Source organism: Wolbachia endosymbiont of Brugia pahangi, from assembly GCF_012030695.1.
In the GTDB taxonomy this organism is placed as follows: Bacteria; Pseudomonadota; Alphaproteobacteria; order Rickettsiales; family Anaplasmataceae; genus Wolbachia.
Window position 1 is genome coordinate 749,729 of record NZ_CP050521.1, and the last position, 115,343, is coordinate 865,071.

At 34.3% G+C, this 115,343-nt stretch carries 111 protein-coding genes, 8 tRNA genes, 2 rRNA genes, 1 other RNA gene and 11 pseudogenes (2 of these 133 running past the window's edge); 43 read left to right on the top strand and 90 right to left on the bottom strand.

The window, feature by feature from the left end:
* The 3 genes from WBP_RS03665 to WBP_RS03675 form a co-directional block, all read left to right on the top strand.
* Positions 1 to 305 carry the 3' portion of a DNA polymerase III subunit delta' gene (locus tag WBP_RS03665; RefSeq protein WP_167896106.1) on the top strand. The gene continues 532 nt to the left of window position 1, outside the view, so 305 of the gene's 837 nt are visible here — the last part of the coding sequence; the start codon falls outside the window, past its left edge; the stop codon is at positions 303 to 305.
* 599 nt (positions 306 to 904) lie between these two features.
* On the top strand, positions 905 to 1,159 hold the full coding sequence (locus tag WBP_RS05790) for a hypothetical protein (protein ID WP_011256838.1): 255 nt from the start codon (positions 905 to 907) through the stop codon (positions 1,157 to 1,159).
* A gap of 47 nt (positions 1,160 to 1,206) precedes the next feature.
* On the top strand, positions 1,207 to 1,875 hold the full coding sequence (locus tag WBP_RS03675; RefSeq protein ID WP_167896107.1) for a conjugal transfer protein TraJ: 669 nt from the start codon (positions 1,207 to 1,209) through the stop codon (positions 1,873 to 1,875).
* Between the two features lie 5 nt (positions 1,876 to 1,880).
* Here WBP_RS03675 and WBP_RS03680 read toward each other — a convergent pair whose 3' ends face one another.
* The 18 genes from WBP_RS03680 to carA form a co-directional block, all read right to left on the bottom strand.
* The gene (locus WBP_RS03680; RefSeq protein ID WP_011256840.1) at positions 1,881 to 2,492 is read right to left on the bottom strand and encodes a ribonuclease HII; all 612 of its coding nucleotides are present in this window, start codon (positions 2,490 to 2,492) and stop codon (positions 1,881 to 1,883) included.
* 6 nt (positions 2,493 to 2,498) lie between these two features.
* A complete protein-coding gene (mraY, locus tag WBP_RS03685) occupies positions 2,499 to 3,479 on the bottom strand; it encodes a phospho-N-acetylmuramoyl-pentapeptide-transferase (protein ID WP_167896108.1) in 981 nt (326 codons plus the stop codon).
* 75 nt (positions 3,480 to 3,554) lie between these two features.
* On the bottom strand, positions 3,555 to 5,678 hold the full coding sequence (locus WBP_RS03690) for a DNA translocase FtsK (RefSeq protein ID WP_167896109.1): 2,124 nt from the start codon (positions 5,676 to 5,678) through the stop codon (positions 3,555 to 3,557).
* Positions 5,679 to 5,957, bottom strand: coding sequence for a YggT family protein (locus WBP_RS03695; protein ID WP_167896110.1), 279 nt, complete (start codon positions 5,955 to 5,957; stop codon positions 5,679 to 5,681).
* Positions 5,958 to 6,172: 215 nt separating this feature from the next.
* Positions 6,173 to 6,610 carry a ClpXP protease specificity-enhancing factor SspB gene (locus tag WBP_RS03700; protein ID WP_167896111.1) on the bottom strand — a complete coding sequence of 146 codons (438 nt, stop codon included), beginning with the start codon at positions 6,608 to 6,610 and terminating at the stop codon, positions 6,173 to 6,175.
* 23 nt (positions 6,611 to 6,633) lie between these two features.
* Positions 6,634 to 6,969, bottom strand: a transfer-messenger RNA (tmRNA) gene (ssrA, locus tag WBP_RS03705).
* Between the two features lie 284 nt (positions 6,970 to 7,253).
* Positions 7,254 to 15,773, bottom strand: a complete 8,520-nt coding sequence (locus tag WBP_RS03710; RefSeq protein WP_167896112.1) for a DNA-directed RNA polymerase subunit beta/beta' — start codon at positions 15,771 to 15,773, stop codon at positions 7,254 to 7,256.
* Positions 15,774 to 15,839: 66 nt separating this feature from the next.
* Positions 15,840 to 16,241: a 50S ribosomal protein L7/L12 gene (gene rplL / locus WBP_RS03715; RefSeq protein WP_167896113.1), complete on the bottom strand. Its 402-nt coding sequence runs from the start codon at positions 16,239 to 16,241 to the stop codon at positions 15,840 to 15,842.
* A gap of 25 nt (positions 16,242 to 16,266) precedes the next feature.
* Entirely contained in the window at positions 16,267 to 16,785 is a 519-nt protein-coding gene (gene rplJ, locus WBP_RS03720) for a 50S ribosomal protein L10 (RefSeq protein WP_167896114.1), read from the bottom strand.
* 11 nt (positions 16,786 to 16,796) lie between these two features.
* Entirely contained in the window at positions 16,797 to 17,450 is a 654-nt protein-coding gene (gene rplA / locus WBP_RS03725; protein ID WP_011256848.1) for a 50S ribosomal protein L1, read from the bottom strand.
* Between the two features lie 4 nt (positions 17,451 to 17,454).
* On the bottom strand, positions 17,455 to 17,895 hold the full coding sequence (locus tag WBP_RS03730) for a 50S ribosomal protein L11 (protein WP_011256849.1): 441 nt from the start codon (positions 17,893 to 17,895) through the stop codon (positions 17,455 to 17,457).
* A 2-nt stretch (positions 17,896 to 17,897) separates the two neighbouring features.
* Entirely contained in the window at positions 17,898 to 18,734 is an 837-nt protein-coding gene (nusG, locus tag WBP_RS03735; protein ID WP_167896115.1) for a transcription termination/antitermination protein NusG, read from the bottom strand.
* Positions 18,724 to 18,924 (bottom strand): preprotein translocase subunit SecE, encoded by a 201-nt coding sequence (gene secE, locus WBP_RS03740; protein ID WP_225416108.1) that lies wholly within the window; start codon positions 18,922 to 18,924, stop codon positions 18,724 to 18,726. Before secE ends, nusG begins: the two co-directional genes overlap by 11 nt.
* A gap of 19 nt (positions 18,925 to 18,943) precedes the next feature.
* A tRNA-Trp gene (locus tag WBP_RS03745) sits at positions 18,944 to 19,016 on the bottom strand.
* Between the two features lie 15 nt (positions 19,017 to 19,031).
* Complete coding sequence (gene tuf, locus WBP_RS03750) at positions 19,032 to 20,204, bottom strand: elongation factor Tu (protein WP_167896116.1); 1,173 nt, start codon at positions 20,202 to 20,204, stop codon at positions 19,032 to 19,034.
* Positions 20,205 to 20,282: 78 nt separating this feature from the next.
* Positions 20,283 to 20,354, bottom strand: a tRNA-Gly gene (locus WBP_RS03755).
* 4 nt (positions 20,355 to 20,358) lie between these two features.
* Positions 20,359 to 20,440: transfer RNA gene (locus WBP_RS03760), tRNA-Tyr, on the bottom strand.
* A gap of 114 nt (positions 20,441 to 20,554) precedes the next feature.
* Entirely contained in the window at positions 20,555 to 21,706 is a 1,152-nt protein-coding gene (carA, locus tag WBP_RS03765) for a glutamine-hydrolyzing carbamoyl-phosphate synthase small subunit (RefSeq protein WP_167896117.1), read from the bottom strand.
* A gap of 203 nt (positions 21,707 to 21,909) precedes the next feature.
* Here carA and WBP_RS03770 point away from each other — a divergent pair, with 203 nt between their 5' ends.
* Positions 21,910 to 22,416 carry a hypothetical protein gene (locus WBP_RS03770; protein WP_167896118.1) on the top strand — a complete coding sequence of 169 codons (507 nt, stop codon included), beginning with the start codon at positions 21,910 to 21,912 and terminating at the stop codon, positions 22,414 to 22,416.
* Positions 22,417 to 22,500: 84 nt separating this feature from the next.
* On the opposite strand, the gene fmt is transcribed toward WBP_RS03770, so the two are convergent.
* The 12 genes from fmt to rpsD form a co-directional block, all read right to left on the bottom strand.
* Positions 22,501 to 23,409: a methionyl-tRNA formyltransferase gene (gene fmt, locus WBP_RS03775; protein WP_041571490.1), complete on the bottom strand. Its 909-nt coding sequence runs from the start codon at positions 23,407 to 23,409 to the stop codon at positions 22,501 to 22,503.
* A 27-nt stretch (positions 23,410 to 23,436) separates the two neighbouring features.
* Positions 23,437 to 23,802, bottom strand: a complete 366-nt coding sequence (gene rplT, locus WBP_RS03780; protein ID WP_011256855.1) for a 50S ribosomal protein L20 — start codon at positions 23,800 to 23,802, stop codon at positions 23,437 to 23,439.
* A 20-nt stretch (positions 23,803 to 23,822) separates the two neighbouring features.
* Positions 23,823 to 24,029, bottom strand: a complete 207-nt coding sequence (gene rpmI, locus WBP_RS03785; RefSeq protein WP_167896119.1) for a 50S ribosomal protein L35 — start codon at positions 24,027 to 24,029, stop codon at positions 23,823 to 23,825.
* A gap of 113 nt (positions 24,030 to 24,142) precedes the next feature.
* Complete coding sequence (locus tag WBP_RS03790; protein WP_041571588.1) at positions 24,143 to 24,586, bottom strand: PAS domain-containing protein; 444 nt, start codon at positions 24,584 to 24,586, stop codon at positions 24,143 to 24,145.
* 207 nt (positions 24,587 to 24,793) lie between these two features.
* Entirely contained in the window at positions 24,794 to 25,129 is a 336-nt protein-coding gene (locus tag WBP_RS03795; RefSeq protein ID WP_011256858.1) for a MerR family transcriptional regulator, read from the bottom strand.
* The gene (locus WBP_RS03800; protein WP_167896120.1) at positions 25,126 to 25,434 is read right to left on the bottom strand and encodes an integration host factor subunit alpha; all 309 of its coding nucleotides are present in this window, start codon (positions 25,432 to 25,434) and stop codon (positions 25,126 to 25,128) included. The genes WBP_RS03795 and WBP_RS03800 overlap by 4 nt, the downstream gene beginning before the upstream one ends.
* Positions 25,435 to 25,922: 488 nt before the next feature.
* Positions 25,923 to 26,231 (bottom strand): hypothetical protein, encoded by a 309-nt coding sequence (locus tag WBP_RS05795; protein ID WP_246165896.1) that lies wholly within the window; start codon positions 26,229 to 26,231, stop codon positions 25,923 to 25,925.
* 577 nt (positions 26,232 to 26,808) lie between these two features.
* A complete protein-coding gene (locus WBP_RS06380) occupies positions 26,809 to 26,976 on the bottom strand; it encodes a hypothetical protein (RefSeq protein ID WP_246165898.1) in 168 nt (55 codons plus the stop codon).
* Between the two features lie 255 nt (positions 26,977 to 27,231).
* Complete coding sequence (locus WBP_RS06385) at positions 27,232 to 27,414, bottom strand: hypothetical protein (RefSeq protein ID WP_041571399.1); 183 nt, start codon at positions 27,412 to 27,414, stop codon at positions 27,232 to 27,234.
* Between the two features lie 1,274 nt (positions 27,415 to 28,688).
* Complete coding sequence (gene iscX, locus WBP_RS03815; protein ID WP_167896121.1) at positions 28,689 to 28,883, bottom strand: Fe-S cluster assembly protein IscX; 195 nt, start codon at positions 28,881 to 28,883, stop codon at positions 28,689 to 28,691.
* Between the two features lie 27 nt (positions 28,884 to 28,910).
* Positions 28,911 to 28,997: transfer RNA gene (locus WBP_RS03820), tRNA-Leu, on the bottom strand.
* Between the two features lie 9 nt (positions 28,998 to 29,006).
* Entirely contained in the window at positions 29,007 to 29,621 is a 615-nt protein-coding gene (gene rpsD / locus WBP_RS03825; RefSeq protein WP_011256861.1) for a 30S ribosomal protein S4, read from the bottom strand.
* Between the two features lie 113 nt (positions 29,622 to 29,734).
* On the opposite strand from rpsD, the gene tkt reads away from it, so the two are divergent.
* From tkt to WBP_RS06415, 5 genes and pseudogenes are all read left to right on the top strand, one after another.
* A complete protein-coding gene (gene tkt, locus WBP_RS03830) occupies positions 29,735 to 31,717 on the top strand; it encodes a transketolase (protein WP_167896122.1) in 1,983 nt (660 codons plus the stop codon).
* Between the two features lie 602 nt (positions 31,718 to 32,319).
* The gene (locus tag WBP_RS06270) at positions 32,320 to 32,418 is read left to right on the top strand and encodes an ankyrin repeat domain-containing protein (RefSeq protein WP_225416141.1); all 99 of its coding nucleotides are present in this window, start codon (positions 32,320 to 32,322) and stop codon (positions 32,416 to 32,418) included.
* Positions 32,419 to 32,456: 38 nt separating this feature from the next.
* Positions 32,457 to 32,789 carry a hypothetical protein gene (locus WBP_RS03840; RefSeq protein WP_167896123.1) on the top strand — a complete coding sequence of 111 codons (333 nt, stop codon included), beginning with the start codon at positions 32,457 to 32,459 and terminating at the stop codon, positions 32,787 to 32,789.
* A 448-nt stretch (positions 32,790 to 33,237) separates the two neighbouring features.
* Complete coding sequence (locus WBP_RS06045; RefSeq protein ID WP_255324085.1) at positions 33,238 to 33,366, top strand: hypothetical protein; 129 nt, start codon at positions 33,238 to 33,240, stop codon at positions 33,364 to 33,366.
* A 130-nt stretch (positions 33,367 to 33,496) separates the two neighbouring features.
* Positions 33,497 to 33,654, top strand: a pseudogene (locus WBP_RS06415) (TrbC/VirB2 family protein); the annotation flags it as partial.
* Positions 33,655 to 33,722: 68 nt separating this feature from the next.
* Here the strand turns inward: WBP_RS06415 and WBP_RS03845 are convergent.
* The 4 genes from WBP_RS03845 to WBP_RS03860 all read right to left on the bottom strand — a co-directional run bounded on the left by WBP_RS03845 (position 33,723) and on the right by WBP_RS03860 (position 38,544).
* Positions 33,723 to 34,721: a pyruvate dehydrogenase complex E1 component subunit beta gene (locus WBP_RS03845; protein ID WP_167896124.1), complete on the bottom strand. Its 999-nt coding sequence runs from the start codon at positions 34,719 to 34,721 to the stop codon at positions 33,723 to 33,725.
* Positions 34,722 to 34,849: 128 nt separating this feature from the next.
* Positions 34,850 to 35,110 carry a hypothetical protein gene (locus WBP_RS06275; protein ID WP_369799960.1) on the bottom strand — a complete coding sequence of 87 codons (261 nt, stop codon included), beginning with the start codon at positions 35,108 to 35,110 and terminating at the stop codon, positions 34,850 to 34,852.
* A 153-nt stretch (positions 35,111 to 35,263) separates the two neighbouring features.
* On the bottom strand, positions 35,264 to 37,060 hold the full coding sequence (gene lepA, locus WBP_RS03855; RefSeq protein WP_167896125.1) for a translation elongation factor 4: 1,797 nt from the start codon (positions 37,058 to 37,060) through the stop codon (positions 35,264 to 35,266).
* A gap of 80 nt (positions 37,061 to 37,140) precedes the next feature.
* The gene (locus tag WBP_RS03860; protein ID WP_167896328.1) at positions 37,141 to 38,544 is read right to left on the bottom strand and encodes a malonyl-CoA decarboxylase; all 1,404 of its coding nucleotides are present in this window, start codon (positions 38,542 to 38,544) and stop codon (positions 37,141 to 37,143) included.
* 313 nt (positions 38,545 to 38,857) lie between these two features.
* Here WBP_RS03860 and WBP_RS03865 point away from each other — a divergent pair, with 313 nt between their 5' ends.
* Positions 38,858 to 39,004 (top strand): hypothetical protein, encoded by a 147-nt coding sequence (locus WBP_RS03865; RefSeq protein WP_167896126.1) that lies wholly within the window; start codon positions 38,858 to 38,860, stop codon positions 39,002 to 39,004.
* Between the two features lie 345 nt (positions 39,005 to 39,349).
* A complete protein-coding gene (locus tag WBP_RS03870; protein WP_167896127.1) occupies positions 39,350 to 39,601 on the top strand; it encodes a hypothetical protein in 252 nt (83 codons plus the stop codon).
* 344 nt (positions 39,602 to 39,945) lie between these two features.
* On the opposite strand, the gene WBP_RS03875 is transcribed toward WBP_RS03870, so the two are convergent.
* The 7 genes and pseudogenes from WBP_RS03875 to pgsA all read right to left on the bottom strand — a co-directional run bounded on the left by WBP_RS03875 (position 39,946) and on the right by pgsA (position 46,272).
* A complete protein-coding gene (locus WBP_RS03875) occupies positions 39,946 to 40,554 on the bottom strand; it encodes a thiamine diphosphokinase (protein WP_369799961.1) in 609 nt (202 codons plus the stop codon).
* 65 nt (positions 40,555 to 40,619) lie between these two features.
* Positions 40,620 to 41,345 (bottom strand): annotated as a pseudogene (locus tag WBP_RS06280) (SPFH domain-containing protein).
* A 41-nt stretch (positions 41,346 to 41,386) separates the two neighbouring features.
* Positions 41,387 to 42,211 (bottom strand): annotated as a pseudogene (locus WBP_RS06285) (M23 family metallopeptidase); the annotation flags it as partial.
* A gap of 319 nt (positions 42,212 to 42,530) precedes the next feature.
* The gene (locus WBP_RS03895) at positions 42,531 to 43,280 is read right to left on the bottom strand and encodes a YebC/PmpR family DNA-binding transcriptional regulator (RefSeq protein WP_167896128.1); all 750 of its coding nucleotides are present in this window, start codon (positions 43,278 to 43,280) and stop codon (positions 42,531 to 42,533) included.
* Between the two features lie 65 nt (positions 43,281 to 43,345).
* On the bottom strand, positions 43,346 to 44,059 hold the full coding sequence (locus WBP_RS03900; protein WP_167896129.1) for an outer membrane protein assembly factor BamD: 714 nt from the start codon (positions 44,057 to 44,059) through the stop codon (positions 43,346 to 43,348).
* A 578-nt stretch (positions 44,060 to 44,637) separates the two neighbouring features.
* Complete coding sequence (locus tag WBP_RS03905) at positions 44,638 to 45,621, bottom strand: hypothetical protein (protein WP_167896130.1); 984 nt, start codon at positions 45,619 to 45,621, stop codon at positions 44,638 to 44,640.
* Positions 45,622 to 45,729: 108 nt separating this feature from the next.
* Positions 45,730 to 46,272, bottom strand: coding sequence for a CDP-diacylglycerol--glycerol-3-phosphate 3-phosphatidyltransferase (gene pgsA, locus WBP_RS03910; protein WP_167896131.1), 543 nt, complete (start codon positions 46,270 to 46,272; stop codon positions 45,730 to 45,732).
* A 144-nt stretch (positions 46,273 to 46,416) separates the two neighbouring features.
* Between pgsA and WBP_RS03915 the strand changes: the two genes are divergently transcribed.
* The 3 genes from WBP_RS03915 (at position 46,417) to grxD (ending at position 48,373) form a co-directional block, all read left to right on the top strand.
* Positions 46,417 to 47,739, top strand: a complete 1,323-nt coding sequence (locus WBP_RS03915) for a malic enzyme-like NAD(P)-binding protein (RefSeq protein WP_167896329.1) — start codon at positions 46,417 to 46,419, stop codon at positions 47,737 to 47,739.
* A 78-nt stretch (positions 47,740 to 47,817) separates the two neighbouring features.
* Positions 47,818 to 48,036 (top strand): BolA/IbaG family iron-sulfur metabolism protein, encoded by a 219-nt coding sequence (locus WBP_RS03920; protein WP_167896132.1) that lies wholly within the window; start codon positions 47,818 to 47,820, stop codon positions 48,034 to 48,036.
* A 16-nt stretch (positions 48,037 to 48,052) separates the two neighbouring features.
* Positions 48,053 to 48,373 (top strand): Grx4 family monothiol glutaredoxin, encoded by a 321-nt coding sequence (gene grxD, locus WBP_RS03925; RefSeq protein ID WP_011256874.1) that lies wholly within the window; start codon positions 48,053 to 48,055, stop codon positions 48,371 to 48,373.
* Between the two features lie 109 nt (positions 48,374 to 48,482).
* Here grxD and WBP_RS05825 read toward each other — a convergent pair whose 3' ends face one another.
* The 3 genes from WBP_RS05825 to WBP_RS03935 form a co-directional block, all read right to left on the bottom strand.
* Positions 48,483 to 48,971, bottom strand: a complete 489-nt coding sequence (locus WBP_RS05825; RefSeq protein ID WP_369799989.1) for an efflux RND transporter periplasmic adaptor subunit — start codon at positions 48,969 to 48,971, stop codon at positions 48,483 to 48,485.
* Positions 48,923 to 49,222 carry an RND family efflux transporter gene (locus WBP_RS05830; protein WP_246165908.1) on the bottom strand — a complete coding sequence of 100 codons (300 nt, stop codon included), beginning with the start codon at positions 49,220 to 49,222 and terminating at the stop codon, positions 48,923 to 48,925. The genes WBP_RS05825 and WBP_RS05830 overlap by 49 nt, the downstream gene beginning before the upstream one ends.
* A gap of 347 nt (positions 49,223 to 49,569) precedes the next feature.
* A tRNA-Arg gene (locus WBP_RS03935) sits at positions 49,570 to 49,643 on the bottom strand.
* 152 nt (positions 49,644 to 49,795) lie between these two features.
* Here WBP_RS03935 and WBP_RS03940 point away from each other — a divergent pair.
* From WBP_RS03940 to WBP_RS06295, 5 genes and pseudogenes are all read left to right on the top strand, one after another.
* The gene (locus WBP_RS03940; RefSeq protein ID WP_011256875.1) at positions 49,796 to 50,572 is read left to right on the top strand and encodes an ABC transporter ATP-binding protein; all 777 of its coding nucleotides are present in this window, start codon (positions 49,796 to 49,798) and stop codon (positions 50,570 to 50,572) included.
* Between the two features lie 134 nt (positions 50,573 to 50,706).
* On the top strand, positions 50,707 to 50,874 hold the full coding sequence (gene tatA / locus WBP_RS03945) for a twin-arginine translocase TatA (RefSeq protein WP_006013840.1): 168 nt from the start codon (positions 50,707 to 50,709) through the stop codon (positions 50,872 to 50,874).
* Positions 50,875 to 51,022: 148 nt separating this feature from the next.
* Positions 51,023 to 51,679, top strand: coding sequence for an exopolysaccharide biosynthesis protein (locus WBP_RS03950; protein WP_011256876.1), 657 nt, complete (start codon positions 51,023 to 51,025; stop codon positions 51,677 to 51,679).
* A pseudogene (gene cysS, locus WBP_RS03955) lies at positions 51,672 to 53,044 on the top strand (cysteine--tRNA ligase). The gene WBP_RS03950 and the pseudogene cysS overlap by 8 nt, the downstream one beginning before the upstream one ends.
* Before the next feature lie 6 nt (positions 53,045 to 53,050).
* Positions 53,051 to 53,467, top strand: a complete 417-nt coding sequence (locus WBP_RS06295; protein ID WP_088414695.1) for a YqaA family protein — start codon at positions 53,051 to 53,053, stop codon at positions 53,465 to 53,467.
* 1,033 nt (positions 53,468 to 54,500) lie between these two features.
* Here WBP_RS06295 and WBP_RS05835 read toward each other — a convergent pair.
* The 9 genes and pseudogenes from WBP_RS05835 to pstC form a co-directional block, all read right to left on the bottom strand.
* A complete protein-coding gene (locus WBP_RS05835; RefSeq protein ID WP_246165911.1) occupies positions 54,501 to 54,692 on the bottom strand; it encodes an N-acetylmuramoyl-L-alanine amidase in 192 nt (63 codons plus the stop codon).
* 162 nt (positions 54,693 to 54,854) lie between these two features.
* Positions 54,855 to 54,989 carry a hypothetical protein gene (locus tag WBP_RS06050; protein ID WP_256366182.1) on the bottom strand — a complete coding sequence of 45 codons (135 nt, stop codon included), beginning with the start codon at positions 54,987 to 54,989 and terminating at the stop codon, positions 54,855 to 54,857.
* 107 nt (positions 54,990 to 55,096) lie between these two features.
* Positions 55,097 to 55,922 (bottom strand): annotated as a pseudogene (locus WBP_RS06420) (EndoU domain-containing protein).
* Between the two features lie 62 nt (positions 55,923 to 55,984).
* On the bottom strand, positions 55,985 to 57,181 hold the full coding sequence (locus WBP_RS03975) for a phosphoglycerate kinase (RefSeq protein WP_179958990.1): 1,197 nt from the start codon (positions 57,179 to 57,181) through the stop codon (positions 55,985 to 55,987).
* 41 nt (positions 57,182 to 57,222) lie between these two features.
* Positions 57,223 to 58,242, bottom strand: a complete 1,020-nt coding sequence (locus WBP_RS03980) for an NAD(P)/FAD-dependent oxidoreductase (protein ID WP_167896134.1) — start codon at positions 58,240 to 58,242, stop codon at positions 57,223 to 57,225.
* 908 nt (positions 58,243 to 59,150) lie between these two features.
* Complete coding sequence (fsa, locus tag WBP_RS03985) at positions 59,151 to 59,795, bottom strand: fructose-6-phosphate aldolase (protein WP_167896135.1); 645 nt, start codon at positions 59,793 to 59,795, stop codon at positions 59,151 to 59,153.
* Between the two features lie 754 nt (positions 59,796 to 60,549).
* A complete protein-coding gene (locus WBP_RS03990) occupies positions 60,550 to 60,885 on the bottom strand; it encodes a F0F1 ATP synthase subunit epsilon (protein ID WP_167896136.1) in 336 nt (111 codons plus the stop codon).
* Positions 60,886 to 60,890: 5 nt separating this feature from the next.
* Positions 60,891 to 62,333 carry a F0F1 ATP synthase subunit beta gene (atpD, locus tag WBP_RS03995; protein ID WP_041571591.1) on the bottom strand — a complete coding sequence of 481 codons (1,443 nt, stop codon included), beginning with the start codon at positions 62,331 to 62,333 and terminating at the stop codon, positions 60,891 to 60,893.
* A 107-nt stretch (positions 62,334 to 62,440) separates the two neighbouring features.
* Positions 62,441 to 63,538 carry a phosphate ABC transporter permease subunit PstC gene (gene pstC / locus WBP_RS04000; protein WP_179958974.1) on the bottom strand — a complete coding sequence of 366 codons (1,098 nt, stop codon included), beginning with the start codon at positions 63,536 to 63,538 and terminating at the stop codon, positions 62,441 to 62,443.
* A 126-nt stretch (positions 63,539 to 63,664) separates the two neighbouring features.
* Between pstC and rpmH the strand changes: the two genes are divergently transcribed.
* From rpmH to WBP_RS04015, 3 genes are all read left to right on the top strand, one after another.
* A complete protein-coding gene (gene rpmH, locus WBP_RS04005; protein WP_011256888.1) occupies positions 63,665 to 63,799 on the top strand; it encodes a 50S ribosomal protein L34 in 135 nt (44 codons plus the stop codon).
* On the top strand, positions 63,792 to 64,151 hold the full coding sequence (gene rnpA / locus WBP_RS04010; RefSeq protein ID WP_167896137.1) for a ribonuclease P protein component: 360 nt from the start codon (positions 63,792 to 63,794) through the stop codon (positions 64,149 to 64,151). The genes rpmH and rnpA overlap by 8 nt, the downstream gene beginning before the upstream one ends.
* Before the next feature lie 89 nt (positions 64,152 to 64,240).
* Entirely contained in the window at positions 64,241 to 64,516 is a 276-nt protein-coding gene (locus WBP_RS04015) for a hypothetical protein (protein ID WP_246165914.1), read from the top strand.
* Positions 64,517 to 64,592: 76 nt separating this feature from the next.
* On the opposite strand, the gene rrf is transcribed toward WBP_RS04015, so the two are convergent.
* Both rrf and WBP_RS04025 read right to left on the bottom strand, forming a co-directional pair.
* Positions 64,593 to 64,699: ribosomal RNA gene (gene rrf, locus WBP_RS04020) — 5S ribosomal RNA — on the bottom strand.
* A gap of 65 nt (positions 64,700 to 64,764) precedes the next feature.
* Positions 64,765 to 67,555 (bottom strand): 23S ribosomal RNA (locus WBP_RS04025).
* Between the two features lie 345 nt (positions 67,556 to 67,900).
* Here WBP_RS04025 and WBP_RS04030 point away from each other — a divergent pair.
* The 3 genes from WBP_RS04030 to ruvX are packed head-to-tail and all read left to right on the top strand — an operon-like array spanning position 67,901 to position 71,281.
* A complete protein-coding gene (locus WBP_RS04030) occupies positions 67,901 to 68,974 on the top strand; it encodes a methyltransferase (RefSeq protein ID WP_041571499.1) in 1,074 nt (357 codons plus the stop codon).
* Between the two features lie 54 nt (positions 68,975 to 69,028).
* On the top strand, positions 69,029 to 70,813 hold the full coding sequence (locus WBP_RS04035) for a ribonucleoside-diphosphate reductase subunit alpha (protein ID WP_011256892.1): 1,785 nt from the start codon (positions 69,029 to 69,031) through the stop codon (positions 70,811 to 70,813).
* A complete protein-coding gene (gene ruvX / locus WBP_RS04040; RefSeq protein WP_011256893.1) occupies positions 70,814 to 71,281 on the top strand; it encodes a Holliday junction resolvase RuvX in 468 nt (155 codons plus the stop codon).
* Positions 71,282 to 71,327: 46 nt separating this feature from the next.
* Here ruvX and ruvC read toward each other — a convergent pair whose 3' ends face one another.
* The 18 genes from ruvC to gatB form a co-directional block, all read right to left on the bottom strand.
* A complete protein-coding gene (gene ruvC / locus WBP_RS04045; RefSeq protein WP_167896139.1) occupies positions 71,328 to 71,816 on the bottom strand; it encodes a crossover junction endodeoxyribonuclease RuvC in 489 nt (162 codons plus the stop codon).
* A complete protein-coding gene (locus tag WBP_RS04050; protein WP_167896140.1) occupies positions 71,813 to 72,634 on the bottom strand; it encodes a cytochrome c oxidase subunit 3 in 822 nt (273 codons plus the stop codon). Before WBP_RS04050 ends, ruvC begins: the two co-directional genes overlap by 4 nt.
* Before the next feature lie 834 nt (positions 72,635 to 73,468).
* The gene (locus WBP_RS05840; protein WP_246165916.1) at positions 73,469 to 73,708 is read right to left on the bottom strand and encodes a hypothetical protein; all 240 of its coding nucleotides are present in this window, start codon (positions 73,706 to 73,708) and stop codon (positions 73,469 to 73,471) included.
* Between the two features lie 466 nt (positions 73,709 to 74,174).
* On the bottom strand, positions 74,175 to 75,347 hold the full coding sequence (gene metK / locus WBP_RS04065) for a methionine adenosyltransferase (RefSeq protein WP_167896141.1): 1,173 nt from the start codon (positions 75,345 to 75,347) through the stop codon (positions 74,175 to 74,177).
* A gap of 60 nt (positions 75,348 to 75,407) precedes the next feature.
* Positions 75,408 to 75,484, bottom strand: a tRNA-Ile gene (locus WBP_RS04070).
* 21 nt (positions 75,485 to 75,505) lie between these two features.
* On the bottom strand, positions 75,506 to 75,763 hold the full coding sequence (gene rpmA, locus WBP_RS04075; RefSeq protein ID WP_011256897.1) for a 50S ribosomal protein L27: 258 nt from the start codon (positions 75,761 to 75,763) through the stop codon (positions 75,506 to 75,508).
* Between the two features lie 10 nt (positions 75,764 to 75,773).
* The gene (gene rplU / locus WBP_RS04080; protein WP_167896142.1) at positions 75,774 to 76,076 is read right to left on the bottom strand and encodes a 50S ribosomal protein L21; all 303 of its coding nucleotides are present in this window, start codon (positions 76,074 to 76,076) and stop codon (positions 75,774 to 75,776) included.
* Between the two features lie 139 nt (positions 76,077 to 76,215).
* Positions 76,216 to 76,329, bottom strand: coding sequence for an ankyrin repeat domain-containing protein (locus WBP_RS06300; RefSeq protein WP_167896332.1), 114 nt, complete (start codon positions 76,327 to 76,329; stop codon positions 76,216 to 76,218).
* Positions 76,330 to 76,335: 6 nt separating this feature from the next.
* On the bottom strand, positions 76,336 to 76,473 hold the full coding sequence (locus WBP_RS06305) for a hypothetical protein (protein WP_167896333.1): 138 nt from the start codon (positions 76,471 to 76,473) through the stop codon (positions 76,336 to 76,338).
* On the bottom strand, positions 76,466 to 76,702 hold the full coding sequence (locus WBP_RS04095; protein WP_167896143.1) for an ankyrin repeat domain-containing protein: 237 nt from the start codon (positions 76,700 to 76,702) through the stop codon (positions 76,466 to 76,468). Before WBP_RS04095 ends, WBP_RS06305 begins: the two co-directional genes overlap by 8 nt.
* A 312-nt stretch (positions 76,703 to 77,014) precedes the next feature.
* Positions 77,015 to 77,134 (bottom strand): hypothetical protein, encoded by a 120-nt coding sequence (locus WBP_RS06310; protein ID WP_083750422.1) that lies wholly within the window; start codon positions 77,132 to 77,134, stop codon positions 77,015 to 77,017.
* Positions 77,104 to 77,256: a hypothetical protein gene (locus WBP_RS04105; RefSeq protein ID WP_167895691.1), complete on the bottom strand. Its 153-nt coding sequence runs from the start codon at positions 77,254 to 77,256 to the stop codon at positions 77,104 to 77,106. Before WBP_RS04105 ends, WBP_RS06310 begins: the two co-directional genes overlap by 31 nt.
* Positions 77,213 to 77,371: an ankyrin repeat domain-containing protein gene (locus WBP_RS06315; protein ID WP_167896334.1), complete on the bottom strand. Its 159-nt coding sequence runs from the start codon at positions 77,369 to 77,371 to the stop codon at positions 77,213 to 77,215. Before WBP_RS06315 ends, WBP_RS04105 begins: the two co-directional genes overlap by 44 nt.
* 402 nt (positions 77,372 to 77,773) lie before the next feature.
* Complete coding sequence (locus WBP_RS04115; protein WP_167896144.1) at positions 77,774 to 78,010, bottom strand: hypothetical protein; 237 nt, start codon at positions 78,008 to 78,010, stop codon at positions 77,774 to 77,776.
* Positions 78,011 to 78,707: 697 nt separating this feature from the next.
* Positions 78,708 to 78,848 (bottom strand): hypothetical protein, encoded by a 141-nt coding sequence (locus WBP_RS04120; RefSeq protein WP_167896145.1) that lies wholly within the window; start codon positions 78,846 to 78,848, stop codon positions 78,708 to 78,710.
* A gap of 140 nt (positions 78,849 to 78,988) precedes the next feature.
* Positions 78,989 to 79,165, bottom strand: coding sequence for a hypothetical protein (locus tag WBP_RS04125; RefSeq protein WP_158676306.1), 177 nt, complete (start codon positions 79,163 to 79,165; stop codon positions 78,989 to 78,991).
* Positions 79,166 to 79,232: 67 nt separating this feature from the next.
* Positions 79,233 to 79,487, bottom strand: coding sequence for a hypothetical protein (locus WBP_RS04130; RefSeq protein ID WP_167896146.1), 255 nt, complete (start codon positions 79,485 to 79,487; stop codon positions 79,233 to 79,235).
* Between the two features lie 214 nt (positions 79,488 to 79,701).
* Complete coding sequence (gene gatB / locus WBP_RS04135) at positions 79,702 to 81,126, bottom strand: Asp-tRNA(Asn)/Glu-tRNA(Gln) amidotransferase subunit GatB (protein ID WP_167896147.1); 1,425 nt, start codon at positions 81,124 to 81,126, stop codon at positions 79,702 to 79,704.
* A 698-nt stretch (positions 81,127 to 81,824) separates the two neighbouring features.
* Here gatB and atpG point away from each other — a divergent pair.
* From atpG to WBP_RS04155, 4 genes are all read left to right on the top strand, one after another.
* The gene (atpG, locus tag WBP_RS04140; protein ID WP_167896148.1) at positions 81,825 to 82,697 is read left to right on the top strand and encodes an ATP synthase F1 subunit gamma; all 873 of its coding nucleotides are present in this window, start codon (positions 81,825 to 81,827) and stop codon (positions 82,695 to 82,697) included.
* A gap of 17 nt (positions 82,698 to 82,714) precedes the next feature.
* A complete protein-coding gene (locus tag WBP_RS04145; protein WP_167896149.1) occupies positions 82,715 to 84,043 on the top strand; it encodes a TldD/PmbA family protein in 1,329 nt (442 codons plus the stop codon).
* Positions 84,044 to 84,218: 175 nt separating this feature from the next.
* Positions 84,219 to 84,473, top strand: coding sequence for a cold-shock protein (locus WBP_RS04150; protein WP_011256904.1), 255 nt, complete (start codon positions 84,219 to 84,221; stop codon positions 84,471 to 84,473).
* A 43-nt stretch (positions 84,474 to 84,516) separates the two neighbouring features.
* Positions 84,517 to 85,743: a DEAD/DEAH box helicase gene (locus WBP_RS04155; protein ID WP_167896150.1), complete on the top strand. Its 1,227-nt coding sequence runs from the start codon at positions 84,517 to 84,519 to the stop codon at positions 85,741 to 85,743.
* 153 nt (positions 85,744 to 85,896) lie between these two features.
* On the opposite strand, the gene WBP_RS06320 is transcribed toward WBP_RS04155, so the two are convergent.
* From WBP_RS06320 to hemF, 4 genes are all read right to left on the bottom strand, one after another.
* Positions 85,897 to 86,070, bottom strand: a complete 174-nt coding sequence (locus WBP_RS06320) for a 16S rRNA (uracil(1498)-N(3))-methyltransferase (RefSeq protein ID WP_369799990.1) — start codon at positions 86,068 to 86,070, stop codon at positions 85,897 to 85,899.
* Positions 86,071 to 86,084: 14 nt separating this feature from the next.
* Positions 86,085 to 86,435 carry a 16S rRNA (uracil(1498)-N(3))-methyltransferase gene (locus tag WBP_RS05845; protein ID WP_246165920.1) on the bottom strand — a complete coding sequence of 117 codons (351 nt, stop codon included), beginning with the start codon at positions 86,433 to 86,435 and terminating at the stop codon, positions 86,085 to 86,087.
* A 13-nt stretch (positions 86,436 to 86,448) separates the two neighbouring features.
* Positions 86,449 to 86,520, bottom strand: a tRNA-Glu gene (locus tag WBP_RS04165).
* Positions 86,521 to 87,908: 1,388 nt separating this feature from the next.
* Positions 87,909 to 88,733: an oxygen-dependent coproporphyrinogen oxidase gene (hemF, locus tag WBP_RS04170; protein ID WP_167896151.1), complete on the bottom strand. Its 825-nt coding sequence runs from the start codon at positions 88,731 to 88,733 to the stop codon at positions 87,909 to 87,911.
* 113 nt (positions 88,734 to 88,846) lie between these two features.
* Here hemF and WBP_RS04175 point away from each other — a divergent pair, with 113 nt between their 5' ends.
* From WBP_RS04175 to WBP_RS05860, 4 genes and pseudogenes are all read left to right on the top strand, one after another.
* Positions 88,847 to 91,327 carry a response regulator gene (locus WBP_RS04175; RefSeq protein WP_167896152.1) on the top strand — a complete coding sequence of 827 codons (2,481 nt, stop codon included), beginning with the start codon at positions 88,847 to 88,849 and terminating at the stop codon, positions 91,325 to 91,327.
* Between the two features lie 80 nt (positions 91,328 to 91,407).
* A pseudogene (locus tag WBP_RS06325) lies at positions 91,408 to 92,253 on the top strand (ParA family protein).
* Entirely contained in the window at positions 92,250 to 92,489 is a 240-nt protein-coding gene (locus WBP_RS05855; protein WP_225416114.1) for a ParB N-terminal domain-containing protein, read from the top strand. Before WBP_RS06325 ends, WBP_RS05855 begins: the two are co-directional and overlap by 4 nt.
* A 247-nt stretch (positions 92,490 to 92,736) precedes the next feature.
* Positions 92,737 to 92,905 (top strand): annotated as a pseudogene (locus WBP_RS05860) (hypothetical protein).
* An 880-nt stretch (positions 92,906 to 93,785) separates the two neighbouring features.
* Here WBP_RS05860 and WBP_RS04190 read toward each other — a convergent pair.
* Together WBP_RS04190 and WBP_RS04195 are read right to left on the bottom strand one after the other, a co-directional pair.
* A complete protein-coding gene (locus WBP_RS04190) occupies positions 93,786 to 94,115 on the bottom strand; it encodes a TrbC/VirB2 family protein (protein ID WP_041571502.1) in 330 nt (109 codons plus the stop codon).
* A gap of 137 nt (positions 94,116 to 94,252) precedes the next feature.
* Positions 94,253 to 94,538, bottom strand: a pseudogene (locus WBP_RS04195) (TrbC/VirB2 family protein).
* A 186-nt stretch (positions 94,539 to 94,724) separates the two neighbouring features.
* Here WBP_RS04195 and WBP_RS04200 point away from each other — a divergent pair.
* A tRNA-Arg gene (locus WBP_RS04200) sits at positions 94,725 to 94,799 on the top strand.
* A gap of 37 nt (positions 94,800 to 94,836) precedes the next feature.
* On the opposite strand, the gene WBP_RS04205 is transcribed toward WBP_RS04200, so the two are convergent.
* From WBP_RS04205 to WBP_RS04220, 6 genes and pseudogenes are all read right to left on the bottom strand, one after another.
* The gene (locus WBP_RS04205) at positions 94,837 to 96,186 is read right to left on the bottom strand and encodes a DNA recombination protein RmuC (RefSeq protein WP_011256908.1); all 1,350 of its coding nucleotides are present in this window, start codon (positions 96,184 to 96,186) and stop codon (positions 94,837 to 94,839) included.
* Between the two features lie 30 nt (positions 96,187 to 96,216).
* Positions 96,217 to 96,621, bottom strand: coding sequence for a hypothetical protein (locus WBP_RS04210; protein WP_167896153.1), 405 nt, complete (start codon positions 96,619 to 96,621; stop codon positions 96,217 to 96,219).
* A 339-nt stretch (positions 96,622 to 96,960) separates the two neighbouring features.
* Positions 96,961 to 97,092, bottom strand: a complete 132-nt coding sequence (locus WBP_RS06330) for a hypothetical protein (protein WP_369799962.1) — start codon at positions 97,090 to 97,092, stop codon at positions 96,961 to 96,963.
* 106 nt (positions 97,093 to 97,198) lie between these two features.
* Positions 97,199 to 97,504: pseudogene (locus WBP_RS04215) on the bottom strand (phage major capsid protein); the annotation flags it as partial.
* A gap of 185 nt (positions 97,505 to 97,689) precedes the next feature.
* Positions 97,690 to 97,896: pseudogene (locus tag WBP_RS05865) on the bottom strand (IS110 family transposase); the annotation flags it as partial.
* A gap of 44 nt (positions 97,897 to 97,940) precedes the next feature.
* A pseudogene (locus WBP_RS04220) lies at positions 97,941 to 98,940 on the bottom strand (IS630 family transposase).
* Positions 98,941 to 99,473: 533 nt separating this feature from the next.
* Between WBP_RS04220 and WBP_RS04225 the strand changes: the two are divergent.
* A complete protein-coding gene (locus tag WBP_RS04225) occupies positions 99,474 to 99,755 on the top strand; it encodes a hypothetical protein (protein WP_167896154.1) in 282 nt (93 codons plus the stop codon).
* 824 nt (positions 99,756 to 100,579) lie between these two features.
* Here WBP_RS04225 and WBP_RS05870 read toward each other — a convergent pair.
* From WBP_RS05870 to WBP_RS04240, 3 genes are all read right to left on the bottom strand, one after another.
* The gene (locus tag WBP_RS05870; protein WP_233417511.1) at positions 100,580 to 100,678 is read right to left on the bottom strand and encodes a phosphotransferase; all 99 of its coding nucleotides are present in this window, start codon (positions 100,676 to 100,678) and stop codon (positions 100,580 to 100,582) included.
* Positions 100,679 to 101,566: 888 nt separating this feature from the next.
* On the bottom strand, positions 101,567 to 103,000 hold the full coding sequence (gene ubiB, locus WBP_RS04235; RefSeq protein WP_167896155.1) for a 2-polyprenylphenol 6-hydroxylase: 1,434 nt from the start codon (positions 102,998 to 103,000) through the stop codon (positions 101,567 to 101,569).
* Positions 102,997 to 103,737 carry a metal ABC transporter ATP-binding protein gene (locus tag WBP_RS04240; RefSeq protein WP_167896156.1) on the bottom strand — a complete coding sequence of 247 codons (741 nt, stop codon included), beginning with the start codon at positions 103,735 to 103,737 and terminating at the stop codon, positions 102,997 to 102,999. The genes ubiB and WBP_RS04240 overlap by 4 nt, the downstream gene beginning before the upstream one ends.
* Here WBP_RS04240 and WBP_RS04245 point away from each other — a divergent pair.
* Positions 103,729 to 104,616, top strand: coding sequence for a zinc ABC transporter substrate-binding protein (locus WBP_RS04245; RefSeq protein WP_041571504.1), 888 nt, complete (start codon positions 103,729 to 103,731; stop codon positions 104,614 to 104,616). The two genes, WBP_RS04240 and WBP_RS04245, sit on opposite strands and share 9 nt — an antisense overlap.
* A gap of 39 nt (positions 104,617 to 104,655) precedes the next feature.
* Here WBP_RS04245 and ndk read toward each other — a convergent pair whose 3' ends face one another.
* Entirely contained in the window at positions 104,656 to 105,075 is a 420-nt protein-coding gene (gene ndk, locus WBP_RS04250) for a nucleoside-diphosphate kinase (RefSeq protein WP_167896157.1), read from the bottom strand.
* A 110-nt stretch (positions 105,076 to 105,185) separates the two neighbouring features.
* Between ndk and WBP_RS04255 the strand changes: the two genes are divergently transcribed.
* The 3 genes from WBP_RS04255 to WBP_RS04265 all read left to right on the top strand — a co-directional run bounded on the left by WBP_RS04255 (position 105,186) and on the right by WBP_RS04265 (position 107,893).
* Positions 105,186 to 105,938: a hypothetical protein gene (locus tag WBP_RS04255; RefSeq protein WP_167896158.1), complete on the top strand. Its 753-nt coding sequence runs from the start codon at positions 105,186 to 105,188 to the stop codon at positions 105,936 to 105,938.
* On the top strand, positions 105,939 to 106,961 hold the full coding sequence (gene hemH / locus WBP_RS04260; protein ID WP_011256916.1) for a ferrochelatase: 1,023 nt from the start codon (positions 105,939 to 105,941) through the stop codon (positions 106,959 to 106,961).
* 77 nt (positions 106,962 to 107,038) lie between these two features.
* The gene (locus WBP_RS04265) at positions 107,039 to 107,893 is read left to right on the top strand and encodes a hypothetical protein (RefSeq protein WP_167896159.1); all 855 of its coding nucleotides are present in this window, start codon (positions 107,039 to 107,041) and stop codon (positions 107,891 to 107,893) included.
* A gap of 9 nt (positions 107,894 to 107,902) precedes the next feature.
* Here WBP_RS04265 and gshA read toward each other — a convergent pair whose 3' ends face one another.
* A complete protein-coding gene (gene gshA / locus WBP_RS04270; RefSeq protein ID WP_167896160.1) occupies positions 107,903 to 109,063 on the bottom strand; it encodes a glutamate--cysteine ligase in 1,161 nt (386 codons plus the stop codon).
* A 106-nt stretch (positions 109,064 to 109,169) separates the two neighbouring features.
* Here gshA and hslV point away from each other — a divergent pair, with 106 nt between their 5' ends.
* From hslV to polA, 4 genes are all read left to right on the top strand, one after another.
* Complete coding sequence (gene hslV, locus WBP_RS04275) at positions 109,170 to 109,724, top strand: ATP-dependent protease subunit HslV (protein WP_167896161.1); 555 nt, start codon at positions 109,170 to 109,172, stop codon at positions 109,722 to 109,724.
* A 1-nt stretch (position 109,725) separates the two neighbouring features.
* Complete coding sequence (gene hslU / locus WBP_RS04280) at positions 109,726 to 111,216, top strand: ATP-dependent protease ATPase subunit HslU (RefSeq protein ID WP_167896162.1); 1,491 nt, start codon at positions 109,726 to 109,728, stop codon at positions 111,214 to 111,216.
* 508 nt (positions 111,217 to 111,724) lie between these two features.
* Entirely contained in the window at positions 111,725 to 111,859 is a 135-nt protein-coding gene (locus tag WBP_RS06060) for a hypothetical protein (protein WP_255324087.1), read from the top strand.
* A gap of 1,513 nt (positions 111,860 to 113,372) precedes the next feature.
* Positions 113,373 to 115,343, top strand: partial view of a DNA polymerase I gene (gene polA, locus WBP_RS04285; protein ID WP_167896163.1) — the 5' portion only. It continues 579 nt past the right edge of the window; only the first 1,971 of its 2,550 coding nucleotides appear in the window; its start codon is at positions 113,373 to 113,375; the stop codon falls past the right edge of the window.

Sequence of the window (115,343 nt, forward strand, 5' to 3'; positions counted from 1 at the left end):
TAAACGCAATAAGTAGTGATACCTATGACTCATACAAGTGCTTTTATAAATTCCTTCATAACTTAAAGAATCCTGATATGATTAATAAAGTAATTAATAGCGAAGTTGAACTGGAACTAGCATCATATATAATTCAGGCCTTCATTTTAGAAAGCATAAAGAGAAAGGCTAATAATATTGAAATCCTACTTAGCCAATGGAGAAAAATAGATGAACTTTTTTCTGCTGCTGGGCAATTTCACCTAGATAAAAAGCATGTTTTAGCTAACGCAGTTAATATCGTAGCATCAGTTTACAAAGTATAATGCTTTCAACATCAATTTGTGCTAAAATTCTGTTAGCTTGACATTTGAAGTACGTGGTTTGACTGATAGTAAATTAACTGTGTGGTAATCGATAGAAGTTTTAACAAAAGCATATTGAGCATGCAGAAAGAACTAAACTTAACTAAAAATACAGCTCCAGGTCAGAATGCAACCTTAAGAAAGGGAAAGAGTTATTGAATAGTATTTATGAAGCAAATTTTGAGCTAAACAATGCAATCAATATAGCTACTTTGCCCAAAAATTGGCTATCACACGTTTAATGGTGAGTTAGTTGTACAGCAATCATATTACGAAAGAGGAGGTATAAAAATTCCTAGAGATTTTCATTACCTTAAAGTCGTTAAATTAAATGACGGTGATTATAAATTAACGTTTTGTAATATTTTAGGTAATGAGTCTTTTTGAATATAAAAAATATGATCCACAATATTCTAGCGTTTTAGATGAACATAAGTTTGCGGATTTTAGTAACGTGAAAAAGACTTATGGTCTAAACTTAAGGAATATGTTGGTCACGCACCTAAGTTTTTTACTGTGGAATAAGCTGTTTAGCCCGAGTCTCAAATCATGCAATCGATTTGTTTGGGCTAATTAAAGGTGGTAGAAGTAGAAAGGTGAGAACTAACGTTGATGAATTTAGTTATTTTAATGACCAAGATAAATTACATCATTATAATTATCACAAAAGTGTAGAAAGTAACACTCATAATCCTAAAAATTTCAGTGTAAAAATGATAAATATGGATATGAGTAAAATCGACAAATTCTATCCTACTGCGGAACAAGGTGATATAATCATTCACCCTGTTTTAGAAAATTTAAATATATTTTAAAATTTTTAGGATTTATTATTGTTATAATAATTCTAGGGCCTTATATTATGGAAGACAAGCTGCTTGAATCAGTAAAAAACAAGAGTTATTTCAATAAAGCAATTGAATGGTACTGTTATAGATATCTGTTTTGTGTAGCAGAAAGGTCTTGGATGGCATTGATAGTATCATGTCTCCTAGTGTGCCTGTGCCTGTTACTATTAAATATATACTTATTGTTTCCTATTAAAAAAGATTTAAACTTCGTGAAGTATGTAAGTCACACAGAGGATGAGTTTTCTGTAATACGTAAGCTTAGTTTTAAAAAAGATGAAGATGAATACACTTCTGCAGCAAGGTACTTAATGAGCAAATATGTTGAAATGCATGAATCTAATAAAGTTGTCGAACCAGTGTACCAGAAAAATTTCATAAAAAATAACTCTACACATAAAATCTATCAAGGTTTTCAGGAGAAAATGAACAATGAGGTTGGTGATTTGCCTTCATCTAAAAGAAAAATTTCCAACATAAATGTAGTAAAATTGTCCATTGACCGATCAATCAAGGATCTAGTCACATTTGTTGGAAGTGCTACTGTGATTTCTACAACTGAGCAAAATAAGGAAATGAAGGATCAGACTATTGAGATTAGCTTTACTTTGTCAAATATAAAAGCAACTCTAGCTGGTATAATACCATTCAAATTTATTGTTAATGGTTATGAATATAAGTAATCGCGTTAAAGTAGTGCCCGTTTAGTGGAGTTTAAAATGGGTGCAAAGCTTTTTCTATGATGTTCTGTAACACCATAGAGGTTTATGGCATCTATGTGCCCTTTTGTTCCATATCCTTTATTCTTATACCAGTTATATTCTGGATATTGATTATGCAATTCTTGCATTAGTTGATCTCTTGCAACTTTTGCAACGATTGAAGCTGCTGCAACTGATACGCTTAAACTATCGCCTTTTACTATGGACTTTACTTGCCATTTTACTTTAGGTGGCTGATTACCATCAACTAGCACATAATCTAACTCTATACCTAAGTTTACCAACGCACGTTCCATTGAAAGTTTCGTTGCTTGCAAAATGTTATATGAATTTATTTCTGCTACGCTTGCCATTCCTATACCAAATTTTGCAACGGATATTATTTTTTCATATAGAACTTGCCTATTTTTAGCAGTCAATTTTTTCGAGTCGTTAATTCCTTCAATGATTATATTTCTATTAGTAAACACTACAGCCGCAGACATTACTGGACCAGCTAGTGGACCCCTTCCAACTTCGTCTACTCCTGCTATCACTCCTGATAATTTATTTTCTAATGTAAAATCTGGATATGCCATAAGTTTCTACAACAAGAAAGCAACAGTAAAAACTGAACAGACAATAGTAATTATCAAAAATTTTATAACTATTTCGTTTTCTGACCATCCCTTCTTTTCAAAATGGTGGTGTATTGGTGTCATAAGAAAAATCCTTTTTCCTTTTCCATGCTTAAATCTTGTATATTTGAAGTACAATACCTGAATAACAACAGATAAAGTCTCTATCACAAAGATTACCCCAATAACAGCAAAAAGCACTTCTCTTTTAATTAGAACACTGGTTAATCCTAGAGCTGCACCAATTGATAAACTGCCAATGTCACCCATAAATATCTTTGCTGGATGTGTGTTAAACCACAAGAAACTTAAAGTCGCTCCTATAAACGTGATGCAGAATAGGATAACACTTATATCTGCTCGAGTCATGTATGCAACTAATCCCAAAGAAACAAAAGAAGCGATGATTTGAGTTGCTGCAAGGCCATCTAGGCCATCTGTAAGATTCACAGCGTTAGAAGAGCCGACCACTATAAATGCAGCAAATGGAACATATAGGTAGCTAAAGTCGATCATTATTCCTTTAAGTAGGAAAGTTTTTGTAAAATCTTCAGTAAAGTATAACTTAAATACAGACATACCAACCAGGGCAACAATAAATTGGATGAGTATTTTAGTTTTTGCGCTTAGCCCTCGATAGCTATTCGCTTTTAACTTTAAATAATCATCAATGAACCCAATTAGAGCGAAGGATAGAGTTATAGATACTAGCAATAGAATCTCTGGTGTTGACTGAACCCAAAATAAAATTGGTAATAAAGAAGAAGTCAGTATTACTACCCCACCCATGGTAGGGGTATTTCTTTTTGTAATTAAATGATTTTCTGGACTGCATAACCTGATGGGTTGTCCATTTTTGCTAATTTTTTTTAGAAACTTTATAAAATAAGGAGAAAGAATAAACCCAAAAATAAATGAGGTGAAAAATATTTTTGTAGGTAAGTTCATCTACCTATTTAAATTCACTGATTGAATACTGCATTGGATACTCATAAATATATCATAGTGCAGAGATATTGGTAATCATTCTACCAATATCTCTCTCTTTCCTAAGTAATTTGGAGCGCTAATAATACCTTCTTTTTCCATTCTTTCAACAATATTTGCAGCTCTGTTGTAGCCTATTCTAAGCTGTCGTTGAATGTAACTAGTTGAAACTTTTTGATCCCTTTGAATAATAGCCACTGCTTGCTTGTATAGATCATTCTCTTCACCCTCTGTTTCACCTTTTAGTTCCGCAGAGGAATTTTCATCTTCTTTGGTGATTTCTTCCATGTAGTTCGGTTCACCTTGCATTTTCAAATGATCAACTATATTTTGCACTTCTTCATCACTCACAAATGGGCCATGAACTCGAATAATCTTACCGCCAGAAGCCATATAAAGCATATCACCCATACCGAGCAACTGTTCAGCCCCTTGTTCACCAAGTATTGTTCTGCTATCTATTTTAGAAGTGACAGCAAAACTGATTCTTGTTGGAAAATTTGCTTTTATTACGCCTGTTATCACATCTACAGATGGACGTTGTGTTGCCATTATAATGTGTATTCCTGCAGCACGAGCCATCTGAGCTAAACGTTGAATAGAACACTCTATTTCCTTACCAGCAACAAGCATCAAGTCTGCCATTTCATCTACAATTACTACAATATATGAAAATGTCTCCATTTTGATTGGCATCTTTTCAAATAAGGGTTTACCTGTTGTTGAGTTAAACCCAACCTGTACAACACGCTCCAGTTCTATCCCGCTATTTATCGCTTCCGTGATTTTTTGGTTATAGTTTATTACATTGCGTACATTCAAATAAGACATCATGCGATAGCGATTTTCCATTTCTTTTACTATCCACTTAAGAGCAATAACAGCTTTTTTTGGCTCTGTTACTACTGGTGTTATTAGGTGTGGTATTGCATCATATATTGAAAGCTCAAGCATCTTTGGGTCGATCATTATCATCTTACACGCGTCAGGACTTAATCGATAAATGAGTGAAAGAATCATAGTGTTAATTGCAACTGATTTACCAGATCCTGTGGTTCCAGCAACAAGCAAGTGAGGCATTTTAGCCAGATCAGCAATAACTGGTTTTCCACTTATTTCTTTACCAAGCGCAATTGGAAGGTTTAAATTTGCATTTTGATATTCTAATGATTCAAGTAAGTCACGCAGCATGACGATTTCTCGTTCCTTGTTTGGTAATTCTATTCCCATAGCGTTTTGTCCACGAATTATTGAAATACGTGCAGATAATGCACTCATTGAACGTGCAATATCGTCTGCAAGGCCAATTACTCTTGCAGACTTTGTGCCAGCTTGTGGTTCAAGTTTGTATAAAGTTACAACTGGCCCATAACATACACTAATAACTTTTCCTTGCACACCGAAATCACTAAGGACCTGCTCCAGCAGAGATAAATTCTTATTACTCTCCATTTCATTCAGCCGCTTTCTCTGCAAAGATTCCTCTGCTTTAGAAAGTAAGTGAATGCTTGGAAACTTAAACTCGCTGAAAGATTCAAAGATCTCTCCAATAACTTTTTTCTGCCTTTCTTTTGGTTGCTGTCTAGTAGTAATTTGAGCTCTGTGTTTTTCTTCCACTACTAATGGTGGAGTCGGATACTCAGCGGCTTTATATAACCTAAAAAACAGAACCTTTGCTAAAAGAGAAGCTACTTTTTTATATAAGAGGAATAGCAAGTAAATTGTCCTCTTCCAACCAATTAGCCCTACAATACCTGTTGACGTTGCTATTATGAATATGTAAAAAGGGCAGTTATTAATTAGTATATTTCCTATTATTCCACTGTGCATATACCTTGCAGTGATACCTAGTGAAAGTTGTGGTAACATAGCGCATATTCCTAAGTTGATTAATACTGAGTAGAGAACTTTCAGTAGCCTTTTTGATGGTCTGAAGATCAAAAAACAAATTATAGTAGTGGCTACTGTAATACTAGTTAATCCAAGAAATTGAACTAATATATCAGCTAAATATGAACCTACTATTCCACCTAAATTCGTCACTTCTTTATCTGTGACTGTATTTAAGGATATATCTTTATAGCTATAGCTAAAAACTGATATATATATATATATTAAAAGTGATAGGTATATTGCTGCTTTTAGATATTTTTTTAGCATCTACTTAAAGTAGTAAGTCATTGTATATTTTACAAAATGAATTGCTATTAGCAATACCATTATAGATAAATCCAACCCGTTGAGTGGTCGTATATACCTTCTGATAACTTTTAGCGGTGGATAGGTGAGCCGGTTCAAAGTGTGCATTATGTTGTTTACAACTTCGTTATACATGTTTACCACATTAAGCTTGATTAGCCAATCCAGAATAATCCAACATATTAGAATGAAGCTATAAAGATCAAGTAACATGTTGAGTAAGTATATGATTGGATGCATGCGTGTCTATTACATGAAAATTATATAAAAGATAAGTATTTAGGAGTTTTAAATCAATCCCCCTTTTCAAATTCAAAATATTTTTATCCTAAGTTAAAAAATGTGCCGGGAAAGTGACTGTATATAAATATATTTAAAGCTTTGGCAGTAAGTCAAACAATCCTACCAGCTTATTTTTTATTTACATATTATATTTTCAAACATCCCACAAATAATTACCTATCATGCAGTTGGTCTATGGATATAATACTACCATTTGATGAGTTTTCAGTACATTTTTCACTTTTATATTCTTTGTTAAAACCGATATTGATTTTGTCAAATATTAAAACATCCCCTGAAATTTTATCATGAAATTCACTAATAGCAAAAAACGGCACGGTGATTTGCTCTTGTTTTCCATGAAAACTTAAACTAACACTAAATTTATCCTCAAAAACTTCCAAACCATAAAATTGATGCTGTAATATAATAAGCATTTGAGTAGGATATGACTTTCTTAAGTAATCTGATATGACAACATCATTAAAATACGTGAAAAATAATATTTCTAAGTTAGGAGTGAAGCTATTACCTGATATAACATCTAAAGCCTTTTTGATAACTTGAAACTTGGCAGAATTGAGTAATTTTTTGTAACCTATCTTATCCATATAAGTTTTAAACACGTGAATTCTGGGGGGAACTTCTGTTACCCGGCGTTCCCTAAGCCGTGCTTATAGTAATGAAGTTATAGTGCTTAAATTAAGCAGCTACCGCAACATCACCTTCAGCAGCAAAATTATCGTTTGCGTTTAAACTATGAACTCTTAGCGGTGGTGTCTAACCGAGCAAAGTTACCATCTTTACTATGCATGTCGATTCTTATTCGCCCCCATGTAAATTAAAAACATGGTGGAGGCGCCGAGTACTGCCCTCGGGTCCAATACACCTATTACAAGGTAATTTTATTGCCATAGTGTATAAAATACACATAGTTATTGTATAGTAATATTTAATAAATGTCAAGATATTTTACTTTAAGTTAATCGATAGCTAAAATAAAATTAAGATTTCCAGAAAAAGAATTACTTCTCCTGCTTACCGATGTGATCATAATTGCAGTAGAGATATTTAGACAGCTAGAAATCTATCTTCGTCCGCAGATCTTTCATCTACACCTAAAGTAACTTAGATCTACCAATAATTTGATAAATCGTTGCCCCGTTACTTGTGAGCGGAATCTATGCTAAGCCACGCCAATGTTCACACAGTCATAAACAGTATGCCCATTTTTGTTAGCTATATTTAATTTGGCTAATTATAACGTGATTCTGCTACACTTTCTTTCTTTCCAGAATGCAAGTGGCAACCATTATCCTCTAACAATTTCTCATCATAAGCTTCAATATCAAAATATTTTTCATATTTATCCATATTATCACAAAGCGAAAGTGCCCTGACCTTACTCATAATCAAACCTGTACCAGCAGGAATTAATCTTCCTACTATAACATTTTCTTTTAATCCACTTAAAGGGTCTTCTTTTCCACAGAATGCTGCTTCTGTTAGCACTTTCGTTGTTTCCTGGAAAGAGGCAGCAGAAATAAAGGATTTAGTTTCAAGACTTGCTCTAGTAATTCCTTGCAAGATAGGAAGATAACAAGCAGGCCGCTTGCCAGAGTTACTCATAACATCATTTCCTTTATCAACTTCCAACTTGTCAATGCTTTCGCCGACCAAGTACATAGTATCACCAGGATCAGTAATTTCTACTTTCTGCAACATTTGCTTTAATATCACTTCTAAATGCTTGTTGTCTATACGAACACCCTGCAATCTGTAAACTTGCTGTATTTCAGAAATCATATAGTGCGCTAAAGCTTCTAATCCAAGTACACGTAAAATATCATGGAGATCAGGATCACCATCCATTAACAGATCACCTTTACGTACAAAATCACCCTCATTAACTATCACGTGTTTACTTCTTGATACCAAATACTCAATTGGAGAAATCTGTTCATTCAAAGGTTTTATGAGTATGCTACGTTTTCCTCTCCGATCTTTCTCAGAAAATACCACATGACCATCTATCTCACTAACAATGGCATGTTCTCTAGGGCGCCGTGCTTCAAACAACTCTATAACTCTCGGCAAACCCCCAGTAATATCACGGGTTTTAACTGACTCCCTTGGCGTTCTTGTAATAACGTCACCTGCATGAACCTTCTGGCCATCTTGCACATTGAGTACTGCACCAATTGGTATAAAATAACATGCTTCAATACCGCTTGCGAGTGTCATCACTTCACCGTTATCATCAAGTAGCACTATGCGAGGACGTAAATTAGCTCCACCGGAGTACAGTTTCCAATCTTTTACTACTTTACTTGATATTCCCGTAGATTCATCCATAACTTCAGTGATTGACACCCCATCTTTTAAATCTTGATATAACACTGTACCAGTCTTTTCCGTGATAATAGGTAATGTATAAGGATCCCATTCTGCAATCTTATCACCGATTTTTACTGACTTACCTTCATCTACACAAAGTTTAGCACCATAAGGTATACTATGTCTTAACTTCTCACTACCAAGACTATCAATTAACACCACTTCACAAGAACGACTTATTGCAATTTTATCTCCATTTTTGTCTATAATTATGTTACTGTTACTCAATTTTATTTTGGCGTTAATAGAAGCTATAATATTTGAAGACTCAACACCTCTAGTCATTACTCCACCTATGTGGAAAGTACGCATCGTTAACTGAGTACCCGGCTCTCCAACAGACTGAGCAGCTATTACACCAACTGCTTCACCTATTGAAACAATTTTACCAGTTGCAAGATCTCTTCCATAACACAAAGAACATACTCCTGGACTTATTTCGCAAGTTAAAGGTGATCTAATTTTTACAGCATCAAGACCTGCAATATTGATTTGCTTTACCTTATCCTCATCAATTAATTCTCCTGCTTTCACCAATAATTCTTTTGTCACTGGATTATATATATCATTTGCAGCTGTTCTGCCCAGCACAACACTTTCTAGAGATGCAACTATAGTGCCTCCTTCAACTGTAGCTCTCACAACAAGACCATTTTTTGTTTTACAGTCATGCTTTGTAACTATACAGTTTTGAGATACATCAACTAAACGACGAGTTAAATATCCAGAATTAGCAGTTTTAAGCGCAGTATCAGCAAGACCCTTACGTGCACCATGAGTAGAATTAAAATACTCAAATACGTTTAATCCTTCACGGAAGTTAGAAATTATAGGTGTTTCTATGATCTCACCAGAAGGTTTAGTCATGAGCCCTCGCATCCCAGCTAGCTGCTTCATCTGTGAAGTAGAACCCCTTGCACCAGAATTAACCATCATGTACACTGAATTATACTTACTATTTCTATCATATACAGATATTGATTTTAACATGTCATTAGCTATCATATCTGTACATTTAGACCATTCGTCTATAACCTTATTATATCTCTCACTTCTAGTTATTAGCCCGTCTTGATATTGCATAGAGAACTTCTTGATTTCACCCCTCGCATGATCAACGTGTTCAGCTTTAGTTTCAGGTATAACCAGATCACAACGGCTAAAAGAAATGCCAGAAAACGTAGCATACTCAAAGCCAAGTACCATTAATCTATCAGAAAATTCCACCGTAGCACTTTGACCACAGTTGCGGTATATCAGATCAACTATACTAGTTACTTCTTTAACTGTCAATACCTGATTTACAAGATCAAAATTTAGATTCTCATGTTTAGGAAAAATCTGCCATAATATTAAGCGACCAGGAGTTGTGCGAATAGTTTTATAGCAAGTTTCGCCTTCGCTATTCGTATACTCTATCCTATATTTTATACTAGAATGAATATGTAAAGTACCATCACTTAAAGAATGCTCAACTTCACCAAAAGTGCCTAAAAATGGCAAATCATCACCTTCTTTATCAGTTTGTTCCTGTAAAGTTAAGTAGTATATACCAAGTATTATGTCTTTACTAGGGACTATAATTGGTCTGCCATTAGAAGGGCTTAAGACATTATTGGTTGACATCATTAGCACCCTTGCTTCAAGTTGAGCTTCCAATGAAATCGGCACATGTACTGCCATTTGATCGCCATCAAAATCTGCGTTAAATGCTGTACAAACAAGTGGATGAAGTTGTATTGCTTTGCCTTCAATAAGGATTGGTTCAAAGGCCTGAATACCAAGCCTATGTAAAGTAGGTGCTCTATTTAGCAAAACAGGATGCTCTTTTATCACTTCTTCTAACATATCCCAAACTTCTGGCTTCTCTGCTCTTATCAATTTACTAGCAAACTTGATAGTTGGAGCCATACCATACATCTTAAGCTTTGAATAAACAAAAGGCTTAAATAATTCAAGAGCCATTCTTTTTGGTAACCCGCATTGATTCAACTTTAAAGCTGGCCCAACGACTATTACAGAACGTCCAGAATAGTCTACCCTTTTTCCTAAGAGATTTTGGCGGAAACGGCCTTGTTTTCCCTTTAGCATGTCGCTAATAGATTTTTTATATCCAATAGCACCAGCTTTATTTGTTAGAGCATTGCGACGGCTATTATCAAAAAGAGAATCAACTGCTTCTTGTAACATCCTCTTTTCATTACGAATCATAATTTCAGGAGGATTCAAGCTTAATAATTTCCTCAATCTGTTATTTCTATTAATAATAGTCCTATAATGATGATTTAAGTCAGAAACTGCGGGGCGACCACTTTCAAGCGATACTAAAGGACGCAAGTCAGGTGGTAAAATAGGTATAGTTGTAAGTATCATCCACTCAGGTCTGTTTCCAGATTTAATAAAGTTTTCAATAATACGTAATCTCTTTATAATTTTCTTTCTTCTTATTTCAGAAGCAACAGACTCTAATTCCAGTCTTAAATCCTTTCTGATTTGATGTAAATCAAGACAAGTCAGCAACTCTCTTATGGCTTCAACACCCTGCATAGCTACGAAACTATCGATACCATAGTCATCTTTAGCCTCATTATAAATTTTCTCACTAATAATCTCACCCTTTTCAAAAGGAGAAACAAGGGGATCTATCACAATGTAATTATCGCTATACAAAATATTCTCAATATCTCTGAGAGACATGTCTAATAATGCTCCAATTCTTGAAGGGAGTGACTTCAAAAACCATATATGGGCAACAGGGGACGCAAGCTCTATATGACCCATTCTTTCTCTTCTTACTTTAGAAGATGTAACTTCTACTCCACATTTTTCACATATGCGGCCTCTGTGTCTTCTTTTTTTGTATTTTCCACACAAACATTCATCGTCATTGACTGGACCAAAGATCTTAGGACAAAATAATCCACCTTTCTCAACTTTGAATGTACGATAATTTGCAGTTGAGACGTCTTTTACCTCGCCGTAAGACATAGATTTAATATTCTCAGGGCTAGCAATCGATATGCCAATCTTATCAAAAGACTGTGCAATGTTAGTGTGAGATATGTCTTCAATAACAACATTATTTTGCTTTAAAGCCACATTTAAACATAAAGAACGTAGTTCTTTTATCATTACATTGAAAGACTCAGGAGTTCCACATTCAAAGTTGCTGTCACCTTTTATTATCGATTCATAAATCTTAACCCTGCCATTAATATCATCAGACTTCACAGTTAGCATTTCCTGTAAAGTATAAGCAGCACCATAGGCTTGCAATGCCCAACATTCCATTTCACCAAAGCGCTGACCGCCAAAATGGGATTTTCCTCCAAGAGGTTGCTGAGTAACCAAACTGTAAGGCCCTACTGAACGCGCATGAATTTTATCATCGACCAGGTGGTGCAGCTTAAGCATGTACATATAACCAACCGTAACCTTACGGTCAAATTTCTCACCAGTGCGGCCATCATATGCCTCAGTTTGTCCAGAAGGATCTAAGCCAGCAAGTGTAAATAATTTTATTATATTTTTATCCTTTGGACCTTCAAAAACAGGTGCAGCAACAGGAATGCCATTACGTAATTTATGTGCAAATTCAATCAAGTTACTATTGCTAATATCACGAATATTATTACAAATAGATACGTCACTACCACAGCTATAAACCTCAATGAGGAAGCTACGTAAGTTGTCGTACGCACTTTTGCAAGAGTTAAAATAATTTTCCACTAATGCGTTTAATTCATCATTTAGTGAGCCTTTATTAGGTATATTAACAAGGGAATCTGTTATTTCATCATCTCTAACCTCTTCAGTTTTTTTATTATCAAAATACACCGCTGCAAATTTCGCAAAGTTATTATCATCAAGAGATCTAATTTCCTTACAGAAATCACTGTTAATCTTGTTAATTTCATCCAGAATGTTGCCTACTCTTTCTCCTAATTTTTTGCAAGCCCAACCTACATGAGTTTCCAATATTTGCCCAACATTCATTCTTGATGGAACACCAAGAGGATTCAGAATAATATCAACAGGGGTACCATCTTCCAAATAAGGCATATCTTCCACTGGTACAACTCGAGAAATTACCCCTTTGTTTCCATGTCTACCAGCCATTTTATCTCCTGGCTGCAGACTATGCTTTACAGCAATGAAAACTTTTACCGACATCAATACACCTTGAGGTAAGTCATAGCCTTCATCTAACTTTTCTACTTTTTGTTTAAACTGTGCTATTGTATCCGATACTTTTTTATCAAAATCTTTTTTTAAATTCTTAACTTGTTCAGAGATAGATCGATTTTTTAATCCTATACCCCACCATTGTTCACGTTCAATAGCGTCGAGTTTTTCTTGATCTTGAGAGCAAGAATGAACAAGAAGTTTTTTCAGTTCGTCATAGAAATATTCACTAGCAACATTGATTATATAATCTCGCTCCTTTTCTAAATCATTCATTTCTTTCTGCTTGATAAGCAGTGCCCTTTCGTTTTCTTCGACCCCTCTACGTGTAAAGACCTGTACATCAATTACTGTTCCTTCAACGTCTGGGGATGTGTATAAAGAGGAGTCTGCACAATCGAATGACTTTTCACCAAAAATCGTCATTAATAATTTTGTTTCAGGAGGCAATAAAAGGGAAGGTTTAGGTGTAATTTTACCTACAAGAATATAGCCTGGACCAACTCTTGTACCAATTTTTACTATACCACTATCATCTAAGTGATATAGATTTTCTTCATTAACGCCAGGTATAGCACGAGTTATTTTTTCTGACCCTAAAGGAGTATCATGCACAACACATTCGAATTCTTCTATATGTATTGAAGTGAAGAGATCTTTTTTAACAATTTCACTGGAAATAATAATAGAGTCTTCAAAGTTATAACCTTGCCAAGACATAAAAGCGACCAGCAAGTTTTGACCAAGTGCTAGCTCACCACTGTTAATTGCAGGGCCATCAGCTATTACATCACCCTCTTTAACATAATCACCTATACGTACTAGCGGTTTTTGATTAATGCAAGTATTATGGTTAGAGCGTTGAAATTTTTTTAAATGATAAATATCTACGCCAAGATAATTAACCCTTTCTTCATCAAAAGCACGTATAACTATAGAGTTACTATCAGAACTATCAACTATGCCGTCGCGTTTTGCTAAAACTACAGCACCAGAGCCAGAAGCTACAAAAGACTCTATGCCAGTACCCACCAAAGGAGCAGTAGGCTTCAATAAAGGCACAGCTTGACGTTGCATATTTGAACCCATTAATGCCCTATTAGCATCATCATTCTCTAAAAATGGGATCAAAGAGGCTGCAACTGATATTACCTGTTTAGGGGATACGTCAATGTAGCTCACTTGATCACTGCTGACCATGACAAAATTACCAGCATATCTACAGTATAGCATGTCGTCGATAAAACGATTATTATTGTCAAGCTTTGCGCTGGCATCGGCTATATAATATAAACCTTCATCTATGGCAGACAAGTACTCAATTTGATCAGTGGCAACTCTATTAACTACTTTTCTGTAAGGGCTTTCAATAAAACCATATTTGTTAACTCGTGCATATATAGCTAAACTATTGATCAATCCTATATTTTGCCCTTCAGGGGTTTCAATAGGACAAATCCTTCCATAATGAGTTGGATGAACATCTCGCACTTCAAATCCTGCACGATCTCTCGTTAAACCACCAGGACCTAATGCTGACAACCTCCTTTTATGTGTTATTTCAGATAACGGATTAGTCTGATCCATAAACTGAGATAATTGAGAAGAGTTGAAGAAATCCCTTAAGACATTAGTTAACACTTTTGGATTAATGAAGTCAGGTGAAGAAACTTTATCTAAACTAGAAGTAGACATAGAGTCAATTACTGCACGTTCCAGCTTTAATAGCCCAGCTCTAAACTGATTTTCTATAAATTCTCCAACTGACCTTACTCTTCTATTTCCCAGGTGATCAATGTCATCCACAGATCCTTGGCCGTCACGTAGCAATACTATCTTTCTTACAATTTCAATAATATCCTCATGTGTTAAAACAGTTAAATCCTCATCATAATCTAACCCAAGATAAGAGTTAAGTTTCAATCTACCAATGTTAGATAGGTCGTAATACTCAGGGTTAAAGAAAAGATTATGAAAAAACTCTTCTACTATTTCTAACACAGGAACTTCACCAGGACGCAAGACCTTGTATATTTCATACAGCGCGTCCTGATAAGACATGTTTTCGTCTAAGAAAAGCGTGTTTAATATATAAGGACCGACAGACAAATTATCGATGTTTAGTACTGATATTTCACCTATGGACAACAACTCAAGCTTTTTTACATCTTCTATCTTTATAGATTCACCAGCAGATAAAATTTTCGTAGAGCTAACACTATCTATTAAATCTTCTGCAAGGAATAAACCACATATAGAATCAAAAGGTACTAAGTACTCCTTCAATTCGTCATCATGTAGCTTCTTAGCCAATCTTGAGGTAATACGAACATTAGCCTTAAACAACACGTTACCTTCAACATCCATTAAGTCGAAAGGTAATCTAACCCCCTTAAATTTGTCAGGAACAAATGGTACTTTCCAACTATTCTTATATTTTATGTATTTTATCTTTTCATAAAATCTATCGAGTATATCACTATTTGATAAGCCCAATGCTTTTAATAAGACTGAGATTGGTAATTTTCTTTTCCTGTCAATACGAAAATACAAGAGGTCTTTAACATCAAATTCAATATCAAGCCAAGAACCTCTATAAGGAATGACTCTAGCGGAATAGATTAATTTACCAGAGTTGTAGGTTTTTCCCTTATCGCTATCGAAAAATACACCAGGAGACCTATGCATTTGCGAAACGATTACTTTCTCTACACCATTAATGATGAAGGTACCTTTATCGGTCATCATTGGCAACTCACAGAAATGGACCTCTTGTTCCCCTATAAACTTTATAACGGTTGAAAGCTTAGAATGATCTCCACTCCCTTTAATCGATTTATATTCGTCAAGGGAAATACCATCCTGCATAATAACAAGGCGTATAGAAGCAATGACTCGAGCAGAAAAAGTTATACCACGCTTTATACACTCAGACTCATCGTACTTAGGATTATCTATCCTACAACTTATAAATTCAATAGTAGCCCTGTGCAAAGGATCGTTTATCGGAAAAACTGAACGAAAGATAGACTCAAGTCTTTCATTACCATAATTTCCAGGAGTAAATGACTTGTATGACTCTTTTTGAACTTTAACTAAATCCAATAAAGAGTCCTTTAAATCAATTGACCTAGAGTAAGAAATCCTAGGAATAAAAGCATTAGAAGCACACATATAAGAAGAATCAACCATTAAAACACCTCAAATTAACTAAAAGGGCTATATTAATATAAAATTAATATATTAAATATAAACATCCTATTCGAGTTCCACTTTGGTTGCTCCTGCATCGATGAGCTGTTGCTTTATTTTCTCTGCTTCACCCCTAGGAACACTGGCAGTCAAATCTTTAGGTAAGGATTCGACTAACTCTTTTGCTTCTTTTAAGCCTAATGTAGGATCAATTTTCCTCACTGTTCTAATGATTTCCATTTTTTTGCTTGCATCAATTTCTTTAATCACAACTTTACATTCAGTTTTTTCTTGAGCAACAGGGCTGGCAGCATTATCACTAGTAGGTGCACTAGCACTAACAGCTCCATCAACAAAAGAACCAGCAGGTAACCCTATTTTCTCTTCTAGAACTTTTACAAGCTCAGAGGCCTCTAATAAGTTTAAAGATAATATTTTATCAACTAAATCGTTTGTTACATTACTCATACTACTACCTTACTTGACAATAAATTTATTTTTTAGAACTATAATAACCCAATACTCCCATAAGCCTAATAGAGGGTGAATTAATAGACAACGCTAACCTGGCAGGGATATTATAAGATATTAAACGCATAATTTTAATACGCAACTCATCTAGAGAAGGCAACTTAGCTAGTTTATTAACATCCTCCACTGTAAGTAATTGGTTTAAGTGAGCTGCGCAAATCACAGACATCTTTTCTTTATTAGAATTAGTGAAATCAACTATTAGCTTTGCAGCCTCTACTATACCACTGGAGTATATAATAGCAACGGGACCAGAAAATCTATCTAATAAATAAGAAAATCTACCAGCTCTTTCTAAAGCTAAGCGGGCTAGAGTATTTTTAACTACTAGCATTCCACTCGCTGCAGACTTTAAGCTATCCCTAAGGATTAATGAATCGCTAGCATTTATAGATTTAAAATTTATCAGTATCAAAAAATCATTATTTACAAACACGTTTATTATATTTTGTATAAACTCATCCTTATTCTCACGCTTCACGGTATTACTCCCTAAATTATATCTTCCACTTTACTCATTTTATAAGCCTTACCCATAGTTGAATTTAAAAAAACGCTCTTAAAGTATACTCCTTTTACAGAAATGGGTTTGTTACTTTTAATTACTTTAAGAAAGGCTTTTAAATTTTTCAGCAAATCATCAACGCTAAACTTAATATTCCCTAATTTGCCGTGAATAATACCGTTCTTATCTGTCCTAAATTTTATTTGACCAGACTTGATGGTTTTAATAGCTTCTGCAACGTTGGAAGTCATGGTACCAAATTTAGGATTAGGCATTAACCCTTTAGCACCCAATATTTTTGCAATAGGAGTGATTTTTGCTATGAAATCAGGAGTAGTGATACACCAATCAACATCCAGTTTTTTACCCTTTTTTATCTCTTGAACTAAATCTTCTCCCCCTACAATATTAGCACCAGCTTTTTCAGCTTCTAGTAAATGTTTGCCTTGAGTGAAGACAGCCACTTTAATATCTTTCCCAATACCTTTAGGTAAAACTACTGTACCACGCACTTGTTCTTCAGATTTACGCGAATCTATACCTAAATTAACTGCAATGTCAATTGATTCGTTAAACTTTGCTGAAGCAGACTTGATAATCTCTTCTAAACATTGCCTGGGACTGTCGCTATGTATATTCATGCTTCTAACCTTCTATAACTTCTATACCCATAGATTTAGCAGTGCCTATAACCATTTTCACTGCTGAATCTTCATTATCCACTTTCATGTCAACCATCTTATATCTTGCTATCTTAATTATAGCAGACATAGGCAATTTAGCTACCAATTCTTTACCAGGGTTGCTAGAACTTTTGCTCAATTTAGCTTCTTGCTTAAGCAAGTAAGCCACAGGTGGGCCACTGACAGTAAAATCGTGAGAGCGGTCATCCTTTATGGAAATCCGCACCGTTACTAAATCACCCACTTTATAATTGGCATTAGCTGTGCTAGTCACTTTGTTGAAAGCCTCGCAGAACTTAGGAACAGGTATGCCGCGCGGACCAAGTACTGAAGCAATCTTTGGTCCAGGAACTGCCTTTCCCGCTTCCATCAGTAAATTAATCTTGGCAATTACAACACTCATAATTAATCCTCTATTTTCTCTACTTGAGCTAGATCAAGCTCTATTATTGTTGGCTTCCCTAGAATTGACACTTCTACATTAATAATTTTCTTTTCATCATTAATCATATCTACCTTACCAGTAAAATTCTGAAAAAGACCATCATTAATTTTTACCTTTTCACCTTTTTCATAACCATGGCTTAATTTTTTCGTTTCTTGAGCATTGTAAAGCGCATTGCACATTGAGTAAATCTCGTCATCTGAAATCACTTTTGGAACACTACCATTTTTTAAGAACCCATAGACTTTAAGAGACTTTGGTATATTATTCACAAAATTTAGTACTTCATCACACAAATCCACATATAAAAAAACATAACCAGGAAAACACTTTCTTCGCATAGCAGCTTTTTTAGATCTTAGTTCCACTTCACTTAGTTCCTCATATGGAATGAAAACTTCCTTAAAATAATCATTAACCCCTAATCTCATAGAATTTTCCAGTACGTGTTGACACACTTTTTCTTCATAATTGGAAGCAACCCTTAAAATATACCATTTATATTTATTGAATTCCTTGCGCTTTAAATTCACCTCTTCATCTAAAACTATTTTAAAATTACTGGAATCACCACTGTGAAATCCAAGCGTTTTGCTTAAAATATCTCTACTCTCATCACATAGATACATACATACATACACTTCACATACTTCTTTTATATCAGACTTCGAGTTACATACTGTCTGATAAGGAATAAATACCTCCTTAAAATAGACAGCATTGCTTACTAATTCAAGTATATTCCTCTCGTGCCCATAATTAACTTTAATGATGTACCATTTATGTTCATATGCCATAGACAATTCCAAATAAAGTCTTAATCGCATAAAGAGACATAAAATCTACAAAGCAAAAGAAAACCGAAAAGCATAATATAACAATTGCTACAACAAATAGAGATGACAACACTTCTTGCTTCCTCACCCAAGCAATTCTTCTTATTTCCTGCTTTATGTTACAAAAAAAGACACTCAAATTTTTTAACATTTCTACCACAATATTAATGCAGGAGTGATAGGAATTGAACCTACAACCTCTGGTTTTGGAGACCAGCGCTCTACCAATTGAGCTACACTCCTATGACTCAAACTCTTTTACTCCAAAATTTCAGAAACAACACCAGAACCAACAGTTCTACCTCCTTCTCTTATTGCAAAGCGCAATCCCTTATCCATCGCTATCGGTACTTGCAATTCTACCTCTATACTTACATTATCTCCAGGCATTACCATCTCTTTCCCTTCTAGCAATTTTATACTTCCCGTCACATCTGTCGTCCTCAAATAAAATTGTGGCTGGTAATTCGCAAAAAATGGTGTGTGCCTTCCTCCCTCTTCTTTCTTTAATATGTAAACTTCTGCCTTGAACTTCCTGTGCGGCGTTATTGTTCCTGGTTTTGCTAATACTTGTCCCCTCTCTACTTCTTCCCTCTTCGTCCCTCTTAGCAATATCCCCACATTTAACCCTGCACTTCCTTTTTCTAGCAATTTCTTAAACATTTCCACACCAGTGCATGTTGTCTTCTGTGTAGCTTTCAGACCTATTATCTCTATCTCATCACCTATCTTTATCTCCCCTTTTTCTATTCTTCCTGTTACTACCGTTCCACGTCCCGATATCGAAAATACATCTTCAATCGGCAATAGGAACGGTAAATCTACAGATCTTGGTGGCACTTCTACATAATCATCCAACCTCTCCATTAATTTGTCTATTGACTTCTTCCCATATTCACCTTCATCATCCTCCAGCGCTTTCAATGCAGATCCAATTACCACTGGAACTTCATCACCTGGAAACCCATATTTACTCAGCAATTCTCTCACTTCCATTTCTACCAAACCTATCATATCAGGATCGGATACATCAGCTTTATTTATATATACTACAATATACCCAACACCAACTTGCTTCGCGAGTAATATGTGCTCTCTCGTTTGCGGCATAGGCCCATCAACTCCCGATACTACCAATATCGCCGCATCCATCTGCGCTGCACCTACTATCATGTTCTTCACATAGTCAGCGTGCCCAGGACAATCAACATGTGCATAATGTCTCTTCTCCGTTTGATATTCAACATGTGCTGTTGCAATCGTTATTCCTCTTTTCCTCTCTTCTGGTGCCTTATCTATTTGATCATACGCTACAAAATTTCCATAATGCTTTGTTATTGCTGCTGTCAATGTTGTCTTCCCATGGTCCACATGTCCTATCGTTCCTACATTGACATGCGGCTTCCCAAATGCTTCCACTACTTGTGTCATAATTAAAACTTTTCTACCTAAAATACAAATACATCAATAAATAATATATTGATTTTATAAAAATACAAAAAAAAAAAGAGCGGATAGTGGGGTTCGAACCCACTCCACTAGCTTGGAAGGCTAGAGCTCTACCAATTAAGCTATACCCGCACAATGGAGGAGGTAGGATTCGAACCTACGTACGCAACGCGGACAGATTTACAGTCTGTTACCTTTAACCACTCGGTCACTCCTCCAAAAGAATTTGTTAAGAGAGCACTATTCCAGTATTCTAACTTAAGCTTTTATTGCACTTAATATTAAATACCTAAAACCAAAAAATCAAGCAATAAAACCTCGCCTGATTACAATCACGCAGATTTCACTTTATATAACGCAATATTGTCAATAAAACGCCTAAATAAGTAATGTGAATCGTGCGTACCTGGCGCTTCCTCTGGATGGTACTGTACAGAAAAAACTGGGTAATCCTTTGCCATTATTCCCTCTATACTATTATCGAACATAGAAATATGAGTAACCTCAACGTTATTTGGTAGAGATGATGGATCAAAAACAAAGCCATGATTTTGGCTAGTGATCTCAACTTTATCGCTACTTACGTTATAAACCGGATGATTACTTCCTCGGTGACCAACATTCATCTTGATAGTTTTTGCCCCCAAAGTAATCGCTAGTAATTGATGACCCATGCATATGCCAAGAATTGGTATTTTAGATTTTACAATAACATCTATCTCTGGAGTCACACTCTTTCCTATTTCTTGCGGATCGCCTGGACCATTCGAGAGCACTATACCATCTGGACACATACTTAATATTTTCTGAGCAAAACCTCTATCTGGCTTAACTAACTCAATTGCACAATCAAGTTCTATTAAGCGTGAAACTATACTAGCCTTTATACCAAAATCAACCACCGCAACTTTATATTTTGCATTAAGGTCACTTTTAAAATTGTTATTTAAACTGACCCTATCGGTTATTTCTATTCCATTTACAGGTTTATGTTTCTTTAATTCATCTAATAGACCTTTTATCACCAAAATAGCTTGATCATCATAGGTACAAGTGTTACAAACCGTGGTGACATTAGAGTGGATTAATGGGCATATTATTCCGTTTTGAGGTCCATGTTTTCTCAAATGCCTAGTCAAGGCTCTAGTGTCAACTCCTGATATTCCAACCAAGTTACTTTTTTCTAACCAATCGCTTAAACTCACATATGAAGAAGGATGAGACGCAGGAGAAAGTTCGCGCATAATCACACCACTTGCAAAAATTTTCTTTCCTTCATTATCTTTATCGTTTATTCCAACATTGCCAACATGAGGAAAAGTAAACATTATGATTTGATCAGCAAAAGAAGGATCAGTTATAGTATGCTGATAACCAGTAATACCAGTAGTAAAACAGATCTCACCTATGCATTTGCCTTTCTTACCTATCGACTTTCCCAAAAAGCACTTGCCATCTTGTAAAACTAGAACTGTGTCTTGCACTCAATTCTCTCTAACTGATTTAAAACAGTATATAGGAATTTCAAATAATATATAATTCTTTCTAAAATTTTAAACTTAGCCATATAAATTATATAGAGAATAACACAAAAAAAATTTTATACACCCTTTTAAATATATCATTGACTGCTTTCATATTTCGTATTAAACATAAATAAATTATTCAAGTAAAGTGGAGGGTTACAATGTTTGTTAATGGAGGACAACTTAAAAAAATAAATCAGAAGTGGCTAATTATAGGAACTGGCTTGCTATTGTTTATTATGATGTTACCCTCAATTATTCTTCTAGCAAAAATGACTATAGGGCTAGTCATGGTCTTAGTTGTAGCAATAGCGATAAAAATTGCCTCAAAAACAATATCGAATGTTTTAGAGGATAAACAGGCAGATCCAAACCAACTAACATCACAAACAACACAAAGCAGGATTGTAAACCTAGCCGTTGGATTAGTATCTATATTTACAGGTGGGCTATCACTGCTTATCATAGCAAAAACTGGTATAGCTGTAATATGTGCAGCTGTAGTTACTTTAGCCATATATGAGTATGCTAAGGATTATAAGTATGCTGAAGATAAAGAAATAGGTAAAAGCATAAACGACAAACTCGATGAAATAGCTAAAAATACAACTAATTTTATTGTTAGTGGCATCGAAAAACTTGTTTCACCACAAGAACACCAGGTATAGCTTATCTTTATGTTTATTTTGTGTACGTTAATTAAGTAGGCTGCATTGTCTGCTTGTGTTTTTTTACCACAGCTATGCAAGGCTCTATTCTATAAACTTTTTTACCATACTAAATTTTAAGCCACGAACGAAATCCTTAATATTGCAAGAATTCCTTCCCTCCATTTGCACAATTTTAGGAATTAAAGTGCCACTTTTCAAACTTATGTGCATATTATCATTAATAATTTTACCTTGTCCTGAAGTTAAAGAAGCATCTACTTCAAAGTCAGCATCGAGTATTCTTACACGCTTATGCTCTATCTTGACAAATGCCTTAGGATAAAACGCTTTAACTTTTCTATAAGCAACTTCACAAATGTCACTTGCATAAATTTTATAGTCTTCGATCTTATCAGCGTAGCACGCGCCATCATCACTTTGTTCTAGAGGAGGGTGTTTTTCAATTTCATCTATCACTTCCATCAGTAAGTTACTACCTAGCTTAGACAATTTGTCATGTAACGTTTTATAATTGTCATTTTTTTCAACTAGAAATTTTTTCTGTTTTAAAATGGGACCAGAATCCAGCCCCCCATCCAATTGCATAATACTAATTCCAGTTTTTCGGTCTCCCGCTAAAATCGTGTGCTGTATGGGAGCTGCTCCACGCCATCTAGGCAGCAGTGAAGGGTGAATATTAATACAACTATACTTTAGAATATTCAGAATTTCTTTTGGAAGAATCAGCCCATAAGCAGCAACAACTGCAACGTCTGGTTTAAATTTTTTAAATTTTTCTTGCTCTACCAAAGGTTTTAGAGAAGTAGGAGTGCATACCTCTATACCACTTTCTTCAGCAATGATATGCACTGGAGATTTTGTTAGCTTTTGTCCACGTCCTGAAGGCTTTGGAGCCTTGGTATATACTGCTACTACCTCATTTTTTGACTTTAATAGTGAATTTAGCGCATTGATAGCAAATTCTGGCGATCCCATAAAAATGACTCTCATGCTGCTAAATACTTTTGCTTAAGGAAATCAAGAATTCTCTGCTAGTTTACTACTTACAGTTTCTGCTAATTTTGTGAAATCATCTTTATAGTTAACGGCCATTTCAGCAAGAATCTTTCTATTCAAATCAACTCCAGCAAGTGCAAGACCGTGCATAAATCTACCATAAGTAAGCCCGTGTTCCCTCGCTGCTGCATTAATACGTATTATCCATAAACTGCGAAAATCGCGCTTGCGATTTCTTCTGTCCCTATAAGCATATTGCAATGCTTTTTCAACCCTTTGTAATGCAATTCTATAGCAACTCTTTGCACGCCCTCTATAACCCTTTGCTAAATTCAATATTTTTTTATGACGAGCGTGAGTAGTAACCCCACGTTTTACCCGAGCCATTTTATCTTACCTCCATTTTGTTAAATACCATAAGGTATATAAAGCTTAACTATGCGCGAGTCAGATTTACCAAGAACCGTAGTACCACGCTGATTACGAATACTAGATTTGCTCCTCTTTACCATACCATGCCTTTTGCCTGATTGAGCAGAAATAACTTTACCTTTAGCTGTAAGATTAAAACGTTTTTTAACAGAGGATTTGGTTTTCAATTTCATTTTCTTCATATCTCAAATAAGTTTACAAACATTACCGTCAAATTCTTTAGCAGAATAAATAATTCTATCAAAGAATCAAATAGCACGCAACTTAAAGTTGTAATACAACCACAACCTGTATATTAAAGGAGCTTAAATGTAATTACACCCAATATATGGGTTATACTTTCTTCATTTCCAAGTGGCAACAATACTTGCCTTATTTTAACACTTTCACTTTCTTCCTCTTCATTGATTAGGCACTTACTATCTACTATAGTATCAAATTTATCAATAACTGCATCTATTTTATATAATCGCAAAAATGGTGCATCAATTACATATTTGCTATCAATGCATATGTTTTTCTCAAAACCATAGAACTCAACAGCCTTTTCTCCTGCATTCTCACAGATATAACCTTGATCATTAACCTCAATAATATAACAATATTGCCATGAATCCATTATTTCAGTAGTATCTATCTCATGTCTTTCTGGCCAGTCTCTATCTGGTCCTTTTATCTCACTCCAGTACTGAGTCACTATATTTGCTATTCTTCTTTCTCTACCTGCATAAATTCTCATTCTAATATTCACATATAAAACACAGATATAAGCTTAATCTACTGTGAATGTATTGATTTTCTCTTAACCGCAAGGGTATGTATTACTTAAATTTCCATACTACCTATGTAACTGATACGGGTACTCTTTTTAACCATTCTTTAACGTGAGCCCACACTTTTTTAGTTAACTTTTTAGCTACATATGTTAAATATATTTATGTCATACTTATAATTGTTCATTACTTTTCTCACTATTTATTTTGTTGATTAGATAATCTCTTAAGTCGATAAGTTGTGGTAATAGATTACCAAAATTACAACTGCTTTTTATATTATTATCAAATTCTTTTTGCACTCCTTTTATTGTATATCCTTTATCATATAGCATGTATTTTATCTTCTTTATGACTTCTATACACTTATGATCATATAGCCTTCTTCCCTTACGTTTTATGGGTTTAATTTGACGAAATTGACTCTCCCAGAACCTCAAAACGTGCTGCTCTAAATGCAGCTCTTCAGCTACTTCCCCAATTGTATAAAATAATTTTTCCTTGTTCATTGGTTGTTTATTAACTTTTTTATCACTTTTGAGGGTCTAAAAGAGACTGAATTTCTTGCCCGAATTACTACTTTTTTTGATGTATTTGGTACATTTCCTGGCCTTTCTTTCTTTTTTTTAATCAAGAATGTTCCAAATGACGATATTTTTACTATGCCATCCTTTACCAAGCTTGCTTTTATCTCATCCAATATATCGTCTATTATTGCAGCAGAGTCTTCTTTTGACAATCCAATTTCTTGGTTTATATCTTCAGCTATTGTTGCCTTAGTTACTGTTATATCCTTTGTTGTAAGGTAATCCATAATTTAGCAAGTATTACAGTATGTGAATATAATATAACAATCGACTCAAGATTCAGCTATCTTATTTTTTAGAATACATTTCTTCTATAATACAATTTAAAATGCTAACGGCCGCTAACATTGCAAATACTGCGAAAAGTGCCATTTTATGATCTGTAAAAAGTACTAACGTTGATGCTATAATTCCGCTCATGATAAAACATAAATACATTGATAATGGATGATGATGTACTGATGTATTTTCGTTTCACAATTTCACTACCAACAGTAAAATTAAGCATATGTCCTCCTCAGCTAAATCGAATATTAACATGCAAAAGTATACAACATGAACAGTTAAGTAGCTGCATAGTAGACAACTGAAGCGTCTTGCAAAAGAGCAAAAGTAGAGATTACATGCTTCCTGTTTTTGAGTAGATTTGAGATTTTATCTGCAATTGGAGTACCAACTGCAAGACCAAGCTATATATTGCAGTAGCTGCACCTGATTACGTTGCACCAAGCTCTAAGTTGCTAAGTAGCTTTAGAGCCCACAAGGTATTAAGTGCTAAAAATATTCCAAAAGTAATAGCACCCACTATTGAGATTATCCAGGTATCTCTTGATCTTAGCACTGTTAATGCAGAACATATTACTGTCTTTATAGAACTTTTTATTATGTGTTTTTTTGAACTACTTTCCAAAAACGTGTCTGGATGAAAAAACACAAGTGCAAATATTAACATACTAAATAGTACTATGCTTACAATCATGTTCTTCCAATATGCACCTTCGGCAGGCGTGCTAGAGGACGCCACTTGAATTACCAAGTGCAGAAAGGCTCGAAATTGTTTGCACTAATGAGAACATCAGTCAAAACTGGACAATGGGAAAATATATGCTACTTATGTGAACAGCCCCAACAAAACTAAACGAAGCTTCGATTGCAATCAACACTTAAGGTAGAATTAAATGGGCAAGATCGTTACTATTAACAAGAATAAAAAAACCCAAGGAACATGATTAATAATCAAAGAAAGAATAAACTTTTTCACTGGAAAAAACATCAAACATTGCCCCTCTAAAAGATTGTAAGATAGCAAAAGTCCAATTACATGCTGAGTTAACTAATGCAACTTATATAATTGTAAGTTCAAGTTCTTTTTCAAGATCTATGCTTATAAAGATGTAGATTACCTGCATATTGCTGAATATAACAACCAAGTTACTGATCAGCCAAATGACCAAACTTTAGCTCTGCTTTCCATAAGATTTATTTTTATAAGTAATTTATTAATAATTTTATACTAAGTCTTCTTTGAAGCTATTGTTTCATGAGTAAGCATTATAGGCACAACCCCTGATTCTGAAGGTATTGGTGTTAGTTTTTCTTATTCACTGCAGGTATTGTATGGTGCTGTCCACTTGGTCATCATGACGGATTCCTGGAAACATTAAAATCTCATACTCAAAATCTTCTAGCCATACTGCTTGATGCAGTAGAAAAACCTTGCCAGACTCTATAGTAGGAACTAATTTAATGAAATCAAGTAAGCTTATCATTATGTGGCATTATTTCGACAATGGCTAAATCACTGCTTACCTTCAGATCTTGTACTAATTGTTGACCACTTGTTTCTGCTTCAATCAAAATTGCATGTGGCATCCATCTTTCTGCTAAGGACAAAACTAAGAGTTTTGGATATTCAAATTTTGCACGTTATACATCAAGTAAATAGAATTTATTACCTACTTTGCCCAGGTAGTGCGGACGCTAAAGTTGCTAGCGTCGCCTATTAAAACTGCAGTATTCTAGCTTTAAGCTATAGGCAAAGAGATCATCAGGAAAACTTCTATAGCGCTTCCAGCCCACTCTTGTTTAATTATATCACTTAAAAGCGACAGAGGGTTTTTGTTGATATTGTACAGCAAAAGCGTAATTCCCAAGTCAATTTTTATCGTTTCAATCTCTTCTTTTCCTCCATCTAGAAGATATAGCAACTGATCTTCTTCCCTCGAGGGTAATATTACGATGGCGTTATTTTAGCACTTGATGCTGTAATTCAGCTCTTGTAATTATTTGTAGTTACTCTGATTACAGGAATAAGAGAAGGAGACATTGGCTTTTCAATTGAATAGATAGACTCCTTATTTTTAGCTATTGTTGGCAAACAAATTTAATGCAACATATTTTTCGGTTTGGAGAGAAGGTGTCAGGTTAAATCTTCCTGATGTAGCCTATGCATCACAAGTACAATTATTCCTTTTTTCTATTGTTGAGCCAGTTACTAAAGTCTGATCAAACTAGCTTGTGGCACGCTTTCTAAGCGTTTCGCTCAAAGCTTGAGCGGAACTCAGTGGGTCGTTGACAATAATAAAATCACCTTCTTGCTAGTTAATGTTCCCCCAACAGACGTTGCAATTTTGTATTCTCTCCGCACTGTTTGAAATTTATACTTAGTATTTTGTTCTATGGATAGTTCTACTTCTAGAAATAGCTTTTTATACCAATCAGACTGCATTATGCACCTAGTATCGAGCGAGTGCTTTTCGCTGGGAATAGCTCACAATTATTACTCTTACGCATATGGGCTTCGTCGAGCGTGAAGGCATACTAAATATTATTCGTCTCACTGCACCAGTGCCTGCCGCTTTAAGTTGTTCGCTATGACTTTTATATATTAATAATCATTATACTCACATCCCGTACTACCGTTTTGAAAGCATAACTCAATGAGTTTGAGAAAGTTTATATTTTCTATGTTAGTGAGCGTCCTTGCTGTTTATTCCACTCCCCTCTTTTTGTCATTCCAGTGCTCCGACATTGGGATTCAACACACTGGAATGGCAATTCCTCATCATACTCCACAGTATCTTTAGATCTCGCTAAGGAACGACGGTAGTTACAAATATTTAGGAAATTTATTAAATAGAAAAAAAGGCAAAAAACCCTACAGTAACTAGTTACTAACTCCTTATTTCAAATTTGATGTTGGGTGATGTCTTAAACGCTTCATAAGCGTGCTTCAGCTTATATAGGTAAGAATTTAGAAATTTTGTAAAGACATATGGTGTATATAGTGCGAAAAATTAAATAATAATACGCCAAATACAAGATCTTCTTATCATTTTAATCTGCACAAATTGGGAAGTTATATAAAATAACCCCACTGCTAGGATAAGGCTGGTAAAGCTTGTCAAGTAGCTTTTTGTATTTCTGTGAGCTACTTGGATGACACATTATACTGCTTAATAGTGGTAGCTATTTCTTATTGTTAAGACCTTTCCTCAATCCAAGCTGCTTGAATGGCTTCGAGTATTTTTTCATTACAACGCTTTTCATCATCACTAAACCCCTCTAAATTTAAGACCTTTTCCTTAAGTTCGGTAAATCTAATGTTAACTATATCCTCACCTGGAAATTTTTCTTCCAAAGCTTCTGCGATGTTCTCTATATCAAGCCATTTCATATTTTTTGTGTCTTCTGATAATTAAATTGGTGCCCATGGGGAGACTTGAACTCCCAAGGTCGCAAGACCCACGGATTTTAAGTCCGCTGCGTCTACCGATTCCGCCACACGGGCTCTTTTTATTCATCTAGAGTAGAACTCTACTACTAAATTAACTTCCATGTCTGCTGAGTAAGGAACCTCGGAATATTGAGGTATTCTTAAATACTTTACTGAATACTCTTTACTGTCTGCTTCTAAGTAATCCGGAGCCTTGCGCTCTTGTTTTTGTACAGCTTCTACTATTACAGGGATTTTTGCTGCCCTTTCTCTTATTTTTACTATATCACCTGGTTTTACTCGATAACTTGGTATATTAACAATCTTATCATTAACTGTAACATGTTTATGAGATATGAGCTGTTTTGCTGAATAAATTGTTGGCACGAGGCCAGAGTGGTATAAAACAGAACTTAACCTTGATTCTAAGATACCAATAAAATTATCAGCTGTATAACCTTTCCTGTTATAAGCATCTAAAAATATACGCCTAAGCTGCTTACTTGAAATTGCATAGTAAAACTTAAACTTCTTATGTGCAGCAAACTGCTTACCAAAATCAGATAACCTTTTAAATCCAAGAATACCACGCTGACCTGGAGGATATTTCCTTCTGTTTACCGGATCTTTTGCTCTACCCCATAAATTTATACCAAGCCTACGGCTGATTCTATACTTTCTATTGATAACAGTTGTCATATAAAAACTCTCACAATCTAACTCTAGATTATTAAGGATTTTATCATTGGGTGTCAACTTGTTTTTACCAGTATAATTTCTTATACTTCACTTTTAAGTTTTCCTATTAACGTATGAATTATTTACCTTTAGAATCCATGGCAAGTGCCATCCGTTTTTTATCAATCGATGCAGTACAAAAAGCGAGCTCCGGGCACCCAGGCATGCCACTTGGAATGGCAGATGTTGCAACTGTACTATTTGCTCAGTACCTAAATCATAACCCTGATGATCCTAAATGGGTTAATAGAGACCGTTTCGTTCTATCAAACGGCCATGGTTCAATGTTGTTATACTCCATATTATATTTGACAGGTTATATTAGTATAGATGAGCTGAAAAACTTCAGGCAACTCACATCTAAAACTCCAGGTCATCCAGAATTTGGCTTGACTCCTGGGGTAGAAGCAACAACAGGTCCATTAGGGCAGGGGTTTGCTGTCGCTGTTGGCATGGCACTTGCTGAATCGATACTTAAAAATCAGTTTGGAATTAATCACTACACTTATGTAATGCTAGGAGATGGTTGTCTCATGGAAGGAATAAGTCATGAAGCAGCATCACTTGCTGGGCATCTAAAATTGAATAAGTTGATAGCCCTTTTCGACGATAATGACATCTCTATAGATGGTGCTACTCACCTCTCTTGCTCTGATGATGCAGAAAAGCGTTTTTCAGCGTATGGGTGGAATGTTAACAAAATTGATGGCCATGATTTTAATTCTATATCCCTTGCAATAGAACAAGCGCGAAAGTCTGACAAACCTACATTGATTTGCTGCAAGACCATCATTGGAAAGTTCTCAAACCGTGCTGGCGCTTCCTCCGCCCATAGCGGTGCTTTTACGGAGGAAGATGTAAAACAGATGAGGGAGAAATTAAACTGGAATTATGTGCCATTCCATGTGCCAAAAGATGTGAAAAATGCTTGGATGGAAACAGTTGAGAGAGCAAAACAAAATTACAATTCAGTGTCATTCCAGCGCCAAGCACTGGAACCCAGTGAAAATAAAGAACTTCAAAGACGGCTAGATAAACGCTTACCAGATAACATTGATGATGATTTAGCTAACTTAAAGAAACAAATACATGAAACAATGCCAAATGAAGCTACACGGTCTTCTTTTGGCAAGGTAATGGAACTTTTAACTGAGTCTATGCCGGAATTAATTGGCGGATCTGCTGATCTTACTGGATCAAATTGTACTAAATATAAGCATATGAAAGTAATAGATAATAATAACTATAGTGGTTCTTACGTCCATTATGGAGTGAGAGAGCACGCTATGGCAGCTTGCATGAATGGAATGGCTCTTCATGGTGGAATTCTTCCTTATGGTGGCACTTTTTTGGTATTTTCTGACTATTGTCGCCCTGCTATACGTCTTTCAGCTTTAATGAAACAGCAGGTTATATATGTAATGACTCATGATTCAATTGGAGTAGGAGAAGACGGCCCAACTCACCAGCCGATAGAGCATTTAGCTTCTTTACGCACTGTACCAAACTTATATGTCTTTAGGCCAACTGATGCAATTGAAACTCTGGAGTGTATTAGCATTGCATTGAAAAAAAAAGAGTCACCTGCACTGTTTGCGCTTTCAAGGCAAAACTTAGGCTACATGCGCAAATTCCATTTTAATGTTGATCAATCTACCAACCTATCAAAGTCTGGTGCATATGTTGTGTGTGAATACTCAGAGAAGCTAGAAGTGACAATATTTGCAACCGGATCTGAAGTTGAGATTGCAATTGAGACAAGAAAGAAATTGCAGGAAAAAGGTATAGGTACAAGGGTTGTTTCTATGCCATGCTGGAGACTTTTTGATGAGCAAAGCGATGAATACAAAGATGCAATATTAAATAATGACAGCATTAAAGTTGCAATTGAAGCTGGAAGTGAAATGGGTTGGCATAAATACATAGGTTCAAACGGTATATTTATCGGTATGAAAAGCTTTGGAGAATCAGCACCTTATAAAAGGCTTTATGAGCATTTTAATATCAATACCGATTATGTAGTAAAATGCGTGTGTGAGAAGCTGGTTTATATCTAAACCATGAGGGCTACAAAAAACTACTTGACAAACTTCGCCAGCCTTCTTATTATAGTACTTGAGTTAATTATTTATCTTCTCTGTACAGATTAAATGACAAAAAAACTTAATGTATCTTGCACCTTATGTTTTTTACATTGTTGTCTACATTACCAAAAAAACGCCAACTGATAAAATGTATAGTGAATAAATAGCTGCCGAAGGATTTCTTTTTTCTTGTTTGGTAAATTTATTAAATATTTGCAGCTAAATAACAACCGTCATTCTGCTACTTATTAGCGGGATATCTACTGGGATGATAGGGAATACAAGAAAGTATTTATGATTAATTTTTAGATGAAATATAGAACTTCGATAAATTTAACCTTTCTATGAAACTATACAACAATGATAAGTAAACTGAGAGGGAAGGGTTATGGTAATAGAAAAGGAAAAGTTGTTTAAAATCATACAAAAAGCAAGCAAGAGCCAAGATTTGAAATGAGGATAATTTACTTAAAAGAGTAGGAAATGAGTTACATGAAAAAGATGAAGCAGAATATAGTAAGTTTTGCCTTGGCATAGATAAGAATCATTTATTTAGTATACAAACCCCAGAGGAAATTTCAGAAGGTTGGACATTACTACACCTCGCTGTAGAATGTAACAATCTACTAATGGTAAAGCTTTTACTAGACAAGAAAGTAGGTGTTAATATCTGAGTAAAAGACAGATCTAAAGATGGTGTGGACCTACCCCTTTGCATATCGTTACTTTGCATGGTAATCATAGAGATAATGCAACGTTACTAAGTGATGATCGAGTAAAACCCTTATTAAAAGATGCTCAGGATCAAGTTCCAAGAGAGGTGGCTGGTGATGTACTAAACAGGTATACTATAATAAAAATGTTAGAGGAAGCAGAAAAAAGTTATCGTGCAAAGCCGCAGAAGAAAGCAAAAAATTTAAAATCAAGCTTCAAGGTAGAAGTACCTACCATTTATTATAGAATAAGCATTTATGATAACATCTGTAAACGGAAATTATGTAACTGTTCCAGCAAATGTTACAGATTTTTACTACAAATAGTATGATGGTACACGTAGTAATAGTATTAGTGATGATAGTGAAATACATATTTCTCCAGAACAGACATCCATGTATAAAGATGAGAACGGAACGATTCCCTTACTCTCTGAAGAGGAAATAAAGAAGCTTGAAGTTCAGCTAAAAAGATCATGTGTTCAACTCAAGAATGAGTAGAAAGAGAATCAATTATTAAAACAAAAAATACGAGATCTAGGAAGTAAAAACATAACAATTAATAGTGAATTAGGCAAAACAAAAACCAGCATTCTAAAACAAAAGCGTTGTAAAAAAAGCGCGAAAGGAACTGACAGAATTAAAAAGTAGAGCAAATATTGGCACGAAAAAGAAGAGTGGACTTCTTTACATATTACTGCTATATTCAGTAATGTAGAGATAATAAAGACCAATATTATAATTAGGTAAAATATAACTCAACGCAATGGATCAAGATAGATGGATTATTTTATTCATGCTACAAACAATTGTCATGCAGACAAAGTAAAATATTTAGAAAAAGGAGCAAATTTTGAAGCACGAGATAAAAATGAAAAGAGCTTTTTGGATCTTGCCACTGACAAATAAAACAATGACATAGTAGAATACTTACAGGAAAAATCAAGAGTAAAACAGATTTTAGTAAGGGTAAAGCAGAAAAAAAGACCACTGTTTTCAAGAATTATCTATATGAACCTTATAACTACGTCAATAGCAGGTTCTATCTATAGGTGCAGCTTTACTTGCGATATTTGGTAAAATACCCTGGTGGTCCTTTTTGCATTAGGTATATTTTATACTGTATTTTTTGGTGCTAAAGCTATTGTGACAAAAGTAATGGGTGATACAGGTGAAAATACTTCTTTAATGGGATGATATGGAGTGGATAAAAAGAAATAAATCCTTCTACCAATGGATTGCTCTTTGTATTGGAAATTTAAGGCTTATTTTTTTCTAAAACAGACCTGATGCACAGTTTCAACTATGTCTTCCACTTGCGGTAATGCTTTTTTTTCTAGATTTGCAGCATAGGGAAGGGGAATATCCTTGCCAGTTACACGTACAACTGGGGCATCAAGGTAGTCAAATCCCTGCTCCATAACAACAGCTGAAAGCTCTGCTCCTATTCCTGCAAATGGCCAACCTTCTTCTATGCTAACTAATCTATTAGTTTTCCTGATAGAATTAATAATAGTTTCAGTATCAAGAGGTCTTAAAGTTCTTAAGTCAATAACTTCAGCTTCTATGCCTCCACCTGAAAGTAAATCTGCTGCATTTAAAGCATCCTTTAATTTCAATGAGAAAGCAGTAATAGTTACATCCTTTCCTTCCCGTATAACAGCAGCTTTACCTATCTCAAGCAGATAGTCTTTGTCCGATAGCTCAGAATCAGGAACTTCATGCTCGTGCCCATAAGCGATCTCGTTTTCTAGAAATATTACTGGATCCGGATCACGAATTGCAGCTTTGAGCAGACCCCTGCAATCGGAGGCAAAATAAGGTGCTATTACTTTTAATCCTGGTACATGCGAATACCAAGATGCAAAACATTGAGAATGTTGTGCAGCGACTCTTGCTGCAGCGCCGTTTGGTCCACGAAATACTATGGGACATCCAAGCTGTCCACCTGACATATAATTTGTTTTTGCTGCGGAATTCACAATTTGATCAATAGCCTGCATGGAAAAATTAAAAGTCATAAATTCAACTATTGGCCTGAGTCCAGCAAATGCTGCTCCAACAGCAAGACCAGCAAATCCATGTTCAGTAATGGGTGTATCAACCACCCTATTTTTTCCAAACTCTTTCAGCAACCCTTTTGTTACTTTATAAGCGCCATCATACTCCGCAACTTCTTCACCCATGATAAATACATCATGATTGTTTTGCATTTCTTCTCTAATTGCTGTACATAAAGCTTCTCTTACACTCAAGGTTACCATTTATAAACTTTATAGATCTTAACCTAATAACTATATCAAAGTTACCAGGGATGAGTAAAGCAGATATTGCTACAAATTAAGCTTTATAAACACCATATTGTTGATTTTGGACAGCCACTTCTTTCAATTTAGTGGTAGGGTTGTAACATTGTGTATGTAATGCTGCCAGCTATCGAAGCAGATGTTATAGAAGTTATAATTATTAATGGGGCAAACAATCTGGAAACAACACCTATCATTACTACGGTTATAGGAGGTCCACCTATTCCCCAAACGTAGCCGATAATATTACATATTACTTGAGCAGTTATATCATCATCGGTACCAGATTTATTATCAGTATTTCCAATATAAGAAAAGAAATAAATAATATTATAAAAAGATATCAAAAACTTTCCTAATCATAGGGTTCATCCTCATACCTTAAATTTAGATATCGCAATTGTACCTAAAATAGTAGAATTTTTGGTAAAGTTAGTACAAAGATTAGATAAATTCGCAGTTAAGCATTATATTTTACCAAATTTCCTACTTTCTATGCATCAATCACCTATTTTCAAAGCTTGAATAAAAGCATTATGTGGAATGTCCACGTTTCCTACAGAATATAGTCTTTTCTTGCCTTTCTTTTGCTTTTCTAAAAGCTTCATTTTTCGTGTTACGTCTCCACCATAGAGTTTAGCTGTTACATCCTTTCTATATGGGTTAATCGTTTCTCTTGCAACAATTTTACCGCCCACTGTTGCTTGAATTGCAATTTTATATTGCTGACGTGGTATTAAATCTCTCAAGCGCGCACATATTTCACGTCCTCTTTTCTCAGATCTACTTTTGTGAACAATACAGGCCAATGCATCTACAGGTTCTCCATTAACTAAAAAGCTCAATTTATCTATTTGACTTTCCTGATAATTGGAAATTTCCCAATCCAAACTTGCGTATCCCTTAGAAATCGATTTCAACCTACCATAAAAATCCAAAACAACCTCAGACAGTGGCAACTTATACTTCAACAACGCTGTCGTTGTGTTACCAACGTAAGATAAATCCTCCTGTTTTCCTCTCCTTTCATCACATAGAGATAGAATTTCCCCTAAATATTGGTCGGGTACCATTATAGTTGCAGTAATCCATGGCTCTTCTACTATTTTAATCTTTACTGAATCTGGCATATCATTTGGGTTATGAATATTCAGAGTTTCACCACTTTGCGTTGTAACCTCATATATAACACTTGGTGCAGTTGCCGTTAAGTCCAAATCAAATTCTCTTTCGAGCCTTTCTTGGATAACCTCAAGATGTAGCATCCCCAAAAAACCGCAACGAAACCCATAGCCGAGCGCATTTGAAGTTTCAGCTTCGAAGGTAAAACTTGTATCATTCAAATGTAACTTCTCCAGCGCATCTCTTAAATATTTAAAACCATCTGTTTTGTTAGGGAAAATACTACAAAACACCACAGGGTGTATCTCTTTAAAGCCCGGCAATGCCTCACCGCAAGGTTTTTTTTCTTCGGTAATAGTGTCCCCTACTTTGCAGTCTGCCATTTTTCTCATCGAAGCAGTTATAAAACCAACTTCACCTGCTGAGAGTTCACTTGTCATTACTTTTTTAGGAGTAAAAATACCGATATTGTCTACTTGATATACAGCATTGTTAGACATCATAACAATCTTCATGCCTTTTTTTAGCACCCCATTTTTAACTCGTACTAAAATTACTACTCCCAAGTAAGGGTCATACCAACTATCAACTAAAATCGCCTGCAGTGGAGCATTTATATTACCCTGTGGAGCTGGAAGTTTTGTTATTATTGCTTCCAATACATCCCTTATTCCAAGTCCAGTTTTTGCCGATATTAAAATTGACTCACTAGAGCCAATGCCAATTATTTCTTCAACCTGAAGTTTTACCCTTTCTGGATCTGAGGCAGGAAGGTCAACTTTGTTGAGCACAACTATTATCTCATGATTATTGTCAATTGCCTTATATACATTCGCAAGAGTTTGAGCTTCAACCCCCTGACTACTATCTATTACTAAGAGCGAACCTTCACATGCAGCTAAGCTTCGACTTACTTCATACGAAAAGTCAACATGACCTGGAGTATCCATAAGGTTTAAACAATATCGATTACCATCATTTGCAGTATAGTTTAGCCTTACCGTCTGTGCTTTGATTGTGATCCCACGTTCGCGTTCTATATCCATCGAGTCGAGCACTTGATTGGTCATTTCTCTTGCCTCAAGACCATTACACTCCTCTATCAAACGGTCAGCAAGTGTTGATTTACCGTGATCTATATGTGCTATTATTGCAAAATTCCTTACATTGTCCATTGATGGCTATTCTACTCATTTAAGTAGAACTATTTTACATTTTAAGTGTTGTAAGGGCAATTGTTTATTAAGAAACTTATTTACTCCTTTAATATAGACGACACTTTTTTTGAGTGAGAAACTACTTTATTAACCATATAACTCTCATGATTGTTATCTATTTTAGATAATTCATACAAATAGTTCACCATTATCCCAGCTGATTGGCCTATACCCTTTTCAGAGGTATCCGCCATCCAGTTTAGTTGTTTTATCGATGCACCATTACTTAAATGAAAATGCGCCACTGGATCATAAGCACTGCCATTGCTGTTTTTAACCTTTAGCAAATAATGCGCACAAAGCTTCAGCAAGCATTGTTTTACTTCACTTTCGCATTCAACGTTAGTTTTCAATTGACCTATATTTCCTAAAATTTCTGCACTAGATTGTTTTATATTCAGTTTGCTTAACAAAGTAATATCCTGGCTCAAATTTTCTTTTAGCCATTTTGCAAAGCCAGGTATTGGAGAAAGAGTTGCGTACACCTTTATGCTTTTAAATTCATGCGATAATCTTTCCACAACCCTTTTGATCAAAAAATTACCAAGACTGATTCCAGACAACCCTGCTTGGGTATTTGATATTGAATAGAATATGGCAGTGCTTGCATTACTTGGATCGCTTGAAGGTATTGACTCATCTAAAAGGTGTTGAATACTATTTGCTATTTCATTCATCAATGCAACCTCTACAAAAATTAAAGGTTCACTTGGTATTTTATAATGAAAAAAAGCAAAACAGAGATGATCAGAATCTAGCCTGTTTTTTAAGTCACCCCACGAAGAAATTTTATGCACAGCTTCATATTTTATAAGTTTTTCCAACAATGATGCAGGTGAATCCCAGGTTATTTGACGAAGATCCAATAGATCAACATCAACCCAAGTACAAAGTATACTTTTTAATTCGTTCTCTAGCGGATTTAGACTTCTATATTGGCTCTTTAGCTTAAGCACATCAGAACGCATGTCAACAATAAACTTAAGACCTTCTGGTAAAGAGATAAACTGTTTCAATATTTTAGAACGTGGCGATTCAAGAATTCTTATTAAGTCCTGTTCAAATTTATAGCTCAATTCGGAATCTTGATTTTTCTTATATCCTTTTATTTTTTCATCTATTTCCGCTTTGCTTGGATTAAATTTTTCTGCCAGGGTTTGTAGAAACTTTATTCTACCTTTCTCTGATAAACTTAAGTACAGATTACCAAGAGATACAGTATTCTTACGCGCCGAGACCTCCCCCCCTTTTGGATTTAAGCACTCGTTCATCTTTAAAATTAAACTATCGATATCGCGACTACTGCTTAAATCCGGACCAATATTGCCAATCCACGATCTTACAGCATCTGCCACTCCACCAAATATCTTAAAAAAGCTTTTTACTGCTTTCTTATCTTCAACTTTCACTACATTAAATTCAACTAATGATTCTTTTACTATAGACTTCTTTTACCGTATATCTATATTAAACCAAAGAAAAATCTTAGTCCACATAACAGGTACCATTACCAAATCATTAGCAATTTCTATAATAGAATTAACTATAGAGTGTTAACAGAGAAAAATGTTATGACAGAAGCAAAAAAAAGTCCAACGGTTACATTAAGGGCCAAGCTGAAAAGTTTGACTCTAGCAAACTAAGGACTATAAAAGACAATAAATTAGCTAATTCTAGCGAAATGATGTACTTAGATCCTCAAAGAATGAATTTTGTCATCAACAGAAAAAAATAAATAAAAACTTTATTATTGCATTGAAAGAAGGAACTAAGGATTATAAAAGTAAACTTTTTAGTAAAAATGATATCTATAATCTCGTGCGTGGAAAAGAAATAGATACTGAGCAGGGCAGAGTTTTTGTTGATTCAGTGTTTAAAGATCTTGAAAAAGAGCTTAAGTAAGCACATTGCGTGAGTTATGGGATGATCACTACAAAAACCCCGAAATTACTGATCATCAAAAAACTGACGTATATAAAAAAGAGTTCTAAAAATTTTATAATGTAGGCCAGAGTCATAAGCACCTATTACCGAAAAAAGGGAATGAAAATTATCGTCCAATTGCAAAAGAAATTTTTAAGGAAATGTTTAAATATACTAAGTAGAAGTTTCAAGCAACTTCATTTTAGAAGAGCTAGTTACTAATTACAATCAAGCAGGGTATGAATTTACTGTAAGCATGCCCATTCTTGAATAGTTCACTTCTGGAGTATGGATTAAAAGGAAAATATAAGCAAGAATAAAACAATGTATATCAATTGTACTGATTCAAGTAGTGCAGAAGTAAAATCTGATATGTCAGTACCTGTAGTAAAATTTGACAATCTAGGTAAAAAAATATGCGAATTAAACAGCTCACTAGAATTCACACTTGAATCTCAAAACGGTAAAAATGGTGTAATAATAAAGACGGTAAATTATCACTCACTGCTCCTAGAGAGTTGGAAAATCATTACACCATTAGCGAAGAAGAGCAGTTATAATCAGATGATACTGTGAAAAAAAGCCTACTTGATATTTATTATTGAATCTTTTTTAAGCTTTATTGAAAAGTTCGTCGGTACAAAACTTAAAAATAAACAGGGTATTTATCATTAAGTAAAAAATGCGATAATACTAAATCGCAGCAACAGCTCAGAGGTAATGGTAATCAAAGATACTGTCACTCTTGAATAAAAATAGAATATAGCTTAGAAGACTAGCTAAAAGTAGACAGTCTCCTGGAAAGTTAGAAACCACCAGTACATTGTAATGTGCATGTCTGTGATAGTAAGGGATTGTAGTTATTGAATTCTCTAACTTTCACCTCCTCATTTAACATATACCAGCATCATCTATCACTTCTAAATAAACCATTGCCAATATACACCACTGAGAACTTCTACAGATATCTTGCTATTCAAACTAAGATTAAAGCAAGAATTCTTTCCTGGGAAGGTATGGTCACTAAGATGCAGCTCCCATCTTAATCCTTTAGTTGATATTTGTGCTTTGGGTATACGAAGTAAAGATATTTTAGTATTTCGCGGCAAAGAAAAATGAGTAATGCCTTTCTGTAAGGTGTAACCTATCACGGGAGGCGAATGCGTGTAAAAGATGCTGTCTTTATCTAGAAAAATGTTAATATTCTGTAATATGTAATCAGCTGCTTCTCCAGTAACACCTGTTATTATCGATGGCAATAATTTCATTGTCTTTAAGTGAGCTATAGCTTTAGAAAAGTCGCAATAATTTTGATCAGGCAGATATACCGTGTTTAAACTAGTACGCAAATTCGGATTTATACTATCTAAATCTCCTATTACAAGATCAGGTTGTATACAATTGATATAAAGCCGATTTTTGTCCCTCCATTTACAGCACAATAGGCATGCCTTGTTTAAAGAACAATGAATTAGGGTATCTTTCCACTTAGTACTATAATGAAAGGATATTATTGGTGTGTGCTGCAATATAGTACATAATTACAAAATGTTTTGTGCGGATTTTGCATCGTATTTGAATAATTGATACTGTATTAATTATTATCCAAACTAACCGTTGGTTGTGCATCTTGCTCAGAGATCAAGGCACCAGTAAATTACTGATCAATGGACTTTCTGCTTTCTATTCAATTGTACGCTTTTGTTTTTTTCAAAATGAGCTATATTTTTTCAATAATTCCTATTGCATTTTACACTATATGTTTTCTTGCAGAGGTAATAGCATGTGCTTGTTGACACCTTAACATTGCTTGTGCAATCTCAGATGAATATACCAAATGAGATATCTTCGCTTCTATAATTTCAATTCCCGCAATATCTAATATTTGCTGTAACATTGACCACAATTCACCTAAAATTTTATCAGAATTTTTACGTAAAGATTACTCATCGTCTTCGCCACCATATGGATAATTGCTTGCCAACTCTCTAATTATTGAGTCACTCTGTATAAAAACAAAGTCATAATAATTATTAACATTATAATATACTTTTGCAAAACTGCTCACTCTTCAAACAATCATTACTGAAATCTCTACTGGACTGCCGTTTTGCATTATTCACTTTTATTTTTTCTGTAAAGTAAGTTCCCATATAATGACCAAGAAATCCTATCACTCTTGCTCCATTAGGATTATTGATGAAAAACCTTTGAAAAAAAGCCAACATTGAAATAGTAGCAATTCCAAGTGCAATCGCACTATCATATGCTACAAAAGTACCGATAAAATTAATCCTAACACTATTAGTACAGGAAAAATCTGGAGTTAACTTAACTTTCTATCATTTATCGTATTATTATCTATATTATTCTTATGTCACTTGAACCCCCTCTATTGATAGTTTCATCTATTTTATTTATAAATAGTTTTAAAATCCTTTAATTCGTGATCAAGCAACCTCACCTCACTTTCATGTGCTATTGTAAGTGGATCAATGTGTTTGCTGTGTATACAACTTCGCAATGTAAATGTAGTCCTGTTACAATACCAGTGCTACCAACATAAGTATAACTTGTCCCTGCTCTATTCTAGAGCCTAACTTCACATCACTACTAAATCCACTCATGTGCGCACAGCAGGTTAAATATCCGTTCTTATGTTTTATTTTGATGTACTTACCGTATCCTCCTTTATTTCCTATGTATTCTATTACACTTTCTGCAGTAGCGAATACGGGGGTACCAGGTTTAGCTGCATAACCTACTCCTTTGTGAAAAGCAATTTTACCACGAATAGGATGCTTTTTCTATTGCCCAATTGTAAAGATATACGATAATCTCCGTAAAGGATTTATAAAAGCTTTATCGTCCTTTAAGCTTATCCCTTCTTTACTAAAATACCCTTCTCTGCCGTTTTGTGATTTGTAATGATATAAACTAAATGGTCTTTTTGTTTGTTGTCAGTGAAGTATACAAAATTTTCTCTTCATTCTTCCGACTATTAAGCGACCTCCCAAAAAGAACTTCTAATCTACTTTCTAACATAATATCTTTTTTTTAATCAATACCAAGATCTTTACATATTTCAATTAATTCCATCACTGTATTTGGTGTTAACCCTTATTCAATTCTTATAGCAAAGAAGAAAGATTTTATGTCACTGGGTATGAATAACAACTTTCTATCATGCACTAATTTTCCTGTGTTGCTTTCTGTCATTTCAAAACCCTTTCCTGTTATTCCAGTACATGATACTGGAATCCAGTTTTTATTATATAACTGTTTAGTGTGTCCATTTGTAATTGAATTTTCTGGATCCCAGTGTCTAGGCACTGGAATGACATCTCTCTTGGTAAAAATTATCCTTATATCACAATGTTCGTACAGTTGTTTGTTTGATACTGGCTCTTTTATCCCGATTACGCTCAGGAATGACATCAAAAGACTGTTGATGCCCTATGGGTATGTAATGGTAAGACAAAAAGTAGTATAAGTATAATTAATTTCATAACTTAAGCGACAGGCCAGCAAAAGCAAAATTACCTTCAACGTATTGCACATCATCATTATCTTCCAACTCTTCAACCAATGCAGATAATTTATCGATCAACTTTTTATCACTAATTTCAATCAGGTCCTTTGGCTGCCATGAAAGTCGAGCAAGTTCTGGCTCTCCAAATTTTGCATAAAAAGCATTACGTACCTTGCCAAAATCTTTTACTCTACAGGTTATAATATATAATCCTTCTATGTTATTTTCCTCAACATTCAATACTTCTAATTCGATTCCATGACTAAATAAATCGTCAAAATTTACACTTTCTGCTTTATAAACGATTAAGCCTACATGATCAAAAAGATAACTTACGCTTCCTGTTTCCCCCAAACTTCCGTTTTTGCGAGAAAAAATATAACGCACCTCAGAAGCAGTTCGATTACGATTATTCGTCAGAACATGAACAATGAGTGCAGTACCAAAAGGTCCATGGCCTTCATACTGTATTTCTTCATAATTTTCCCCAGCAACATTACCAGCTGCATTTTTTATTGCTGTTTCTATCCTATCTTTTGGCAGATTTTCTTTGCGTGCAGCAAATACAGCAGAGCGAAGACGCGGGTTGAATTCAGGATCAGGTAGCCCTTGCTTTGCAGCAACTGTTATTTCTCTAATGAGTTTTGTAAATCTTTGAGAGCGCTTTGCATCTTGGGCACCTTTCCGATACTTTATATTTGAAAATTGTGAATGACCAGCCATATTCAAATGGTTAAAAATCTAAATTATACACCGAAGCTGGAGAAAGCTAAAGCAAATTTTCAAGTTTACTGTTCTACAGCATTCCCTTTGAGGTTCTCTGCTAATAGACTTTCATACTGCCCAGCTTCTAGATCAAGACCAAGAGCCGAATAAGCTGCTATTAAATAGTTAATAGATCTGGGGAAATAGTTATAATCCTTACTGCTTATTATATTTTGAAAACGCTTAATTGCTGCTAGATATTCACCACGCCTAAAATAGAACTTACCGATAGAATATTCTTTCTTTAGTATATGATCCGTGATTAGTCTTACCTTTTCCTTCATTTCTTCTATATATTCACTCTCTGAAAAAAGATTAACATACTCTGCAGCTAGCTCTAAAGCCTTATATGCAGTTTGTTGTCCAAGCTGCACCCTATTAATTTGCATATAATAAGATAACACCCTTAAGTAATACACGTACGGTAAATCCTCACCATTTGGATAAATATATATATAATCGTCCATATCACTTGCAGCACTGCTATAGTCATCCATATTGTAGTGAGAAATACCAGACAACAATTTTGCTTTCATTGCCCAATAAGAAAAAGGATACAAATCCTCAATTTTCCGAAATGCTCTGATAGCCTGTTTGTATTTTTTCTGGTCAAAAAGCTCAACTGCTTCCTCATATAGCTCAGTCTCACTCTTCTCAAGATGAACATCATCACTTGCATATGATCGCGTAAAGGAGCAAACTAGAAAAATAAAGCACGTGATTAAAGCCTTATACATAAAGATTTTTTTATCAAAATAAAGTAAAGTATAGATTAAATATCATCTAAATAAACAAATTTCTAGGATTACCATAAAGTTAAAGCGGCATTTTTTGCTTAGGACCACAATTGTATAGACATTGTTACTTGATAAACTGAGGCTCAAGTAGCTTACAGAAACGAAAAGCTACTTAACAAACCTTGCAACTCTCCTTATCATAGCGCTGAAGCTATTCATTTATTTTCAGTCTATGTAGATAAAATGATAAAAAACTTAATGTACTTGGCGTCTTAAATGTTTAATTTTTTGTACCATGCATATCTCATGTCTTTGTAAACTTTTAAGGTTTTTACCCAATATAAGCTAAGGTACACTTGTTAAAGCACTCGAGACAGTAAAAAATGCAATTTAAAAAATAGATAGTAAATAACTAGCTAACAGGGGTTTTTTTGCCTTTCTTCTCATTGGTAAATTTCTTAAATATTTATAACTAAAGATTTACCGGCAACCACTGCTTGTTAGCGGGATCTATACCGCAGCGATATGACAACATTAAGCACTGGAATGATATCGTTTACTACGAACATCACATTATATCACATGTTTGTGCAGATATGAATCGGGCCACGATCTACTATATCGATCACACTAGCGCCTGTTATACTTTTTCCACTGACTTTTACATTCTTCAACTCCCTCTTATAAGAATGTGTAATGAGTCCACTTCCTACTATCAAAAGAGCAATAGCTGCTAAACCTAGAGCAGGACTTAATGATGATGCTAATGTTATTAACATTACCCTTCTTATTAACATTACAGAAGAACCAGCAAGCATTAACCCAGCCATAGGTATATTGCTATTATTTTTGCTGAGTTCCTCAGCATGGCTAAGTTTCTCCGTTTCCCTTTCCTTATTTTCTTTATTTTCTTTTTTATAATTATAAAAAGCTATGGCGAAAGAAAGTATACTAGCTGTGAAAAAAAGCGCTTCCTCTGCCACTTTAAGTGGCGATACTTCATCCATTATCTGACCCACAATAACCAACACAGTTGATATTACCTTAATATAAGCCAAACATTGATCTATATAAGGACAGTTGTACTTTTTCTTTTCTATTTCTCTTCCATTTTTAATATTTTCCAACTCTCGTTCTTTTTGTATTATCTTTCTATTATTGTAAATTAGATATAGCATACAAATAAGAGATAGGACTGAAAAAGGCAGTAAAGTATGACCTAGTCCAACACTTATTACAACGAGTAATATCTGATCACTACATATTTTTTTTAGCTCAATAGCCATGAGTAACGCAAATGGGATCATTGTAGCCAATGATACATATTGCCTATATAACTCTCTTTTTTTTAGTGTTAGTAGTTCTTGTTCGAGCTTTTTCTTTTTTTCCGCTTTTTCTCCTTTCAGCGTTGATGGCTCCAGTTTCTTCCTTTTCTCTGTTTCCTCTTTTAGTGCTAATAACTCCTGTTCAAACCTTTCTTTTTTGACTTCTCCATCAACTGTTGGACAAAAATCTCGAAAAAAATCTTCAGCAGAAAATTTAGTTCCAAAGTTACTAGTCATATAAATCCTATTGATCTATGAACCAACATATTATACAAGATTTTAATTATTCAGTCAATACTAATGAAATATTAACGTACCTTATCTATTAATTAATCTTCAAAAAATTCAGTCAATTTGTTTAATGCCAGCTAGAATATAATTATAACCAGACCACACAGTCATAACAGCTGCAATCCATAAACAAACTGCACCCATATATTGAACTGTCTCATAATCGTTCATTATTAGTGCCACTACAGCAACCATCTGTAAAAATGTTTTGATTTTTCCAGCTTTACTTACAGGTAAGCTAACATTCTTAGCTATTAGAAACTCCCGCAAACCCGAAACTAATATCTCCCGACAAACGACTATAACTGATGGTACTATCGTGTAATCATTGATCTTATGCTTATAAACCAGCATCATTATCGTTGAAACCACTATTAATTTATCAGCAATTGGATCAAATAGCCTGCCAAATTTTGATTGAACTTTCCACGCACGCGCTAGGTAACCATCAAAAAAATCTGTAATGCACGCAAATATAAAGATTGATATTGTTATCAAGTTTGCATATCTATTTTCTATATAAAAGCTCAATATTATTGCTGGTATTGCAAGTGCACGGGAAATTGTAAGTGAATTAGGCAGGTTTTTCTTAAACATGTAGTGCAATTTCAATCCAGCATGATAAGCTTATACAGAAGTAGAGCACAATTCACAAGTTAATAGTTTGCAATTGAACATTTACAAAAACCTAGTATACTTAAAAGTTTACTAGCCATGAACTCAAAATATAAGGATGTAATGATGAATGATGATTTAGATAGTACAACAAAACAAGAGGCACTTAAGTATCACATTAGAGGTGGCAATCCTGGTAAAATATCCATCTTGCCAACAAAATCTTTGTCTACTCAGTATGACTTGTCACTTGCCTATTCTCCTGGAGTTGCAGCTCCATGCCTTGAAATAGCCAAAAATCCTGATGTGGTCTATGACTATACGGCAAAAAGCAACTGTGTTGCTGTTATTTCAAACGGCACTGCAGTACTTGGGCTCGGTAATATTGGTCCTCTTGCCTCAAAACCTGTTATGGAAGGCAAAGCTATGCTGTTTAAGCGTTTCGCTGATATTGACGCAGTTGATATAGAAGTCGATACAGAAAATATAGAAGACTTTATCAATGCAGTAAGATACCTTGGGCCAAGCTGGGGAGGAATAAATTTAGAGGATATAAGATCCCCCGATTGTTTTATAATAGAGAAACGTCTGAATGAATTGATGGACATTCCAGTGTTTCACGATGACCAACATGGAACTGCAGTGGTTGTTGCAGCTGGCATAGAAAATGCTCTTGATATTGCTGGAAAGAAATTAGAGGACGTTAAGATCATCATGAATGGTGCTGGAGCAGCCGGTATTGCATGTTTAGAAATACTCAAGTCCATGGGCGCTAAAAATATAGTGCTATGTGATAAACAAGGAGTAATATACAAAGGTAGAAATGAGGACATGAATGAGTGGAAGGAAAAATACGCAACTGATACTAAAGAACGTTCTCTACTTGATGCAATAAAAGACACTGATGTATTTATCGGGTTATCTGCAAAGGATGCATTAAATGAAGAGATGCTAAAAAACATGGGTCAAAACCCAATTATTTTTGCTCTTGCTAATCCTGACCCAGAAGTAAGGCCTGAGCTTGCAAAAGCTGTGAGGCCAGACGCAATAATTGCAACTGGTAGATCAGATTATAACAACCAAGTTAACAACGTAATGGGGTTTCCTTATATATTCAGAGGAGCACTCGATGTACATGCAATGACAATAAATAATGAAATGAAAATCGCAGCTGCAGATGCAATAGCAAAGCTCGCTCGTGAACCAGCACCTGACGAGATATCTGCAGTCTATGGTGGCCGTAAAATGAGCTACGGACGTGAATACATAATACCTACCCCTTTTGACCCAAGACTAGTTTCTATAGTATCTCCTGCCGTTGCAAAAGCTGCAGTTTGCTCAGGTGTTGCAAAAAAGGAAATACAAGATTGGAGCAAATATGCAAATCAATTAAAATCTCGTCTTGCTAATGCTCTTAACACGCTAAATCTATTGTCCTCACAATATTAGCAACTTATAACCAATAATTTAATTGCATACAGTTGTTTTAGATTTATAATATAAAGTATTGTAATTTAAAGTAAATGAATGGTTATTGTAATTCATGAATTAGGGGAAATTATCAGACAATTATTTTCTGACGCTGACATAAAGATTAATGATCTTGCTGGAGATGATGGCCATTACTATTTAAAAATAACCTCCAAGCACTTTCTCGAAAAGACAAAAATAGAACAGTACAGAATAGCATATAAGGCCTTAGAAGGTCAGTCTATACATGCATTGCAATTAGAAACTAGTACTTAGAATTAAGGTAATATTTATGAGCAATTTCGAACAAATAAAAAAAGACATAACAGAAAATGATGTGGTGTTATACATGAAAGGTACATCTGATTTTCCTCAATGCGGATTCTCTGGACTTGTTGTATCAATCCTCAAAAAATTGAATGTGAAATTTAAGTACATCAACGTTTTAGAAAATGATGAGATACGTCAGTCCATAAAAAAGTTTTCTAATTGGCCAACAATTCCACAACTATACATAAAAGGAGAGTTTATTGGTGGCTGTGATATTACTCGCGAGATATATGAAAAAGGCGAGTTACAGAGTTTGCTAAAAGAAAAAAAGATTGTTGAATAAAACTTTAAAAAAACTTGGGCTCCTGAAAGTTAAACCCTATACCAGATTTAACAAACGAGTAGCCTAATGCTATTAATTTTATAGGCTTATCTTTGTTATTTGCCACTATTCAAACTCCATCGCTCTTACGGTCAATGATTTTTATTGGTGTAAATACTACATAATTATTGTCATCAACTATCTTTACCCCAAGAATACCTTCATCATTTAAGCCAAGAGCCAAAGAAGGAATCTTACATGCAAACTTTTTGCCCAAAAGCAGCTTTACATTGGCAGTTGGTCCTTGCAAAAACATAATTTCATCATTAATTATCTTCACCTCTACCCTATAAGATCCAGTTTTAGATTCAACAATTTTACTAACAAAACTTACTTTGCCCTCCAATTTCCTTTCGTCTAGCAAATCAATTTGAGCTGTGCTGCCTAGTTTTACCTTGTTTACTTCACCTTCCGAAAGGTATAACACCACAAGAACTTGATCAAAATTAGCCACGTCAGTTATTTTTTGACCAGCGTTAATAAAATCCCCTTTGTTTACGTGGATTTTATCTACGTAGCCATCAATAGGAGACTTAACTGCAGTACTTCTAAATTCAATTCTAGCCTCTTTAGGTCAGCTTTTGCACTTTTGCAACGCAGTAAAAAAGCTGCCTCTACTTGTACTTGCGCTTTATAGCCTCTTTTACTAAGCTTGATCGAGTAGTCATATTCAACTTCGCGCTGCTTTAACAAAGCTCTGGCCTTTTCAACTTGTTCAGCTCTGCCATGATCTTCTATTTTCAACACTACATCATCCTTTTTTACCTTCCCACCATCAGATAAATAAATAGCAGCAACTTTACCACTCACTTCCAAGGTAAGGTTGGCCTATGTAAGGGATTTACTGTACCAGAAAAATTCAAATATACAGTGAGATTTCGCGCTTCATTATTTTTGAACTTTTACTGAAAAGCCATTAGTTATATTATTACATAAACCACTTGACTTTTCTTTAAAAACACATTTTTAATAAAAAACAGTAGAATAGGAGCAATACCAGAAATAATGATTACTTTACTTCTCATCTTTAAGTAATAAAATTTGTTGACCAATTTTGTTAAAACGATCGCATAAATTAAATTTTTGAATTAGGAATACTAAGTGAGTATATTGCTTCCATTGCCACTTCACAAATAGTTCTGTAAATAAGCCCACAATGGGACTAGTGCGACTTGAACGCACGACCTTCGGATTAGGAATCCAACGCTCTATCCTACTGAGCTATAGTCCCGTGTTTTCTATTATTTGTGCAAGATTATAGCAAAAATCCTGCATTCTCCTAGATCTCTAGCATAACCAATTTACAACAGCATAAAACATTTTTGTATATTTCTTGAGTACAATGTTATTATACTTAATAACACAGTTTAAGTTGAAAGGTTAATGTTAGTTAACAACATCAGTTATCTTTATAACAATCAAGATGACTTTGCTTTAAATAACATAAACATTAAAGTAAAAAGAGGAAAAGTTGCGTGTCTATTGGGGCATTCAGGCTGCGGCAAGTCAACAATTCTGAAACTAATTGCAGGAATAGAAAATCCAAAATCTGGAACCATTTTTATAAATGATAAGCTAGTTGCAAGCAGTAGCACATCAATTGCCATAGAGCATAGAAATATCGGATTGATCTTTCAGCATTCTGCATTATTTCCTCACAAAACAGTAGTAGAGAACGTAACTTTTGCTATTCGCAGTTCTTCCAAGAAAGAAAAGCATCTCATTGCATTGGAAATTTTGAAACTATTGAACATAGCAAAATATGAAAACATGTATCCTAATGCTTTATCTGGAGGGCAGCAACAATTAGTTGCAATAGCAAGAGTAATGGCACAAAACCCTGATGTTGTTTTGCTCGACGAGCCATTTTCTAACTTAGATATACTATTAAAGTGTCAAATAAGACAACGTATATTATCTCTCTTTAGAAGTAAAAACATTCCTGTGCTAATGGTAACTCATGACCCGCAAGAAGCATTGAAAGTCGCAGATTTTATCTATGTAATGAAAAATGGTAGAATTATTCAGTCGGGAATTTCTAGTGATATATATCACAGGCCTAAAGATGATACGCTAGCAAAGTTCTTTAGTGAACTCTCTTCTACTCTACAGTTAGGTGAGAAGTTTCCACTTGATGGCGCATTTGCTGTAAGAAAATAATCTAGTCTAAAATTATTATAAAATAGAACTAAACATTAAAAAATTTTGATCTATAATTAAATAAAAGGTGATATAATTACTTGACTTCAGTCGGGTTTTAATATCTAAATTAACATCTTAAATGGAGGTACACAATGAGTTTAGGCCCATGGCAATTATTTCTAGTCTTAATAATAATATTAGTTCTGTTTGGCGCAGGTAGGTTACCACAAGTTATGGGTGACTTAGGAAAAGGTATTAAAAACCTTAAACAAGAACTTAAGGACTCAGAGAAACTATCATCTAACGAACCAGATCGTTAGCGTCTTCATACTTCATGATATGCACTTTCAGTGCGTATCATTTGTTAAAAACTTGGTTAGGTTAAAGAATTAAAGAGAGGTGAAATATCAGATTGAAATACGGCGACAATTGTGTTAATTAGAAGGAATAGTTTGTTGAAGGGTAACTGTGCAAAAAAGTGAGAAACTAGCCGAAAATAAAAAATTAGCGTCTGACATTCTAAAAGAAGTTGCAGACACCAATAATGCTAATAACGATAAAGTGACATTGTTTGATGTTAAAGCAGCTTTGCAAGAGCGCGGTTTTGGTATTTTAATAATTATTTTTTCCTTGCCACTATCGGTGCCTATACCAGTTCCACCTGGCTATACAACTATACTTTCTATACCTCTAATCCTATTCGCACTACAGCTTTTGTTTGGTTTCCACTCTCCTTGGATGCCTCACTGGTTGGAAAGGAAATCTTTCCAATGTTCAACGCTAGCTCTTGTGGTAGAAAAAACTTCCCCTGCGTTAAAAAAAATAGAAAAGTTCATGAGACCAAGAATGTCTTTTATTTTCTATGGACCAGGCGAAAAGATTTTAGCATTTATAATGCTGCTCTGCGCATTATCTATAGCCATTCCACTGCCTTTAACTAACTTTATTCCTGCAATCGGCACAACTCTCATTTCACTTGGCATTATGAGTAAAGACGGACTTCTCTCTATCTTGGGAGTCTTAGTATCACTGTGCGGGTTATTACTTACTCTTGTTGTACTAGTCAAAGGACCACAGCTCATACTTGGAGCATTTTCTTTTCTAAAAAGTTTTGTATATGGTTAGGCTTTACAACACTTTAACAAAAAAAAAGAGCTTTTTACACCGATCAATAAAGATCATGTAACAATGTATGTTTGCGGACCAACGGTATATGATACAGCACACATAGGTAATGCACGTTCTATTGTTGTTTACGACGTGTTATTTCAACTGCTTAAATTTTGTTATGGCAAAGCCACTTACGTGCGTAATATAACCGACATTGACGATAAGATAATAAATGCAGCAAATGAGAAAGACAGCAGTATAGAAAGTATCAGCACATATTATACTAGGGCTTTTCACGAAGATATGAGAAGCATAAATTGTGTAGAACCAACACATGAGCCAAAAGCAGCGGAAAATATAAAATACATTATCGAATTAATCGAATATTTATTGCAATCTGGTCACGCTTATGAATCCAATAAACATATATACTTTAGCATAGAGTCTTACCCTGAGTATGGCGCTCTATCAGGAAAAAAAATTGATGAATTGGAGCATGGTAGCAGAGTTGAAGTTGGCGAAAATAAAAAGCATCCAGGAGATTTCGTACTGTGGAAACCTGCAAACGACACTGATTACAAGCTTTCAAGTTACTGGAATAGCCCATGGGGAGAAGGAAGACCAGGATGGCACATAGAATGTTCAGCAATGTCATATGCTTACCTCGGCAAAGATTTTGATATTCATGGTGGTGGTATAGATTTGCAATTTCCTCATCATGAAAATGAAATTGCACAAAATAAATCTGCATTTGCTGGATCAATGTTTGCAAAATATTGGGTACATAATGGTTCTCTTACAGTAAACAAAGAGAAAATGAGCAAATCTTTATTTAATATAGTCAAGGTAAGAGATTTACTGGATAGCGGAATAAAGGGTGAAGTAATACGTTACGCACTGTTCAAAACTCACTACAGAAAACCACTAGATTGGACAGAAAGTGTTATTTCTGAATCGCAAGAAACTTTAAATAAATTTTATCGGTTACTACGTGGTATAGATATAGCAAGCATCGAAAAGAGTGATGTAGAAGTCTCTAGAGACTTTATAGAAACTTTAAAAAACGACCTAAATATTCCTGAAGCTTTAGCTATATTGCATGAAATGGCTACCAAAATTAATAAAACAAATAATGAGAATGAGAAGCTCAAATTAACTGAAAGTTTTATTAAGAGCGCAAGGTTTATTGGTCTTCTTGAGTCAAGCTATCAAGAGTGGTTCACTGCCGGTATAAGTTATCAAGAAATAAAAAGATTGATAGATTTAAGAAAAGTAGCAAAACAAAATAAAGATTACGATGCTGCAGATAAAATAAGAGATCAATTAAAACAAATGGGAGTTACAATTTCTGACAATGAAGACGGTACAACAACCTGGTAAATTCATATGGAAAATTATCTCCTGTTGTTCACAGATAACCTAGTATCATCGCTGATCTTACCTATACACCAAAGTTTTGTGTTTTATACTATGTTGTATTTCAGGTCATATTATAATCCACTACTTACGTTACTCTTTGGAGTACTGGGATCAAGCATTGGTGGAATGGTCAATTGGTACTTAGGTAGAATAACAATTTCTATTAGGAAATCATACCACAAATTAGAGAACGAGTATAAAACACCAAGAATCATAAAAAACCTACTGATCTATGCAGTTGCATTACTCTCGTGGGTGCCAGCATTTGGAAGCGTAATACAAGTTTTATCAGGTTATTTTAAATTAAACCTCAGTATCTTTACTTTATTAACCATTTTATCTAATCTTTTTTACTTGTTATGCCTAATCATTACTGTTCAATAGTTATTATCAATTAGCTGAGCTAGCTATTAGTTTTTAAAACTCTCCCTCTACTTTTCTAAATATTTAATATATCTTCGTGCAGTGCAGTCCAAGATATTCTCTTATCATATTAGGCATAAGTTTTTGCTTCCAAGTGTTCTTAAATTCTTGAAACCATTGCTTCTCAAAATTTTGAAAATCAGTCAAAATTTTTAACCTAAACTTATCAATCAAATTTGAAACTTCTACAACTTTTTCAGGGCTTACAGGCTTTAAAGACAATACTTCATTCTTTAATATATCTAACTTTACTAAAATATTAGGCTTAAACGGTATATAAAGTGAAGATCTTATATTGTATCTTAGATAAGAGCTGTAATACGCTTGATATTATACATTAACGTAGCAAAGCATCAGAAGAAATGCTATTTTTATATTATGCAAGAGAGGACAATAAACACTTGTAATCTATTTTATTTAAAAATGGTGTTTGTAAACTTAACTTAATTCTATCACTCAAAGATGTGAATTTTTGAAAACATAACTGCCATACTCGCTAAAAGTTCAGGCAAAATATCTTCCTGTCTAGCTTTGGAAGCAACTCTTTTATGATCTCTTTTGGTAATGGCTTATTGAAAACTGATTGATGACCCATGCAAAATTCTCTTCAAACTCTCTGTGTAATCAGTGTTACTATCAGGAAAAATTACATTGTTCTCTTTGTCATTTCAAGGCAATATTTTTTAAAAAAAATTGTTTGACCTTTTTCTTAATTTTAAAATATTCTCACTTTTATCACCGCCTCACACAAAATCTCACTTACTTTTTGCTCCATGTCTTTAGGACTGACCTTATCACCTATATGCAATCCAATGCCATTTTTCTAATAATTTCCAATCAAACAACTTATGTGGATCAGGCTTACGCACCCCACGTAGACCTCAATAGCTGAGTTATATACTATAGTGCCTATTTCAGCGTGATTAAATACCATATCTTTCTTAATCTTAAAGCGTTTCATAAGATATAAAATCAGATCTTTGACAGATTTTATTTATTCTCCTGGGAAAGGTTCAAGTCCTGTGTTCACAATTTCTATGCCTATAGAACAATCATTCAGCTTCTGTAGTTCTTTAATCACACTATCTACTTGAACTCTTGCACAACTGATACCAGCATGCCATGCCCTTTTTTCTAATGGAACCATCAAAATAATGCTACCATTTCTATTAACAGTAAGCTGCACTGATATTCTTCTGAAATTTAACGCATCTTTTGTGCTTTTTAATGTCGGGATTCGATATGGTGCACTATTACCATCAATATCTTTCTGTCATCTCTACCATCATAATTTAAATTTGGTGCAGGGTCTAAAAATAGCAGACTTTTTAAGGATGGTAGATTTTTTTTAATCTTGAAAATCTTCCTCAATGCTATTTGAATAAAATTGTTGCTCAGATACAGTAAGCATTGAAGTCACAACAAGCAACAAAAGCACAGAGGCAAACAGAGCTGATAGATATTTGCTTACTATAAACTTCATGCAGTTCTAACATCCCACAAATCGCAGAAACTATCTGTAATATAACTAAATTAATATAGTACATATAAAATGATATTTATTTAACTTTTTTCTAGCCAGTGTGCCTATCAAGGTTTGCTGCAGCTACAATTAGTACTTTTATCATTACATTTTGATGTTAAATCAGGATAGAACGTAAGAATAGCACTATTTTTTCTCACAAATACTGATTGATAACTATAATCTTCCATTTTATATAGCACATTCCATCTTTTTCTAATTTCTCACAAACGCTTTGGTTGTAGAATCTAAGATATCATCAGCATGAGGGTTATATGCATGCTCATCTGGGCACTTAATTTTCACTTTTCCATCCTTACCTAAATATTTCACTTCAAGCATACAAACCAGCGTTTGGTATCCAATTTATTGCACTGGAATTTATTGTTCCAGATTGCACTTGCCCATTTATCTTCTTGAGCCTCAACCATACTTACTCCAAAATCATACCACCTAATCCTATTTCATCTGGCTCACCATAAAAAATATGCCCAAATCCCATAGTTTCTTTTTTAATTCCACTATTTGTGAACTAAATCTTAGTTAGTTTATCCTTAAATAACTTTAAATCTGCATCCGGTGTAATCACCCGATGATTAAGCTTATCATATATTTTTCCTACTAATTCTTAATGCTGTGAACAATCAAGCAAAATTCTGAAATCCTCCTTACCAGGATGCGACCCCAATCACGCAAACTCTTAACATTTCTCTATCAAAATCAGTCAGCTCTGGAAGCGACGGGATATAGTTTGGACCTGAAGAATCTATCTCGAAAAAATGGTTCAAAGTTAGTTCGTGAATTTGCACCACTAAAACAATGACCCTTAATATAAAAAAGAAATCCTATTATCGGTATTATTAAGCATAAAACTAGTTTATCTCTCTTTAACACAACTGCAATACAACTTCATAAAAAAGTTAGGGTACAAGCAAACAATTTAAATTAAAAAAGCTTTAATTTAACATAGATTGCAGCGCAGCAATCCCTGGCATCTTGTCACCGCTAAGCCAACTCAAAAATGCCCCTCCACCAGTTGAAACATATGTAAAATCTTTATCAGTAAGACCTGCAGCATTTATTGCAGATAAACTATCCCCTCCTCCTATTACGCTGGTCAATTTTCCTTTATGTGTTGAGTCACTTACGACTTTCATCACCTCTATTGTACCATTTGCAAAAGCTGAATGTTCAAAAACACCAATAGGTCCATTCCATAGTAGAGCCTTACTGCTTGCTACTATACTACTTATTGTGCTTAAAGTTTGAGGTCCTATATCTAAAATCACATCATTATCCAAAACAGATTCAGTTTTTCTTAAAATGCAAGTGCTATAATCAGAGTTTACTGCAATCAGAACATCTTCAGGTATAACTATTTTGCAATTGTTTTTATCTGCTATTTTAACAACATCATGCAGAAGACTATCAACGCCATTTTGAAAGAAAGATTTGCCTATATTAACTTTATTAAATAATAAAAAATTGTTAGCAATTGCACCACCGAGGACTAGATAATCGACCTTTTCTGCTAATCTTATAAGCATTTTTATTTTAGTTGATATTTTAGCCCCCCCAACTATTGCAGTAATAGGTTTAGCCTCAAATGATACAGCCTTCTCAAGATATCTTAGTTCATCTTGTAAGCAAAATCCTGCATAGGAAGGCAAAAATTCTGTAATGCGTGAAATAGAAGCGTGAGCTCTGTGAGAGCAAGAAAATGCATCATTAACATATACATCCGCTAGAGACGCCAATTGTTTGGCAAAATTTGCGTCATTTTGCTCTTCTTCCTTATAAAATCTTAGATTTTCTAGTAATATTACATCTCTTATAGCTATCGCATTCACTACTTTTTGTACTTTTTTACCAATACAATCATCAACAAATTTTACCTCTTTATTTAATAGCTGTGATAAAGTTTTAACCACATTTTTTAGTGAAAGATTATTGTCTTTGGCACTTGGGCGTCCAAAGTGTGATATAATAATAACCTTTGCACCTGCATTTACCAAATGCCGAATGGTAGGTAATGACCTCAAAACACGAGTAGCATCGTGCACTTTCCCATTCTTTATAGGAATATTGAAGTCAACTCTAAGTAAGACAGCTTTACCGTGAAGATCACAATTTTCTATATTAGGTATATTCATCATAAAATTAAAGCTATAAAGCCACTATGCAGCAGTTTGACCTAAAGTAAATCGCTTTTTTTTCCACGTACTCCCTTTGAAGTTGAATATTGAAAATTAACCGGAGAATTGTGGATCACTTTATATATGTCATAACAAGCCATGGTACTCTCGGCAAAACCATTTAATATCAACTTTAGTTTGCCCAAATAAGCAGCTACATCTCCAATTGCATATATCCTATCTCTACTAGTTCTAAGTGTAGCTTGGTCAACAACTACGCGGCTACGTTCTAACTGTATATCCCAACTGCCTATTGGACCCAAATCCATTGATAGTCCAAAAAACGGCAGTAAGAAATCAGCGGATATTTTTTTTTCTTCCTTAGAGGTAATATTTTTTATTATCACCGCACTCAACTGCCCATCGTTTCCCGTTAGCTTGTGTAGTTGATATGGCACTACAAGTTCTATCCTTCCGCTACTTTCAAGTAATTTTAATTTATTTCTCGTTTCAGAAACGCAACGAAATTCTTTTCTTCGATGTATCACATAAATTTTCTTTGCAACTTTAGAGAGTTCTACGGTCCAATCAGCTGCAGAATCGCCTCCTCCTGCAATCACTATGATTTTGTCCTGAAAATCAGAAATTTTATTCACGTTATAAAATACGGATTTATTTTCATATTCTAATATACCACTAAGGGGTGGACGGTTAGGTTCAAACATTCCATTGCCTGCAGCAATGATAATAGCCTTGCATTTCACCTTCGTACCTGCGCTCGTTACTACAATAAAACTTTGACTGTCATTATTCGCAATTTCTTCCACTCTTTGACTTAAATGGTAAATAGGCTCAAATGGTGAAGCCTGTTCTATTAATTGCTCAATTAATTTTTGAGCAGTAATTACGGGATAGCCAGGTATATCGTATATTGGTTTTTCTGGGTAAAGAGCAGTGCATTGTCCTCCCGCTTGATCTAAAACATCTATTATATGACATCTCATATCAAGCATTCCTGCTTGAAAAGCGGTAAATATTCCAACAGGTCCTGCACCTATTACTACTATATCAGTTTCCATATTCAGGTGGTAATTTACTTAGATATTATTTGACTTTGTTAATAAGGTCAATTAGTCAAACTACAAAAACGATGCCATGAATTAAATGGCAAAATTACTTGACACATTTTGCTAGACCTCTTACCATAGTACTGAAGATATTAGTTACTTTCAATTTGTGCAGATTAAACAACAAGATTATTAACGTAGTTGGCACCTTATATTTAATTTTTTGCACTATGTGTACCTTATGTCTTCACAAGATTTCTAGGGTTTTTATCTATATGAGCTGAAACGCGCTTATAAAGCATTTAAGATAGTATAGCACACCAATTTGCAGGATTAGAGAGTAAGCAACTTCTACCACAGAGTTTCCTTCACCTTTTTTTCCATTTGGTAAGCTTCTTAAATATTTACAGCTCAAGGTTAGTTGCAACTATGAAGCAAAATGTAATCCAGGCTTTTTTAAGCCGTAGAAACAGAGCTATAAAAATTACTTCTGCATACTTAAACCTCATTATAATGATAGCAGAGGTATTTAGAGAGCTTAAAATATACCTCGTCCTACAGATAAAACAACAAAATTCAGTAAAAAGTGTAATGTATCCTCTTTAGGATATACAGATGCACATGGTCATATGTATGCTGCATTTTTCCTAAATCTCAGATGCCTATAGCTGTGTGGTTCTCTACGCTGTGTAGCTTATCGCCCTTATGGTAGTAATAACATATTACCAACTTCACGTGTGAAAAGGTTTTTCATAGTAACAGTAGCAGCATAACATCTGACACTTGACTTTTATTCTTAAGTCAAAAAGCTAACTAGTATATCTATGATTTTTAACATTAGATTGTAAAATAGCAAAGCTTCATATGCTTTAGGTTAATATGTTTTTGCCTTTTCTCACTTAGCAAATTCCTTTGATTGTTTACTGTTTTGTACTCCAGTCTTTTTCAAATATTGCAAGCCCCCGGTCGGTAAGTGGATGGTTAAGTAATTGTCTAAGCACTTTTGCTGGCACAGTAATTGAATTAGCACCAAGCCTTGCGGCTTCTATTACATGTGTTGGACTCCTTACCGATGCAACGAGAATCTTAGTATCAAATCCATAATTAGAATATATAGTGCATATATCTTCTATTAGCAACAAGCCATCATAGCTTATATCATCAAGGCGACCAACAAAGGGAGAAATAAAACAAGCACCGGCCTTAGCGGCAAGCAGTGCTTGTCCAGGAGAAAAACATAGTGTTATATTAGCAGGTATTTTATGCTCTGTCCACAACTTTTTACAAGAAATTAATCCTTCATATGTAAGAGGCAATTTTACTACAATATTACTAGCAATTTTTGTTAACTTAAGGCCTTCTTTAACCATATCTTCATGGTTACTTGCAACAACTTCAACACTAACAGGCCCTGTTATAATAGAGCATATCTCACTTATTAAACCCTCGTATTTATCTTTACGCCCAGATTTTGCTATTAAAGAAGGATTGGTTGTTATACCATCAATGAACTCTTTCAGTTCTTCAATTTCATTTAAATCAACGCTATCAAGAAAAATTTCCATATTAACCTCCCACGAAAAAAAATATCCCTGTAGAATCTTGCCATCATACTGCCTGACTTATAACCGTGTGAACTTCCCGAGTTATGGTAGAATAAGACACCAATTTGCTGATGTCACCCAAGCATAACTGTACAAACATCAAATAAGAGTAATTTGTACCAAGAAGAAAGATGTTATCCAAGTAGCTTAACACATAACTGTACGAACATTGTATTTTGAGAGCAATCCCTACCAGAATGATTTCATACCAGTGCTCGGACATGCAGCTGTAAGAACTTTCTATGTTGTAGTAGGGTAAATACAAGATATCAAATACTGCTATCACCCCAGTGCTTGACACTAAGATCCAGGAATTCTGGTTGTAAGTAAGCATACCGAGTTGATAAGCATAAAAGCAAGCTGGCTTTACTTGAAATAAACATTTTCGATGAGACTGCATGGAAAGCTGGATCTTAGTGTTATACACTTGGATAACAAGGAAGGAGCACTGGGATAATACCCCATTGGTAGGTCTAAATCGCAATGCTTGTACAGTTGTATGTCTGAGTACTAGGATGACATCATTCTTTTTCCTAAATCCTAGTGTCATACACTTAAATAACAAGAATGGGCGCTGAGATGACACCCTCCTGTAAACTCAAAACCACAGTGTTCATACAGTTGTGTTTCTGGGCATTGGGATAACAAAAAAAGAGCACCATGAGCAAAAACCTTACAGCTGCTTGAATGATAATCGACTTTTTGCTTAAAATAGCTAAGAAAGAAATTTACCATTAAGATAACTTAAATACATACTAATTCTCTTATTTTTAAGTAGCTCTTCATCATGAATCACATGATCAAAAATCTGAACTTGATTTGTCATAATGTTACAACTATTACCTGCAACTTCCAATATTCCATTATCAATCACAACCTTCTTCTCCTTCTGGATAACAGTTTTAACAGTAATTACACTAGGTAATAAATAAATTAAGTAAGGAGAATGGTGAGCTAAAATCACCAGCTCCCCTTCGAGCCCATTTACCGAAAGAGACACTACCCTTTTGAATGAAATCTGATTATCAGGAGAGAAAAATTGTACTTTCATAACTCTTAACTTTTAGCTCCAACTTTAGTTTCATCCTTGATTAATTCAGCCTTTTTTATCGCTTCATCTATATTCCCTACCATATAAAATGCAGCCTCTGGCAAGTGGTCATACTCGCCTTCAACAATCCCTTTAAAACTGGAAACAGTATCAGAAAGTGAAACAAATTTACCAGGCATACCAGTAAATACTTCCGCAACATGAAAAGGTTGAGAAAAAAACTTCTGAATTTTACGAGCTCTATCAACAGTAATTTTATCCTCATCAGACAGTTCATCCATACCAAGTATGGCAATAATATCTTGCAATGATTTATAAGTTTGCAATATACGTTTTACCTCAGAAGTTACCTTATAATGCTCTTCACCAACAATTTCAGCAGACAAAGATTGAGATGTTGAATCAAGCGGATCAACAGCAGGATATATACCCATTTCAGCTATTTGTCTTGACAATACTGTGGTTGAATCAAGGTGAGAGAATGTAGCTGCTGGAGCCGGATCAGTTAGATCATCTGCAGGAACATATATAGCTTGTACAGAAGTAATAGAGCCTGAAGTAGTCGAAGCTATTCTCTCCTGCATTGCACCCATATCTGTTGCAAGGGTTGGCTGATAACCAACAGCTGAAGGCATTCTTCCAAGCAAAGCAGAAATTTCCGAACCAGCTTGTGTAAAACGGAAGATATTGTCCACAAAAAATAGAACATCTTGGTTTTCATGATCACGAAAATACTCTGCCATAGTTAGTGCTGTCAAAGCAACTCTAGCCCTTGCTCCTGGAGGTTCATTCATCTGACCATAAACCAAAACAGCTTGAGATTTTTCGTGTTCATTGACATTTATTACATTTGAAGTGATCATCTCGTGATAAAGGTCATTACCCTCACGTGTTCTCTCCCCTACCCCGGCAAACACAGAAAATCCTTTATGAGCTTTTGCTATATTATTAATCAACTCCATTATTAGAACTGTTTTACCGACACCAGCTCCACCAAACAAGCCAATTTTTCCTCCTTTAAGGTAAGGAGCAAGAAGATCTATAACTTTTATTCCCGTAACTAAAACTTCTTCCTGTATTTTCTGTTCAGTAAAACTTGGAGGCACTCTGTGTATGGATTCTAAATCATACTTTCCTTTCAGTGGGCCACATTCATCTATAACCTCTCCAACAACATTAAAAATCCTTCCTAAAGTTGAACGCCCAACCGGAACTGATATTGGTGCACCTGTATCAACAAACTCGTCATTTCTTGATACACCATTTGTGCTATCCATAGCAATACAACGGACTATATTGTCACCTATATGCTGTGAAACCTCTAAAATTAGCTCCTTACCTCTATATTCTAGTTTGCTCTTTAAAGCATTAAATATTCTGGGTAGTTCGCCTTCAAATTTTAAATCAACAACTGCTTGAGTTACCTTAACCGTTCTACCTACATTCATTTCTTTACTTTTATCATCTAACACTATAATTTAACAAAAAAAGCCCCTAAAGAACTCTGAAAAAAATAAATTTTATATTATAAATAGAAATTTTGCAACAACATTTGCTAATTACGCTTTATTATAAACAATGCAAAAGCATTCAATAACCAAGTAATAATAAATAGTACTAAACTAAGCGCATAAGCAGCAAGAGTTTGTATGCTATTGAAATCCTGATCCCCGGTAAGTAATGTAGCGATTTGTACAGTAATGGTAGTAACTGAATTAAGAGGATTGAAAGTCAAGTTCGAGTTGATTCCCACAGCCATCAGTACTATCATTGTTTCGCCTATTACTCTTGAAATCGATAATAAAATTGCACTTAAAATTGTAGGCATTGCATAAGGTATTGTTATGTGCCATATAGTTTCTGCTGGAGTTGCTCCCAACGCCATAAAGCCATAACGCAAGCTTTTTGGCACAGACCTGATCGCATCCTCTAATAAAGAAATAATAAAAGGTAGAATCATTATCCCTATCGATAAACCAGCAACTAAGGCACTCTCTGAGTGTATATTTAACCCAAAAAAACTTGCTATCTGCTTTACAAAGGAAGATAAAAATACAACCGAGAAATATCCATATACAATCGTAGGAATAGCAGACAAAACTTGCAACGTTGTATTAACAATGTAACGTACTTTCTCACTTGCATATTCACTAATATATATCGCAGAAAATAAACCTAGCGGAACAGCAACTAGCATTGCCACAATAGTTATAACTAATGTACCAACCAAAAGCGGAGTTATACCGAAACACCTTACCTTTTCTTCATTGATAGTTAGTACACTGTGGCCCCATTTTAAGCAAAACAAGAATTCTGAAATAGATACCTTTTTAAAAAATTCAATAGACTGAGTAAGAATAGATAGCATTATAAATAAAGTGATAAAAAACGATATGGCTAGAGCCACAAATAATGAAAATTTGATTACCTTACTTCTTCTACTCTTAAAAATAAAAGCAAACATGAAAAAAAGGAATGCTATGGAAACAGAAGTTATAAAGTAATCGTCACAGAGTATTAACGACCAAGTTAACATCCATACACAACTAAGGCATAAATAAATTTTAACCTTGTCCATCCGCTGAAACTTGCTGAAGGAAAATAAAAGAATCAGTAGTACAGGTATGAAAAGGATCATTGTCAATGAATTCATTTGCTCACATATCGAATCTTATTTTACGGGAATACAATTTTTAAGAGCATTCAATACATATAATGCAACCATCATTTGACAATAAAGTAAAACAATTTAAAATAGCTAATTGTATTTATAAAAACAATGAAAAGAACATTTCAACCAAAAAATTTGATAAGAAAACGTAGGCACGGTTTTCGTTCGCGTATGGCAACAAGAGCTGGAAGGAAAATCCTCAATAGACGTCGTTCATTAGGGTGTAAAAAATTATGTGCATAATCAAGTTATCAAGCATAAAAAAAAAGATTTTTCACTTGCCTTTAAAAACAAACTAGCACTTAGTAATCTTTTTTACCGTGGGCTTTATATATCATTATATGCTATAAAAGAGAGAGCGCCTGAAAAGCATGTTGACATCATCAGGGTAGGTATTGTTATTAGTAAAAAAGCCGGAAAAGCAACAAAAAGAAACAAAATCAAAAGACGATTACGAGTACTTGCTAGAATTAATATTTTAGATATAAGTAATATAGGGTACTACTACATAATATTAACTCATAAAAATATTATGCAAGCAAGTTATAAAAACTTACGGAAAGATATAACTATTTGCTTAAAAAAAATAAAATAAGAAAAAATCTCAATTAAGGTATTTACAACTATATTATTTATGATAACATAGGTAAAATTTTTAAAATTGATTAATAGGTGTGGTGAATGATGGCGCACATAAAAGAGGCAAGTGATACAAACTTTAGTGAGATGTATGGATCTTTATTTCCCTCTAAAGAAAATGGAAAAGGAACATGGATAGATTGGAAGGCAGCATTCAAGCAACAAAAATTATTAGAGGCAGAAAGTAATGTAATGTTATTAGAAATCAGTTATTCTCTTTTAAAAGAAAATCAATTATATAAAGAAGAAGTAGGAACAAAACTAGACAATATAATAAAAAACAATCAAGGAAATATAAGAAAAGGCAGGCAAATTTACTAAAAAGCAGAAATTAAAAAAACAAGGGAATTAAAATAAAAGTATGTTTATCACTTAATTAATAAAGAAATTTTTATAAACTTGGCAGCGACCTACTCTCCCTTTTCAAGTACCATCAGCGCTAAAAAGTTTCACTTCCGAATTCGAGATGGGATCGGGTGTTTCATTTTTGCTAAAACCACCAAGTTAATAAAAACCTCTAATTCAATAAATTTACTTAATATTTAACACTGCATATTCACATATAGAAAACAAATAAATCAATCAGGCTATTAGTACTAGTTAGCTCCACACGTTACCATGCTTCCACACCTAGCCTATCAACGTGGTAGTCTTCCACGGCCTTAATTGGGAAATCTTTTTGAAGAGGGTTTCTTGCTTATATGCTTTCAGCAATTATCCCACCTATACATAGCTACCCAGCAATGCTATTGGCATAACAGCTGGTACACCAGAGGTATATCCATCTCGGTCCTCTCGTACTAGAGTCAGATCTTCTCAAATTTCCTTCACCCACGGCAGATAGAAACCGAACTGTCTCACGACGTTCTAAACCCAACTCACGTATCACTTTAATCGGCGAACAGCCGAACCCTTGGGACCTTCTTCAGCCCCAGGATGTGATGAGTCGACATCGAGGTGCCAAACGGTGTCGTCGATATGAACTCTTGAACACCATCAGCCTGTTATCCCCGGCGTACCTTTTATCCGTTGAGCGATGACCCTTCCATACAGAATCACCGGATCACTATGACCGACTTTCGTCTCTGCTTGGCTTGTCAGCCTCGCAGTCAGGCAAGCTTATGCCATTATACTATCAAGCTGATTTCCGACCAGCTCTAGCTTACCTTCGCACGCCTCCGTTACTCTTTAGGAGGCGACCGCCCCAGTCAAACTACCCACCATACAATGTCCTAGTTTCAGATAATGAAACATAGTTAGGTATCAAAAGTGTAAAGGGTGGTATCTCAAGGTTGACTCCATTATAGCTAGCGCCATAACTTCAAAGTCTCCCACCTATTCTGCACATCACATTTTTAATACCAATGTAAAGCTATAGTAAAGGTGCACGGGGTCTCTTCGTCTAACCGCGGGTACCCCGCATCTGCACGGGGAATTCAATTTCGCTGAATTGATGTTGGAGACAGTGGAGAAATTGTTACGCCATTCGTGCGGGTCGGAACTTACCCGACAAGGAATTTCGCTACCTTAGGACCGTCAGTGTTACGGCCGCCGTTTACTGGGGCTTCAATTTAGAGCTTACACCCCTCTTATTAACCTTCCAGCACCGGGCAGGCGTCAGACCCTATACTTCCACTTACGTGTTTGCAGAGTCCTGTGTTTTTAGTAAACAGTCACTACTCCCTATTTTGTGCCACCTACTTATAGTTGCCTAAAAGCAGGTTACCCTTCTTCCGAAGTTACAGGTACAATTTGCCGAGTTCCTTCAACATCATTCTTTCAACACCTTAGTATACTCTACTCATCCACCAGTGTCGGTTTACGGTACGGCCTCATAAATATAAGTGCTATTTCCTGGAGCTTTTTTTAAGCATAGGTCAATCCAATAAGACCTATACAAATACAAAACCCGTCACACTTAAGAGGTTCAGGAATATTAACCTGATTGCCATCAACTACTCCTTTACGGACTTGCCTTAGGAACCGACTAACCCTACGCAGATTAACTTAACGTAGGAACCCTTAGATTTTTGGTGAGAGTGTTTTTCACACTCTTTTACGCTACTTATGTCAGCATTCTCACTTCTGATATCTCCAGCAGTTTTTACAAACTACCTTCACAGATTTACAGAACGCTCCGCTACCGCACTTATTAACTGCAATCAATAAGTACCTACATCTTCGGTATACAGCTTTAGCCCCGGTACATTTTCAGCGCAGAAAAACTTATTTAGACAAGTGAGCTGTTACGCTTTCTTTAAAGGATAGCTGCTTCCAAGCCAACCTCCTAGCTGTAATGGTTTTTCTACTTCCTTCCCCACTTAGCTGTAATTTTGGGACCTTAGATAGTAATCTGGGCTGTTTCCCTTTCCACCACGGACTTAGCACCCGCAGTGTGTCTGCTGTATAATCAATTATTGGTATTCGGAGTTTAGTTAGATTTGGTAAGACAGTGAGCCCCCCTAGTCTATCAAGTGCTCTACCCCCAACAACATACATACAACGCTCTACCTAAATAGATTTCGCGGAGAACCAGCTATTTCCAAGTTTGATTGGCCTTTCACCCCTAATCACAACTCATCCAATAATGTTGCAACATTAACTGGTTCGATCCTCCAGTGTGTTTTACCACACCTTCAATCTGGTCATGACTAGATCACTTGGTTTCGGGTCTAATCCATAAAACTAAAACGCCATATTCAGACTCGCTTTCGCTATGCCTATACCTAACGGCTTAAGCTTGCTTTATAGATTAACTCGCTGACCCATTATGCAAAAGGTACGCTGTCACTCTAATGTAAATTAACTACAAGATTGCTCCCATAGCAAAAACATAAAGCTCCAACTGTTTGTAAGCACTCGATTTCAGATTCTATTTCACTCCCCTCCCGGGGTTCTTTTCACCTTTCCCTCACGGTACTTGTTCACTATCGGTCGTTAAGGAGTATTTAGGCTTGGAGGATGGTCCCCCCATGTTCAAACAGGATTTCACGTGCCCCGCTCTACTCGAGGATTTAAAAACTTTCTACTTATACAGGACTATCACCTTCTATGGTTACTCTTTCCAGAGTATTCTAATTCTTATTCTTAAACCACTAGCCTTTCCCGCTTTCGCTCGTCACTACTAACAGAATCTCGGTTGATTTCTTTTCCTTTGGCTACTTAGATATTTCAGTTCACCAAGTTCGCTTTACATATTAATCTAACATGCAATAACTAGCTCAACTAGTTGGGTTTCCCCATTCGGAAATCTGCGGATCAAAACCTGTTGACAATTCCCCGCAGCTTATCGCAGCCTGCCACGTCCTTCATCGCCTCTTAACGCCAAGGCATCCATCAAGTGCTCTTAATAATTTATTTATTCGACTATATGCAGAATATGCAGAGTTAAATATTATTGAAATTGAACTGAGATTAAATTAATCTCTACCATAAAACTTGTCAAACATCTAAAAACTAAATTAACTTCTTACATATTAGAAACCAATAAATAATATGTCAACGCTTTTTTACACAAAATATTTACTTACGTTGGCAAGAATAATATACTGTAATCCTAAGTAGGTAAAATTTTTAACCTAAATAAGTGATAAAGCAGAATTATATACAATGAAAATTAATGAAAAAAATATTTTGTAATATAAAATGCTTTAAAAATCGATTCTGCTTAAAAATGATAATGAACATTAAGGGTATTTTTAAGGTATGAAAAGCAACTTATCCTTCGTAAGTATTATTTTAAATTTTATTTATAAGTTAATCGGTATGTTTAACCTTAAGAAGGCTAAACAATTCGCTGTAAATAAATATAACGCTCTCCATAAGGAAACAACAGCATTTCTTGAAAAACCCAAAAACCTATTAAGCACTAATATTGAAATCGGTTTATATCACTTCTATAAAGGTAACATCTCAGATGCAAAATTACGATTTTGGTTAATCGGCATGTTTTATTCCAATTTACCTATAGTTTGGTACAACATAGGGAGGTGTCATTTTGCAATGGGAAATACCAGTAAAGCTTACACCTATTTAACAAAGACACTAAAACTAGACAGTAATTACGAAGAAGCGTCTTATTACATAAAAAAAATGACAAATCCAGCACCTATTATAAAATTGCCTAAAAATATCATAAAACAATATTTTGATTACACTGGAGAACATTTTGTCGAGCATTGGTTAATCGCTAAACAATATAGAGGTCATGAACTCGTACACACGGTAATTACAAAAATTTTTAACGATTCCACTTCTGAACTCAACGTACTTGATCTTGGTTGTGGAACCGGAATATGCGGTCATTTCTTAAAAATACATAATACTGGGAATCACATAACAGGAATTGACATTTCAAACAGAATGCTAAATATTGCTAGAGGATGCTTTATAAAGGGTAAACCTGTTTATAATGAATTAATACATATAGAAATGACAGAGTTCCTTAAACAAGAGAGAAATCACCTATATGATGTCATTATTTTCGCTGAAGTGCTACATTATTTACATGATTTTAAAGCAGAACTGGAATTAGCAAAAAAATCTACGAGCAAAAAAGGTGCAATTGTATGTTTAATAAGAAGAAAGGAAGGTAAAGGTATTGACTTTGTAAATAAAGGAGATTACTTCCGTCACTCAGAAAGTTATGTTCAACATGTTGCAAAAGAAATAAATATGCAAATAAGCTATATGAGTTATTGTAAAATATATGGAAGTCAGGTTGATGGTATCTTATTTGCATTACAGTATCCACAAAAAAAATCGAAAAGCCTAACTTAAAGCATTACTATTGCTTAAAACAGTGTCTATGTACGATAAAACAAAGAGGAATTTATGAATAATATTATTATTAATCATGAAAAAAATGGCAAATTGACCGATTTTGGGAAAGCAGTTCTATCAGACAGGTACTTAATAGAAAATGAAAGTTATCAAGATCTCTTCATACGCATTGCCAACTACTATTCTGATAACAAAGAGCATGCACAGCGTCTTTATGATTACATGAGCAATTTGTGGTTCATGCCTTCAACACCAATACTTAGCAATGGTGGCACCAACAGAGGATTGCCTATCTCTTGCTTTCTTAATGAAACCGAAGACAGTCTGCAGGGAATAGTCGATTTATGGAACGAAAATGTTTGGCTCGCCGCACGTGGAGGAGGAATAGGTAGTTACTGGGGAAATTTACGTTCAATTGGCGAAAGTGTAAAAGGCAGTGGTAAAACATCAGGAATCGTACCATTTATTGTGGTGCAAAATGCTCTAACACTCGCAATTAGTCAAGGGTCCTTAAGAAGAGGAAGCTCAGCAGTTTATCTTCCTGTATCCCATCCAGAAATAGAAGAGTTTCTGGATATACGCAAGCCAACAGGAGGAGATCCAAATCGCAAAGCATTAAATATACACCATGCTGTGATAGTAGATGACAGATTCATGCAAGCCGTTGAAAGCGACCTAGAATGGAATTTAATCAGCCCTTATAACAACAAAGTTATCTCAACAATCAAAGCACGTGATATATGGATTAAAATACTAACAGCGAGAATTGAGACTGGAGAACCTTACATTATCTTTCTCGATGCAATAAATAACAATAAGCCAGAGTCTTACAAAAGACTCAATTTAGATATCAAAATGTCAAACCTGTGCAGTGAAATTACTTTAACTACAGGCTACGACCACCTAAACAAATTGCGTACTGCTGTGTGTTGTCTATCATCAGTAAATCTTGAATACTATAAAGAATGGAGACACAATGAACTCTTCATAGAAGATATAATGCGTTTTCTTGATAACGTACTAGAAGACTTTATAAACAAAGCACCAGACGAAATACAGCGAGCAAAGTATTCTGCAATGAGAGAGCGTAGTATTGGCCTTGGTGTGATGGGCTTTCACTCATTTTTGCAAAGTAAAATGGTTCCTTTCGAGTCAGTAACAGCACAACAGTGGAACAAAAAAATATTTAAGTATTTACGCAAGCAAGCAGATATGGTCTCTAAAAAATTAGCAGAAGAAAAGGGAGCATGCCTTGATGCTAAAGAAATCAATCTAATGGAAAGATTTACACATAAACTTGCTATCGCCCCAACTGCCTCAATTTCTATTATTGCAGGCAATACTTCCCCTGGAATCGAACCATATGCAGCAAACGTATTTACACAAAAGACACTAACAGGTTCATTTGTAGTGCGAAATAAATTCTTGCAAAAACTATTAGCAGAAAAAAATCAAAACAATGATAAAATATGGTCTTCGATTTCGACAAATGAAGGTTCTGTGCAGCACTTAGATTTTCTTAACAAGCATGAAAAATTAACATTTAGAACAGCATATGAACTTGATCAAAGATGGATTATAGAACACGCAAGTGATAGAACCCCATATATTTGTCAATCTCAATCAGTAAACTTGTTTTTACCTGCTAATGTACATAAACGTTACTTGCACAAAATACACATGCTTGCTTGGAAAAAAGGTTTAAAGAGTTTATACTATTGTCGATCACAGTCAATGCAGAGAGCTGACAAGGTTTCTCATGACATATTCAAAGCAAGTGAAATGTTCCAGCAAAGAACAGATATTGATTATAGTGAATGTTTGTCATGCCAATAGATGCTATATAGAGATCCTTATGAATTTCTAAAGTCTATTCCAAAAGACAAATGCATAATGTGTCTTGACATGGGAGAGAAGCAAATAGGCATAGCGTTCAGTGATAAAACTCAGCTCATAGCTACAGCACATAGCGTATACTACAGAAAAAATATAAGCAAAGATTTAGGTTATCTAAACAGAATATTCAAAAAAAATGAAGCTGGATCAATAGTAATCGGGTTACCACTGGAAATAGATGGACAAAAAAGTGAATGGTGTAAAACCATAATCAAATTCGCAAACAAAATGATAAAAAAATACAAGGTAAGCACATATTTACAAGATGAAAGCTTGTCAACGTCTATTGCGGCTCATACACTAAAGATTAGCGGAGTATCAACCACAAAATCAAAAAGAATAGATGATAAAATTTCCGCATGTATTATTTTACAACGGACATTAGATAAGATAAATGTAATTAAATAATTTTTCTTGAGTTGTTGAATTTAAAACGCACAATTGAATAATAAAACTACCTCACAAAATAAGAACTTTTTGTATAAACGTGGCAAATCGCTACAGCGAGAGCATCAGCAGCATGGTGGCATTTTATATTTAAATTTTTAATTATCTGTTTCACCATGAATATAACCTGATCCTTATCAGCATGGCCATTTCCGGTAATGCTTTTTTTTATATAATTTGTATCATATTCATTCATAGTTAACTCTGTTATTTCTAATACTAAAATTACAATCCCTCTCGCATATCCTAAAGTTAGTGAAGATTTTGGATTCTTATTAACAAAAATTTTTTCTATTGCAGCTTCACTTGGAGAATACAGAGAAATTACCTTCTTTAATTGTTCAAAAATTACATGCAAGCGTTCACCCATACCGAGCTTATTACCAGTTGATATAGTGCCACTGCCTAGAAATTCGATATTGCTTCTTTCATCCATATCAATAATAGCCCACCCGGTTTTACTCATTCCCGGATCGAGACCTATTATCCTTGTCACTTAAAAACACTTAGCCAATAAACAAACACAAACAAAAATATCCAGACTATATCTACAAAGTGCCAATACCAAGAAGCGAATTCAAAGCATAAATGATCCTGAGGTGTAAATTGATCTTTCCGCGCTCTGAACAAACACACTGACAAGAATATTATTCCTATTATAACGTGCGCACAGTGAAAACCGGTAATCATATAAAAATTGGATGCATAGATTCCTGCTTCTTGTAAAGAGAAACTCGTTTCATGATACTCTATTGCCTGTACTATTACAAAAAACACTCCAAGTAATATAGTTATGTACAGCATTTTAATCATGCTCTTTTTATCATCTTTAAATAAAGAGTGATGTGCCCAGGTAATTGTTGTACCAGAGAGTAATAATACTAACGTATTCATGAATGGTAGCGACCATGGATCAGGCAGTAAAATTCCCTCAGGAGGCCATTTAACTTTTTTTGTAGGAGAAAACGTTTCAAACAAAAAAACCGGATCAAGCCAGGCTTTAAAGAATGAACAAAAGAACACTATAAAAAATACAACTTCTGAAAGGATAAATAAGTACATTGCAAACTTGAGTCCATGCTTGACAATTGCAGTATGGCACTTATCATAAATGGCTTCTTTTACTACATCTTTCCACCAATAAAACAACACTCCTGATACTGCAGAGGTTCCTAAAACTAAGCCAAATATCCCAGAAACCTGTTTATGGAGCGTGCCAACTAATCCAAGCACAAGAATAAAAATTGCCGCTGACATGGCAATTGGCCAAGGACTTGAATCCACTAAATGAAAATCATGTTCTTTACTTTTCATACACCATCTTCAAAAACATGTATTAAGCATACAAATTAGCTTAAAATTGTCAACGTTTCTTAGAAACTTGATCGAATTTTGGAAATTTATGCGCTGTCCCAAAAGTTTAATTCAAATTGTGCATTTATCCTAAATAACTCAAGTATTCTGCTTCTCTCATTTCCTCCTACCTTTTTGCAATATTCATCAACAATATCCTCTAAAGCAGTGCATCCATATGCTATTAAATTACTGCTACAAAAACAAACCAGTCTTTTTATCTGTTATTTTTCCTGAATTCACCTTTCATACTATCAATGACAATCTTACATACAAATATACAAGAATATAAAGCTGTTATAGTTTCATAGGCATTACTACATGAGATAGATAAAAGAAAATTGGTAAATTTGAAGCATACAGAAGATTTTTCTACTCTTTATACTATATATAGCAAAAAAAGTGACTACACAGAAATCTGTTAGCAGCTATTGACCCCTGTGCCACCCTAGCAAGCAGGACTATGTATCATAGTTTTCTATTCTTGATGCCATAACTAATACGATACGAACATAATCATCTAAAAATAATACATCCTGTTGAATACAGAACTTAAAACTCTCTATGTTTAAAGTATTATTCATCAGCCCAACATTTTAAAAGGATGATCTATATTATATCCCTTAAGAGGTTTGACCCACAACAGCTCCTAATTATACCACTAAACATTACAGTACCAACAAGATTAAGTTAATATAGATAATCCACTCCAACATTTCCCCATCATGAGATACTAGAATAATACATCTCATCCTAGAATACCAGCTAAAGTTTTAATCCATTACGAAAGAACTCCTATATATTTTTTCGTTCATCATTGCCGGATTTTTTACATAGATTGTTCATAATTTCAGTTACATCGTCAATCATATTACTCGTCACGTCAGTGTTAAAAAAATCTATCCGCTTTTGATATTTATTGCTAGTAGTGGCGTTACCTCTCACAATGTAATGAACAACTATTTGACATATACAGAAGCATGGGTAAGATGCTGCTAAACCTTCAGCAATAAAATTATGATATGTAATGTACATGAAAAATTCAGTAAGGGCAGAGCAAGATTTTGACTTTTTGTGGTTGTCGGATAAATTACAATCTGCAAAATGTTCCTTATAATAATCTCGTGTAGCAAATGTTCCAATAGCTATATCAGTTAACTTATCTATTATTTCAATATTGTTAGCTTCAGCTGCAATAACCAGTAAAACTCAAGTATAATCTGTTACATATAAAAAATTCTGCTGAAGATAAAATTAAAACTTTTCATAATCTAGCGTACTACTCATTAATTCAATATTAAAAGGATGTTCTCTATCTTTTCAATAAGACTAGATGATTCTCTTATAGCTATATCGTAGAATTCTCCTTCCTGTTTTGTTATACATTTTGTGAGTTTCATAAATATGAAAATTGCTATTAATGTAGTATAATTATTATGAAAAGCTAATTGCGCTTTAACAATAAGTTAGCATACCAGTATTGAACTATAAATTAAAAATCTTAGCAATCTAAAGAAATTTTCCTATTACTTTGCACACTAAATTCTCTAGAAAGATCAAGAGATAAGTTCAAATTTTCCCAAGAAAATCCATCATCCTCTTCTGATTCTTTACCAAAGTGCCCATAACAGGCTGTACGTTTATATATAGGACGGCTAAGTGATAAATGTTTAATAATACCCCTGGTTGACAAATCTATATTACTCTCAATAAGCTTTTTAATTCTTTCTTCATCTACCTTATTTGTACCAAATGTATCAATGTAAAACGAGGTAGGCTTTGACACACCAATTGCATAAGAGAGCTGCACAAGACAGCGCTCGGCTAAATTTGCAAAAACAATATTTTTAGCAAGGTATCTCGCCATATAAGCTGCAGATCTATCAACCTTTGTTGCATCTTTTCCAGAAAATGCTCCCCCACCATGTGGAATATAACCTCCATAAGTATCAACCATAATCTTTCGTCCGGTTAATCCACAATCACTAACCGGTCCACCGATAACAAACCTACCAGTTGGATTGACAAAGAAATTTTCCTCGGCACACATCCACCCTTTAGGTAAAGACGAAACTACGTAAGGGTAAATTATTTCTTTTACTTTTAATTGATCCAAATCTTCAGGATGCTGTATTGAAACGATAATACTTTCAGCACGTACTGGAAGATTACTCTCATACGCTAAAGTAATTTGCGACTTTGCATCCGGACCAAGTTTTGCTTCCTTAACCACACTCATGACGTTTTTCAGAATAGAGTGCGCATAAAAAATGGGTGCTGGCATAAGGCTTTTTGTTTCTATTGTTGCATAGCCATACATTATGCCCTGATCTCCAGCGCCTTGATCCACCCCTATAGCAATGTCGTTTGATTGTTCATGCAGCAACATATTTACTCCGACTTCTCCCCAGTGAAAACCATCGTGCTCGTAACCAATATCTTTTATTGTATTCCTTACAACATTTTCAATTGTGCTATTTGCAACGTTAGGCCCAAATACTTCCCCAGCTATAATAACATTATCTTTGGTAACTAAAGTCTCTATCGCAGTTCGTGAAAAAGGGTCAGTTAAAAGGTATTCATCAAGTATTGCATCCGAAATTTGATCAGCTACTTTATCTGGATGACCAGCTGCAACCGACTCACTGGTTATTAAATTTTTACGTAAACTCATGCTTTAGATTTGCTTATATAATAAAAGTTATTATAAAAAATCTAGCTAGCAACCATCAAATGGTGGGCCTGGGAAGAGTTGAACTTCCGACCTCACGCTTATCAGACGTGCGCTCTAACCACCTGAGCTACAGACCCCTGATTTATTCAAGCTGAAGCTTATACATTATCTACAGGTACAATATCAATAAAAGTCTTTTTATTTACTGACTTTCTAAACCTAATCCAGCCCTCCACTTTAGCAAAAATTGTATGATCTTTACCCATACCAACATTTTTTCCAGGATGAAACTTTGTACCCCTTTGACGGACGATTATATTACCAGGAATAACTTTTCCGTTCTTTTTTATTCCTAACCTACAACCTGCGGAATCCCTACCATTACAGGAGCCACCACCTGATTTTTTAGTTGCCATATCTTACCCATTATTTTTGAAGATTAATTTCATTGATACGAAGAATAGTTATATACTGCCTATGACCAGTTTTCCTACGGTAATTTTTTCTTCTCTTCTTTTTAAAAATTATAATTTTCTCTCCTCTGCATTGTTCAAGCACTTCAGCCTTAACAGTAGCATCAGTTAAATAAGATAAACCGTTGCCTGAAAGGCAAACTGCCTTATCAATCTCTACCTCCTTTCCTTCCTCAGCTTCTAATTTTTCTACTTTTATTACACTACCTTTTTTTACTAAATACTGCTTTCCACCTGTTTCAATCACTGCAAACATAACAAATATACACTTTCACTGTTAACTTTAATTGTAAAGGACGTCATATATGACGTCAAGACAAATCCTCTCAAGCTATATCAAATACTTTCAGTAGTCACAGAACTGCATTATGAGCTAAAAGCAACTCCACAAGTCCTTAGGAATTGCATCCAGCAGCATAGTACAATATTGTTCTACTTTCATTACTTTTAGCGTTAACGTCTACGTTGTGTTTTAGTAGTATTTTTGCTATGTCAATCCTCCATCTTATAACAACCTAGTACAATGGAGCGTTATCATTCTTACCCTTAGCATTAACATCGGCACCTTTTTTAATGAGATATTTTGTCATTTCGATGTTTCCATTTCTGGTAGTACGATGTAGCGAAGTTTTGTTGCAGTTGTCTTTATATATTAATACCTTTTTCTATAAAAAATTCTACTACTTTTAGTTTTTCACTCTCAATAGCAAAGTGTAATGGAGTCTGATTACCTCTGTTTTTAGCATCAGCAACTTTGTTGATCAGGCATTCCGTTATTCTAAAGCTTCCACATAATGCAGCTATGTGTAAAGGAGTACTGCCTTTTTTGTTTTTAACATTAACGCCAGCACTTTTTTCAACAAAGTATTCTATTGTATCCACGTTATCATTTTGAACAGCAGAGTATAATAGAGTACTACCATATTCATTTTAAGTGCCAATCCAGCACCTCTGCCGATAAGATATTTAATCATATCTAACTTCCACTATAAGCAGCAACATGCAATAGAGTACTATTATACCTATTCCTTATGCTAATACCAGCGCATTTGCTAATAAGGGTACTCTACTATCTTCAGTTTCCTACTCTCAACAGCATAATGTAGTGGAGTTCAGCCATATTTATTTTAAGCATTAATATCAGCGCCTTTACTGACTGCTACTTTATTACTATATCTGATTTTTTACTATATATTACAAAATGTAACAGAGTACCATAGGAAATAGTTCCACAGCATTGTCGTTAATGTTAGCACTGTTGTTCACCAAATATTTCATAACATTCAGTTTCCTGCTATGAGCAGCCTCATGCAAAGCAGTGCAACCATATTTATTTTTGTATCAATCCCAGCGCCTTTGTCAAGTAGGTACTTAATAATACCTAACTCTTCATTACCAGTAGCCATTTGCAGTGGACTCCAGACTTCTCTTAGCATTAACATTAGCACCTTTGCTAATCAACCATTCTACCATATTCAATTTTCCATTTCCAGCAGCGATGCATAATGGTGTTTGACCACAATTGTTCTCAGCATTAACAATTTTTCCTATTTTACCCGGAACACCTTTCTATACGGGTTAGTATAGCCTTATTGCTTTTACAGTCATCACTTTCAGCAAGTAAATGTAAAGGAGTGCTTTTCTTCATAAAAACCTATTCTCTATATGTATACAAGATGAGTTAAAGTAAAAATCACCAATCAGCCTACTATGGTTGCTTGCATATCCCTAAACAGATGTAACATGGCTTGTACTGTTCACTATTCTACCATTATTTATCAATTCTAGAGCTCTTCTTAAAATTTTTCTTCTTTGCCTGCCTTTTGTGTTCTAATCTAGTTATCCCCTGCACCTAGCTCGTGGATATTTGCCACTCCCGCTTCTAAATCAATCACTTAGTATTTTATCAAGTAGCTCAACAGCACCCCCATAGCTTTTCTTTATCATCTGCCATTAATCTGGAAAAATTTCTTCTATATAAATCTTATCATGAGCAAAATAAGCCATGATATCCCAAATTTCTGTAGCTTGCTTTCCATGTCCTCTGTTGCTCTTTATCTTATCACGTGTAATATTCCATATCGTTAACTTCTCGGATATGATTAATGTCACTTTTGTAATTTCTTCTTCTTGCAAATAACCATTTTGTTTCTTCAAATGACTTCTTTCTTTGCTGCTTATATTTTTCAAAATAACCACTGAACTTCTTTAATTCGTCCTGCTCATCTTCATTTTAAATATATGCAACCGCTAGTCCCAAAGCTAATGAAAAAGACTTTTCTAGTTTAATCTTTTTTCTCTTCCATCGCAAAAGTCACTCTCTACATCTAGGACTCTCTCAACAAATTATAAAACCTCTGTTTCCTCGAATTTATCAAACCATATTTCCTCTATCTCTTCTGCTGTTTTACTATTTTCCACTTTTCACTGCAGGAAGTGATAAAAACATAAGGCTTTCCCCAATTAGGACGCTGTGAACACAAAAGGGTAGTAAAAATTTACTAATACCCTTATATCCTCTAACATTACCAAAAACAAACAGGCTCATTCTTTCTACAAAAAAAGTATATATTTTTTCAACAACATTTTTTATCGCCTTTGTGCTTCTACGTTCATCTGTAGCAGAAACTCCTAGTCTTTATATATCTAGCTAGATCCAAGAAAGACTCTTTTATACTTTTAGGATCCTTAGAATCTATAAATATAACATTGCCATCGTAACATTCCTTATAGTTGTGAGCATATTTCTTGACAAATTCAGTTTTATCTACCCCATTTAGATCTTTAATAACAACCATCTGCCTCGCACTTTTTTGAAATCCACAACGCACAGCATTTAATTCATTACTCTCCCAACAAAATCATCTACTGGGTCCATCACATTATGCTAAATAGGTGTTTTTAAGACTTCTCCTCTTATTTTTTCAAGAAGAGCTTTTACTTGCTCGTGTAATAGAAACTCCTCTTCTTCTTTTTCCATCAAAGTCAGTACTTCTTCCTGATAACCCGCTGCAAAAGTGCTTAGCATCAGTATTGCTGAACTCCTTACCCCAGCTCACCCTTAATAATCTTACTCAGCTCAGTTCCGCTTGGCAAATCGACTGCAAATACTAATCTATCTTAAAAGTCTTATTTCCTTATTGCTGACTTCTCTAACTACCTTACACCTTATAAAACCCTTATTTTCTGCAAGTATGAGATAATACTATTATCAAATTTATATCTTACACCACTACCTACATCCAGAAACTCATTTTGAGCGTTTACTTTTATAACTGAAATTTCCTTTCCTTTATTCTTCCACTTGACATTATTCTCAGCTTTCTTACTGGACGCAGTAATCAAATCTGTGGAATCAAAATCAGTGTTGTAATAATGACAAAATCTTCTATTTCACCCCCAAACTTTCCATTTACTTTTGATCTTCAAATAAGCAATGAGATAGTTTTATTAAACCAAACGCACCACCCTTTCCCTGCGCTAGTAATTCACCTATTCTGATCTTTTTGTTCCTATCCTTTCTGTGCTTGATTTGTATGAGCTTATGTGCTATTCTTCCGTCTTGTTCATAACAAAGAACAATATTATTGAAACCCTTAGCTGACCTTTTCTCTGCAAATAGGAAAAAAGAATACTCCCTATCTACTGCATGTCTAGGAAATAACATTAGCTATCTCGCTTGATACATAATATTAGAAAAGATATGCTTAACCACTGAGTAGGATAATTTTTCAGGTACTCCTCAACCTCACACTATTTTACAAACAGTACCTATAAATGGTAAAAAAGTAATAAATCTATATGTCATGACATGCATATACCATAGTATAGATCTGAGAATATCTACAAGACGTACTGCCAATGCAAATAAAAAGATGCAACTAACTGTTCAATTTTTCACTCAAAATCAAGTTCACGACATCAGGGCTAGCTTTTCCTTTGGTAAGTTTCATGACTTCGCCAACAAAGAATCCGTATAGTTTTGCTTTACCATTTTGGTATTCTTGAACCTTATCTTGGTTGTCATTGATGATTTTGTCAATAATTTCTGATATTTGACCTTTATCGGTTATTTGCTTCAGGTCCTGCTCTTTTATGATCAAAGATGCTGGCTTGCCAGTTTCAAACATAATATCAAAAACTTGCTTGCCAAGCCTAGCAGAGATCGTTCCATCAACAATAAAATCTAAGAGTTCGGATAAGGCATTTGCTTTAATTGGGGAGCTCACAATATCAATACCCGCTTTATTCAAACGACCGAAAAGCTCTACAGTTAGCCAAGTAACAGCAAGTTTTGAATCGTGCTTTTTTATCAACTCCTCAAAATAGTTAGCAATTGCTTTATCAGAAGTGATGACATCAGCATCGTATTTGTTGATACTTAATTCTCTAATGTATCGTAGCTTTTTTTGATCTGGCAATTCGGGCAAAGATGATCTAATAGAATCAATTTTATCCTGGCTTATCTCAACAGGCAGTAAATCAGGTTCAGGAAAATACCTATAATCACTCGCATCCTCTTTGTTTCGCATTACTTTTGTTTTTCCTAAAGAAACATCAAACAACAAGGTATCTTGACTTATTTTCTCGCCACTTTCCAAAATTTCAATTTGCCTTTGTATTTCATAATCTATAGCTTGCATAATATAACATATTGAGTTTAGGTTTTTTATCTCGCAGCGGGTGCCGAATGTGCTACTGCCTTTTGGGCGAACAGAAACATTTGCATCACAACGAAGCGACCCCTTTTCCATATCACCATTACATGAGCCAATGTAACGCAAAATCTGCCTCAACTTTTTCATGAATTCCGCAGCTTCCTCAGATGAACGAAGATCCGGCTCCGAGACAATTTCCATTAGAGCAACCCCTGCACGATTTAAATCTACATAAGTTTTGCTCTCTTCATGAATGCTTTTTCCTGCATCTTGCTCTAGATGAATTCTTGCGATTCTTATTTCTTTTTTATTATTATTGATAAATATTCTACCATTTTTAACTATTGGCTCAAAAAACTGAGTTATTTGATAACCTTGCGGTAAATCAGGGTAAAAATAATTTTTCCGATCAAAGTAAGAGCTCTTATTAATTTCCGCAGAAAGTGCAAGACCAGTGCGTATTGCCTGCTCTATAGAGTAGTAGTTCAGTATTGGTAGTGTACCTGGCATTGCTGCATCAACCAGAGAAACTTGAGTGTTATGTTCAGCGCCAAACTCAGTTGATGAACTAGAAAATAGCTTTGTCTTAGAAGAAACTTGAGCGTGCACCTCAAGCCCAATTACCGCTTCCCAATCCCCTTTTGTCATGTATTTGATTCAAATGATAATCCTAATATTCTGCAAAATTAGCACAACAAGTCAAAACAAAACTCACGTTTTTATATTTCATCTTAACTTTTTAACCTAATGTTTAAGCGCAGTGCGTACTAAAAATACAAAAAATTACTTAACAAATTTCACTAGCCCCCATAGCACTAAAGGTATTCAGTTATCTTCAATCTGTGCAGATTAAAATGACAAAGTATTACATAATTGACGTCTATGTTTAATTTTTTTACACTATATGTATCTTACGTCTTCACAATATTTCTAGGTTCTTACCTATATAAGCTGAAACTCGCTTATAAAGCGTTTTAGACAGTATATATGTCAATTCGCAGGATTAGAGAGTAAACACTATCTACCACGGAATATCTTTTGCTTTTTTTATTTAGTAAATTTCTTAATAATTTATAACTACCGTTACCTCGCAGCAGGATCCAAAAATACTGCAAAGCATGATGAGAGATTGCCATTTCAGCGTGTTGGATCCAAGTGTCGGGGTACTTAGATGACAGAAAAGGGACTCTGGGATGACACTATCCTTCTAATAGTATACTAGCAACTGTTAGGCCTTACTAAAAAATAAAGAGAAATATGAAAGCCCTATATCTTCTCACATCAAAAGAACTTGCTTTTTGACATGAATAATTATATATTTTTAATAAATTAGAGTTGTATACAAAATGAAGAGCTTAAAGGAATTATCCTTAAGAATTAAGAATATTAGGTCTGTACAGAAAACTACGAAGATAATGCAAATGGTTTCTGCAGCAAAGTTATTACAGAGTCAAAAAAAGTTATCAAATTCAAAACTGTATATATCCAAGCTGCATGACATTATTTCTTCAATAATGTCATCCGCTGACCAGGAATTACTGGCAAAAATCTTCACCACTGGCGATAGCGATTCTTATCTAGTGTTTATCATTGCATCTGATCGTGGCTTATGCGGCAGTTTTAATTCCTCTATTGCAAAATCTAGCCAAGAGTATGTAAATAAATTGATCGCGAGTAGCAAAAAAGTAGATATTGTATTTCTTGGTAAAAAAGCTTTTGATATAGGTAAAAATAGATTCGACTCTAAAAGCATTTTAAAAATTGAAAACAGTAAGGGGATCACGCTAAAGCGTGTAGAAGCTTTAGTTGACAGTATGGATCTCAGTAAATATGATAGGATTAAAGTTTTCTATAATAAATTTTACAATACCTTCACACAGAAGCCAATGTTGGAAACGATAAAACCATGGAGTAAAAGCTCATCTTTGATTGATGACTATCTGACCAATTCAACAATAGACTACAACTATAAATATGAACCACAAAATACTGAATTTATCTTACGATCTTTGATTCAAAATTACGTTGTAACTGCCCTTTACTCTGCTTTACTTGAAAGTGCAGCGAGTGAGAATAGTGCTAGAATGGCTGCTATGGAATCGGCTAATAGAAACACTAAGGAAATGCTGAATAAGTTGGCATTGCTTTACAATTGTTCTCGTCAAGCAGCGATTACAACTGACTTGATCGAAGTGATAGGTGGTGCAGAATCTTTGTAGAAATCTCAGGGATAAAAATGAATATATTAAATATCGCAGCAGACATAATTAAACTAATAAAAAAGCAAAACCAAGACGCAGAGGTTGCAATATATGAAACTAACAAAATCTTCGTTTCCCAACGTCTATCAAAAATTGAACAAATATCACAATCTAAGAATTGTACTATAGGAATTAGAGCTATAGCAGGTAAAACCAAAGCTGCGTATATTTCTACAAACGATTTAAATAATCTTAGTGACATGGTAAGCAAAGTAGTAGAAATGGCAAAGAATGCACAAGAGGATCCTTACATTAATTTTGCTATAGATAGAGATAATTGTACCTACTCTACAGGCTTAGGTATCTTAGATAATAATGTTGTAACTATTGATAATCTAAAAGAAATTGTCGAAGTTGCAGAAAACTCAGCTCTTGCACATAAAAATATTATTAATTCTGAAGGAGCCTCTTCTTCACATGTTTTAGTAAATACAGTATTATCTACTGTTTCTGGTTTTATCGGCTCATTTAGTAAATCAACCTTTGCTAATCAGGTCTCTGTTGTCGCTGGAGAGGGAAGTGAGATGAAGATTGGCTATGACTACGATATAGCATGTAACTTCGGCGATTTAAAATCGCCAGAGTTAATAGGGAAAGAAGCAGCAAAAAGGGCAATTGATCAATTGAATTCACGCACGATTAAAACTGGTAAATTTCCAGTTATTTTTGAAAAAAGAGCAGCAAAAGAGCTAGTAAGAAATTTTGCTTCTGCTATAAATGGTAGCAGCATTGCGAATGACAGCTCTTTCTTGAGAAATAGTTTAAATACTCATATTTTCAACAATAGAATCAACATTATTGATGACCCATTGTTACCAAGGGGCATAGAATCAAGACCATTTGATGGAGAAGGAATAACTAGCAGGAAAAATACGTTTGTAAAAAACGGAATACTACAAAATTGGATTCTGGATCTATACTCGGCTAAAAAGTTAAACTTGGAAACAACTGGAAATGCAACTCGTGCAAGTAATGCTGCAATCATTCCTGCAGCTAGTAACTTCTACGTCGAAAATGGTAATATATCACTTAAAGAATTAATTGAGGAAGTGAAAGAGGGAGTATATATAACTGATTTATTTAGCTTTGGTGTTAATTTAATTAATGGTGATTATAGTCAAGGTGCATCAGGATTTTTTATAGAAAATGGTAAAATAACGTATCCAATACACGAGATTACTGTTGCTAGCAATTTAAAAGACATGTTTAGCAACTTAGTCGTTGCGGACGATTTAACCTTCTGTGGGCAATTTAATTCACCAACGATTAAAGTTAGTGAAATGACAGTTGCAGGTAACAATTAGAAAATTTAGTTGCATCAAGTATAACAATTATGTATTATGGTTATGTAATGTTAATGGTAGACTATGGAATATGGAAGTTTAGTTTTAACAACTGAGCTTCAAGCATTCTTAATTTTAATTTCAAAGTTTTTCACCACATTAGTAGTATTAGTTAATAATTTTAGGAGTTGTTTCAATGGAATTCGGTAATATAAAGTGGTTTAATGCTGAAAAAGGTTATGGCTTTATCAAGCCAGAAGCTAATGGAAATGATATTTTTGTACATATCAGTACGCTAGAACGTTCAGGAATAAGACCTGATTCACTCAGAGGAGAAAACAAGGAAAAGGGAATAAAAGGAGAAAGAGTAAGCTATGAGCTCAAAGAGGAGCGCGGTAGAAATGGAGAAGGAAAAAAATTTGCAATAAATTTGAAGTTGTTAGAAGATTAATTCGCATTTTGATGATAAAAGTTCTTAGTAAAGCTGATATATTGTGAACAGCTTTTATGAAATGGGTCTCCCACTATTGCTTGCGCAAGCTCTAGATAAAAACAGTTTTTCTGTTCCAACTCCAGTTCAAGCACAGGCAATTCCCTTAGCTCTAAAGGGTAAAGATATTCTTGGATCTGCCCAAACGGGAACTGGAAAAACTTTGGCATTTGCTATTCCGTTAATTGCTAAGTTATTAGGTGAGCCTAACGCTAGTACAGCTTTGGTTATTGTACCAACCAGAGAGCTTGCGCAGCAGGTAACAAATGAAATAGGGAAGCTTTTGTTAAAAAACTCCGTGCTAAAGATTGCCTTATTGATTGGTGGTGAGCCCATTTTCAGGCAGCTAAATCAGCTTCAGAGAAGGCCACGAATTGTAATAGGTACTCCTGGCCGTATTATAGATCATATTGAGCGTAAAACTTTGATTACTAACAATGTCAGCACTCTTGTACTTGATGAAGTGGATCGTATGTTTGATATGGGTTTCGGAATTCAAATTGAAGGGATTATGAAATATCTCCCAAAAATGCGGCAAAACCTTATGTTTTCTGCAACTCTTCCTGGTGATATAGTTAAGCTTGCTGAGAAGTACTCAAACCAGCCAGAACGTGTTTCTGTTGAGAATGAAGCAACAACTTCTGTAAAAATCAAGCAAGAAATTATTTATGCATCAGAGTCAGAAAAGTATGGAAAGCTTGTTACACAATTATATCAGCGTAAAGGATCGATCATTGTTTTTGTCAGGACAAAGCAAAGAGCAGATCAACTAGCTTACAAATTGCGCAAGGATAACCATAGTGCTTTGGCAATTCATGGTGACTTGAAGCAGCGCAAGCGCAAGAGGGTTATTAACTCTTTTCGTCGTGGTCACAATAAAATTATGGTTGCAACAGATGTTGCTTCTCGAGGCCTTGATATTCCTCACATTCAACATGTTATCAATTATGACGCACCGGAATCGCAAGCTAACTATATTCATCGCACAGGTAGAACTGCACGCGCTGGAGCTGAAGGGTACGCACTGTCCTTTATTACATCTCAGGATAAAAAAAGGCTGCCTACACTGACAGATAAAAAAGGAGAGCTAAATTTTGATTGTAATGTGCAATTTAAGAAATGTAGCAGTAAAAAGGTTTCTAGAAGGCCAAGTGCACTAAAAATTAAGTATGGTAGAAAAAAGATTAGTACTTTTAAAAAGAAAAGCACAGTACTAGAGAAAATATATTAATATATTAACCATCTTTTCCATTCTTAAAAAACCTCAGAGTAAAAAAAATGCTTTAGAAAATTGAGGGACCATAAACCTACCTGCTAGATACTTTGTTACTAAAGAAGAGTTCAAGGGATAAATCAAAACTCAGTGGCTTTTTCTATAAATCTACTAACTATTGCTCAATGCAATTTTATAACTCGCATTGGCGAAAGCTGGTACAGCAACTATGGCAGTGTCTACTATTAAAATTCTTTTTCCTAAACTTAATTTCTGATAAAATTTATCAGCAAGGTTAAGTTCATCATGTGAAAAACCATTTTCATGATCAACAATAATAGCAATATTCCTTTTGTTTTTTAGAACTTCATTGGAAGATTTTTCCTACCCTGCTTTATCACACAAGATAAAACTTCTATTCGAGAGTCAGGTAAATCATGGAAATTAACAGGAGGTAAAACCTCTGGCACACTTATTCTGCAACATTGTTCTGCAGTTTCGATTGCCTGTAATTTTGCTCTATTCAGATTAATATTCTTTACCACTGTATGTTCCGTTAAAATGAATTGAATACATGTTGCCCCCATTTCACAGTGGCTTGTTTTATTACATTGCTTAGAGTAGTATTTTTTACTATAGCACAATACACTTCTATTGAAGGTTAGTCTACCAGAAAGACTACCATTTGCAAGCTGAAGATTGACCCACACTTAGCTCCTTGAATGACTCTTACGGGATTTGAACCCGTGTTACCACCGTGAAAGGGTGATGTCCTAACCACTAGACGAAAGAGTCAATGTGAATTAACTAAGTTATATTGATTATGCGTAAGAAGTCAATTCAATTATTTTAAAGCACAAACACCTTTTTCTATTCCACATTCAATATTCACGAATTTACTTTAGAATTAAAAGTTTTAGGTTTTATTCTTAATTATTCAACTTTTGTATCAGATTCATAGCTAGAATCATAACTTGAATCCCCGCTTTCATACTTTTGTTTTATTTTTTTTACATTAAAGACAGCTCTCTAGTCTCAATTTTTCGATTACTAGTCTGTCACTGATTTATTAGCCTATTAGGACTTTGTTCGTTTAGTTTCATTCATTCTTGCCATTCGTTTACTTTATCTTGCACTATCCCATGATAAGTCTCTGAATTAGTTTTTATATCTCTTGCTTTTCTCTCCGCCCTTTTTTGAACAAATCTACTTCAGCAAATAGGTTCTCTGATCAACTGTCCTAGCTCCTTCTGTTTTAAGCTAGCAGGCTTTTTTGCTCTAAAAGATCATCTACAATGCAATAAGTAGGTTCTTCTAATATACTAAAATAACCGTTGTTTTCCAGTGACAAATTTTCAGTAGATTTTTATATGGATCATATACTTCAGCATAAGTAGACTCTCTTGATGTATTGAAATAACCATACTTCTCTAATGAATTACTAACCTTAGAGTTATATACCTCAGCATAGATGGGCTATTTCAAAAGCAAAACATCATAGCCAGTACTCTTTGGCTTGTAGTCAAAAGTTCTCGTGGCTTTAGGTAGTATCACATTACTAACTGAGTTAGCCTTGAGTTTCAACTTCACGGCTTCTTTAAACTTATTAAAATCTCTCTTTCTTCGAAAATCTTCAATATATTCCCCTTCTCTTTGTCATTTTTAGGCATTGCACTCATGCATTATTAATTTACCAAGCATCAAACAACATTTTTCTCTATAGTTTTTTGAGGTATTCTTTAGCTTGTACCGATATAGCCTCTTGCTCATAAGTAAGAGCTCTTTACATATTTATAAATTTATATTTCTAATATCATCGCTGCCTATTGCATTAACATTAGCTGCCAGAGTTAATAAGTAATTCCATTACGTCATAATCAAAATTCTTTACTGAGTACTCTAAAGCACGGTTTAAAGCTTGACCGCATTTATGTTAAATAATCCTGTATTGCTAAAAGGATTGACTTTCGAAAAGAGTTTTTTTTAAGATTATTTGTTACCCTATGAAGGCTTAAAGCTAGTTTAATAATTTTTATGTTACTATTTCTAGCAGATCTAATTAAAAAATTGTTTATTATGTCCATGATTGTACTCTTCTATAAAGATTCACTATCATTGTACAATTTTAACTATGACGATTTATTTTGTATTAATAATAGCAGCCCTTTACGTCCAGCATCTCTCTACATCCACTTAACAAGAGGTGGCATTGACATCATAATTGCATCTGGATTACCATCCGTCATTAAACCAAACTTTGTACCACGGTCATACAACAGATTGAATTCTACATACCTACCGCGTTTTATTAATTGGGTCTCTCGTTGTTCTTTCGTCCAAGGCTTGCGCATATGTTGACGTATAATATGTAAATAAATTTTTAAAAAGGTTTCACCTACTGCTTTTGTAAACTTAAAGTCATTTTCCCATCTACCGGAATTAAGATTATCGTAAAAGATTCCACCAATACCACGTGGCTCTTTTCTATGTTGTAAGAAAAAGTAGTTATCACACTGCTCCTTGAATTTTAGATAGTATTCAGCGTCAAATTTATCACATGTTGTTTTGATTGATTCATGAATGTACTTATAATCTTCTTCGTTTTTATATGTTGGAGTAAAGTCCATTCCTCCACCGAACCATTGTTTTGATGTATATATCAACCTTGTGTTCATATGTGCTGCAGGAACAAGGGGAGATTGCATGTGAGACACTAAAGATATACCACTTGCCCAAAACTCTCCATTACTCTCACTTGCACCAGGAATTTCATTTACAACTGAATCTGCAAATTTTCCATATACCTTTGAAATGTTTACTCCCACTTTTTCAAAGATGTCACCATAGATGATTGTAGATTCCCCACCTCCTCCACCTGGACGATCCCATTTTCTCTTTTCGATTTTTGGATCTGTAGGTGACTGCCCTTCAATTAACAAGAAAGACTCAACAACTCTGTCTCTTAGTGCACGGAACCATTCGAAAGCTTGTATTTTTTGTTCTTTCATAATATTTTGCCACTAGTACCAATTTCAAGAGATTTAAATGGTAATTACCTATCAAAGATGTTAATAAATCTATAATAATTAAACAAATATAATGAAATATTTTTATATGCACAATGAGTAAAAGATACATAGATAGCAAGAAAGAGAACAGGGTTGACTTCATATTGAGGAATCATGGAATGTCAGTTATCATTATGGCAGTTATTATGTTCTTACCTCCAGTAGCAATATCAGTACTCTACTTTTTTGATATATATGATCAGCACACTAATATAGAGATTAATCTATTGGTTAGCACTCTAGTGACTCTCTTTATAGTATATAATGTAAAACATTACAGATACTTGCTTAATATCATAGAATTTCAAAATGCAATATTTGCAAATGCACTAAACCATAATACAGAATTTTGTCTTATTTTACACAAAAATGAAGATGTCGTTTATGCTGATGCGAGGTTCTACGAAAGGTTTAAAGATTACATAGATAATGATGTTACACTAGGCAAGATTCTTGAAGTAGGGGATATTTCAGAAAAAGACAAAAAAGCATTATATCAAGCGCTAAAGAATAACTCTTCTGTACAGGTGCGCATTGTCTTAAGCAAGAAAAGTAGAATATCTAGCTTTCTTTTGCTTTGTGAATCAATACCAGATAATCCACAAATTGCTATAAACAGTAATAAGATCTTAAATTTATCATTAGCACCAATAGCAAGACCACATGGGTATTTCGTATTGAAAGCAACACAAATGAACAAAGAACAGGTATACGAAGAATTAATAGAAAAGCACAATATAGGAACTTATATTGCAAATACTAAGGGAATAATTTTATCTGTAAATAAAAGATTTTTAGACATGTTTGAATTGAAAAAACTTGAAAAAGGCAGTTCAATTAATGATTTCATATTTCAATCTAAGTATAACAATGTAGCAACTGATAATAACATTTTGTTTTTTACTGTAAATGGTGTTCCATTTAAGGCTTATATGAGCACTGCTATGTTTTGCGATAAACATCATCATAGCTATATATATGGCCTTATTACACCAGTTGAATCAAACGTTATTGATTACCAATTACACCCTTGTTTTGCAAATTCATCAATTGCTATTGCACAATGTGATGTAAACGGTAGTTTTATAAAGAAAAATACAGCGCTAATAAAACTTGCAGGGCCAGATAATAGCTCAATATTTACACTGATATCTGATGACTATCATATGAAAATACGTGAATATTTCTTGAGTAACAGGATAAATAATGCGTCCTTTGATGTGCAGCTTAATAACAATAATAACATGAAAATATATTTCAATAAGTTTCTTCATAATAGAATGATGTTTATACTTTGTTATTTTGTTGATAATACTGAGCACAAAAACCTGGAGATAAAGCTTGAACATTATCAAAAAATGCAAGCCATAGGTCAATTAGCAGGTGGTATTGCACATGATTTCAACAATATACTAACTGGAATAATAGGATTTTGCGATTTGCTTTTACTCCAGCATTCAGCTGGCGATCCATCTTTCGGAGATATAATACAAATACAGCAAAATGCAAAACGTGGATCAAATTTAGTTAAGCAATTGCTTGCTTTTTCAAGAAGGCAAACTATGCAACCAAAGATTATTGATGTAAATAGTACAATAGCTAATCTTTGTGAAATGATAAAAAGATTAATAGGTGAAAACATAAAATTTACTACTTATTATGGTAGAGATTTAGGTATGGTTAGGGCTGACCAAGGACAATTAGAGCAAGTTATACTTAACTTAGCAGTCAATGCTAGCGCTGCTATGGAAAAAGGAGGAGAGCTAACTATACGAACTTTTAATAAAAAGATTGATTCATTAAATTCTACACCTCAGGGTATGTTTTCTCCAGACAAGGAAGCGATTGAACATGGAAATTATGTTATGATTGAAGTAATTGATACGGGATGTGGTATGGTGAGTGATACAGTTGAAAAAGTATTTGATCCATTTTTTTCTACCAAAGATATTACCTCTGGTACAGGTCTTGGTCTCTCTACTGTATATGGTATTATTAAACAAACTGAGGGGTATATCTATGTTGCCAGTGAAGTAAATTGTGGAACTAAATTTAGCATATTTTTGCCTATGGTTTACATATCAGATGAGAATCATAGAGAGAAGGGTAGTGAAGAAATAGAGAAACCAGTAGTAAATGAAGTGAAAGATAATGGTATAATTTTATTAATTGAAGATGAAGACTCAGTAAGGGAGTTCATTACTAAGGCACTAAAAAGAAAAGGATTTGATGTAATAGAAGCTAGTATGGGCAGCAAAGCGTTAGAAATAATAAGTAAAAAAAATCAACATATAGATCTAATAATCACCGATGTAATAATGCCAGAAGTCAGCGGTCCAGAGATAGTCAAAGAAGCTCTAATTCACAGGCCGGATATCAACGTTATTTTTATTTCTGGATACACAGAAGATGCATTTTTGAAAAACGATAACATTAATATAGAAGATTTTCACTTTTTACCAAAGCCATTTACTCTAAGTGAATTAGGAAATAAAGTTCAAAGTGTACTACATAAAGCAAAAAAAGCGGTTTAATTTTAGGCACAAAAAAATTTTCTAATGCAAAAGTTTTTAGCATATATATAGAGAGTTATTCTACACATAAGACAAAGGACGTGAGCAAGGTTATTGCAATAGTAAATCAAAAGGGTGGAGTTGGCAAAACTATAACTAGTATAAATTTATCGACAGCTTTTGCTGCTGTAGGAAAAAGTACTTTATTGGTAGATTTTGATCCTTAAGGAAATGCTAATACTAGTTAGTGAATTTCTTATCGTAGTAGAGAAGAGAAAAATATATATAAAATATTACTAAATAGCGAAAATAAACTCATAAGATCAGCAATTTTCAATATAAAGGAAATTCCAAATTCACCGCTAATTTCTTCAGTAATTGATCTACCGGCTGCAGAAATTGAATTATTACAACTTGAACGGGGAAAGTTTATGCTAAAGAATGCATTAGAGAAAATATGCGATGATTATGAGTACACAATTATTGATTGCCCTCCATCACTTGGCTTGCTTACTATCAATGTTTTGACGGTTGCTGATTCTATTATTGTTCCTCTTCAGTGTGAATTTTTGCTTTGGAGAGGCTAAGTCATTAGTTAAAACTGTAGAGCTAATAAAAAGAAATAGCCTAAACCCTTTTCTAACATAGAGGAATCTTGCTAACAATGTATAACAGACGTAACAAACTTAGAGGACAGATTAAAGATGACATTTATCAGTACCTAAATAATAAGGTGTATAAAAAACTATTATTCCGTTGTATGAGACTATCATTCTATGCAATGTAAGACTGTTAGAAGCGCACCTTCTCAAAGGAAGCTAGCCATTGTGTATGATCTTAAATGTTTTGGTGCGTAAGCATATATAGGTTTAGCAAAGGAATTTTTGAAAAAGCATGCTAGCAGCTGTAAAGAAAAGAAGCTGGTAATAAGTAAGAATACAGCATGAAGGATGAAAAGAGCTCGGGCAGAGGTCTTGCTGGTCTTACAGGTGACAACTATGACAATAAAGAAGATCGACAAGAGTATTTATCCATTTCATTACTGCACCCAAGCAAGTTTCAGCCAAGGAAATACTTTGATGAAGAATCATTGAAAGAACCTGCAAGTTCAATAGAGGAAAATGGCACAATACAGCCTATCGTGGTACGTAAAGGTTCAAATTTAAAGATAGCTATGAAATAAATAGCTGGGAAATGTTGTTGGTGAGCAGGCAAGATTGCAAATCTCGATAGCGCTTCGGTTATTGTAAAAGATTTGAGTGATAAAGAATGCTTGGAATTATCCATTATTAAGAACATACAGAGGCAAGATATTAACCCTATAGAAAAGGTGATCATATAGAAAATTAATAGGTAAATTTTTCTACACATATGAATAACTAGCTCTAGCTACAGGCAAAAGCCGCAGTTATATAACCAATATGACTAAGATGTTGTCGCTCCCCAACAGTGTGAAAATGATGATCAACGAAAAAGTTGTCTATGAGTTATGCAAGAGCGCTAACTAATATTGAAAATGCAGGAAGTATCACAGAAAAAATAGTTTCTCAGAGTTTGAGTGTTAGACAAACTAAAAAATTGATAAAAGACTTGCATTGAAATAGCAGCTAAAAAGAACGAAAATACACTTAAAACCAAGACATAGCAGTAGTAGAGGACGCTATATTTTCTCAGAGCTTGGTTTAAAGATCAAAATTAATAATAATAATTCCAAGGGGGAAAATTATGATACAATAATCCAAATGAATTAGATTTAACACCAAAAATTTTGAATAGAAAACTTGAGGTATAGCTGCCAGCAGAGCAAAATATAATATAGAATATAACTGTTGATGTCACCCAAGCAAGCTCATAGAAATGCAAAAAATACTTAATAAACTTTGCCAGCTTTATTATTATCAATAATAAAGTTGTTTCATAATTTAAAGCCTATCGGAAGTCAAAGTCTAGAGTGGTATATTTTTAGTGTGTGCACTTAATTTCTAGGGTGTTTTTGTTGTATTCTTTCTGAACTTTTTCTATAGTAGAGTTGTTTGCCTAATGTCATGAATTGTGCCTACTAAGCGCTAAAAACATTAAAAAATGCTAACATTATAAAATAGATAGTAAATAACCAGCTAACAGGGAATCTTTTGCCTTTTTTTATTTGGTAAGTTTCTTAATATTTATAGCCAGTTGCAATTCATGAAGCCAAGTAGCTCTGTAAAAATAATTTATTTTTGTAAAACACAATAAATAGTATAATTTCACTACTTAGCACTGAAATCCAGAAATCTTATCTGTATATCATCTATTTTTGTGGAAATACTATGAACACTGAAAGTGGCTGAATCTGCTACTTTCAAGTGAAAGAAACCTCAACAGAGGTTTATGATGTAATAAAAATATAGTGCTTAAAAGAAGCACTATTTTTTACCCTACTGTCTCAATCATTAGGAATATTGTCCTGCTGCATTACGTTTTGTGCCTCTAATGGTTTCTATGGCTTTACATTACCATTTTCACAAGTCACACCAGCGTTTGGCATTATTTTTGAAACAACTATAGGAGCACCAAAAAACACAGCAGTAAATGCACCGAGTGCAAAAAGAGCTGGCCACGGCATTCTACCAAATATTGCAAGCAAAGCTGCACCTATTATTACTATTGTTATCATCGGTCCACCTATGCCATGGGCATAGCCTATTATCTTGCATATCACTATTGATGTTGTATCATTTGTATCAACAAAATTATTAGTAGAAGGAGGAGCACCTGCATTAAATGCAAAGAAGATGGTCAAAGCCACAAGTAGAAAAAATTTTTTCATTACATCTCCAATAGTTTTTACTTTATCCTACTTTACTTCAATTAAATTTAAGTAAATGATACTAGAAATATCATTTACCCAAAACTTTTTTGAGGCCTGTCTTTAATTTGCAGAACTTAGAAGTTTCTATTTACATGCTATTGCATTTGTTTTATTGCCTTTACAGCTGTAGGAGCTCTGAAAAATACGGCAGTAAATATACCAAGTGCAAAAAGAGCTGGCCACGGCATTCTATCAAATATTGCAAGCAATGTTGCACCTATTATTACTATTGTTACAATCGGTCTACCTATGCTGTGAGTACAGTCTATTACTTTTTACATATTACTGTTGATGTTTCATCCTTTGGTACAGCAGGAGAAGTGCACGTCATGCACTCGTGTCAAAAGCAAAGGAGAAAATTAGAGCTATAAACAAAAGAATTTTTTCACTATACCTCCAATAATTTTTATACTAGATTTTCTCTTACATTTATTAAATTTTAGCAAAGGTAAGAAGTTAGTAGATTGATCACATTATCAATTTGACTTTGGCGTGCAGTGCTTCATTTTATTTAATCAAATTAATTGAGTCAAGCTATAGAATCTGTTAAAGTTAATTTTATAAAATGCACCCTTAGCTCAGTTGGATTAGAGCATTTGACTACGGATCAAAAGGTCGGGCGTTCAAGTCGCTCAGGGTGCACAAATATCAATACAGATACAGAAAATATGAGTGAGATCTAATCTACCCTCAATTCCTCGGCATGCAAACTGCGTGGCAAAGACTCTAGTTCCTTTGCAACGTTCAATTCTTTGTTTTTTGTATATATACCAAGTTTATTGAATTCTCGGGCAGCAGGAAACACTCTTGTTTCAAGTGAACCAGCAGTTTTATTATAATGATCAACGGCACTCTTTAAGCTCTTGCGTAAATTATCAAAGTTTTCACCCATTGTACAGATTCGCTCATATAAAATGTGGCCTAGCTCACTGATTTTTTTCGCACTTTCAGCTATCATTTCTTGCTTCCACCCGTATGCTATTGCCCTAAGTAGAGCGATTAAAGTGATTGGTGTTGCAATAATCACTTTTTTTTCTACTCCAATCTCTATCAAAGCAGGCTCATACTCTAGTGCTGCACTGAAAACCCCTTCTCCTGTGAGAAAAAGAACTACAAGTTCTGGTGTATTTTCAAATTGATTCCAATACTCTTTTCTACCCAGATCATTTATATGCTTTTTTATTGCCAAGGAATGATCCTTTAATTTTTCCTTTTGTATTCGTAAGTCATTTTGTGATACAGCATCAAGATAAGAATCGAGCGGCACTTTAGCATCTATTATTATTTGCTTTCCAGATGGCATTTTGATTATTAAATCAGGACGCAGTAAATTATCCTTATTTTTATCAATCACTGATGGCTGGGTAAAAAAATCGCAATATTCAACCATTCCTGCCATTTCTACCACTCTTCTTAGCTGTATTTCACCCCATTTCCCTCTAATATGAGGCTTCCCTAAAGCATTAGCAAGGCTAGAAGTTTGGTTCATTAATGCTCCAATTTGCTCTTTTAAACCTTCATAAGCTCCTACTCTCTCTTTTTCCAGTTCGCGTATTTCACTATCAAATTTTTCCAGTTTTTCTTTTATCGGAGTTACAACTTCGTTAATCGTTGCTTGCCTTTTTTTGAAATTACTTTCTGTCTCTTTTAATTTACTATCGATTACTTCCTTCGCCAAGTTCAGAAAATTATTGTTATTTGTCTGCAAAGCATCAAGAGAAAGTGCTTTAAAGGTGTTTGTTAGTCTCTCCTCAGCTTTTGCTAGTAATTCTATTTCCTTTTTCTTCTCCTCACGTTCTTTTTGCAGAGTTACTTCAAGTTCTGCATTGCTCACTTTTAAATCTACTATTTCTTTGTCCTTACCCTGCAAGATCTGTCTTGTTTCTTGAAGCTCACGCTCCAATTTAAATAAATTACCCTCAAGATTTGCCGATTTTATTTTTTCTCCGCTCAGTTTTTTATTCTTTCTTACAATGATGCAGAGAAACAATAATAAAAAGAGGCCAAAAGCGATAGAATTGAAAAGCATCAGAATACAAAAAAAATCGTACTCACAATACTATCTAATTTTTATGTATATGGAAAAGAAAAAAAGGAGCACTTGAAAGTGTGCTCCTTTTTGAAGTTCATGACTGTTGACCAATAGATAGACCACTACCAACAACTGGTGTTGCTGCAGGACTATCAGTTTTGAACTTGGTGTGTTGCCATTTGCAGGAACTTTAAGTTCAGAACTTGCAGCTTCAGGCGCAATTGGATATTTAGCGTATATATTGAATTCTTTTATTATATCGCTAAAACCTAACAGTTCTTTCATTCTTTCTGGTTCATTATCACCATAAATTGTACTGTTATCTTGAGTTCCAACTGAATTTATGGACAGATGTATATAACCATTCTCCATTTCTATTTTTGAGTCACAACGACCTGTGATATATAGCTGTTTCTCTCCTTCAAGATTCAAATGGAACTCATCACAAATAACATTATTATCCTTGTTTTTGTATACTTCTTAAAGTATTTGATAGTTATTATGTTTTACATCCAGCCATATTTACCATCAATAACCTTCAGGCAAGCTGTAGGTTCTTGAGCTATCTTAATACTGCTTATTTGGTTTGTTTTATTACTAGACTTTCAAATTGATTAAAATTTTCCTAAAGTTCATGAAATTTCTGTACAACTAGCAATCTACTTAAAAAACTTTTTTATGCTTTTCACATATTCATTCCTCAAATTAATAATAAATTAACTTAGTTATTATATATAAGGTATAACATGTCAACTATTTTAGAAAATGTTTTTAATACTCGCTTGAACTTGCAATCTTTAATAATTTAATAGCACTGGTGTTCACAACTTTTCTACTGACACGTTTAGTGACAGAAAACCTCACATAGGGCTCATCCGTATAAGGGTTCCTTAACATTCTCATTCCTCACTATCTACAATTTTTAAGCCCGCTTAAAATCTACCACTACAATTATCGGTAGCCGATTGTCTGGTATAGGCGGCATATCAACGGATTGATATACTAGTATTTACATTAAGGTATCCAGAGCTTCAAACGATAAACTTGGTTGCCAAAGATATTGACATGTTTGAGACTTAAATAGTCTAACATCCTTTAGTATACTCCTGTTCATCAAAAATGATGCTATTTTGGAATAGTACTCATTAAGAGAATAGCAAGATTTCATTATTGCATTACCATCCAATTTCTCAGCTTCAACTTGCTCTATCTTGTTGTAACTATTTCCATCTTCATAAGATAAGATTCCTTTGGGTTGGAAAGTGCCATCACCTTTAATGAAAGCTTCGCTTTCTTTCGTACTGAAAATCCCAGCAACTTTTTCAACTAACCAACTTTCAACATCAACAAATGTATCATCAAGTAGCTTTTGTGATCAACTATGTTTTTTTAATTTTCATTGATATAATTTTGCAACTTTATCCAATCATGCAGGTAATAAAAACCCATTCGCCATAGGAGTAGAACTTTATGTCAAACAGCTATTGCAACAATTACTGCTTAAGTCACTGCTGTGTAAATTAATGTTGCTTTAAGTCTTACATTACCAATTACTATAATTTTATGCATTAGAGCTGTTATGGCCATCATCTTCTTCTTACCACTTTCAATAGCTTAGAATAGATTACCAAGTACAGACTTTGCAGCAGCCATGGCTGATATAAAGAGCCTTGAACAAACATTACTTCTACCACCTATAATCCTTCGTTAACTAACAGTTTTATTACTTTACCTTATACCAATTTTCACTGTTAGTAGGTCAAATAAGTGACATTGCAGAGTTGCTTTATTGCGGAGAGAGAAGGGTAGGTAATAAATTTGCATAAAGCGCTCTCAAGCAAAGTAATTGTATTATATACTTTATTATGCAAAATGTTCTGTTTTATATACAACCAAAGTTTCCCAATAGGATTAAGCTCAGGTAAGTACGATGATAGGTATATAATCTTGACATTTTTAGGTATCTTTAAACTTTTTGAATTATGCCAATTAGCACAATCTATGACAAGAAAGGCTTCTTGTGTTCTTAAATATTGCAATATTTGTTCAAGAAATATATTCATACAACCAGTGTTGATATTCAGTGTAAATAAGCTAGAACTTTCTTCACTCCTAGGATTAACTGTACTGTAGAGATAAAAATTTTGTCTACCTAACTTTACTTTAACCTGTATTCTAACGCCCTTTTTCAAACTACCAGTGACAACCTTCGAATGTGTGCCCCGCGATCTCCATCAAAGAAAAATTAGCTCTTATTCATGATATTTGCCAATAGTCTCATTAAAATTTTTAACTATTCCTACCTACCTTTATCTTATCCATTATGAATTGGTCTTAGCGTAATATACGAAAACCTCATTTTTTGCATATTAAGGTGTACTGTAGACTTGCTGACATCCAAGCCAAATTTTTCCTGAATTCTATTTCTCATTTCTTTAATGGTAATATTAGAGTTTTCTTGTATCCATACTTCAACTTGTTCAAATTGACTCTGATCAATCTAGTTTTTCTGCAACGTTGAGGAGTAGCAAACAATTTTTCTTTTCTTCCAAATTTTAGTTACCTTATCCATACAGTCAGTGCTGTTCTTGAAATTCAACACATTTTTGCTACGGCTGTTATACTCTGCTTTCTTGCTACAATTACAGCATTTAGTTTTTTTGCAACATATGTGTTATTTCGTACTTTCTTCAGTATTTCTTTTGCTGATTCTACGACCATTCCATCCAATAATTTTGATTTCAATGCCATTTAAACCTCACTATTTTACTTACTTCAGTATGACTTCTTTTCCATTATTGCCTATCCGTTCCTTGTGCAGTGGGAATTGGTATCACTATATGGTCTTGCCATTCTTTTTCCTTTATCACTAGCCAATCCCTCGTTATACCTTCCTTTCTCTTTGAGGAAACTTTATTCGGGTTAGCTACAGTAGGTTTAGGTCTTGAAATGAGAAAGTAAATTTTGTACAAATGAAAAATTAGACAACTGTGATATAAATGATTTAAATTAAATACACTTATGTCACCATAAACTCATATCAAATCTTTTTTAACTTTGAGTATTATTACATTTCGTATTAAAATATGTGCATGAGCTGCCTTATGGACGTAATCTTGACCGCACATGTTATATATCAGTACTCAATGAAAAATGAGGAACATGTAGTATAAAACATGTGCTGATTTATAAGTTAGGTTGCAAATACGAAATCGATGTAGCACTACATTTAGCTGTTTTTATGATGAACAAGTTAAATACGCCAGAAATTTCTTAAGTTTTAAATGAGTATAACTTACTACAGATTTCGGAAATGCATTGTTACCTTCATTATAAAAGTCGGATTTATTGATATAACTTTTCCAGAAAAGAGCATATCACTAGAACTGATAGAGGAAGAGAAAATTGAACCCAAACATCTTGGAACTTACAGCAGAAAAGCACAAACAATTTATCAAGAACTGGTTAATCAACAATTCAAACATATCATACAATATGGAACAAATTTTTTAAATTCGGGAATTATATATAAAACAACTGGAAAGATATGGAAAGTGAAATTATGACCTTACGATCCATTAGTTGGGCTGTGATCACAATAACCATAACGATTTTCACTTCTTTTAGTAGAGTTCTTAACTTAGCAGTATATATTACTAAAACTTAAACAATACAATCACTTCCAGCAATAAGAAAAGGCCCAACCTATTACACTAGCCCATTACTATCATACTCTCCGGAACTATACGCTTTTTTATTTCCTTGATAAAACCTTTAGCTATATATAATTCAACCTTGACTTTACATATGGCTCAAATATATGTATTGTAGTGTGGAGATAATATGGTCGACCAAAATCTGAATAAAGCAGAATCTTACTATACTATGCATAACAAAAATCTTGATTATATGATCTCATATGTGCATCCTAATGTCGACTTTATAGGTCCTCCTTTAACTATGATGGTAGAGAATCAGTAACTGAAGCTGTCAAAAAATTTTCGATGTTTTTCAAGAGTCTTACAATCTGAAAAAGATTTACTTCTGGTAGAAGATTATGCTAGTATTAAATTTTGATTATCCTGATCCTATAGGTACTTTTCGGGTACTTCATTTTTATCATTTGATGGTGGCTTATTTTCGAATAGAATTGTTCTACGATACTCGCGTTTGAGGGGAAAGAAGACGGAATTTTTACTTAAAATTGAATTAACATTAACCAATTAGAATTTCATCAATAATTTTCCTTTATTTCATAGCTTCTGGGCTGTCCTTATTTTTAATTAGTGTAGTTGTAACGAGAGCCTTCCATAAGCACAACCATATGCTCTAGGCCATGTATTTGAATTTAAACATAGATGTGATTTGAAAATTCTCCGACTCTCATTTTTTAAAAAAAATTCCACACAACGACTAGATCACAAGCTGGATCACCAACACCCATACATTCAAAATCAATCACAGCAGCTATACACCCATATTTTATCAAGATATTCCCAATTGCAAAATCACCATGTATCCATACTGAGTTCTTGTTTCATTCTGAGCTTACAGCCTTTTTTAAAACAGATGTTATGGTTTTGTGTCAATAAAACCTTGCAACTCTATAATTGCCGATTTTTCTGCATTATAGATTGATATGTGGTCACCACGCTAGTAGTTATGAAACCCAGGACTAGGGCCTCCTCTAACATCAATCCCACATAATTCGTTCAAAAACTGTGCAAGTTGAAAAGCAATAACCTGTAAATTCAGATCACCTATAGACACTTTATTTATGCTTTTCTCCCTTCAATCTACCTGTACATTAACCAATTCTAAGGATAATGTTTCGATGGTTGCCCCACTCCAAGCAGTTCAGGAACAGAAAATGATAAATGCAGTGCAAGTATCTTGAGCCGTTTTTGCTCCTTTAGAACTCGTAGTGCACAATTTTCTGCATTTGGTAGCCCTGATCAATATTTCTTCACATAAGCGAAAGGTTCAATTGTCTATGCGACTGGACTAAACAGGTTTAACCTCTAAATAGCCCACTTTGGAAACTGCTGTGCAACAAGTTTGGCAGCAAGTGACAAAGCAATTCCTAAACGACTACCAGCTTTTGATATCATTGCTTGCTTCACCTCAAAACCTTACAGTTCCAAAATAAACTTCCCTTTTACATTCAGTTAATAGTAATTAATTTGAGAATAAAATATAAAGAAAAACTGAGGTACATAAATAAAACCTTCCCATAATTGATTAACTTTTTAAACTTACACCCTTCATTACTAGGTAGACTATCATGTTAGCTGCATAGTCCCAGCGTTAAGCACTAGAATGACATTAAGGGATGGCCAATGTTTTTTATGTAAGTAGCAGTCATGCAAGAAGTCTATCACAAAAAAATCAAAAGCTTAACGATTAGCGCTATGACTATAGACCACAGTAAAAAGTAGATTTTTCCATTTGATCTATCCTTAATTTGAATATTCTCTAGTTTCTGATTAGCTATTAGGTTTAATTTTTCTATAAGGTTAAAAATTTCTTGAATTGTCTTTACGGGGCAAGAGCTCTTTATTCTCTCTTTATAGCTTATTTTATTTTTATGTTGATTTTCCGTCCATGCTTCAACCACCTTCCACACATTAATTTCTGGGTAGATTTTTCTACAAGTTCCCTCTAGCAAAATCATAGTTTTTTGCAGAAGTAATAATTGCGTTTGAACTTTCATATCAAAATCACCAGTTATTTTTAACAATTGAGCAAGTAAACTAGCAAAAGAAATTTTCTGTATGGGCTGCCCTATAATAGGTTCACCTATTGCCCTGCACGCTGTAACAAAACTTTTATGCTGCGGCGAAACATAACCAGCTCTAAAGTGCACTTTTGCAACGCGATCATAATCCCGGTTCAAAAAGCCTTTCAGTATCTCTATTACATAGTAACATGTTTCTCGGTCTATTCGGCCCATAATTCCACAATCTAAAGCGACAATACTGTTGTTACTATCGATCATTAGATTGCCAGGATGCATATCCGCGTGAAAGAAACAATCTCTATATACTTGATTACAAAACGACTCTATAAGATTAATAGCTATTTGCTTATGATTATTTAGTTTTTCAACTTCATATACTGGTGTTGCCCCTATCCACTCCAATGTTAAAACCCTTTTTGAAGTTCTACTCCAGTCCACTTCAGGAACATAAAAACCTCTGTCGTTTTTTGTATTTTCCCTAAGCTCCGAAGAGTGAGCAGCTTCAAAGCGTAGATCTAGCTCTAATCGGCAAATTTCAGCAAAAGTTTCAACTAACTCAATTGGTTTTAGCCTCCTTGATTGCTTGCTAAACTTTTCTACAATCCCCGCAAGCCAAAAAAGCATTTTGATATCTTTTGAAAATGTTTTTTCAATATTTGGCCTTAAAATTTTTACAGCAACTTCTTTACCTTCTGTTGTAGTTGCCTTATGAGCTTGAGAAATTGATGCTGCTGCAATTGGTTTTTCAGAAAAACTTGAAAAAATGTCACTTAACTTACAATTAAATTCGCTCTCTATAGTTTTAACTGCTATCTTGTGTGAAAAAGAGGGCAATTTATCACATATCAACAATAAATTATTCGTTATATCCTCATTCAAAATATCAGTACGTGACGAGATAGATTGCCCAAACTTAATAAATACTGGACCTAATTTCTCAAAAGCACATTTTAGTTTATAGCCTCGTATTCTATTTATTGATTTCCTTGATGGAGAAAGTAAATAAGGTGATATGTTATAACGAGTTAGTACTGCAGTTATATACAAAAGGCGCAGAATACTTTGAATCATTTTGCTATGTAACTGCTAAATATCTCGCTTAGAGTTCTATCCTCCATAATTTTACCAGGCTTACCTTGGCAATAGATAGTATGATTTATACAAATAATATAATCTGAACATGGTACAATGGAGCTTAAATCATGAGACGTCATAAGGATCGAAATTAGTCGTTTTTTTGCTATTTCTCCTATAATATCGTAAAACTTAGCACGTGCGTTAATGTCCATCGCACTAACCGGCTCATCTAGAATAATCAAGTCAGGCTCTGCAATTAAACAGTGTGCAAGTAGTAATAATTGCATCTGTCCTGCAGAAATCTCTAATACTTGATTTTTCAAAATATTGCCAATACCAACTAATTCTATCACTTCCGTAATAACCGATTGATTTTTCTTCAATTTTTTTGAAAAACTATTTAAGAGGAAATACTCAACTGTTATTGGCATCAATTTACTAATGCTAAAATTTTGTGGCATGTAGCTAATTTTTATATTATCAGCAAATATAACGCTACCTGTATAATTCTTACTTATACCAGCAACCACCTTCATCAAAGAAGTTTTACCTCCACCATTTGGGCCAAGTATGGTAACTATATCTCCCTTTTCTATTGATATATTAATACCATCGAGAACCTTTTTATTATCGTATGCCAGAGCAAGATTTTCTATTTTTAGGACACTGTCATTGACATTATTTAACTTTTTGACAAAATTTAAATTTTTCTCGATGCTTTCATGAGACATTTACTAGCTTTTTTTCTATTACTTTTATTTACACTATACTATAATATTGCCCTTTCATCCAATTTAAAAATTGTAGCCACAATAAAACCTATACATTCACTTGTAGCCTCTGTTACAGATGGAATTTCAAAACCGTACTTGCTTGCCTACACAACATCCACACATGATCATATATTAAAGCCATTTGATGTGAGCAACTTAGAATCAAGTGATGTTATATTTTATATTGATGATAACTTAGAGACATTTATTAAACCTTTCGCTAAAGATAAAAAAGAACTTGTGCAGTTGTCAAAGACAATTAACTTACTTCCTGCTCGATCACATTCATTCTCCAAACAAATTACCCATACTCAAGATGAAAAAGATCTACATATTTGGCTGAGTCCTGAAAATGCAAAGAGTATGATACTTTCTATAAGTGAAGCACTATCTAACATAGACAAGGAGAATGCCTCCCGGTACAACTACAATGCAATAAAAGCTAAAAAAAAAATAAATCAAGAAGCAGAAAAAATTGCAAAAGAATTAAATGACTTTAAAAATCAAAAATACATAGTCACTCACGATGCTTATCAATATTTTGAAAAATATTTCGGTTTAAATCACCCAAGTGTTATTCTTTCTATAGAAGAGGACTCTTATATAGGCATGAAAAGCTTAATGAAACTAAAAAAGGTGATGGAGGAAGAAAATATTAAATGTATATTTTCTCATTCACTAGAAGATAGCATAAAACCTAAAGTCCTTTCCAATGACGCAAAAATGATAATTCTTGATCCTATTGGGTCAAATATAGAACCTGGAAAAGATGCATATCTTGCTATAATCAATGACATTACACAAAATTTTAAATCTTGTTTTGCTGGGTATCAGTAAAAATCTGAGTAAAATATAGCTATGTTAGCAGGCCTGAAGCTACACCAACTCACACTCAGCAAAAAAGAAAGCTATCTCCTTATGAGCATTTTCTAAACTATCAGAACCGTGGACTCTATTTTCATTAACATTATCAGCAAAGTCACCTCTGATTGTACCCTTATCTGCCTGCTTTGGATCTGTAGCTCCCATGATTTGTCTATATTTACTGATTGCATTTTCACCAACTAAAACTTGAACTATTACAGGACCAGAAGTCATAAATTCCACTAATCCTCCAAAAAAAGGTCTATCTTTATGAATTGCATAAAACAGTTCTGCTTGTTTTTTTGTTAGTAACATCATTTTTTGTGCTATTATCCTTAGCCCAGACTTTTCGATATAGGAATTTATATTACCTATAATATTATTTTTCACCGTATCAGGTTTTAATATCGAAAGTGTCCTCTCAATCGCCATATTTTCTTATGTAAAACCACATACTTACATATTTATCTTATTGCAAATTCCGGTTTTATAAAAGTAGTTTTTTCTTTATAGTTAAGAATAAATCATCAAGTAGGTATTGCATGGATTACTGTCATAAAAAACTAGTAAATAATCTTAAGTCATCAATTTTTTGTGGAACAAAAGGGTTTTTAACTTTTAGTTTGGCCTTTTTAAGTTATTTGGAATATAGCTCACGTCATAATACAAAACTACAAGAAGGTGCTGCTTTCGCAATGAAAAGAAACATTATTCCATTTCTTGAAATGACAATTATAGCACTGTTCGTCTGCTTTGTACTACCAGCTATGGTAGATAATATAAGCTTCACGCTATGTGCATCTATATGTGCTGCGTTGATGATTGCTACATGCTTTGTCGTAAGAACTTTTAATCTGCGTGAGAAGTTACTAGAAAAGATCACCAACCATGGTAGAAAAGAAATAGACGAAGAATTTAAGAAGGATTCTATAAAATTTCCTATTTTTGATCAAAATAGAAAACACATTGAGTATAATTCACCTAACCAAGAACAATTATCAAACGAAACAGGTAGCACCTCTTTTTTTGTTACGTTCTTAGTTTTTCCTCTGAAGGTCCTTCAAAGCTGCATAATGCTATCTTTAGCCGCTATTGAACTTCTCGAAGCAGTACCAAGTTTTTGTGTTGATTTAGTTTTTGATAGAAGTCCTTTTGCATCTACAAAGAGTAACTTGCAGAGATCTGGCCATTTATTATATGTTAGTGTGAGAAATTTAGTGCCTATATCTATACTTGATGAGTGTGTAGCTGATTTCACAGGCACCCCAAAAGTAACTTGTTGTAGTAGTGCGTAGGTGAAAAAGGCAGTTGTCTTACTTAACCTTGGTGGACCTGACTCACTAAGTGCGGTCCGTCCTTTTTTATTTAATCTTTTTTATGATAAGAGAATAATTAATTTGCCCAATCCTTTTCGGTTCTTTTTAGCAAAATTTATATCCGCAAAACGAGAAAATAATGCACGAAAAATATATGAACAAATTGGAGGCAAATCACCAATCTTAGAAAACACAAAAATGCAAGCTGAAGCACTTGAGCGAGAGCTTAATAGATCTGTCTTTTGTCATCCAAGTAGCGTAACACTGGGGCCTAGAAAAGAAAACTGGATTCCAGTGTCACGCATAGGAATGACATCAAAACTGACCAAAGTTTTCATCTGCATGCGCTACTGGCATCCATTTGCTAATGAAGTTGTTAAAAGTGTAAAGCAGTTTGATCCTGATGAAGTAATTCTGCTGCCGTTATATCCTCAATATTCAACTACTACAACTTTGTCATCCATCGAAAATTGGCAAAAAAATGCTAAACAATATGGCATAAAATGTAACACAAAAATAATTCGCCACCATTATGATAACCAAGATTTTATTGAGGCCCACGCTAACCTGATAACTAAACACTATAAATTAGCTAGTGAAGTTGGTAAACCAAGAGTTCTATTTTCAGCCCATAGCCTGCCTCTCAGTGTTATTAAAAAAGGCGACCCATATGCCTTACAGGTAGAAGAAACAGTAAAACTGATAGTAAAAAAATTACATATTAAAGATCTTGACTGGTCAATATGCTATCAGAGCAAGATTGGCCCTGTAAAATGGCTAGAACCAAGCACTGAAAGCGAGTTATTACGTGCAAAAGCTGATGGCGTACCTGTAGTTTTATTACCAATATCTTTTGTTTCTGAGCATTCAGAAACGCTTGTTGAACTTGACATGGAATATAAAACTATTATCAAGGATGGATATTACTTTCGCATACCAACTCTTAGTACTAACTCCTTGTTTATTAAGTGCCTAGCTGGTTTATGTATAAACCACTCTTAAGGTCTTGATTTATAGTGCTTTTCTTTTAGGACTCCATGTGATAGAATGATAAGAAATTATTATTCTATTAGTTATTTATGCTGAATAAGCCAACAAAAGAATCAAATATGTCCGTAAAAGTGATACATAAGCTTCATGGTCATCATATCAGGAAGATAATCTGTATTACAACAGCTTTAACAATGTTGCTGTGTAAGATCTCACTACAATTCTGCTGTGAGTTTATTAACAATAATAGATCAAATATCTCCTTTACATGGAAGGTTGCCAAGTTAGTAAAATTGCCAATATCCATATTATACACTCTCCATTTAGGACTCAATTTAGCTGGATACAAATCTAAAAGTAAATCAAGTAATAAAGATAAACCTAAAGAACTAGTAGAGTTTATAGGTGAATTAGCTCTCTTGATAAGCAGTATCATAGGAGTATCGATACAGATGAAAATCACCCATTTGTTTGCTGCAGGCACAGTTAGTCATGTGGGGCTTGCATCAACAATTCTATTTCTATTTATTTCAGAACCTATAAACTACTATTATACATATAAACAATATCAAGAGGCATATAAAAAATACCAAGACGTAAGTAAAGAATATCAAGGTAAAAAGGATACTGATGAGCTTACAAAATGTGAAGCTGATCTTACTAAATGCAATAAGGACCTCATTATCAGCACACTGACTCTGTCATTAGGTTTATTAAATTTTATATTAAAAAGGATAGAAATTGCAACCATACCAATAGACTTGGGTAATGGTATAATCTATAATTTCAATTGGAGCGTAGCAGCCAGCATAATATATAGCACAGCATTTCTGGCAATCCAGCTTGACAAGCTGTTTAATCAACCTATCAACAATGATCCTTCTACCGAACTTGGTGATACTACTAATCATAATCATGATCTGCACAATGGCTGCGCTATATAGAAGTAGAAATTAGATATGAAAAGACCTCATTTCTACTGCTAATGCTAGCACTGCTAATTTGCTAACTGTACCCCAAAGTGACAGGGTTTTATTTTCTACAACTTGGCTAACATCATAAAACTTACAGTTAGTAGAATTTAAGCTAGAATATATATCTTTTCTGCTATTGCAACGGTATAAATAGCAAGTTGGAGTATTTCCTATATAGTATATAAGCGGCTCTGCAGGACTACATTCAAATATATCGATAGTAGGTACACCTTCTTGTATAATAACGCTATTGACTTCTATACCTTCTTTTATCTTTTTCATTTTATGACGCTTTTTTTTATTGAGGGTCAATATTTCTTCTCCGCTTGTTGCTGTTATAATGCCCATTCCATATGTTCCATTGCTTGCTTTGATAAAAACATAAGGTTGAGTCTTTATTCCATATTCCTCATACTTTTTTTGCACTAGAGACAATACTTGGTCAACTTTAGTTGCTACTGTTTCTAGCGGTGAATCGTCATTGAAATCTACTTCATCACAGCCCTCTGTAAATGTAGAAATAAGCCATGGATCTATTTTAAATTCGCTACAGAACTCGGACACTAATTTTTTATAAATTTTAAAATATTTAAACTTCTGCCTGCTGTGCCAACCATATAATGGACTCGGTATTATCTCTTGTTTTACATTTTCTAACATATCGGGAATATGACTTGTCATATCCCGGTTTAGTATAACAACATCTGGCATAAATCCTGAAGTTGTCTTGAGCAGAGAGCTTTCTTTCACAATAGTTTCATACGGCTCTATTAAATTGTATGCTTCATTATGAAAGAGACCAATTCTCGTTTCAAAACCTGCTTGTTGTAGTATTACCTCTATAGCAAACACGTTTTCTATATACATTTTATTTCGCGTGTAGTTCTCCGGTATTATGAGAACTTTTTTATGTTGCTTCCCTTCAAAGTAGCTCCTCATTAGCTCTGCTGTTGTTGCCTTTGACATTCCACTTAGATTATTGAATCCTGCAGGAAACAAATTGGCGTCTATTGGGGCAATTTTGTAACCAGAATTTCTAAGATCTATAGAGTTATAAAATGGTAATGTAAGGCTGTTAAACTGTGTCTCAAACCAATTATTTATACTTTTTTCTAAATTTGGATGAATTATATTTTGCATCTACACTTTAAATGTTATAAGGAAGATACTATATTATAAGCTATAGCTAAACATATTTAACTAACGATTACAGTATAATGAAATTACTATTTAAACTGACACAAAAATGATTCAACACGACAGCAGCAAAATGTATGGAACTACCATACTGTCAATTAGGAGAGACAAAAGCGTAATAGTAATAGGTGATGGACAGGTTTCATTAGGACATACTGTCATAAAATCTGGGGCAAAAAAAGTCAGGCGTCTTTCTAGTGATTCCGTTATTGCCGGTTTTGCTGGAGCAACAGCTGATGCATTTACTCTTTTTGAAAGACTAGAATCTAAACTCGATAAACATCCAGGACAATTAATGAGAGCATGCGTTGAACTTGCAAAAGATTGGAGAATGGATAAGTATTTAAGAAAACTGGAAGCTATGATGATAGTTGCAGATAAGTCTATTTCGTTAGTAATCACAGGAACAGGTGATGTTCTTGAACCTGAAGATGGAATTGCAGCAATTGGCTCTGGGGGAAATTTTGCCCTATCTGCAGCAAAAGCTTTGATTGACATCAAAGGAATATCAATAGAGGAGATTGCAAAAAAAGCTATGAAAATAGCAGCCGATATATGTGTTTACACAAATCATAATGTAGTTGTTGAAAAGATAGAGGGATAATATGTCTTTTGATGAACGAAAAATTTTACGTACTAATTTCTCCAATCAACCTATGATCTCAGGAGGGCAATCTTGTAGTAGTAATACTTGCAATAAAAAAAGTGACCTATATAAAGATACTAGAAGTGATTGTGATTCGAATAATAGCAGTGCTCAAGTTAATAATAGCACACAAATTTTATTAGATGATCTGCCACCACAGAAGATAGTTAAAGAGCTAGATAGGTTCATAATCGGGCAAGATGATGCAAAGCGTGCTGTTGCAATTGCACTCAGGAATCGTTGGCGTCGCAACAAAGTTCCTCTTCCTTTGCGTGATGAAATCATACCTAAAAATATACTGATGATTGGTCACACAGGAGTTGGTAAAACTGAAATAGCTCGTCGCTTAGCAAAGCTTGCAGGTGCACCGTTCATAAAAGTTGAGGCAACGAAATTTACCGAGATAGGATATGTTGGACGTGATGTTGACTCAATAACACGTGATTTAGTTGATGCAGCAATAGTTTTAGTTAAGGAAAAAGCTCGCAAAGCCCTAGCTAAAAAAGCTTTGAATTTAGCTGAGAAGATAATAGTCAATTCTATGGTCGGCGAAAATGCAACCGAAGAAAGTAAAAAGACTTACAGAGAAAGATTGAGAAATAAAGAGTTTGAAGATGGGGAAGTTTCCATTAACGTTAGAGAGAGCAAGAGCATGTTACCTACTTTTGATATACCAGGCATGCCAGGTAGGCAAGTTGGTGTAGTGAACGTAACAGAGCTAATGGGTAAAATGTTCAACGGGGGTAAAAAGACAAAAACCATTACAGTTAAGGTAAAAGAAGCGCGTGAAATATTGATTAATGAAGAAAGTGAAAGGTTAATGGATGAAGATAAGATAATCAAAGAAGCCATCGATCTTGTTAGCAATGAAGGCATAGTATTTTTGGATGAAATAGATAAAATTGCAGCGCGCACAGAAGTAAAAGGTGAAGTAAATAGAGAGGGAGTACAACGTGATTTATTACCGTTACTTGAAGGAACAACCGTTTCAACTAAATATGGCTACGTAAAAACAGACTATATATTATTTATTGCATCCGGTGCCTTTCATCTGTCTAAGCCATCCGATCTTTTACCAGAATTGCAAGGTAGGCTACCAATCAGAGTAGAACTTAAAGCACTTACTCAAGAAGATTTAATAAAGATATTAAAAGAACCGGAATCTAGTTTGTTAAAGCAGTACATAGCTTTAATGAAAACAGAAAATGTAACACTTGAGTTCACTGATGATGGAATTGAAACCATAGCTGAAATAGCGTTTACAGTTAATAGGGAAGTGGAAAACATAGGTGCAAGGAGGCTTCATACTATCATGGAGAAGCTTTTGGATGAAATAAGTTTTATCGCTTCTGAAAAAAATGGTGAAAAATTTGTTATAGATAGCAAATATGTGAAAGATAAACTAGAATCGATTTCAAAACAACTAGATTTATCTAGGTTTATACTTTAAAAAAAATATGTTAATGATTTTATATATAATATTAATATAGGTATGTCAATAGAACAAAAAGCATGTTAGTACAAGACACTTAAGGTATATTAGACAACAGTAATGAATTTTTTGATGCAGAAGAGCTTCCTAAAGAATACATTGAATTAAAAGAAAAAGCTAAATCTGAATTTAGCACATATATCAAAGATGATATTATTAACAACATATTAATTTACCGAAGTTACCGAAATAATAACAGTAGCTTTCACGCAAGAATAACACTACAAGATAAGGATACGGCTGTAAAGTAAGTGAACTTTTAAATAGTAAATTCTATAAAGGTAACAAAATCACTGATTTTTCAATATTAGATAATGATGACAGAAAAATTACAAATGGTTATGTTATTGAGAGTGGTGATGGTAAAAAAGTTAGAGTCAGATGTTATGACTTAGCTAATTCTTCTCTATATGAATGTGAATTGCAGTTTAAATAGTACATCAATGGAAAAAAATGCAACATTGCATTGAGTTCTGATAGCAATATTAAAATAGTAGGTAGCAAACCAAGTTATGAAGATTTAGAGAAAGACATAGACGTTAAAATCAAACTTGATGGTAAGGAACTAAGTCTCATTGATGCTATAAAAGAACTAGAATAAAAGAGTAAGCTTAACAAGTTAGAAATAGAAGAAGCTTTATCCATTAAGATTTAAGACAAAGTTAGTTAACTTGTTGTGTAAGTGCCGTCAAGCATAACACCACCTGTCACACAAATTACCTGCAAATTGTAATGTGTCCGTACAGTCTATTAAACATTTCCCTTTGAGGCCTGCCATGGCTGTTGCACTGTTTGTACAAATTTCCTAATTAAATAGGATGATGCACTTCTGCCTTCTCTTAGTTTACAAATATACTAATCATTTTTTGAATCAAAGCCTTTTCTACTTTTGCTCATTTCATTCTTTAATTCTTTATACATTTCTTTTAGCACTTTTCTTCCCCTTGCTTTTATGTCGTTACTTTGCAGTAAAGTTTCAATTTGGTATGCATCATACCTGAGTAAGATCTGTTTTCCTCATATGTAGATTAGCTCTATCTAAAATTTCCTGAAGAGATCTGTATACAAAAGGTCTTGAATTCAAAAAATTACTAGGATCATTACACGTATAATGTATATATTGTTAAAAATGCTTTTGTACTATTTTATCTATTCCTTCTAAATATTTATTGCCAGAGTTACTTGTATCACGGGATTTATTTACAAAACCTAAAATTCCTAAGCCTTTAATCATTCTTAAACCCTTTATCAAGTCCAGCTCTCCATCTAGCTTTAGTTACTCCCCTTAACTGAGATTTTGCTTCCTTTCCTTCAATCTTATGTTTTTTTGACTTTATAAACATAAATAATTTACTATGTTGCTCAGGTTTATCAAATTTCTTTCGCAGATCATTTTGTCTATTCTGTAGAGTTTTAATCTGATCATCAAGACTAACAGTTTGCTCAACTCCTTTTTTAATTTGCTTAGATTTGCTCTTTGTCTGAGGAAGTTTTTCTCAGATGCAGCAGAATTATTTTGCTCTTTAGAAACAGTTGTAATTTCAACTTTTCTTAGCACTCTTTTGCTAAGCACCTTCCTATTACCTTCTAATTCAGCAAATTTTTGCTGACCTGAATTCTGCAATTGTTTTTTAGATATATCATCGTTTATCGCAACCTTTTTTTGAGACTGTCGGCTTTAAGTTAGATGATATTTCACTTTTACTTGATATTAAACCTGTATCAAACGCTTCGCTGTCACCTGTTAAGTTGGAATCGAAAGTTAAGAAAGCATAAGCTTTACTTTCTTTTAGAGGCTTGATTATTTTTAGCCTTTGGCCTAACTTTTATTGGTACTATTTCATTTTTTATTGAAGCGGAATCAGAATAATTGGACTACTAATAGTCTTTACAGTTTGGCTAGCTGATTTCGACTTCTTTGGTTTTTTTGTCTTCTTATTCATTTTGAGCCTTCAACTTTTTAATATAACTCAATTTTAAACGGTAATTATTAACTATGTGTGAATGTCATTTTGTGGCAAAATCTCCTATGATATTTGTAAAGCAAGAAAACAAAGACTTGATTTCTGTAGCTAAATAATGGACTATCAAGGGCACACATCAATATCTCTAAAATGCAAAAAAAAACTTTCACAATTATCGATGGTTACGGCTTTCTTTTCAGAGCTTATTACGTTTTGCATCATCTAGCTACTACAACTGGTATGCCAATAGGTGCTGTGTACGGATTTCTGAATATGGTTCTAAAGTATATCACCCATTCAGACTACTTAACTATAGCACTTGACTCCGGTAAAAAAAATTTTAGGCACGACTTATACCCTGAATACAAAGCAAACAGAGTAACTCCTCCTGAGGGTTTAATTCCACAGTTCGCAATACTGAGGGAAGCAATAGAAGCCTTTAATCTCAGTTATGAAGAGATTGAAGGCTATGAAGCAGATGATATAATTGCAACATTAACTGCAAAATACGCTAACCACCAAGATTTAAAAGTAGTAATAATTTCGTCAGATAAAGACTTATTTCAGCTCTTGAACTACGACGTTTTAATATTCGATCCTATCAAAAACATATACATAGATGAAAAACAAGTAATAGAAAAATTTGGTGTAAATTCAAATAAGCTTCTTGATTTATTTTCTCTAACTGGAGATGTATCTGACAACATTCCTGGCGTTCCAGGAATAGGCCCAAAGACTGCAGCTAAATTGCTGGATAGATTTAATTCGTTGAATAATACCATAGAAAACATCAATAACATCAAACAAGCAAGGACACGTAATATTCTCACCGAACATAAAGAAAAAGCGTTAATTTCAAGAAAACTTTTATCACTATGCAAGAAAGTGGATCTTCAGCATAATGTCATAAAATATAAGGTTCTCTCTCCAAATATGGAAAAATTGTTATCTTTTTTAAAGAAGTACGAATTTAATTCCTTGATAGGCAAAGTAGAAAAGCTTTTTTCTTATAATGAATCGAGCACAAAAGAGAGAACAGAATATAGTAGTGAAGCATTAGAAAAATTTTTGGAACGCTGTAGATATGAAGGAAAAGTCGCAATTCATTGCCATTTCGAAAATAACGTACTTAGTAAAATTTCCTTATCTTACAATGAGGATAACATTTTTTACATAGATCAAAACCGTTCACAAGATGCACTTATTACAATCAATTCAGCTCTATTTTCAAATGGGATACTCAAAATAATACATGATACCAGAGAAACCAGGAAAACCATTCCTACAATAGAAAAAGTACTGGGCTCAGTTGACGATTTGATGATAATGTCATACAGTCTTGACACAGGAAAACACGATCACAGCATTCCAAACATAATTGCACACAATTTGAGTGAAAATGTAGAGACCTTTTCAGCAAAAACTTTAATAGCAATTCATGAAAAGCTGAAACAAAGGCTATTTAAGGAAAAGCTTTTTACAATTTACGAGCGCTTCGATAAACCGCTTATGAAAGTAATATTCAACATGGAAAAAAATGGAATATTACTAAATATTCATAAACTACAAGAATTATCTGACAAATTCCAACAGCTAATCGCTGTGCTTGAAAATGACATATATAATTTGGCAGGAGAAAAGTTTAATATTGCTTCGCCAAAACAATTAAGTGATGTTCTATTTAACAAGATGGGGCTTAATAAGAAAAAAAAGTTGAAATCTGGATCGTATAGCACAAACTCCGTAGTACTAGAGGAACTTGAAATAGAAGGAGTTGAAATTGCAAGCAAAATTTTAGATTGGCGACATTTAAGTAAATTAAAAAGTACCTACACTGATGCACTAATAAAGCAAGTTGACCCACTTGATGGCAGAATACACACAAATTTCTCAACAACTGTAACTGCAACTGGAAGGCTCAGCTCAAGCAGTCCTAATTTGCAGAATATTCCTATCAGGAGCAAAGAAGGAAATCTTATTAGACAGACATTTATTGCGCCAAAGGGATACAAGATAATTTCTGCTGATTACTCACAAATAGAACTGAGGCTCCTAGCACACGTTGCAAATGTTACAGCGTTTAAAGAAGCTTTTGCAAATGGAAAGGATATTCATGGCATT

What these genes read in the sequence shown, in the direction of transcription:
- WBP_RS03675 (WP_167896107.1), top strand. Translation starts at nt 1,207, where the DNA reads ATGGAAGACAAGCTGCTTGAATCAGTAAAAAACAAGAGTTATTTCAAT.
- WBP_RS03680 (WP_011256840.1), bottom strand. Translation starts at nt 2,492, where the DNA reads ATGGCATATCCAGATTTTACATTAGAAAATAAATTATCAGGAGTGATA.
- mraY (WP_167896108.1), bottom strand. Translation starts at nt 3,479, where the DNA reads ATGAACTTACCTACAAAAATATTTTTCACCTCATTTATTTTTGGGTTT.
- WBP_RS03690 (WP_167896109.1), bottom strand. Translation starts at nt 5,678, where the DNA reads ATGCTAAAAAAATATCTAAAAGCAGCAATATACCTATCACTTTTAATA.
- WBP_RS03695 (WP_167896110.1), bottom strand. Translation starts at nt 5,957, where the DNA reads ATGCATCCAATCATATACTTACTCAACATGTTACTTGATCTTTATAGC.
- WBP_RS03700 (WP_167896111.1), bottom strand. Translation starts at nt 6,610, where the DNA reads ATGGATAAGATAGGTTACAAAAAATTACTCAATTCTGCCAAGTTTCAA.
- WBP_RS03710 (WP_167896112.1), bottom strand. Translation starts at nt 15,773, where the DNA reads ATGGTTGATTCTTCTTATATGTGTGCTTCTAATGCTTTTATTCCTAGG.
- rplL (WP_167896113.1), bottom strand. Translation starts at nt 16,241, where the DNA reads ATGAGTAATGTAACAAACGATTTAGTTGATAAAATATTATCTTTAAAC.
- rplA (WP_011256848.1), bottom strand. Translation starts at nt 17,450, where the DNA reads ATGAATATACATAGCGACAGTCCCAGGCAATGTTTAGAAGAGATTATC.
- WBP_RS03730 (WP_011256849.1), bottom strand. Translation starts at nt 17,895, where the DNA reads ATGAGTGTTGTAATTGCCAAGATTAATTTACTGATGGAAGCGGGAAAG.
- nusG (WP_167896115.1), bottom strand. Translation starts at nt 18,734, where the DNA reads ATGGCATATGAACATAAATGGTACATCATTAAAGTTAATTATGGGCAC.
- secE (WP_225416108.1), bottom strand. Translation starts at nt 18,924, where the DNA reads ATGTTAAAAAATTTGAGTGTCTTTTTTTGTAACATAAAGCAGGAAATA.
- tuf (WP_167896116.1), bottom strand. Translation starts at nt 20,204, where the DNA reads ATGACACAAGTAGTGGAAGCATTTGGGAAGCCGCATGTCAATGTAGGA.
- WBP_RS03770 (WP_167896118.1), top strand. Translation starts at nt 21,910, where the DNA reads ATGTTTGTTAATGGAGGACAACTTAAAAAAATAAATCAGAAGTGGCTA.
- fmt (WP_041571490.1), bottom strand. Translation starts at nt 23,409, where the DNA reads ATGAGAGTCATTTTTATGGGATCGCCAGAATTTGCTATCAATGCGCTA.
- rplT (WP_011256855.1), bottom strand. Translation starts at nt 23,802, where the DNA reads ATGGCTCGGGTAAAACGTGGGGTTACTACTCACGCTCGTCATAAAAAA.
- rpmI (WP_167896119.1), bottom strand. Translation starts at nt 24,029, where the DNA reads ATGAAGAAAATGAAATTGAAAACCAAATCCTCTGTTAAAAAACGTTTT.
- WBP_RS03790 (WP_041571588.1), bottom strand. Translation starts at nt 24,586, where the DNA reads ATGAGAATTTATGCAGGTAGAGAAAGAAGAATAGCAAATATAGTGACT.
- WBP_RS03795 (WP_011256858.1), bottom strand. Translation starts at nt 25,129, where the DNA reads ATGAACAAGGAAAAATTATTTTATACAATTGGGGAAGTAGCTGAAGAG.
- WBP_RS03800 (WP_167896120.1), bottom strand. Translation starts at nt 25,434, where the DNA reads ATGGATTACCTTACAACAAAGGATATAACAGTAACTAAGGCAACAATA.
- WBP_RS06380 (WP_246165898.1), bottom strand. Translation starts at nt 26,976, where the DNA reads ATGATAAGCTTACTTGATTTCATTAAATTAGTTCCTACTATAGAGTCT.
- iscX (WP_167896121.1), bottom strand. Translation starts at nt 28,883, where the DNA reads ATGAAATGGCTTGATATAGAGAACATCGCAGAAGCTTTGGAAGAAAAA.
- rpsD (WP_011256861.1), bottom strand. Translation starts at nt 29,621, where the DNA reads ATGACAACTGTTATCAATAGAAAGTATAGAATCAGCCGTAGGCTTGGT.
- tkt (WP_167896122.1), top strand. Translation starts at nt 29,735, where the DNA reads ATGAATTATTTACCTTTAGAATCCATGGCAAGTGCCATCCGTTTTTTA.
- WBP_RS06045 (WP_255324085.1), top strand. Translation starts at nt 33,238, where the DNA reads ATGGATTATTTTATTCATGCTACAAACAATTGTCATGCAGACAAAGTA.
- WBP_RS03845 (WP_167896124.1), bottom strand. Translation starts at nt 34,721, where the DNA reads ATGGTAACCTTGAGTGTAAGAGAAGCTTTATGTACAGCAATTAGAGAA.
- lepA (WP_167896125.1), bottom strand. Translation starts at nt 37,060, where the DNA reads ATGGACAATGTAAGGAATTTTGCAATAATAGCACATATAGATCACGGT.
- WBP_RS03870 (WP_167896127.1), top strand. Translation starts at nt 39,350, where the DNA reads ATGTATATCAATTGTACTGATTCAAGTAGTGCAGAAGTAAAATCTGAT.
- WBP_RS03895 (WP_167896128.1), bottom strand. Translation starts at nt 43,280, where the DNA reads ATGGCTGGTCATTCACAATTTTCAAATATAAAGTATCGGAAAGGTGCC.
- WBP_RS03900 (WP_167896129.1), bottom strand. Translation starts at nt 44,059, where the DNA reads ATGTATAAGGCTTTAATCACGTGCTTTATTTTTCTAGTTTGCTCCTTT.
- WBP_RS03905 (WP_167896130.1), bottom strand. Translation starts at nt 45,621, where the DNA reads ATGACTAGTAACTTTGGAACTAAATTTTCTGCTGAAGATTTTTTTCGA.
- pgsA (WP_167896131.1), bottom strand. Translation starts at nt 46,272, where the DNA reads ATGTTTAAGAAAAACCTGCCTAATTCACTTACAATTTCCCGTGCACTT.
- WBP_RS03915 (WP_167896329.1), top strand. Translation starts at nt 46,417, where the DNA reads ATGAATGATGATTTAGATAGTACAACAAAACAAGAGGCACTTAAGTAT.
- WBP_RS03920 (WP_167896132.1), top strand. Translation starts at nt 47,818, where the DNA reads ATGGTTATTGTAATTCATGAATTAGGGGAAATTATCAGACAATTATTT.
- grxD (WP_011256874.1), top strand. Translation starts at nt 48,053, where the DNA reads ATGAGCAATTTCGAACAAATAAAAAAAGACATAACAGAAAATGATGTG.
- WBP_RS03940 (WP_011256875.1), top strand. Translation starts at nt 49,796, where the DNA reads ATGTTAGTTAACAACATCAGTTATCTTTATAACAATCAAGATGACTTT.
- tatA (WP_006013840.1), top strand. Translation starts at nt 50,707, where the DNA reads ATGAGTTTAGGCCCATGGCAATTATTTCTAGTCTTAATAATAATATTA.
- WBP_RS06295 (WP_088414695.1), top strand. Translation starts at nt 53,051, where the DNA reads ATGGAAAATTATCTCCTGTTGTTCACAGATAACCTAGTATCATCGCTG.
- WBP_RS06050 (WP_256366182.1), bottom strand. Translation starts at nt 54,989, where the DNA reads ATGAAGTTTATAGTAAGCAAATATCTATCAGCTCTGTTTGCCTCTGTG.
- WBP_RS03975 (WP_179958990.1), bottom strand. Translation starts at nt 57,181, where the DNA reads ATGAATATACCTAATATAGAAAATTGTGATCTTCACGGTAAAGCTGTC.
- WBP_RS03980 (WP_167896134.1), bottom strand. Translation starts at nt 58,242, where the DNA reads ATGGAAACTGATATAGTAGTAATAGGTGCAGGACCTGTTGGAATATTT.
- fsa (WP_167896135.1), bottom strand. Translation starts at nt 59,795, where the DNA reads ATGGAAATTTTTCTTGATAGCGTTGATTTAAATGAAATTGAAGAACTG.
- WBP_RS03990 (WP_167896136.1), bottom strand. Translation starts at nt 60,885, where the DNA reads ATGAAAGTACAATTTTTCTCTCCTGATAATCAGATTTCATTCAAAAGG.
- atpD (WP_041571591.1), bottom strand. Translation starts at nt 62,333, where the DNA reads ATGAATGTAGGTAGAACGGTTAAGGTAACTCAAGCAGTTGTTGATTTA.
- pstC (WP_179958974.1), bottom strand. Translation starts at nt 63,538, where the DNA reads ATGAATTCATTGACAATGATCCTTTTCATACCTGTACTACTGATTCTT.
- rpmH (WP_011256888.1), top strand. Translation starts at nt 63,665, where the DNA reads ATGAAAAGAACATTTCAACCAAAAAATTTGATAAGAAAACGTAGGCAC.
- WBP_RS04015 (WP_246165914.1), top strand. Translation starts at nt 64,241, where the DNA reads ATGGCGCACATAAAAGAGGCAAGTGATACAAACTTTAGTGAGATGTAT.
- WBP_RS04030 (WP_041571499.1), top strand. Translation starts at nt 67,901, where the DNA reads ATGAAAAGCAACTTATCCTTCGTAAGTATTATTTTAAATTTTATTTAT.
- WBP_RS04035 (WP_011256892.1), top strand. Translation starts at nt 69,029, where the DNA reads ATGAATAATATTATTATTAATCATGAAAAAAATGGCAAATTGACCGAT.
- ruvX (WP_011256893.1), top strand. Translation starts at nt 70,814, where the DNA reads ATGCTATATAGAGATCCTTATGAATTTCTAAAGTCTATTCCAAAAGAC.
- WBP_RS04050 (WP_167896140.1), bottom strand. Translation starts at nt 72,634, where the DNA reads ATGAAAAGTAAAGAACATGATTTTCATTTAGTGGATTCAAGTCCTTGG.
- WBP_RS05840 (WP_246165916.1), bottom strand. Translation starts at nt 73,708, where the DNA reads ATGTACATTACATATCATAATTTTATTGCTGAAGGTTTAGCAGCATCT.
- metK (WP_167896141.1), bottom strand. Translation starts at nt 75,347, where the DNA reads ATGAGTTTACGTAAAAATTTAATAACCAGTGAGTCGGTTGCAGCTGGT.
- rpmA (WP_011256897.1), bottom strand. Translation starts at nt 75,763, where the DNA reads ATGGCAACTAAAAAATCAGGTGGTGGCTCCTGTAATGGTAGGGATTCC.
- rplU (WP_167896142.1), bottom strand. Translation starts at nt 76,076, where the DNA reads ATGTTTGCAGTGATTGAAACAGGTGGAAAGCAGTATTTAGTAAAAAAA.
- WBP_RS04105 (WP_167895691.1), bottom strand. Translation starts at nt 77,256, where the DNA reads ATGCTAAGAGAAGTCTGGAGTCCACTGCAAATGGCTACTGGTAATGAA.
- WBP_RS04120 (WP_167896145.1), bottom strand. Translation starts at nt 78,848, where the DNA reads ATGCTAAGCACTTTTGCAGCGGGTTATCAGGAAGAAGTACTGACTTTG.
- WBP_RS04130 (WP_167896146.1), bottom strand. Translation starts at nt 79,487, where the DNA reads ATGTTATTTCCTAGACATGCAGTAGATAGGGAGTATTCTTTTTTCCTA.
- gatB (WP_167896147.1), bottom strand. Translation starts at nt 81,126, where the DNA reads ATGACAAAAGGGGATTGGGAAGCGGTAATTGGGCTTGAGGTGCACGCT.
- atpG (WP_167896148.1), top strand. Translation starts at nt 81,825, where the DNA reads ATGAAGAGCTTAAAGGAATTATCCTTAAGAATTAAGAATATTAGGTCT.
- WBP_RS04145 (WP_167896149.1), top strand. Translation starts at nt 82,715, where the DNA reads ATGAATATATTAAATATCGCAGCAGACATAATTAAACTAATAAAAAAG.
- WBP_RS04150 (WP_011256904.1), top strand. Translation starts at nt 84,219, where the DNA reads ATGGAATTCGGTAATATAAAGTGGTTTAATGCTGAAAAAGGTTATGGC.
- hemF (WP_167896151.1), bottom strand. Translation starts at nt 88,733, where the DNA reads ATGAAAGAACAAAAAATACAAGCTTTCGAATGGTTCCGTGCACTAAGA.
- WBP_RS04175 (WP_167896152.1), top strand. Translation starts at nt 88,847, where the DNA reads ATGAGTAAAAGATACATAGATAGCAAGAAAGAGAACAGGGTTGACTTC.
- WBP_RS05855 (WP_225416114.1), top strand. Translation starts at nt 92,250, where the DNA reads ATGAAGGATGAAAAGAGCTCGGGCAGAGGTCTTGCTGGTCTTACAGGT.
- WBP_RS04190 (WP_041571502.1), bottom strand. Translation starts at nt 94,115, where the DNA reads ATGAAAAAATTTTTTCTACTTGTGGCTTTGACCATCTTCTTTGCATTT.
- WBP_RS04205 (WP_011256908.1), bottom strand. Translation starts at nt 96,186, where the DNA reads ATGCTTTTCAATTCTATCGCTTTTGGCCTCTTTTTATTATTGTTTCTC.
- WBP_RS06330 (WP_369799962.1), bottom strand. Translation starts at nt 97,092, where the DNA reads ATGAGAATGTTAAGGAACCCTTATACGGATGAGCCCTATGTGAGGTTT.
- WBP_RS04225 (WP_167896154.1), top strand. Translation starts at nt 99,474, where the DNA reads ATGAGTATAACTTACTACAGATTTCGGAAATGCATTGTTACCTTCATT.
- ubiB (WP_167896155.1), bottom strand. Translation starts at nt 103,000, where the DNA reads ATGATTCAAAGTATTCTGCGCCTTTTGTATATAACTGCAGTACTAACT.
- WBP_RS04245 (WP_041571504.1), top strand. Translation starts at nt 103,729, where the DNA reads ATGAGACATTTACTAGCTTTTTTTCTATTACTTTTATTTACACTATAC.
- WBP_RS04240 (WP_167896156.1), bottom strand. Translation starts at nt 103,737, where the DNA reads ATGTCTCATGAAAGCATCGAGAAAAATTTAAATTTTGTCAAAAAGTTA.
- ndk (WP_167896157.1), bottom strand. Translation starts at nt 105,075, where the DNA reads ATGGCGATTGAGAGGACACTTTCGATATTAAAACCTGATACGGTGAAA.
- WBP_RS04255 (WP_167896158.1), top strand. Translation starts at nt 105,186, where the DNA reads ATGGATTACTGTCATAAAAAACTAGTAAATAATCTTAAGTCATCAATT.
- WBP_RS04265 (WP_167896159.1), top strand. Translation starts at nt 107,039, where the DNA reads ATGCTGAATAAGCCAACAAAAGAATCAAATATGTCCGTAAAAGTGATA.
- gshA (WP_167896160.1), bottom strand. Translation starts at nt 109,063, where the DNA reads ATGCAAAATATAATTCATCCAAATTTAGAAAAAAGTATAAATAATTGG.
- hslV (WP_167896161.1), top strand. Translation starts at nt 109,170, where the DNA reads ATGATTCAACACGACAGCAGCAAAATGTATGGAACTACCATACTGTCA.
- hslU (WP_167896162.1), top strand. Translation starts at nt 109,726, where the DNA reads ATGTCTTTTGATGAACGAAAAATTTTACGTACTAATTTCTCCAATCAA.